This window comes from Chitinophaga sp. CF418, from assembly GCF_900142925.1.
GTDB lineage: Bacteria > Bacteroidota > Bacteroidia > Chitinophagales > Chitinophagaceae > Chitinophaga.
On the sequence record NZ_FRCN01000022.1, the window covers coordinates 1 to 95,042 of the forward strand.

At 45.0% G+C, this 95,042-nt stretch carries 103 protein-coding genes, 4 tRNA genes and 1 pseudogene; 89 read left to right on the top strand and 19 right to left on the bottom strand.

Annotated elements, in window-relative coordinates; translation table 11 throughout:
• The 51 genes and pseudogenes from F3I09_RS34280 to F3I09_RS33365 all read left to right on the top strand — a co-directional run.
• On the top strand, positions 1–380 hold a 380-nt coding region (locus F3I09_RS34280), incomplete at its 5' end, for a hypothetical protein (RefSeq protein ID WP_223233462.1).
• A gap of 288 nt (positions 381–668) precedes the next feature.
• On the top strand, positions 669–812 hold the full coding sequence (locus F3I09_RS34285; protein ID WP_188134060.1) for a hypothetical protein: 144 nt from the start codon (positions 669–671) through the stop codon (positions 810–812).
• 82 nt (positions 813–894) lie between these two features.
• Positions 895–1,119, top strand: a complete 225-nt coding sequence (locus F3I09_RS33125; RefSeq protein ID WP_149699347.1) for a hypothetical protein — start codon at positions 895–897, stop codon at positions 1,117–1,119.
• Positions 1,120–1,534: 415 nt separating this feature from the next.
• A tRNA-Met gene (locus F3I09_RS33130) sits at positions 1,535–1,608 on the top strand.
• Positions 1,609–1,991: 383 nt separating this feature from the next.
• Positions 1,992–2,063 (top strand) — tRNA-Met (locus F3I09_RS33135).
• A 114-nt stretch (positions 2,064–2,177) separates the two neighbouring features.
• Positions 2,178–2,510 (top strand): hypothetical protein, encoded by a 333-nt coding sequence (locus F3I09_RS33140; RefSeq protein ID WP_149699348.1) that lies wholly within the window; start codon positions 2,178–2,180, stop codon positions 2,508–2,510.
• Positions 2,511–2,518: 8 nt separating this feature from the next.
• On the top strand, positions 2,519–3,610 hold the full coding sequence (locus tag F3I09_RS33145) for a hypothetical protein (RefSeq protein ID WP_149699349.1): 1,092 nt from the start codon (positions 2,519–2,521) through the stop codon (positions 3,608–3,610).
• A gap of 13 nt (positions 3,611–3,623) precedes the next feature.
• On the top strand, positions 3,624–3,986 hold the full coding sequence (locus F3I09_RS33150; RefSeq protein ID WP_149699350.1) for a hypothetical protein: 363 nt from the start codon (positions 3,624–3,626) through the stop codon (positions 3,984–3,986).
• 2 nt (positions 3,987–3,988) lie between these two features.
• A complete protein-coding gene (locus tag F3I09_RS33155) occupies positions 3,989–4,405 on the top strand; it encodes a hypothetical protein (RefSeq protein WP_149699351.1) in 417 nt (138 codons plus the stop codon).
• A complete protein-coding gene (locus F3I09_RS33160) occupies positions 4,405–4,605 on the top strand; it encodes a hypothetical protein (protein ID WP_149699352.1) in 201 nt (66 codons plus the stop codon). Before F3I09_RS33155 ends, F3I09_RS33160 begins: the two co-directional genes overlap by 1 nt.
• Positions 4,602–5,516: a hypothetical protein gene (locus F3I09_RS33165; RefSeq protein ID WP_149699353.1), complete on the top strand. Its 915-nt coding sequence runs from the start codon at positions 4,602–4,604 to the stop codon at positions 5,514–5,516. Before F3I09_RS33160 ends, F3I09_RS33165 begins: the two co-directional genes overlap by 4 nt.
• The gene (locus F3I09_RS33170; protein WP_188134061.1) at positions 5,503–6,264 is read left to right on the top strand and encodes a cell division protein ZapE; all 762 of its coding nucleotides are present in this window, start codon (positions 5,503–5,505) and stop codon (positions 6,262–6,264) included. The genes F3I09_RS33165 and F3I09_RS33170 overlap by 14 nt, the downstream gene beginning before the upstream one ends.
• A gap of 104 nt (positions 6,265–6,368) precedes the next feature.
• Positions 6,369–6,524, top strand: coding sequence for a hypothetical protein (locus F3I09_RS34290; RefSeq protein ID WP_188134062.1), 156 nt, complete (start codon positions 6,369–6,371; stop codon positions 6,522–6,524).
• A 23-nt stretch (positions 6,525–6,547) separates the two neighbouring features.
• Positions 6,548–8,089: a DNA cytosine methyltransferase gene (locus F3I09_RS33175; protein ID WP_188134063.1), complete on the top strand. Its 1,542-nt coding sequence runs from the start codon at positions 6,548–6,550 to the stop codon at positions 8,087–8,089.
• 11 nt (positions 8,090–8,100) lie between these two features.
• Positions 8,101–8,505, top strand: coding sequence for a single-stranded DNA-binding protein (locus F3I09_RS33180; protein ID WP_149699356.1), 405 nt, complete (start codon positions 8,101–8,103; stop codon positions 8,503–8,505).
• 18 nt (positions 8,506–8,523) lie between these two features.
• Positions 8,524–8,940 (top strand): recombination protein NinG, encoded by a 417-nt coding sequence (locus F3I09_RS33185; RefSeq protein ID WP_149699357.1) that lies wholly within the window; start codon positions 8,524–8,526, stop codon positions 8,938–8,940.
• Positions 8,937–9,305, top strand: a complete 369-nt coding sequence (locus F3I09_RS33190) for a hypothetical protein (protein WP_149699358.1) — start codon at positions 8,937–8,939, stop codon at positions 9,303–9,305. Before F3I09_RS33185 ends, F3I09_RS33190 begins: the two co-directional genes overlap by 4 nt.
• A 22-nt stretch (positions 9,306–9,327) precedes the next feature.
• Positions 9,328–9,672, top strand: coding sequence for a hypothetical protein (locus F3I09_RS33195; RefSeq protein WP_149699359.1), 345 nt, complete (start codon positions 9,328–9,330; stop codon positions 9,670–9,672).
• Positions 9,669–10,046, top strand: coding sequence for a DUF551 domain-containing protein (locus tag F3I09_RS33200; RefSeq protein ID WP_149699360.1), 378 nt, complete (start codon positions 9,669–9,671; stop codon positions 10,044–10,046). The genes F3I09_RS33195 and F3I09_RS33200 overlap by 4 nt, the downstream gene beginning before the upstream one ends.
• A 34-nt stretch (positions 10,047–10,080) precedes the next feature.
• Positions 10,081–10,386, top strand: coding sequence for a hypothetical protein (locus F3I09_RS33205; RefSeq protein WP_149699361.1), 306 nt, complete (start codon positions 10,081–10,083; stop codon positions 10,384–10,386).
• Entirely contained in the window at positions 10,383–10,730 is a 348-nt protein-coding gene (locus F3I09_RS33210; RefSeq protein ID WP_149699362.1) for a hypothetical protein, read from the top strand. The genes F3I09_RS33205 and F3I09_RS33210 overlap by 4 nt, the downstream gene beginning before the upstream one ends.
• Positions 10,731–10,919: 189 nt before the next feature.
• Positions 10,920–11,369: a hypothetical protein gene (locus tag F3I09_RS33215; RefSeq protein ID WP_149699363.1), complete on the top strand. Its 450-nt coding sequence runs from the start codon at positions 10,920–10,922 to the stop codon at positions 11,367–11,369.
• On the top strand, positions 11,356–12,021 hold the full coding sequence (locus F3I09_RS33220) for a hypothetical protein (protein ID WP_149699364.1): 666 nt from the start codon (positions 11,356–11,358) through the stop codon (positions 12,019–12,021). Before F3I09_RS33215 ends, F3I09_RS33220 begins: the two co-directional genes overlap by 14 nt.
• 130 nt (positions 12,022–12,151) lie before the next feature.
• The gene (locus F3I09_RS33225) at positions 12,152–12,793 is read left to right on the top strand and encodes a hypothetical protein (RefSeq protein WP_149699365.1); all 642 of its coding nucleotides are present in this window, start codon (positions 12,152–12,154) and stop codon (positions 12,791–12,793) included.
• Between the two features lie 71 nt (positions 12,794–12,864).
• Positions 12,865–14,682: pseudogene (locus tag F3I09_RS33230) on the top strand (phage terminase large subunit family protein).
• A 9-nt stretch (positions 14,683–14,691) separates the two neighbouring features.
• Positions 14,692–15,063, top strand: a complete 372-nt coding sequence (locus F3I09_RS33240; protein WP_149699368.1) for a helix-turn-helix domain-containing protein — start codon at positions 14,692–14,694, stop codon at positions 15,061–15,063.
• A complete protein-coding gene (locus F3I09_RS34865; RefSeq protein WP_149699369.1) occupies positions 15,030–15,239 on the top strand; it encodes a phage head-tail joining protein in 210 nt (69 codons plus the stop codon). The genes F3I09_RS33240 and F3I09_RS34865 overlap by 34 nt, the downstream gene beginning before the upstream one ends.
• A complete protein-coding gene (locus F3I09_RS33250) occupies positions 15,239–16,756 on the top strand; it encodes a phage portal protein (RefSeq protein WP_149699370.1) in 1,518 nt (505 codons plus the stop codon). The genes F3I09_RS34865 and F3I09_RS33250 overlap by 1 nt, the downstream gene beginning before the upstream one ends.
• Positions 16,757–16,845: 89 nt before the next feature.
• Positions 16,846–18,840: a prohead protease/major capsid protein fusion protein gene (locus tag F3I09_RS33255; protein ID WP_149699371.1), complete on the top strand. Its 1,995-nt coding sequence runs from the start codon at positions 16,846–16,848 to the stop codon at positions 18,838–18,840.
• Between the two features lie 66 nt (positions 18,841–18,906).
• Positions 18,907–19,242 (top strand): DUF2190 family protein, encoded by a 336-nt coding sequence (locus tag F3I09_RS33260; RefSeq protein WP_149699372.1) that lies wholly within the window; start codon positions 18,907–18,909, stop codon positions 19,240–19,242.
• Positions 19,242–19,577 (top strand): hypothetical protein, encoded by a 336-nt coding sequence (locus tag F3I09_RS33265; RefSeq protein ID WP_149699373.1) that lies wholly within the window; start codon positions 19,242–19,244, stop codon positions 19,575–19,577. The genes F3I09_RS33260 and F3I09_RS33265 overlap by 1 nt, the downstream gene beginning before the upstream one ends.
• A complete protein-coding gene (locus F3I09_RS33270; RefSeq protein ID WP_149699374.1) occupies positions 19,574–20,056 on the top strand; it encodes a Gp37 family protein in 483 nt (160 codons plus the stop codon). Before F3I09_RS33265 ends, F3I09_RS33270 begins: the two co-directional genes overlap by 4 nt.
• Positions 20,053–20,265 carry a hypothetical protein gene (locus tag F3I09_RS33275; protein WP_149699375.1) on the top strand — a complete coding sequence of 71 codons (213 nt, stop codon included), beginning with the start codon at positions 20,053–20,055 and terminating at the stop codon, positions 20,263–20,265. The genes F3I09_RS33270 and F3I09_RS33275 overlap by 4 nt, the downstream gene beginning before the upstream one ends.
• On the top strand, positions 20,265–21,686 hold the full coding sequence (locus F3I09_RS33280) for a phage tail sheath subtilisin-like domain-containing protein (protein WP_149699376.1): 1,422 nt from the start codon (positions 20,265–20,267) through the stop codon (positions 21,684–21,686). The genes F3I09_RS33275 and F3I09_RS33280 overlap by 1 nt, the downstream gene beginning before the upstream one ends.
• A gap of 5 nt (positions 21,687–21,691) precedes the next feature.
• Positions 21,692–22,216, top strand: coding sequence for a phage major tail tube protein (locus tag F3I09_RS33285; protein WP_149699377.1), 525 nt, complete (start codon positions 21,692–21,694; stop codon positions 22,214–22,216).
• A gap of 74 nt (positions 22,217–22,290) precedes the next feature.
• Positions 22,291–22,674 (top strand): hypothetical protein, encoded by a 384-nt coding sequence (locus F3I09_RS33290; protein WP_149699378.1) that lies wholly within the window; start codon positions 22,291–22,293, stop codon positions 22,672–22,674.
• Positions 22,675–22,830: 156 nt separating this feature from the next.
• Positions 22,831–24,663, top strand: a complete 1,833-nt coding sequence (locus F3I09_RS33295) for a hypothetical protein (protein ID WP_149699379.1) — start codon at positions 22,831–22,833, stop codon at positions 24,661–24,663.
• Between the two features lie 12 nt (positions 24,664–24,675).
• Positions 24,676–25,557, top strand: coding sequence for a phage tail protein (locus F3I09_RS33300; protein WP_149699380.1), 882 nt, complete (start codon positions 24,676–24,678; stop codon positions 25,555–25,557).
• A complete protein-coding gene (locus F3I09_RS33305; protein ID WP_149699381.1) occupies positions 25,554–25,802 on the top strand; it encodes a tail protein X in 249 nt (82 codons plus the stop codon). The genes F3I09_RS33300 and F3I09_RS33305 overlap by 4 nt, the downstream gene beginning before the upstream one ends.
• A 3-nt stretch (positions 25,803–25,805) precedes the next feature.
• Positions 25,806–26,831 carry a phage late control D family protein gene (locus F3I09_RS33310; RefSeq protein ID WP_149699382.1) on the top strand — a complete coding sequence of 342 codons (1,026 nt, stop codon included), beginning with the start codon at positions 25,806–25,808 and terminating at the stop codon, positions 26,829–26,831.
• Positions 26,828–27,457, top strand: coding sequence for a phage baseplate assembly protein V (locus F3I09_RS33315; RefSeq protein WP_149699383.1), 630 nt, complete (start codon positions 26,828–26,830; stop codon positions 27,455–27,457). Before F3I09_RS33310 ends, F3I09_RS33315 begins: the two co-directional genes overlap by 4 nt.
• A 70-nt stretch (positions 27,458–27,527) precedes the next feature.
• Positions 27,528–28,463 carry a GPW/gp25 family protein gene (locus F3I09_RS33320; RefSeq protein WP_188134064.1) on the top strand — a complete coding sequence of 312 codons (936 nt, stop codon included), beginning with the start codon at positions 27,528–27,530 and terminating at the stop codon, positions 28,461–28,463.
• A complete protein-coding gene (locus tag F3I09_RS33325; RefSeq protein ID WP_149699385.1) occupies positions 28,463–29,572 on the top strand; it encodes a baseplate J/gp47 family protein in 1,110 nt (369 codons plus the stop codon). Before F3I09_RS33320 ends, F3I09_RS33325 begins: the two co-directional genes overlap by 1 nt.
• A complete protein-coding gene (locus F3I09_RS33330) occupies positions 29,565–30,209 on the top strand; it encodes a phage tail protein (RefSeq protein WP_149699386.1) in 645 nt (214 codons plus the stop codon). The genes F3I09_RS33325 and F3I09_RS33330 overlap by 8 nt, the downstream gene beginning before the upstream one ends.
• Before the next feature lie 11 nt (positions 30,210–30,220).
• Complete coding sequence (locus F3I09_RS33335) at positions 30,221–30,565, top strand: hypothetical protein (protein ID WP_149699387.1); 345 nt, start codon at positions 30,221–30,223, stop codon at positions 30,563–30,565.
• Positions 30,562–31,569 (top strand): hypothetical protein, encoded by a 1,008-nt coding sequence (locus F3I09_RS33340; protein WP_149699388.1) that lies wholly within the window; start codon positions 30,562–30,564, stop codon positions 31,567–31,569. Before F3I09_RS33335 ends, F3I09_RS33340 begins: the two co-directional genes overlap by 4 nt.
• Positions 31,569–34,775: an SGNH/GDSL hydrolase family protein gene (locus F3I09_RS33345; protein ID WP_149699389.1), complete on the top strand. Its 3,207-nt coding sequence runs from the start codon at positions 31,569–31,571 to the stop codon at positions 34,773–34,775. The genes F3I09_RS33340 and F3I09_RS33345 overlap by 1 nt, the downstream gene beginning before the upstream one ends.
• A gap of 4 nt (positions 34,776–34,779) precedes the next feature.
• Positions 34,780–35,049: a hypothetical protein gene (locus tag F3I09_RS33350; RefSeq protein ID WP_149699390.1), complete on the top strand. Its 270-nt coding sequence runs from the start codon at positions 34,780–34,782 to the stop codon at positions 35,047–35,049.
• Positions 35,049–35,351: a hypothetical protein gene (locus F3I09_RS33355; protein ID WP_149699391.1), complete on the top strand. Its 303-nt coding sequence runs from the start codon at positions 35,049–35,051 to the stop codon at positions 35,349–35,351. The genes F3I09_RS33350 and F3I09_RS33355 overlap by 1 nt, the downstream gene beginning before the upstream one ends.
• Entirely contained in the window at positions 35,348–35,857 is a 510-nt protein-coding gene (locus tag F3I09_RS33360; protein WP_149699392.1) for a glycoside hydrolase family 73 protein, read from the top strand. Before F3I09_RS33355 ends, F3I09_RS33360 begins: the two co-directional genes overlap by 4 nt.
• 154 nt (positions 35,858–36,011) lie before the next feature.
• Complete coding sequence (locus tag F3I09_RS33365) at positions 36,012–36,209, top strand: hypothetical protein (RefSeq protein ID WP_149699393.1); 198 nt, start codon at positions 36,012–36,014, stop codon at positions 36,207–36,209.
• Positions 36,210–36,508: 299 nt separating this feature from the next.
• Here F3I09_RS33365 and F3I09_RS33370 read toward each other — a convergent pair whose 3' ends face one another.
• Positions 36,509–36,769 carry a hypothetical protein gene (locus F3I09_RS33370; protein ID WP_149699394.1) on the bottom strand — a complete coding sequence of 87 codons (261 nt, stop codon included), beginning with the start codon at positions 36,767–36,769 and terminating at the stop codon, positions 36,509–36,511.
• 432 nt (positions 36,770–37,201) lie between these two features.
• Here F3I09_RS33370 and F3I09_RS34870 point away from each other — a divergent pair, with 432 nt between their 5' ends.
• The 10 genes from F3I09_RS34870 to F3I09_RS33420 all read left to right on the top strand — a co-directional run bounded on the left by F3I09_RS34870 (position 37,202) and on the right by F3I09_RS33420 (position 47,409).
• Positions 37,202–37,414 (top strand): helix-turn-helix domain-containing protein, encoded by a 213-nt coding sequence (locus tag F3I09_RS34870; protein ID WP_149699395.1) that lies wholly within the window; start codon positions 37,202–37,204, stop codon positions 37,412–37,414.
• Between the two features lie 238 nt (positions 37,415–37,652).
• Positions 37,653–38,558 (top strand): hypothetical protein, encoded by a 906-nt coding sequence (locus F3I09_RS33380; protein WP_223233463.1) that lies wholly within the window; start codon positions 37,653–37,655, stop codon positions 38,556–38,558.
• Positions 38,559–38,586: 28 nt separating this feature from the next.
• Positions 38,587–39,387, top strand: coding sequence for an FkbM family methyltransferase (locus tag F3I09_RS33385; protein WP_149699396.1), 801 nt, complete (start codon positions 38,587–38,589; stop codon positions 39,385–39,387).
• Between the two features lie 108 nt (positions 39,388–39,495).
• The gene (locus F3I09_RS33390) at positions 39,496–40,914 is read left to right on the top strand and encodes an RtcB family protein (RefSeq protein ID WP_370512677.1); all 1,419 of its coding nucleotides are present in this window, start codon (positions 39,496–39,498) and stop codon (positions 40,912–40,914) included.
• 74 nt (positions 40,915–40,988) lie between these two features.
• On the top strand, positions 40,989–41,981 hold the full coding sequence (locus F3I09_RS33395) for an MBL fold metallo-hydrolase (RefSeq protein WP_149699398.1): 993 nt from the start codon (positions 40,989–40,991) through the stop codon (positions 41,979–41,981).
• A 711-nt stretch (positions 41,982–42,692) separates the two neighbouring features.
• Complete coding sequence (locus tag F3I09_RS33400) at positions 42,693–43,289, top strand: hypothetical protein (RefSeq protein WP_149699399.1); 597 nt, start codon at positions 42,693–42,695, stop codon at positions 43,287–43,289.
• An 80-nt stretch (positions 43,290–43,369) separates the two neighbouring features.
• Positions 43,370–43,753, top strand: coding sequence for a hypothetical protein (locus tag F3I09_RS33405; protein WP_149699400.1), 384 nt, complete (start codon positions 43,370–43,372; stop codon positions 43,751–43,753).
• A gap of 85 nt (positions 43,754–43,838) precedes the next feature.
• Positions 43,839–44,321, top strand: coding sequence for a DUF3347 domain-containing protein (locus tag F3I09_RS33410; protein WP_149699401.1), 483 nt, complete (start codon positions 43,839–43,841; stop codon positions 44,319–44,321).
• 25 nt (positions 44,322–44,346) lie between these two features.
• Positions 44,347–46,464 carry a multicopper oxidase domain-containing protein gene (locus tag F3I09_RS33415; protein ID WP_149699402.1) on the top strand — a complete coding sequence of 706 codons (2,118 nt, stop codon included), beginning with the start codon at positions 44,347–44,349 and terminating at the stop codon, positions 46,462–46,464.
• Positions 46,465–46,839: 375 nt separating this feature from the next.
• Entirely contained in the window at positions 46,840–47,409 is a 570-nt protein-coding gene (locus F3I09_RS33420; RefSeq protein WP_149699403.1) for a hypothetical protein, read from the top strand.
• A gap of 136 nt (positions 47,410–47,545) precedes the next feature.
• Here the strand turns inward: F3I09_RS33420 and F3I09_RS33425 are convergent, their stop codons facing one another.
• Complete coding sequence (locus tag F3I09_RS33425; RefSeq protein WP_149699404.1) at positions 47,546–48,478, bottom strand: AraC family transcriptional regulator; 933 nt, start codon at positions 48,476–48,478, stop codon at positions 47,546–47,548.
• A 105-nt stretch (positions 48,479–48,583) separates the two neighbouring features.
• On the opposite strand from F3I09_RS33425, the gene F3I09_RS33430 reads away from it, so the two are divergent.
• A complete protein-coding gene (locus F3I09_RS33430; protein WP_149699405.1) occupies positions 48,584–49,423 on the top strand; it encodes a methylated-DNA--[protein]-cysteine S-methyltransferase in 840 nt (279 codons plus the stop codon).
• Between the two features lie 23 nt (positions 49,424–49,446).
• Here F3I09_RS33430 and F3I09_RS33435 read toward each other — a convergent pair whose 3' ends face one another.
• The 4 genes from F3I09_RS33435 to F3I09_RS33450 form a co-directional block, all read right to left on the bottom strand.
• On the bottom strand, positions 49,447–50,271 hold the full coding sequence (locus F3I09_RS33435) for an inositol monophosphatase family protein (protein WP_188134065.1): 825 nt from the start codon (positions 50,269–50,271) through the stop codon (positions 49,447–49,449).
• 71 nt (positions 50,272–50,342) lie between these two features.
• Positions 50,343–51,191, bottom strand: a complete 849-nt coding sequence (locus tag F3I09_RS33440) for a helix-turn-helix transcriptional regulator (protein WP_149699407.1) — start codon at positions 51,189–51,191, stop codon at positions 50,343–50,345.
• A 458-nt stretch (positions 51,192–51,649) separates the two neighbouring features.
• Positions 51,650–52,462, bottom strand: a complete 813-nt coding sequence (locus tag F3I09_RS33445) for a DUF4249 domain-containing protein (protein ID WP_149699408.1) — start codon at positions 52,460–52,462, stop codon at positions 51,650–51,652.
• 5 nt (positions 52,463–52,467) lie between these two features.
• The gene (locus F3I09_RS33450) at positions 52,468–54,786 is read right to left on the bottom strand and encodes a TonB-dependent receptor (RefSeq protein ID WP_149699409.1); all 2,319 of its coding nucleotides are present in this window, start codon (positions 54,784–54,786) and stop codon (positions 52,468–52,470) included.
• Between the two features lie 144 nt (positions 54,787–54,930).
• Here F3I09_RS33450 and F3I09_RS33455 point away from each other — a divergent pair, with 144 nt between their 5' ends.
• Together F3I09_RS33455 and F3I09_RS33460 are read left to right on the top strand one after the other, a co-directional pair.
• On the top strand, positions 54,931–55,998 hold the full coding sequence (locus F3I09_RS33455; RefSeq protein ID WP_149699410.1) for a sensor histidine kinase: 1,068 nt from the start codon (positions 54,931–54,933) through the stop codon (positions 55,996–55,998).
• A complete protein-coding gene (locus tag F3I09_RS33460) occupies positions 55,973–56,737 on the top strand; it encodes a LytTR family DNA-binding domain-containing protein (RefSeq protein WP_149699411.1) in 765 nt (254 codons plus the stop codon). Before F3I09_RS33455 ends, F3I09_RS33460 begins: the two co-directional genes overlap by 26 nt.
• Before the next feature lie 68 nt (positions 56,738–56,805).
• Here the strand turns inward: F3I09_RS33460 and F3I09_RS33465 are convergent, their stop codons facing one another.
• The 3 genes from F3I09_RS33465 to F3I09_RS33475 form a co-directional block, all read right to left on the bottom strand.
• Complete coding sequence (locus tag F3I09_RS33465; protein ID WP_149699412.1) at positions 56,806–57,231, bottom strand: DUF6496 domain-containing protein; 426 nt, start codon at positions 57,229–57,231, stop codon at positions 56,806–56,808.
• Between the two features lie 31 nt (positions 57,232–57,262).
• A complete protein-coding gene (gene ligD, locus F3I09_RS33470; RefSeq protein WP_223233464.1) occupies positions 57,263–59,272 on the bottom strand; it encodes a DNA ligase D in 2,010 nt (669 codons plus the stop codon).
• Positions 59,273–59,338: 66 nt separating this feature from the next.
• Positions 59,339–60,136 (bottom strand): SDR family oxidoreductase, encoded by a 798-nt coding sequence (locus F3I09_RS33475; RefSeq protein ID WP_149699413.1) that lies wholly within the window; start codon positions 60,134–60,136, stop codon positions 59,339–59,341.
• 109 nt (positions 60,137–60,245) lie between these two features.
• Here F3I09_RS33475 and F3I09_RS33480 point away from each other — a divergent pair, with 109 nt between their 5' ends.
• From F3I09_RS33480 to F3I09_RS33510, 7 genes are all read left to right on the top strand, one after another.
• Positions 60,246–61,499, top strand: a complete 1,254-nt coding sequence (locus F3I09_RS33480; RefSeq protein ID WP_149699414.1) for a sigma factor-like helix-turn-helix DNA-binding protein — start codon at positions 60,246–60,248, stop codon at positions 61,497–61,499.
• 279 nt (positions 61,500–61,778) lie between these two features.
• Entirely contained in the window at positions 61,779–62,291 is a 513-nt protein-coding gene (locus tag F3I09_RS33485; protein WP_223233465.1) for an RNA polymerase sigma factor, read from the top strand.
• On the top strand, positions 62,279–63,688 hold the full coding sequence (locus tag F3I09_RS33490; RefSeq protein ID WP_149699416.1) for a PorT family protein: 1,410 nt from the start codon (positions 62,279–62,281) through the stop codon (positions 63,686–63,688). Before F3I09_RS33485 ends, F3I09_RS33490 begins: the two co-directional genes overlap by 13 nt.
• Before the next feature lie 26 nt (positions 63,689–63,714).
• Complete coding sequence (locus F3I09_RS33495; RefSeq protein ID WP_149699417.1) at positions 63,715–64,137, top strand: hypothetical protein; 423 nt, start codon at positions 63,715–63,717, stop codon at positions 64,135–64,137.
• An 11-nt stretch (positions 64,138–64,148) separates the two neighbouring features.
• Positions 64,149–64,550, top strand: coding sequence for a cytochrome c (locus F3I09_RS33500; RefSeq protein WP_149699418.1), 402 nt, complete (start codon positions 64,149–64,151; stop codon positions 64,548–64,550).
• Between the two features lie 9 nt (positions 64,551–64,559).
• Positions 64,560–65,102: a YceI family protein gene (locus tag F3I09_RS33505; RefSeq protein WP_149699419.1), complete on the top strand. Its 543-nt coding sequence runs from the start codon at positions 64,560–64,562 to the stop codon at positions 65,100–65,102.
• Positions 65,103–65,110: 8 nt separating this feature from the next.
• Positions 65,111–66,001: a DUF5777 family beta-barrel protein gene (locus F3I09_RS33510; protein WP_149699420.1), complete on the top strand. Its 891-nt coding sequence runs from the start codon at positions 65,111–65,113 to the stop codon at positions 65,999–66,001.
• A 180-nt stretch (positions 66,002–66,181) separates the two neighbouring features.
• Here the strand turns inward: F3I09_RS33510 and F3I09_RS33515 are convergent, their stop codons facing one another.
• Entirely contained in the window at positions 66,182–66,613 is a 432-nt protein-coding gene (locus F3I09_RS33515) for a DUF2147 domain-containing protein (protein WP_149699421.1), read from the bottom strand.
• A gap of 283 nt (positions 66,614–66,896) precedes the next feature.
• Here F3I09_RS33515 and F3I09_RS33520 point away from each other — a divergent pair, with 283 nt between their 5' ends.
• The 4 genes from F3I09_RS33520 to F3I09_RS33535 all read left to right on the top strand — a co-directional run bounded on the left by F3I09_RS33520 (position 66,897) and on the right by F3I09_RS33535 (position 73,841).
• Entirely contained in the window at positions 66,897–71,366 is a 4,470-nt protein-coding gene (locus F3I09_RS33520; RefSeq protein ID WP_149699422.1) for a gliding motility-associated C-terminal domain-containing protein, read from the top strand.
• Between the two features lie 4 nt (positions 71,367–71,370).
• Positions 71,371–72,363 (top strand): type IX secretion system membrane protein PorP/SprF, encoded by a 993-nt coding sequence (locus F3I09_RS33525; protein WP_149699423.1) that lies wholly within the window; start codon positions 71,371–71,373, stop codon positions 72,361–72,363.
• 74 nt (positions 72,364–72,437) lie between these two features.
• Positions 72,438–73,355: an NAD(P)/FAD-dependent oxidoreductase gene (locus tag F3I09_RS33530; protein WP_149699424.1), complete on the top strand. Its 918-nt coding sequence runs from the start codon at positions 72,438–72,440 to the stop codon at positions 73,353–73,355.
• Positions 73,356–73,391: 36 nt separating this feature from the next.
• Positions 73,392–73,841, top strand: coding sequence for a MarR family winged helix-turn-helix transcriptional regulator (locus F3I09_RS33535; protein WP_149699425.1), 450 nt, complete (start codon positions 73,392–73,394; stop codon positions 73,839–73,841).
• Positions 73,842–74,163: 322 nt separating this feature from the next.
• Here F3I09_RS33535 and F3I09_RS33540 read toward each other — a convergent pair whose 3' ends face one another.
• Both F3I09_RS33540 and F3I09_RS33545 read right to left on the bottom strand, forming a co-directional pair.
• The gene (locus F3I09_RS33540) at positions 74,164–76,530 is read right to left on the bottom strand and encodes a phosphoketolase (RefSeq protein ID WP_149699426.1); all 2,367 of its coding nucleotides are present in this window, start codon (positions 76,528–76,530) and stop codon (positions 74,164–74,166) included.
• On the bottom strand, positions 76,511–77,725 hold the full coding sequence (locus F3I09_RS33545; RefSeq protein WP_149699427.1) for an acetate/propionate family kinase: 1,215 nt from the start codon (positions 77,723–77,725) through the stop codon (positions 76,511–76,513). Before F3I09_RS33545 ends, F3I09_RS33540 begins: the two co-directional genes overlap by 20 nt.
• Before the next feature lie 58 nt (positions 77,726–77,783).
• On the opposite strand from F3I09_RS33545, the gene F3I09_RS33550 reads away from it, so the two are divergent.
• Entirely contained in the window at positions 77,784–78,398 is a 615-nt protein-coding gene (locus F3I09_RS33550; protein WP_149699428.1) for a hypothetical protein, read from the top strand.
• Between the two features lie 412 nt (positions 78,399–78,810).
• Here the strand turns inward: F3I09_RS33550 and F3I09_RS33555 are convergent, their stop codons facing one another.
• Positions 78,811–80,055, bottom strand: coding sequence for a WG repeat-containing protein (locus tag F3I09_RS33555; RefSeq protein ID WP_149699429.1), 1,245 nt, complete (start codon positions 80,053–80,055; stop codon positions 78,811–78,813).
• 174 nt (positions 80,056–80,229) lie between these two features.
• Here F3I09_RS33555 and F3I09_RS33560 point away from each other — a divergent pair, with 174 nt between their 5' ends.
• Positions 80,230–80,478: a hypothetical protein gene (locus tag F3I09_RS33560; RefSeq protein ID WP_149699430.1), complete on the top strand. Its 249-nt coding sequence runs from the start codon at positions 80,230–80,232 to the stop codon at positions 80,476–80,478.
• Positions 80,479–80,484: 6 nt separating this feature from the next.
• On the opposite strand, the gene F3I09_RS33565 is transcribed toward F3I09_RS33560, so the two are convergent.
• Positions 80,485–81,714 (bottom strand): serine hydrolase, encoded by a 1,230-nt coding sequence (locus tag F3I09_RS33565; protein ID WP_149699431.1) that lies wholly within the window; start codon positions 81,712–81,714, stop codon positions 80,485–80,487.
• Positions 81,715–82,001: 287 nt separating this feature from the next.
• Here F3I09_RS33565 and F3I09_RS33570 point away from each other — a divergent pair, with 287 nt between their 5' ends.
• The gene (locus F3I09_RS33570; protein ID WP_149699432.1) at positions 82,002–82,997 is read left to right on the top strand and encodes a zinc-dependent alcohol dehydrogenase family protein; all 996 of its coding nucleotides are present in this window, start codon (positions 82,002–82,004) and stop codon (positions 82,995–82,997) included.
• A gap of 135 nt (positions 82,998–83,132) precedes the next feature.
• Here the strand turns inward: F3I09_RS33570 and F3I09_RS33575 are convergent, their stop codons facing one another.
• Positions 83,133–83,846: a 2OG-Fe(II) oxygenase gene (locus tag F3I09_RS33575; protein ID WP_149699433.1), complete on the bottom strand. Its 714-nt coding sequence runs from the start codon at positions 83,844–83,846 to the stop codon at positions 83,133–83,135.
• 230 nt (positions 83,847–84,076) lie between these two features.
• Here F3I09_RS33575 and F3I09_RS33580 point away from each other — a divergent pair, with 230 nt between their 5' ends.
• From F3I09_RS33580 to F3I09_RS33625, 10 genes are all read left to right on the top strand, one after another.
• Positions 84,077–84,988, top strand: coding sequence for an AraC family transcriptional regulator (locus F3I09_RS33580; protein ID WP_149699434.1), 912 nt, complete (start codon positions 84,077–84,079; stop codon positions 84,986–84,988).
• Between the two features lie 80 nt (positions 84,989–85,068).
• Complete coding sequence (locus tag F3I09_RS33585; protein ID WP_149699435.1) at positions 85,069–85,911, top strand: oxidoreductase; 843 nt, start codon at positions 85,069–85,071, stop codon at positions 85,909–85,911.
• 85 nt (positions 85,912–85,996) lie between these two features.
• On the top strand, positions 85,997–86,710 hold the full coding sequence (locus F3I09_RS34540) for an Atu4866 domain-containing protein (protein WP_223233467.1): 714 nt from the start codon (positions 85,997–85,999) through the stop codon (positions 86,708–86,710).
• Positions 86,711–86,838: 128 nt separating this feature from the next.
• On the top strand, positions 86,839–87,111 hold the full coding sequence (locus tag F3I09_RS33595; protein ID WP_223233469.1) for a nitronate monooxygenase family protein: 273 nt from the start codon (positions 86,839–86,841) through the stop codon (positions 87,109–87,111).
• A 329-nt stretch (positions 87,112–87,440) separates the two neighbouring features.
• On the top strand, positions 87,441–88,025 hold the full coding sequence (locus F3I09_RS33600; RefSeq protein WP_149699437.1) for a TetR/AcrR family transcriptional regulator: 585 nt from the start codon (positions 87,441–87,443) through the stop codon (positions 88,023–88,025).
• A gap of 63 nt (positions 88,026–88,088) precedes the next feature.
• On the top strand, positions 88,089–89,000 hold the full coding sequence (locus F3I09_RS33605) for an alpha/beta fold hydrolase (RefSeq protein WP_149699438.1): 912 nt from the start codon (positions 88,089–88,091) through the stop codon (positions 88,998–89,000).
• A 203-nt stretch (positions 89,001–89,203) separates the two neighbouring features.
• A tRNA-Gly gene (locus F3I09_RS33610) sits at positions 89,204–89,276 on the top strand.
• Positions 89,277–89,328: 52 nt separating this feature from the next.
• A tRNA-Leu gene (locus F3I09_RS33615) sits at positions 89,329–89,414 on the top strand.
• Positions 89,415–89,984: 570 nt separating this feature from the next.
• Positions 89,985–90,542, top strand: coding sequence for a hypothetical protein (locus F3I09_RS33620; RefSeq protein WP_149699439.1), 558 nt, complete (start codon positions 89,985–89,987; stop codon positions 90,540–90,542).
• Positions 90,484–90,912, top strand: a complete 429-nt coding sequence (locus tag F3I09_RS33625) for a hypothetical protein (RefSeq protein ID WP_149699440.1) — start codon at positions 90,484–90,486, stop codon at positions 90,910–90,912. Before F3I09_RS33620 ends, F3I09_RS33625 begins: the two co-directional genes overlap by 59 nt.
• 112 nt (positions 90,913–91,024) lie before the next feature.
• Here F3I09_RS33625 and F3I09_RS33630 read toward each other — a convergent pair whose 3' ends face one another.
• The 4 genes from F3I09_RS33630 to F3I09_RS33645 all read right to left on the bottom strand — a co-directional run bounded on the left by F3I09_RS33630 (position 91,025) and on the right by F3I09_RS33645 (position 94,193).
• Positions 91,025–91,777, bottom strand: a complete 753-nt coding sequence (locus tag F3I09_RS33630) for a hypothetical protein (RefSeq protein ID WP_149699441.1) — start codon at positions 91,775–91,777, stop codon at positions 91,025–91,027.
• 69 nt (positions 91,778–91,846) lie between these two features.
• Positions 91,847–92,617, bottom strand: coding sequence for a hypothetical protein (locus F3I09_RS33635; protein WP_149699442.1), 771 nt, complete (start codon positions 92,615–92,617; stop codon positions 91,847–91,849).
• Positions 92,610–93,806, bottom strand: coding sequence for a zinc ribbon domain-containing protein (locus F3I09_RS33640; RefSeq protein WP_149699443.1), 1,197 nt, complete (start codon positions 93,804–93,806; stop codon positions 92,610–92,612). Before F3I09_RS33640 ends, F3I09_RS33635 begins: the two co-directional genes overlap by 8 nt.
• Positions 93,807–93,872: 66 nt before the next feature.
• On the bottom strand, positions 93,873–94,193 hold the full coding sequence (locus tag F3I09_RS33645) for a hypothetical protein (RefSeq protein ID WP_149699444.1): 321 nt from the start codon (positions 94,191–94,193) through the stop codon (positions 93,873–93,875).
• A 511-nt stretch (positions 94,194–94,704) separates the two neighbouring features.
• Between F3I09_RS33645 and F3I09_RS33650 the strand changes: the two genes are divergently transcribed.
• On the top strand, positions 94,705–95,042 hold a 338-nt coding region (locus F3I09_RS33650; protein ID WP_188134066.1), incomplete at its 3' end, for a transposase.

The window sequence follows — 95,042 nt, forward strand, 5'->3', positions numbered from 1 at the left end:
GGGAACAGCTGTTGAAGCAGGACCCGTCGAACGAAGACCTGAACGAACTAATAATCGCAGGAGTAATGACTCACGAGGCGTCTGGAATACTAAGGGAACGTTTCGGCGCTCAAATGGTAGACGAGCATGCGCTGATAAAAGAAATTGCCAACACGGTTATCGCTCAACCTGGCTGCTTAAAAATGTCTGATTGGCATTGCGGCACCTCGCATTGCCTTGCTGGATGGGCGACAATACTAAGTCCAATAGCCGGAGAAATAGAAAAGCGGTCAGACACAAAGACCGCAGGGTGTACGGTGTTGCCTTCATATGCTCCACTGTTTTTTAGTGACGATGAAACGGTGCTGAAGAAAATGCAGGAAATAGTTAATCAGCAATAGCATTAAAAATATTGCGTATAGAGGCTAATAAAGCGCTTAACGCATGTCTGGTTATCTACCACCTCGGTAAGTATTAAATAAGCGTTTTGCTGGCCAGACAAACATGATTTAAGCGCCTCCAGGTGGTAGCGACCGAAACGGCTAAAAGTTCTTACAGGCAGGATACCTTGATGGAGGTGCTTATGTTTTTTCATAACATGGAATTATTAACTACAGTCCAACCTTCTTTAAGGTTGGAATAACTAAGGAGTCATTTTTTCATTATAAAAACAAAAACAAACATTTCGCATGAACGAAAAAGCAACACAGGCGGCAGAAGCGCCGCAGGAAGTTTCAACCGAAGCAGCAACAGTTACAGAACAGGTACCCACTGGTGAATCATCTGTAGCTCTGACAGGAGTTCCTGAAGGCGCAGAAGCCCCCGCTGAGTAGAACGATACCTGGTTAGAGACATGCAAGCAGGCCCTGGGTAAAAGGGACAGGGCCTGCTTGCATGTCTAAAATCCTCATCCTTATGAATTCAGAACAATTAAAATTGGTGTTGTTTGAAAGGGCTAATGTCCTTACCAGTTTGGTAGATACCGCCATTGAGGCGGTTAAAAAGAACTGGGTGACGAGGGACGAGGTAATGAGGGATCTTCAGAATGAGAATGAAGGGGTAAAGAAGCTCCGTGCAGATTATATGAAGGCGCTCATGGAAGAACTCTCAACTATAAAAAAACAGTCACGTGTACTGTAAAAATAGCTACTGCATAGTAGGCAACAGGGGAGCGGCTCATAACCTTACTTCCCGACCAGAACGGGCGCCGTTACCACTAAGAAGGTCCAGCCAGGGAAAAGACGGCAACTTGGGCAGGCGGCGGTTATGGTAAACCGTATTGTGCTGCATGAAATCCGTAGCTACGTAGACTAAGCGATGTCTGAAATATAGACTACGTCAGTAAATGCAGGTGTGCCAATGTGAGTTGGTCGGCAGGTTCGAATCCTGCCCTGTCCACCGTTTCCCGGGTCCATAAATGCGCTAATCCGGGCATTTGGATAGTTAAAGTGAAACTATCCCCGCTCCGAAGAGGGCAAAATTCGGTGATGTCAGGTAACATAGCCTGAGTCTGATATACTGCTATCCTTCAGGCGTGCATGCCGCCTGTTGTTTTGATTCCGTAGCTCAGTTGGTTAGAGCAATACACCCATAATGTATGGGTCCTGGGTTCGAGTCCCAGCGGGATCACGATTTTGTTCCCGATTATGGAGCCAAGTAATGACGCATTGCGGTTTCGTCCCGCTTGAAGATGAACGGCCAGAACTAACAATGGGTGTAGTCTTATCGGGTAAGATGAACCCCTTAGCCGCAAAGTTCCGTTCGCGTTTGATGGGAAGAAAGGAAGCGGTAACCATCCGTAGTTGTTACGTCATCAACGCCGATCCAAGCATCTGGGTGTGTGGCCGGTAAACTGTCGGCTCGTGAGGAGCACACGTAAAAAATCGGGGGCAGTCCGATATCTGCAACGCGCTACAAAGGGGATCGCACAGTATGTAGTGGCTAAAGAATGCGACGTCTTGTTCCGCTGGTCGAAACGTAACGCGGTGACAGCCGGCAATAGACCGGCAAATAGCGGGATAGAGCAGAGGTAGCTCGCCGGGCTCATTACCCGGAGGTCGCAGGTTCGAATCCAGCTCCCGCTACTAATTCATAACCTATGTCATTTATCATTTATGCGCTGCTGTGTTTTTTCGCATCAATATTGTTGGGTAAGGCATTGCGTAAAAGAAGCATAGCAGCCATTAAAGCATTTAGAGATGCCCAAAACACTGCACCACGCGGCACAGCCAAACATCTTTGATCTTTTATCCAGCCGGATAGATCAGGACTTTGATAGCTACGATACCAGGCATCCAGAGGTATACAAGAGGTTTTGTGACCTGGCCTTTGGATTGATAAAAAAGGGCCATAAACACTACAGTGCGGATGCGCTTCTGCATGTGATCCGCTATGAATCATCAGTGAGAAAGGAGCCGCTGGAGCTGTTTAAGATCAACAACAATTTTTCGAGCCGGTATGCCCGGAAGTTCCTGGCCGAATTTCCGGAACATAAGACTTTTTTTGAAACCAGGGTTCTACGCCCATTATAACTACTGTTATGATACTCATACCAACATCAGAAGTAAAGACCTTCCTAAAAAGATCCAGCAAAATAAAGCCATCCGTGCTTATACCTGTCCTGGAGAATATCAAGCTGCAGTGCGTTGGTGATAGCGCAACCATGACGAAGTCAAATATAAATGCATGGTGTATCCATGAAATAGAGGCTGATTTTAAAGAAAATCAAACTTTGTTGCTAAATGAAGCTTTTCTTTCGGCATTTGTTGCCGGAGCAACTGAGGAGTTAATCTCCATCAAAAAGGAAGGTGATAACGTCGTTCTGTCGTGTGGTAAGTGTAATGCGTCTTTTGCCTGGGAGGATCCGGATGTATACCCCACGCCGCCGGAGGCAAATAAAGACAACGGCTCTACTCCTATTCCAGCTGAAGTGCTTTACTCAATCAGATCTGCACTTTCTATACTTGACACTAAGATCGATAATAGCTACTGTCGGTGTTACGTCAGTTTTCTTAATGGAAAAACGGAGGTGTTTTCCACATTTTCCGGCCATGCGTTCTACCTTAAGCGCATTGACAGCCGGTTTCCCCGACTTGTTTTGTCTCCTGAAGATGGCAGTATAATTACAATGTATGAGGAGGTTGTTCACTATCAGGCAAATAACTATGACTTCTTTGATTGTGGGAAAACCACATATGGTTTTATCCAGTCGACATACACAGCCCCTAATTACGCTCCCGCGTACAGGAACGTTGATAACAAATGCTTTTTTGAAGTCAACCGTACAGAAGTGGTTCAGTTTCTTGAATTGGTCTTAAAAACAACTCCCGTGCTGTATCCGGGCGTAAGGATTTGCGATAATGGCCTCTTAGGAGTACTGTTTGAGCACTCTGATGAGCATTACCGAATTTCTTTAAAGAGAGAGGTTGATTCGACGAAGGATTACGTCGTTGAAGGTGCACACTTCGATGCCAGGCTGCTTCTGTTAGTCCTCAAAGCAATGGATAGTGACACCATCAGGATATCGCCGGTCGGTAGTTCGTCAGTTTTCTGCGTCTGGACGCCAGGGAACGAGACTGTGCAATCACTTATCAAGACATATGCTCCTGCAACACCACTACAAAGCAAATAACATGGGAAAGAAAATGAATTCGAGTAACTCATTCGAAACGGCAGCCTCTCATCTTGTTGAAATTATATATGATTCACCAATGGATAAGGACGAGCAGGACAAAGCTATTGGGTTAATTGACGACATGCGGTCGTCATTTTCAGCAGCAGTCGATGATAAAGACAACCTTATCTATTCCCTGCAGGAATCGGTAGATGGTCTTGAGGGTACCATTGAAGACGACTGTATTGAAATCAAAATAGACACAGGTATCGGTGCTATCGGTTATAAAGCTAATAATCTGCAAGACAAGCAGCTCATGGAGCTGTTGTCGGATCTGCTAAAGAAGAACGGCACTTATAAGGTATTGCGTGCTTTAGAATCTCTAAACATATAACAATGAAGTTGCGTGAATTCGTGCCTACAAAAATTGAGAGGTCACCTCACCATGTTAAAGCATATATTCTTATCAATCTGAGGTATAGCTTAATACAGTTTTCTGGTGGTGCCGTGGACTTGATTGGGGTCAAACCCGATAGCCATGTATCTTTTCATCAGGATGAGGATGATCCTGAATCCTGGTACTTGGAGGTACTACCGGAAGGGAAAACTGGTTTCCCTCTTCGACAGAAGCCTAAGCTGGGGGTGAGGGGCGTCTTGTTCGCCTGTAAATCGCTTGTAAAGCGCATTGCTGATGCCGTTGGAATGGAAGGCCATAAAGGGAAGATCCTTGTGGGTAAGGAGTCAGTGACTATTAATGGTAAGACATTATGGCCGCTGGTCACTGCCTCATTAAAGCCTAAACGCCTGGATTAATGGAACTGGTGCTCCTGGATGACATTACTAGCTCTTTTCGGGTCCTTTATGGCCGGAAAGGAGAGAAAGTAACTCTCATCAGTGATCACGGTGATGTGCTGATCGTCCAGGGGCAAAATGGCCGGTTTCCGGTTCATATATCGCACACAGACAAACAGCAGGATCTTAACGGCAGGAAATACTCTAATGACCAGGTATGAACTACATCGAATTAATCAATCAATTTTGGCGACACAATGAGGAGCATTCATTTACTCCCAGCGAAGTAGCAGTGTATTTTTATTTGTTAAATACAGCGAACCGTCTGATGTGGAAGAATCCCTTTGGGCAGTCAAACGGATATATAACCAATGCGCTGGGCATATCCGAGCCAACATTGATAAGAGCGCGAAACAGTCTTAAGCAGTTCGGCCTTATTGATTTCAGAAGCGAGAAGGGTAGGAGACACCAGGTACAATACATACTTAAATACTTAAATAATTTAAGTATTTCCGTTAGTAATTACGTGGTAGGGGATAATAAAACCTTAAATAATTTAAGTATTTACGATAGTAATACCGTTAGTAATTCCGATAGTATTTCCGTTAGTATTTGTGATGAAAATAGTTTAGACAACTATAAACATAAACTAAACAAAACTAAACAAAACGATGAAGGAGGATCCGCCGCCGACATCGCCGGGAGTTCTGAAGAGGATCAGGTCAGAAGGTTTTTAGCGACGAAAGAAGCGAATGCACCTCCCCCTTCTCCCGCGCCGCCCCCCTCCGTGACGCAGTTGTTTATGCCAGTGGAGGACCTGAGAGAAAGGTGTATCCAGGACGCGGCGTTTTACGAGCCGTTGTGCATGCGATTACACTTGAGCATTGAATCGCTTAGCGGCTGGCTGGAAGCGTTTAACCGAGAATTGCTTTTCAAGAGCGAGAGCCGGAAGCTACCGAAGGACTATCGGAAACACTTTGCAGACTGGATAAAGTTCCGCGACGTGACTACGGATCCCGCAGAGTATTCACCCGTAAAAAAACAGGAAAATGGAAGTGGAAAAAAGAACATACAGAACCAACAGCCTACAGGAGTTGTTGTATCCGGCGCAAAAACCTATGGAAAGCTGTGAGCTTAGCGAGGATGAGAAGGCTGCAGCTATCGAAGAGGCAGCCCGGAAGAAGAGGGAGCTATTTAAGTACCAGCAGGATCAGGACCGCCGGAAACGATGGGAGCAGGAGTTGCAGCGCCGGTGGGGACCTGAAGAGTTGCTGACATACGTCACCTGGAAGGCGGATCAACACGGAGAACCGCTGGTCATTGATGATCAGAACCACAGCGTCGTAAAGGCCCTGTGCTACTACTTCGCTGATGATCCCAGGTTCGAAGAATTTACCCTGCAGAAGTTCGGCGAGAAGCTTTACCTGCACAAAGGCATCATGCTATGTGGCGGCGTGGGCGTAGGAAAGACGTTCCTGATGAACATCTTTAGAGCCAATCAACGCAGATCCTTCCAGGTAATTTCCTGCCGGGATATCGCTGACATCTTTGCGAAAGAAGGACACGAGATATTGCATTATTACTCCGAACCTGCTAAAGTTCCCACACACGCCAGTACGTTCTATCAGAACGCAATAGGTATGTGCTTCGATGATCTCGGAACAGAGGGTACGAAGCGGCACTATGGCGACCAAGTGAACGTCATGGCAGACGTGTTGCTGAATCGTTACGACAAAGCAGTGACGCCGTTCCATTATACACATGTGACGACGAACCTCAATGTAGACGAGATTGAGCAGTACTATGGCACACGCGTACGCAGCCGCATGCGGGAGATGTTCAACATGATAACATTAGATGGGGAGGATAGGCGAAAATGATAGTTTGGAAACATCACGTTTCAATAAATTTTGAAACTGGGCGATGTCCTTGTCGTAATAATGGTGCCGGAAAGGGAGCTACTGTCTTTACTAATTATGATAAAATGTTAGAATATCTCAGAAGGGACGGAAGAAGATGGCATGTGGCCAGGCTGCGTGTTAAGAAGGCGGAGCTGGAATATAATTTTGATTGTGATTATATGGCAACAATAAAAGTGGATAGATATAGCAGGGAAGGATTTAAACCTATTGAATTATGAGAAATAACAACGCCCCCCTTTTTTTGGTTGTAGACTTATTCTGTGGATTCGGTGGCACCACGATGGGATATGAGATGACAGAAGGGATTGCAAAGGTTATTGCATGTGTTAACCATGATGCTAAGGCGATAAAAAGCCACTGGCTGAATCATCCTGATGTTGAGCACTTCGAAGAGGATATGCGGACTTTGGACCTAACCAGGTTGACTGAGATAGTTACACACTATCGTCGCCTTTATCCAGGAGCCTATGTAGTTCTATGGGCATCACTGGAGTGTACCAACTTTAGCCGGGCGAAAGGCGGTCTGCCGCGGGATGCTGACAGCAGGACCCTGGCTGATCACTTGGAGCGATATGTGATAGCCCTGAACCCAGATTACATCAAGATAGAGAACGTGGTTGAGTTTATGTCGTGGGGGCCGCTTCGTATCAAGGCCAAAGCGATACATGCCGACCGTACAGATCTGTATGTTGCATGGAATAAGGCTACAGGTGAAATGCGTTATGGCTGGGAGCCTTTGAGCAAGAAACGAGGTCAGGACTGGTTGAGGTGGAGAAAGGAAATGTGTGCATTGGGCTATTACGATGAGTGGAAGGAGATGAACTCTGCGAACTTTGGTGCCTATACTAGTAGGAACAGGCTGTTTGGGGTTTTTGCACGTCCCGGATTGCCCATTACCTGGCCAGCGCCTACCCACAGTAAAAAGGCATCACATTATAGCATGCTGGAGTCAATGCAGCAGTGGAAGGCTGTTAAAGAGGTGCTTGATTTCAAAGATCACGGAAAAAGCATATTTGGTCGCAAAAAGCCGCTTTCTGAAAAGTCATTAGAAAGGGTCTATGCCGGTCTGATTAAGGAGGTGGCAGGTGGCAAAAAGTCCTTTATTGCCAAATACTACAGTGGCCGTCCTGCGGGTAAGGTTACATCCATTGAATCGCCTGCAGGTACTATCGCCTGTGCGGGAGGGCAGGCACTCGTTCAAACAGCCTTTCTGGCAAACTATTACAGTTCTGGCGGGGAGCTGAGTAGTATTGAAGCACCTGCGGGAACCATAACAACAAAAGACAGAATTTCCGTAGTACAGGCGGAGCGCTTCTTGCTACAAACAAGTTACTGTAATACTGGTTCGTCAATAGAGAAGCCAGCGCCCCCGTTACTTGCCAGCCGTCGACATCATTACCTGGTTAACCCCTCCTGGGGTGGATGTATTTCCTCCGTTGAGAATCCATGTCCCGTTATTGTGGCCAGGCAGGACAAAGCGCCAATGCACCTTGTTGTAACGGAAACCGGGCAATTAGCGATCGAAATATATGAGACGGATAGTCCTGCCACCAAGAAGATAAAAGCTTTTATGGCGGCCTACGGCATCGTGGATATTAAAATGAGAATGCTAAAGGTGTCGGAACTGCTTCAAATCCAAGGTTTCCCAAGGGAATATCAAATGCACGGCACTCAAACGGATCGTAAAAAGTTTATCGGCAATAGTGTAGTTCCTGTGGTGGTAAAGTCCTGGGTGCTCGCTTTAGCCGGATCATTATCACGAAATAATTTCAAAGTAGCATAAATATTAATGTCATGTTAAAAGCTCAAATCATCGGTCACATAGGTAATGACGCCTTTGTCCACACCAACGAAGCTGGAAGTGTTGCAAATTTCAGCGTAGCGCATTCTGAAAGATGGAAAGACAGCAAGGGCGTCCAGAAGGAGCGCACAACCTGGGTATCCTGCTCTCTTTTCGATAAAGAGAATGTTTATCCCTACCTAAAAAAGGGACAGCAGGTATATGTTGAGGGCTTCCCAGGGGCAAAACAGTACAAAGACCGGGAAGATAAGCTTATACCGCAGATGACCATTCGTGTTAACAGCATTCAACTGCTTGGCGGTGCAAAGTCCTCGGGTGCCGGTAATGACCAGGAGACAACCGCAGGCGCTACCGGTGCCGCGGCCGGCAACGACGTTACGGACGATCTGCCATTTTGATAACCCCTAAACTCTTTAATGCAGGAATTAACACAGCAACAGATCAAGAAGTATTCAGACAAATCAGTATCGCAGCTGATAAAGATCGCAGAACGGCATTTTAACGCCTATATACGCAAACGGGATGCAAACGGGGACTATTTCACCTGTATCAGTTGTAAGGTCACAAAACACGTCAGTATGATGCATGCCGGGCATTACCTGAGTGCCGGTCACAATGCAAAGGTCCGTTTTGATGAGCTTAACGTAAATGGCCAGTGCTCAGCATGCAATACACATCTTCACGGCAATCAAGCCCGGTACCGGGAAAGCTTAGTAAAAAAGATCGGTGCAGAAGCGGTGGAGATCTTGGAGGGTATTTCCCGTATGGTTCAAAAATGGGATCGCTTCTCACTCATATTTATCATTGAAACATATAAAGCAAAGTGTAAATGAGTGATCAGAAAGATCTGACCATCGAGGGGGTATTTGCTAAGCATCACAGGACGCCTCAGCGGCCGAATCCGTTCTTGTCTCCCTCAATGCAACGGGCAATGGAGGAATGGGCGGAGATACATGGTAAGGGGTTAGAGGCAAGGCAGAAACAACTGCAGGAGGCATGGGAAAAGGCATCTCCAGACGTCGCAAAGCACATGGCGGAAATTAAAACGCTCATGTTGGAGCTACGGGAAGCTTATACTGTACTTGACCTGGTTATCTACGGAGATGTTAACAAGTATCTCACATACCGGGAGCGTGCCCGCAGTTTCTTGCTTCGCATGTATGACAATTACCATGACAGGTTTCATGGTCTTGATTGATTATTAACAAAATGCACACAATATGCCGCACCAGCATAAATACCAGCTACAGGCAGAAAACGAGGAGCTAAAAAAACAGGTCGCCGCGCTCACGCAGGCGCTGGAGACCGAGAAAAGGGAGAACCAGCCGTATATCAAACAACTTAAGCTTGAGGCGGATACATACAGAATAGTTATTGAGCAAATTCTGTTGGAGATGGAATACGGACAATTTGTAAGGCAACTGCCACCACAATTTATGCAGGAGGTGGCTAAGATCGTCAATGACAGGAATATCCGCCTTGTAGTTTGTGCTCAAACAAGAGGACTGTCAGTTTACATTAACTGCGAAACCGCACCTGCTCCGGAACCAGGTAAAGAACAATGATCCAGACAATACAGGAAGCCGCTGAGCAGTATGTGTTCAACAGTAAGCATACTGGAGGCATACGAGTAATTGAAATTGAAAAGGCCGCCTTTACCGCTGGTGCCGAATGGGCCGCGCCAATGTGGATACCGGTAACTGAAAGGCTACCAGAGTTCAATACAGACGTACTCGTTTTGCGATACAATGAGTACAGCAAAAAGTACGACCGCCTAATTGGCCGTCTACATCCAGCAAAGGAAGACGGACAGTTGGGTGGTCATAGGAAGACGTATGATAAGTACTGGAGCCTGCCTGCTATTCAGTTATTGCATGAAATCCAATATTGGATGCCGATGCCCGCTATTCCTGACAGCCTTTTAAACTTCAAACCATGATAGCAGCAGCACTTTTCTATATCGGTTCCGCATTGTGGGCAATTGCATCAGGGCTCTTCACTATTGGGAAAAAGATGAAACCATAAACCACCCGGGCGCGGTACGCGGTAGTATGAACATAGAAAAGCAGAAACAGAAAGCGCAGAAAGCTGCTGATGAATTCAACAGTAAGTATTCAGTAGGAACTAAAATGCATCTGATCGACGATTTTGGGCAGGCCCATGTTATTGAGACATACGCAAAAGCGTCAGTAGTTAGTTGCCAAGCCGTAGGCTGGGCGACGAGCGACGAAAAGCATTGGGGATCTTATTTACTGGAACGATTCAAACCTATTTTATGAGTACACAAAAAGACCCGCACGAAGCGGAAGATAAATACGACCTGGAAGTTCGCCGGATAGCGGAGATAATAGCACGGACACCCTACAACCCGGAAAAATGGAATGATATAGAGGCATTTGGATCAGAAGTAAAAGAAAGGCTTATAGACGCAAAGATGTCTGAAGCCCGCGCAATGGTCGCTGAAATGAATACCAGTCACTATAAAGGCTATATCACTGGGCTGGCCGCAATGGAACAATTCTACGAAGATACCGAGACTAATATTGACCGCAGGACACAATACGCTCATGCGGCAGCTGTTAGGCTCGGATTGATACCATCACCAACAAAAACCGGCGAATAATGACATACGAGGAAAGGATACATGATGTTTCAAGGAAGCTGCATGAGCGAAGGCGACATTATGACTGCTCGTATCTCCGGCATCTGGCTATAAACATCCAAAACGGTAAAAAAGGGGAAAAATCCCCTGCTATACAGGTTTTTTCCGACGCATCTTCCAAGTAGTTTTGTATCCTAAAAATCAAACACTATGAGCACATTTGAAAAAATTAATTCCCTTGTATCAAGGGCAGACACGTTGGTTGATGATATTCATTGGGTACAGGGGTACCCCTCAAAGAAACTGGAGGCGGAAGAAATTCATGATCAATATTTGGCAACTACTGAAGAAATTAAATGTATAGTTGGTAATATACAGCGAGAAATAGATTTTGTCCTTTTAGATGGAAAGGTTAGCTTAATTGGAAGGTGTATGCATGTTATATTAATATTTATAGCAGTTGTCATCACTGCTGTTGTGATTGGTTTTATAGACGTGACCTTACAACCTTTTTCTTTGAAATTAATTAAGCCTGAATTGGCAATTCAATTTGTATTGAACAACACCTGTTCTTTAATAGCAGCGTACATTTCATATTTTTGGGGCATGAAGAATGGTCGTTTGCATATACTAGATATTTTCAATAATGATTTGGATTAATTCTGCGCCAATAATAAAGACCTTCCGGAGTGCGCAGCAGCAGTTAGGGGAACGAAAGTTCAACCAAGCAATTAGCAGAGGGCTGAATGAGGCGATTCTACAAGGTAGGACTGAAGCTCGCATGGCAGTCAAGGCGGTTTATAACATACCACAAAGATATGTTGGCGGGATAAATATCATTAAGGCAACGTCCTTGTCCCTGGAAGCTAAAATCTATGCGAGTACTAAACCCATCCCTATGGATGCTTTTTCGCCTACGTTCCAGCAGCATGGGAAAGCGCTTACTATTTCACGTAAGGGAGAGCAGAAAGAACGGGCAGTAAAAAGACGCGGAAACAATGCGGCTGGTGTTACAATAGAGGTCTTGAAGGGGAAAAAGGAAGTTGTACCGTTTGCATTTATGATACCTGGTGCGAAGCCACGAGTCTTTGCCCGGGGGGAGTATCGCAACTCATACGGATTTCATCGTCGCTCATCCCGCGTCAATAAGGAGGGCAATGATACTCCTGTAAAGCCCTTGTTGTCTGTTACTGTTCATGCAGCTGTGATTAATAAGAAGGCGATGGAAAAGATTGAAAGGAAGGTTTTGGATGTATATCCAAAGTCAGTTGCTAGGAATATTGAATATATGTTAAGCAACATGTCTTCTTGATAAGAAGAGGGGCGGGGCAGCATGGGCCAGTAGGGGGGGGGCGGTTTGGGTCCTTCCCCTACCCTTTGGCTTGCGGCTACCCCGAGCCGCAAAAAATCGCTAGCGAACAGAAAATTGTAAGTACGCATTAATGGGAAAAGGTACGCAGGAGAAAATAATATCAGTCAGGTCATTTGCAGTACAGATCGGCGTTTCCGAGGGAGCGGTACGCAAGGCAATTAAGTCATGGAAGTTTACAGTGGGCGTCCAGGAGGACGGGAAGATAAACGCGGTTGCCGCAATGGACGATGCATGGGTGAAGAAGCAACTGGTCGTTAAGGCGAAGGCCGGCGTGAGCAGAACCAAGGCGATTGAAAAGATAGATGCCAAAATAAAAGGGAAAGTATTTGAAAGCGCTGATGCTGATGAAGGTGAAGATATGGGAGAGCAGGGCGATGATGAAATTGATTTGGACGAGGATATTGCTGATAGTATAAAGGTCACTAAATCGTTGAAGGCAGCAGAGGCGATGAGGCGGCGGGAAATAGTTGCCTTGGCTCTTGATAAGAAGAAGCTTCAGGAGTTGGAGGGAATTCTCGTCCGGCGTGATGCGGTTGATAAGTCTTTATTCTTATTAGGTAGTCAGCTGAAGAAAGCTATACTAGATATTCCAGCGAGATGTGTCAGGGATATTATGTCGGCGGAAACAGAGGTGGAAGGCATCAAGGTTCTAACGGATGAAATAGTATTAGTATTGAACACATATGCTAATTTGAAAGCGGACATTAAATGATAGAGAAGCACGATCGGATAGACTTTTCTTTATTGGGTGGGTTCCAGGCAGGAATTACACCAGATCCCGATATGACTCCGCGAGAGTGGGCTGATACATTTAGAATTTTGCCCGATAGTTCTGCGCGGCCAGGTAAATTCAGTAGCGACTTCACTCCGTATGTTAAGGAGCCGATGGACCGGCTGTCGGTCAATGATCCTGCTCAAAAGGTAATTGTAAAGAAGTCATCTCAGGTGGGGTTTACAGAGGTTGGAAATAACTGGTTGGGTTATGTGATAGACAAGGCGCCAGCGGGAATGCTGTATGTTATGCCTACAGATACTATGATGAAAGATACCTCAAAGAACCGCATTGAGAAGATGATTGAATCCACGCCTGCTATATCAGACAAGATCGCTGCTAAGAGGTCTAAGGATAGTTCTAACACACTTATGTTCAAAGAGTTCAGGGGCGGATTCGTGAAAATGGTTGGGGCTAATTCTCCTGTCGGCCTGGCATCGACGGCTGTAAGGTTTGTTTACATGGATGAGATAGATAGGTATCCGCTAAGTGTGGGAGGAGAAGGATCTGCAGAAGGATTGGCAGAAACCCGTACAATTACGTTCGGTGCGCGGAAAAAGATATTACTCACCAGTACTCCAACAATAAAAGGGACCAGCGCCATTGATGCGAGATTTGAAACAACAGGGCAACGGTATTATCACGTGCCTTGTCCGTTTTGTAATGAGTACCAGGTCTTAAGTATTGATCAAATTGTATATGAACCCGGCAAATACAGCGAGGCGAAATATCGGTGCTGTTCTTGTCAAGCGCTAATTGACGAACGATTTAAGGCGAGAATGCTCAAGCAGGGCAAGTGGATCCCAAGGTATCCAGAACGAGAAGACGGACTTGTGTATGGGTATTTTATAAACGCTTTATACTCTCCGTCGAACTGGTATCCATGGTCACAATTAGTTAAAGAGCGGGATGAAGCTGAAAATAATATTCCAAAGAAGATTGTGTTTACCAATACAAAGCTGGGGGAAGCCTATGAGTCGGATGAGAAGGGGGATAAGCCAGATTGGGAGAGTCTTTACGATCGTTCAGTAGATTATCTGCCGGAACCATTTTCTTCAGTTACGTTTATTACTGCAGGAGTAGACGTCCAGGCGGACCGGTTAGAAGTGGAAATTGTAGGTTGGATTAAAGGGAAAATAAATCAGAGTATAGAATATTTGCAAATTATTGGAGATACTTCTCAAAGCGAAGTATGGGAGGAATTAGCGAAAATTCTAAATAAAACATGGGTTAGACAGGGAGATAATAGCATTCTTCCGTTGCGTTTGATGGCTTTAGACACTGGTTATAATACATTGAAATGTTATTAGTTTGCGCAGAAGCATGGCACCAGTAGGGTGATTCCGGTTAAGGGACGGGATAAGTTAGGAATGTTATTTTCAGCACCACAGATAACTGATATTGTGAAGGGAGGGCAAAAGGTAGGTAAGGTAAAAGTGTGGGGCGTTGGCGTTAGTCTTATAAAAACCGAAATTTACGGGTGTCTAAAAAAGAGAGTTGATCCTGACACTGGAGCAATACCCGATGGATATTGTCATTTTCCAAAGCGAGAGCCATCATATTTTCGAGGGCTCACGGCTGAGGAGGTTGTATTGGTCACAAACAAAAAGGGATTTGAAGAATATCAATGGCAAAAAAAATACAAACGAAATGAACCGCTAGACTGTAGAGTGTATGCACGAGCGGCGGCCGCCGTTGTAGGGATGGATCGGTGGTCTAATGAACGTTGGGATCGGGAGCGCGGAATGGAGTATCCAATTGCTGTTCCAAAAGCAAAGCAAACAACCAAAAAGAAAAACAATAATAATACGTCTAGTTTCTGGAACTAAAAGCCTTTAATGCCAAAAAACCAAAGCAGAGTTAATACCATATCTCCTGTTTATCGGGAAATGATAGAAAAAGTAACTGATGCCACTTGCCAATACTTTAGTGTAACTAAAGATCAGTTAACTTCTGAATATAAACTTTCCAACGCCCGCCACCTATGTTTCTATATTATAATGGAAAATGCGAAAGGAGTTTATGATTATGATATAGGGAAGTTCTTTAATAGAAAGAGGACAGCGGTTCAATACGGTATTGGCTGCGTATCCGCACATGTGAATATTTATAGGCAAACTTTAGGCGACCTTAACGCAATAGTGGGTATCGCAAATACCTTTGAAAAAAAATATGAATGGCATTTACAACCGATCAGTATACAGCGTTAGTCGCTGCGATTTCCCAAGGCGCGAACAGAGTTCGTTATGCAGATAAGGAGGTTCAGTATAACTCGCTTTCCGAGATGCTGAAGTTGAAAGATCTTATGGAGAAGGAGCTTGGTCTTAAAAAGTCTGGCATTAAAACCACATATGCCGGTTTTTCAAACGGTCTTAATAAGTGTTAATGCAAAAGAGTTTTTTTGACAGAGCGATTGAGTTTGTTTCCCCGAAGCTGGCATTGCAGCGCTATCAGGCCAGAGCCGTTTTGCATGTTGTCAATAAGAACTATGACAAGATACTTAAGGCGGAGCAGAGAAAGTATGATGCCGCGTCCAAAGGGCGCCACTACAGTGACTGGCATTCACCAAACCTCAGTGTTAACCAAGAGATTCTTCATGCGCTTTCTACGCTCAGGGAACGTAGCCGGGATCTATGCCGAAACAATGCATATGCAATAAATGCCGTGCGCGTACTCCGTAATAATGTTGTCGGTACCGGGATTATTCCAAATTTTAAGAAAGGACCGGGCATATCGGCATCAGCTCTGAATAAATTGAAAACTGCGTGGACAACCTGGGGCGGTAAGACGGGTTGTGATTATGATGACATGAACACGTTCTCCGGCTTGCAAAGCATGGTAATGCGCGTTGTTGCTGAATCAGGTGAATGCCTTGTGCGCCGGGTAAGGGGGACAAGTGAGGATGTGTTGCCGCTGCGCCTTCAGTTGCTGGAAGGAGATCGCATTGATGGCAGCCATCACACTGGTACCTGGGACAGAGAAAACACGATTACCTATTATGGGATAAAGTTTGATAAATCTGGCAGACGACTGGGTTATTGGATTTACAAGGGGCATCCCTCGGAGTATGGAGGAGAATCTGAATTTGTATCAGCAGATAATATAGTTCATATATATGAGGTTGAACGGCCTGGTCAAATTCGGGGCATTCCTTTGTCATGTGGAGTTATGTTACGGATGAAGGACCTGGAGGATTATGAATTTACTGAAAGAATACGGAGTAAAGTTGCTGCTGCTTTTGCGGTATTCGTTGTGGACAATTCTGTAGATGACGCTCCGACGCCTGGCAGTGCAGATGAAATAGAGCGCATTGAACCCGGGATGATCAAACATTTGGTGCCCGGTCAGGATATTAAGGTTGCTCAACCTCCTACCGTGCAAGGGTTTGGCGAGTTTGTGAAGAATAACCTTCGTGGAATTTCCGCCGGTTTTGGAACCTCATATGAATCTCTAACAAACGATTATAGTAATGTGAATTTTTCGAGCGGCAGAATGGGTTGGATTGAAATGGGTCGGAATGTCGAGCACTTTCAGTTTAATATGATGATCCCGCGGCTATGCGATAAAGTCCTTCCCTGGTTTATAGAGGCGTGTCAATTGAAGGGCATTATTGGATTTAACGTTGTAGTGGACGTATCCTGGACGCCACCACGCAGAGAAATGATTGATCCGTATAAGGAGATACAAGCCCTGAAAGAAGGAATCCGCGCCGGTATTTATAGCTGGCAGGACGTTGTCAGAATGTGCGGTTACATCCCTGAGGAACTGAAGGAGGAACTGAAGCAGGATGCGGAAATGTGGGATACTCTTAAGCTGAGACCCACTGTTGATCCGCGATTTGACGCAAACAGGCCCCCTGATGAATCGAACAAAATTGATGACTCTGAAAAAGCCCCCGAATAGGGGCTTTTTCACGCGCCTAAAGTTTGCCTAAAGTTTGCCTAAAGGCGGGTCCATGCTCCCGTTATTTTTGCTTTAACGAATAACAAACAATGCCAGGTAGTACACAAGAAAAGAGGCAACTGCCTAAATTATCCGCTCGTGCGCTTTTTCAGCCTGAGACTTATGATGCAGCTAACAACACAATTGAAGTGGTATTTGCAACAGAAACGCCTGTGTTAAGGAGTGTCTGGGGGGAACAATACTTTGAGGTATTAGTATGCGATGGGACCAGTGTGCGAATGGAGCGTATTAATCAGGGGGCACCGGTTCTCGATACTCATGATACCTGGAGTTTGCAATATCAATTTGGTGTCGTTGAGCGGGCCTGGGTGGACGCTCAAAAGAAAGTTTGCAGGGCGCTGGTAAGGCTATCAACAACAGAAAAGGATAAAGATATTGTGGAGAAGATTAAGACGGGGATTATCCGTAATGTGTCTGTTGGATATCGTGTTTATGCGTATGAAATGGACGACGCACCGGAGAATAAGATTCCTACGATGCGGTGCACTGATTGGGAGCCCGCAGAAATATCCTTTGTGCCTGTACCTGCTGATCACAATAGTGGCGCGAGATCTTCGGATAACTCAATGAATGAAGTAACAATTTTTAAAAAATCAAATAAAACAGAAATGCCGGGATCTAATCCAAACGCAGCTACCGGTAATGAGCGGGCTGCCGAATCAACAACAACAACACAAACGGTGCAGCCAGCCGTTGCGAATACTGCAGCAACTGTCAATGAGGAGCAGGTCCGTAGCTCTGGCGCTGAGGCTGAACGCACTCGGGCGAAAGAGATCCGCACAGCGGTGAGGTCGGTGAAACTTCCTGAATCTTTCGGCGATGACCTTATTGATAAGGGTACATCGCTTGAACAGGCCAGAAAGTTAATTATTGATGAATTAGCAAAATCGGAAACTGCAGCTCCTGCGGTGCAGGCTGGGGTGCGTGTCAATGTAGATGATGACGACAAGCGTCGTGCAGCCACTATTGACGGCCTTTCTCTTCGCAGCGGATTTGTTAAGGAGAAGGACCTCAAGCCGGAACAGATATCGGCAGCGAGGCAGTTCAGGTCCTTAACATTGCTTGAGCTTGCAAAAGAATCTCTTACCCGTGCTGGAATTGATTATCGTGATTTGGACAAAATGGGTATTGTTTCCCGTGCGTTTACTTCCTCATCCAGCGATTTCCCGGTGTTATTGGAGGGCACTACGCGAAGAGTATTGCTTTCTGCATATGCAGTAGTTGCTGACACCTGGCGCAAATGGTGTGCCGTAGGCAGCGTATCTAATTTTTTAGAACATAAACGCCTTCGGTTGGGCAGCTTGTCCAGATTGGATAAGGTGGAGGAGAACGGGGAGTTCAAAAACAAAAACATAACCGATGCTGAATCTGAGTCCGCAAGCATCGATACTTACGGTAACATCATTGGTATCACGAGGAAGATGATAGTGAATGATGATCTTGCCGGGTTTACACGAATTGCGCAGATGTTCGGTCGTGCAGCTGCCAGGTCAATTGAAATTGACGCCTACAAGCTTCTTGCATCCAACCCGACAATGAGTGATAACATTGCTTTGTTTCATGCAAGTCATGGCAATTTGGCCACAGGCGCTGCAATGACGGTTGATTCATTTGATGCGTTGAGGGTAAAAATGGCATCTCAAGAAGATAAGGATAGCAATGATATTCTTGATCTCCGTCCTAGCATTTTGCTTTGTAGTATTTCGCAAGGCGGCACGGCTAAAGTTATCAATGGCGCGGAGTTCGATCCCGATGCGGCAAATAAACTGCAGAAGCCGAACAAGTCTCGTGGATTGTTCGATACCATTGTAGATACTGCAAGAATTACAGGTAACGAATACTATGCTTTCGCAGATCCTTCTATTGAGCCGGTAATTGAAGTGAACTTCTTGGATGGAAATCAAACTCCATTTATGGACAGTGAAGATGGCTTCACTGTCGATGGTGTGAGATGGAAGGTTCGTCACGATTACGGTATTGATGCTATCGGCTGGCGTGGTGCGGTAAAGAACCCTGGCGCGTAAATCATATCCTCATAATTAGTTGGGTGAGCAATCGCCCACCACATTTCTTTAAAGCACAAAAATCAAATGGCACAAAATTATATTCAGCCTGGTAATGTGATCCCTATCGTTGCGCCTGCCGGCGGTTATGTCACAGAGCAGGTGGTAAAATCAGGATCTATTGTAGGCATTGCGCTTGGGTCTGCGCCTCAGGATAGTATCTGTGAGGTAGCCTTGGAGGGCGTTTGGCAGGTTGCAAAAGCAACAGGTGCTGCATGGGTTCCCGGAGACAAGCTTTATTGGGATGCGGCAGCATTAAACTTTACAAAGACGGCAACCAGCAACACCGCTGCTGGCTACGCATTTGCGTCAGCCGCCACGGGCGACACTACTGGTCAGATACTCCTAAGGCAAATTGCGTAATGAACCTGTTCGATGGACTGCAGGCTGCGGCTCAGAGTATTGTAAGCAGCACATTTGGCTATGACGCAACATGGACTCCGTCAACGGGAGGTGACACTTTATCTGCGCGGGTGCTGTTCATCTCACCAACCGACCTGGAGAAGGTTAGCGATCAGGAGTATGTTTCAGCAGGGCCTCGAATGGAATATTTCTCTGGCCAATTCCCTGGATTGTTGGATTTGGTTTTGGATCGAAGCCTGGAAGTTGTTACTGTTAATGGCATCCAATACCGTAGTGTTCATGGTAAGGCTGACTATGACGGCAAAACTATTAAGATTTATTTAGAACCAGCATGAACATCTACCCAATACAACAGAGCATAGTCCAGAAGCTACAATCTGTTTTTTCTGCGCTATCGCTACCCTTCGAAGGAAGAGATTTACCAGACACTAGCAAGGACTATGATACTGCGGTTGTAAGCCCCATTGTCTATGTTGTATATGCGGGTAGCACTGCGAGTCCATCGGTGACAGCCAACACTATTGCACAGGAGCGCCGACTCCGGTTTAATGCGGAAATCCATAGCCGACTGCTTTATAGAAGCAACGGCATGTTTGTCGCAAGAGATATGGTCGAGCAGGCGCTGATAGGATTCAAGCCTGCCAACTGTCAGAGACTTTACCTGCTGCAGGATGATATAGCACAATCCCCGGATGATCCAAAATTGTGGGTACACGCTATGCAGTTTGAGTGTGTGACAATGTTGGTTCAGAAGGATGAATCGGACCCAATTATTATTCCATCATTTCAGGAATTAATCGCAAAAGAACCATGAAGTCATTCAAATACATAGGTAGCCAGGCACATAATTCTACTATCCTCGTGGGTGATGAGGGTAACAAGACAACTGAAGACATTCGCCTTGCTCCAGGTGATACCGCAATCTTGCCGGAGGATCACCCTGTCATTCAGTCTTTGATTGCAGGCGGCCTGCTTCAGGAAATCAAAACAACAACTACTACAACAACATCAAATAAAAAATAATGGCAACAGATTACCTACACGGGGTCGAAACGATCGAGTTGGAAATTGGTGGTCAGACCTTGTCAGTTGTTAAATCATCTGTGATCGCTCTGCCGGGCATTGCGCCGGTGGGTGTAAAGAATGTACTCACGCTTTGCACTACAGCTACCGACGACGCACAGTTTGGTAAGCCGCTGCCAGGTTTCAATATCCCTAAAGCACTGCAGATTATCCGCTCTATTGCTGGCAGTACTCCTGTACTGGTTGTGAATACATTTGATGCGACCGCAAACACGGCTAGTGTGACCTCTGAATCTCAGACGGTCACTAATGGTGCGCTCAAGCTGGCATTTGCCCCTATTGGTGCGGTAACCATTAAGTTAAATGATGGTACCACAGATGCGCCGATTGTTAAGGGTACAGATTATACGCTCGACGAATACGGCAACTTCAAAGTGATCAGCGCCAATATTTATAACGGCACAGTGTACAAGTTCACCTACAAAAAGTTGGATGCGTCTACCGTAACGACCTCTCAGCTCATAGGGTCTGTTGATTCAAATAGCAACCGTACGGGGATGGCGCTTTACGATCTTGCCTTCAACCTGTTTGGTTTTACTCCCAAGGTTTTTGCCGCCCCAACTTATAGCAGCCTGTCTGCGATTGCTACGGCACTTAAGGCCGCAGCAGCAAAGTTCAGATCTGTATACTTGCTGGACGCACCATACGGCACGACGATCCCGGGAGCAATTGCGGGTCGTGGCGTCGCTGGTAGTCTAGTATTCAATACAAGTGACGAACGCGCCTATTTGCTTTATCCTTATTTAAAGACCTGGGACGACTATTCTCAGGCGGATCAGGATTACCCTTACTCCGCGTTCATGGCAGGATTGATCGCGAAAACCGACCGTGAGCGCGGTTACTGGTATTCTCCAAGCAACAAGGAAATCTCCGCCGCAACTGGAAGTGAACGGCCAATTCAATGGAGTATCAATGATGCGAACTGCGAGGCTAACCAGCTAAATGCTGCCGGTATTACTACCATTGCCGCCGGGTATGGTACTGGTATACGCGCCTGGGGAAACAGAGATGCGGCATTCCCGACATCCACATCGATCAAGAATTTTCTGGCAATTCGAAGAGCCGATGACATCGTGATAGAGTCGATGGAGCTGGCTGCGTTGCCATACGTTGACGAGCCAATGAACCAGGCATTAATCGATACAATAAGAGAAGCAGGTAATAATTTTATTAGAGTGCTGGTACAACGTGGGGCCTGCCTCCCAGGTAGTAGGGTTGAATATCACAAGGAAGACAATTCTGCATCCGAGCTGGCGGCAGGTAAGTTAACTCTACGCCGTGTATATATGTTCCCGCCTCCGTTGGAACGCCTGACTTATAAAGACATTCTGGACATCAGTCTCCTTAACCAATTTAATTAATTCAAATGGCAGAGATAAAGATTAATAGGCTGCTGAACGCTAACGTATACAGTGAAGGTCAGAGTCTCCTGGGTAAGGTGGAAGAGGTATCACTGCCTGCTATTACCGCTAATGACACAGATCTCAAAGTGCTTGGGTTGATGATGACCACCAAGATACCAGGTGGGCTTGAGGCGATGTCTGGTAAGATGAAATTCAACGCGGTATATCCTGAGATTATATCGCTGTTTGGTAATCCTTTTCAGGCGAGAAGGATTCAGGTTCGCGGTAACCTTCAAACGTATAATACTGATGGTCTGCAATCTGAAGTCCCCGCTGTTGCGTTTATGACCGTTCGATTTAAGCATGCATTGCCGGGGATAACCCTTAAGATGAACGACAATCCGGAGCAGGAGTCAGAATTCAACTGTTCTTACTACAGGCTAGAAGTGGACGGGGTAACGATGATAGAGGTCGACGCTTTTGCTAACATATTTTTCGTTTCTGGTATTGATGTTAATAGCCAATACCGGATTAACCTTGGATATTAACAAGTTCAAATAACACAAACGGGCTGTCTGTTTTATCGCAGTCAGCCCTTAAACTTTTCATTAAAAAATAAATGATGGAAAATTCAACCGAAACAAAAATAGTGGATCATGCCCCTGTGCTCGCTTATCCCACCACGACTGATGCTGACGGGTTCTTTTTTGCCGACGAAGCTGATGCCGAGATGAAAATATATACCAAGGTATATGACAACGGTAATAAGATCAAAAAGACAACTTTGCCCACTTCTGGTAAAATTGCCGTAGTTCGGGAGCTTATAGCAAAAGAGACCAAGGACGTAGCCCGATTCATGGATAAGGACGCTGAGAGGTACCAGATGGCTGGTGTTGCTGTGGCTACTACATTGGACGGATCTAGGGTGGCGTTTGAGGTCATTGAAATGCTTAAATGGAAGGATTACCAGCGACTTCTTGCGATGCATACAGACTTAAATTTTTAGTAAGCCGTAATACGATAGCCTATACGGCATCGTATTACGGGCTCAACCCCTTAGAGGTTGAAGGCTGGAAGTCATCTCAGGTGATTGAGTGGTTCAATGAGGCAATAGAGATTGAAGACCAGAAGGCAAAAGCGACTGAAAAAGCAATGAATAAAAATGGCTAAGGATATCAAATTTGCGCTTATTCTGGCCGCTACTGATAAAGCTAGTGCGGTTATAAAAAAGGCGTTTGCAAATGCCGAAAAACATGCAAAAGGGCTGTCTAATGTCGGCAATAGGATGCAAGAGATCGGCGAAAAGGGCATGGTAGCCGGTGGGATCATGACCGCTTTCTTTGGGAAAACTATTGCTGATGCCAGGGAGAGTGCAATTGCCCAGGCGAAAGTAATTCAGGGGTATGAGACCATGGGACGCACGGCCAAGGAGGCTCAAGAGTTAATCGACTTCGCCGGGAAAAAGCAATATGAATGGGGAATTGTTGATGAAAAAATAGTTGACGCTGGAGGTAAGTTAGGAACATTTTCCAACCTGTTTGTGGCGGCGGCGAAGAAGAATGATATATTTAACAGATCCCTACAAGCAGCATTTGATCTTCAAGCTAAGGGATTTGGAGACGCGTCCGCAAATGCAGTTCAACTTGGGAAGGCGATGCAGGATCCGGTAAGGGGCGCGGCCGCTTTGTCAAAAACTGGTACCCTGAATAAATCCGATATAGCTATAATCAAGCAGATAGCTGCGACGAAGGGACTCGGTGCAGCTCAGCTGTATATCATCAAGGCGATAGAGAAACAGGTTAAGGGCACGGCAGCCGCAGCGGCAGATCCATTGAAAGTGCTCGAGATAGGCGCTGGGGATACCAGCGAGGCGATCGGCAACGGGCTCTTGCCCCAGGTTAATAAATATGCTAAAAGCCTCGGACAGACTATGCCGAAGGTTATCGCCTTTGCAGACAAACATAGGCCATTGATACTAGCCATTGCCAAGGCATCTGTCGGACTGCTGGCCTTTAGTGCCGGTCTTAAGGTTGTGGGATTCGCTTTTTCAGGATTGAGCACTACAATTACGACGGCAAGTAAGATCGCAAAGTTTTCCCGAGAGATAGGTTTAGCCGGTAAGATCGCAGCGGGTGCGAAAAGTGGATTTGATGCGATGAAGTTTGGCGCATTCGCGATGCAGTATCATCTAAAATTTTCTGTAATACCTGCTTTAAAGGCCGCCGGAACGTCGGTAATTAAGTTCGGTGCAACTCTGCTTGCAAGCCCAATCACATGGTATGTGCTTGCCGCCGTGGCCCTTGCTGCAGTAGTTTACGTTGTCATTCGGAACTGGGATAAAATATCCGCTTTCTTCGCTCGATTATGGCAGGGGATTAAAAATCTATTCAGCAAATTTGTGCAGTGGGCGAAATTCTTGTTTATGAACTTCACACCATACGGGCTTATCATACAAGCATGGATGAAACTTGCGCCGCATTTTGGGGAGATATGGGAGAAAGTAAAAGATGTTTTTAAGAAGGCGTGGCAGTGGATTGCCAATCTGGGCGGAAAGTTTCTTGATGCCGGTAAGAATATTGTTTCCAGCATAGCAAAAGGTATGGTAGCAATGGCTCAGGCACCGGTTAAGGCAATAATGGCGATAGTGAAGAAGATACGTAATTTCCTTCCATTCAGTCCTGCCAAGGAGGGAGCATTAAGGGATATACATAAGGTAAAGCTCGTAGAAACAATCGCTCAGAGTATAACAGCTAAACCTCTTGTTTCCGCAATGGGCAAGGCTACTGATCAATTATACAATCAATTGAATAGCCCCCGACCTGTGTACAATGGATCTCGTAGTAACGTCACTCAAATTACCTTTTCTCCTACGATTCAACTATCAGGCACTGCCACTCAGTCAGATGCACAGATGATCTCCGACAATCTCAGGTCAGAGTTTAAGAAGATGTTGCGTGATTATGAAATGCAGAAAGGGCGTGTTGCATTCGGTTAAAAAAAATTGCTTATGTATTGCCAGTTGGGAACAACCCGTTTTGATGGAGCAAAATCATTTGTCACATTCAACAGTGATGAGGAGGCTATTATTGTTGAACATGCGATAATCGGCCGGCGTGCTAGGCTTCAGGGAGCGGGCCTTGGTTTGCGTAATATTAGTCTGTCATTGTTCTTGCATCAAGAGTTTTGCCAGGTTCTACATGAAGTTCGCATCCTGCGTCAGTCGAAGAATAGTTTTGAAATCCTCCCTCTGTTGTGGGGTAATGGTCATATTGAAGGTGAATTTGTTATTATGACCATGAGTGAGACAAAGATACAACAGGATGCAATCGGTAATACGGTGTCAACAACTGTTAATTTGACACTAAAAGAGTCTGTTGAGGAGGATAAGTTAGACAAGAAACAGGCAGAAGCGCAGGCTAGTGCCTTTGCTGTCGGTAGCAAAAAACCGGCAACCAAAAGTAACCGGGTTAACCAGAAGAACTGCGAACAGACCGTGAGTAGCCTGTGCTCTGGTGTCAAGGCAAACGGTAGTGTTTTGAATAAGTACTGCCAGGGTTACACGAATATTGGTGATACAAACTGGAGGATAAAGTTTGTTTTGAATAGAATAGACGAAGATGCAAAAAAGCTGGCGGATATGTCTGCCACATCATCGAGTTGCGCATATGGTATCCCCCTTCTCAATGACCACGCAAAGAATGTTCGTTCATGTGTTGCAACGCTGCTGCAGGATGTTGTGATCAATGAGACAACATATGCAAACCTCCTTTATACACCGATTACATTGAAGCTTAAAGATGACAATCAGAAGCTTCAGCGGGCAATACAGACGTTGGACACCACACTGGTAGCCAGCCCCCTCATAAAAGGTGCAATTACTATCAAATGACGATGGAATATATTACCCTGCCGGGTGACAGGTGGGATCTGATAGCCTACAAATCATACGGTACGGTTGGTCAGATTGCCCTGGAAGACGGGCAAATGGTCAATGCGATGAGCTACATTGTACAGGCGAATCCGGGATTGAAACTCGATTCGATTTTATCTGAAGGATTGCTTCTGCAGGTGCCGGTAATTCCGAGTGCTGCGGTAAAGACAGATCCTCAGTTATTGCCACCTTGGAAACGATAGCGAATGAATTTATCTATAGTTGACTATACGATTCTTTATAATCAAAAAGACATTAGCCGGGATGTATCTGCCCAGGTGTTGACCATCCAATATACGGACAAAGTAACTGGTGAGAGTGATTCGCTGGAAATATCAGTAGCGGACTATGACCAGCGCTGGCAAAACGATTGGTATCCAGCGAAGGGAGATACCTTGGAGTTAGTTATTCGGCAGGATAGTCAGCAGCTATCCTGTGGTAGGTTCGAGATCGATGAAAACGCATCATCTTCCAGTACAAGTGGGGATGTTTTTGTGATCAAGGGGCTGGCTGCAGGAATTAAGAAACAGCTTCGCACAAAGAAGAGCTATGCTCACGAGGATAAAAGCCTGCGAGAGATAGCAAATACGGTTGCCGCGGGTATGGGCCTAACGGTTGAGGGGGCCGTACCTGATATCCGAATCCGCAGGGTTAACCAATACCGTGAGACTAACCTTCAATTTCTGAACAGAATAGGGGCTGAATACGGCTGTATTTTCTCCGTCCGGGACTCTAAGCTGATTTTCATTTATTATAAGGATTTAGAGGGTAGGGCGTCCTCTTTTATCCTGACAAAACAGGATTTAATATCCTGGGATCTGCGGGATCAGTCCCACAAGACGTTTAAAAAGGCTAAGCTTCGACATCATGATCCGTACAAGAAAGAGACGGTCTCGTATTTTTCGAAGGACGACGACGAGGATTCGGACAGCGATTCGGCAGACGACATTGAAATTAGGTCCAATGTCGACAATAAGCAACAGGCAGAAGCTAAAAGTAAGTACGCTCTTTTTAAGAATAACACACAGGGGGTTGGCGGGGACATCGTCCTACCGGGGCATCTACTTTTTGTCAGCGGAAATAATTTCCAATTGCATGGTGCTGGTAATTTCTCTGGACTTTATCACATTTTAGAGGCCACACATTCCATCAGCCAGTCAGGAGCATACCAAACATCCGGCAATATAAAGCGACTGAAAACCATTGATTCTCAATTTCATAAGACGACATGAATTCGCAACTAAAATTCGGTACTATAAGTGAGGCGAAGCCTGGTTTTGCACGCGTCTATTTTGAAGAGGATGAAATTGTCAGCGACTTTTGGCCGGTTTTAGGCCGGACAAGCCTCATTGATAAAGAATCCTGGGTGCTCAATGTTGATGAGCATGTTGTATGCCTGTGTGATGAGCGCTGCGAATTGGGGGTGGTTCTGGGCGCCATAGCGAACGAGAAGGATCCTGTGGAACCCGGGGCCTCTGTTGGTAAGTTTAGGAAAGTCTTTTCTGATGGAACAATCATCGAGTACGATAAGGAGAGTCATAAATTAACTGCTGATGTGAAGGGGGCTGTGGATATTATCAGTACCACACAGCTTACAGCCAAAGCCATTGTAAAGGCTTCTGTTGAAGCCCCACAGATCGAGCTTAAGGGGACTGTAACCATACTGGGCGTGTTGACTGCCGCCGGCCTGAGTGTTACTGCGATGCCAGGGGTGCCGGGATCGGACGGAAAAATTACAGCTTCAGCAGACATTGAAACAACAGGGGACATAAAGGCTGGTACTGTATCGCTGAAAGCCCATGTTCATAGCGGTGTGGTGACAGGCCCTGGTACATCCGGCCCCCCGGTCGGTGCCTAAAGTTTGCCTAAAGTTTGCCTAAAACCGCGTTGTGCTATGCCCCAAATTTGTGCAGTACAATCAATCAAAAGTGGCAACCTTAGCGCAAATCAAATCACCTGTTTGGTCTTATGCGATCTCCGGCGGCGGAGCGATCGCTGAGGGCCTTGCTGCAATAAGGCAATGCATTGATATTATTATTCGTACGACGCCGGGTACGGATCCACTTCGCCCGTCTTTCGGCAGTGACGTTTGGCAGTGGGTTGATCAACCAGCAGATATTGGTATTCCAAACATAAAGAAGGCTATACTCGATGCTGTTGCCATATGGGAGCCACGCGTCACCATCACTTCAATTGCGCACAGGCTTGAAGTTTCTCATTTGTATTTAGATGTAACATACAGGTTGACTGATGGAACTATGTCCGATTTGCTGAGTATTATTATCAACAATGGTGGTGTTTCTTCAAACGTTTTGCCACGAAGGCTTGTGTTACAAGGTCTGTTTCCTCCCAATCCTAATAGCTATCAGTATACTATTGAATGTTCCCTGGACGGCGCGGCAATACTACCGCTGCCGCCTGATAATGGTTTTGCCACCCCTGACGACATGCTTCAATGGGTGCGCAGTAACTGGATCAATTACGGACAATGGTATTTAACAGCAGATTCAATAGTCGGTTACATAATCTCGGACTATCTAACGGGCACTCTCGCCGTTGGCTTACTTGCCGTTTTGCGCTTTAGCGGAGGTATACCGGGCCTGCCTATAGGCCGCACGTATCGTGTGGAAATTACTGTTGATGGTGTAATCTATTCCAGCAGTGAAAGTTTGTATAGTGCCGATCAGGTCAGGCAGTGGGCACAGGATAATATCGGTGACTTAGGTACCTGGGAGGTGGTTACGACACCAGGTAGCTTTAATGATGATTTTAATGACGATTTTGACACCTATCGCCAAGTCTTAGTTATTTATACAGATCAGGCAGAGGAGGTTAATATACAAATAACTACAGAGGCAGAATAATGGCAGATGCATTACCGACAATATTTGATGAGAGTGTAGAAACCAAAAAGGCAACTATACAAGCGCGTCTGGAAAAGGAGTTGAACAGGTCTTTGGCTCCCGGGGATGTTGAGATGTTAATTGCTAATGCGTTTATCTACGAATTACAATTGGTGTGCATTGCCGGTAATGAAGCAATGCGCCAGTGTGTTGTGTCATACGCCACCGGGGCGATGCTTGAGCGTCTTGGGGATCTTGTTGCAGTTTCCAGGCAACCAGCCACCGGGGCAGAATGTACTATCAGGTTCAATTTTGTAGCTGGTCACAATCCTGTCCAGCTACCTGCAGGCATACGGGTGCAAAGCATTGACGGCACCGTGATTTTCATTACCACTGCTTCCGCTGATATTGCTATCGGAGTTGAGTATGTAGATATAATAGCTATCTGCCTCACACCTGGTACAGTAGGAAACGGATACGATCCGGGTAAGATCAGTATTATTCTGGATCCTCAGCCCTTTCTTACATCTGCTGCAAATTTGAGTACAACAAACGGTGGTGCTGATGAAGAGTCCGATACAGAGTTGCGTAGCCGTATCAGCCTGGCGCCATCCCGTTTTAGCGTCGCCGGTCCGTCCGGTGCATATAAATTTTGGGCAATGTCGGCGCATCCTACAATTGTGGATGTAGCAGTGATCACGACAAACCCAGGAGAGGTTACGCTATACCCCTTGTGCGCTGGTGGAACATTACCGTCCTCTGAAATTCTGGCGAAGGTCCTTTCAGTTTGTGATGATGAGAAGATCCGTCCGCAGAATGACACCGTTTTGTCGGCTGCTCCGACAGTGTCTGACTATACAATCGACGTGCAATTGACGACTTACTCCGGTGCGATTAATTCAGAAGTTCTCGCTACGGTGAATGCTAACCTGAATTCATTTAAAGACGAACGGGAAAACAAATTGGGATTGGATGTGATCAGGAATCAGATCAATGCTTTATGCATGATCAAGGACAAGGTGTATAACGTGGATATTGTTTCGCCTTCTGCGGATATCGTGGCGGATGAAAAGACTTATCCTCGTTGCACATCAATATCAGTCACCATAACAGGTAGCAATAATGGGTAAAGTAGTGATGGCGGATAGTATCGCTCACCTGCCGGAATTCGCGGCGTGGTACAAGGTGATAAAAGATACTCTTGCAGATATCGATTTGGGAAAGCTTCTTATCTACATCATCGATACCGTAGACGCTAGCCTATTACCTGCGTTAGCCGAGCAGTTTGATGTTCTCGGTTATAAAGGATTCAAATTAGCGCAAACTGAATTCGATCAGCGGCAGATTATTAAGCGGGCTATTGAACTACATAAATACAAGGGCACAGAGTGGGCGATAAAGGAAGCGCTGAAAAGCATCGGATTTGCGGATATAGAGCTCATTAAGACCGGTTATGATCATTGGGCGAAGTTTGGTATTCGAATCACAAATGAGGCGCTACAATTGACTGATAATGCCTTTTTTGATATAACACAAATGGTCAAGGAATATAAGAGGGCAGTCTGTGTGCTGGAAGAAATCCGGGTTACCATTCAGGTCGAAGATGCATTATTTGTAGAAGATGTTTCTGCATCTGTGCTTGCTGCTATATCTGCCGAAGACACTATTAATCTGTCAGGTATTATAAAATATGATGGGCAAGAGGAGTTCGACGGCAGCCATGATTTCTCTTCTGACGAGGATGTCGCAACAATAAGTGAGATATAAATTAACAATGAATGATACTTAACGCAGGGATACCAAATGTGATTGATCTATTAAGGGGTGATGCGGCTGGCAAAAAAGTCGCGAAGCTTGTCGTTGGTACGGGTAATTCGCCGGTTACTGGTACCGAAACCTCACTGACTGGTCAGGTTGCTAAGGACGTACTGTCCACTAACCTTATTACTGGGGGGTATGTTCAATTCAATTCCGAATTAACAGCAGGAGATCCTGCAATGGTAATACAGGAAATGGGATTGTTGAATGATGCCGGTGTCCTGATTCACCGCCGGGTGATTGCGCCTATGAATAAAGTGGCCGGTGTGACCTATTCTATCAATTACAAAATACGTGTGCAATGACGGAATATCAGGCCCAAGACCTTTTTAATGATACGCAAATTTACGATTTGAGCGACTTGGTCAAAGGTGGCGCTAATGGAGATGCTAACACGCCTTTGAAGGTTTTAGCCGATAGAACCGAATGGCTACGCCGAAGGCTTGGGCGTATTGAGGTGAAAACGATAACCGGTAGTTATGTATTTGACGATGCCGACTTAGGCAAGGGCTTCTCCTTTCACATCAATGGCAACACATCATTTACGCTACCAGATGTAAGCAGCCTTACGCCTGGTACACCGATCCGGATTAATACTCGCATACCGGTAATTAAAGCGCTTACAATATTAACCGCCGGCGGCCAAAAGATCTACGATGGTTCAGACGATGTTACAGAGATGTACATGCATGATGCAGAGCGATTAGTGCTGATTGCTGTAGCTGAAGATAATGGGGATACTCCGGATCACTGGGAGATATTCGACGCCTTCGGCAACTTCCATGCAGCTGGTCAAAGTTTCGGTGTTCGCCTGCAGCCGCGGAATTCATTTATGAATGATGGAGCCCTGAAAACCCGAGCAGACACCCCGCGGCTGTGGGCGCAGATAAGTAAGATGGGGGCCGCTGTGGTTTCCGATACGGTATGGAACAGCGACCCCGGGGGGCAGCCAGTATATAGGGGGTGCTTCAGTACTGGCACTAGTTCGCTGAATTTTCGATTACCGGACGAGCGGGGGATGCACGACCGGTATTTGGAGATGGGGCGGAACGGCATTACCTCAGGACGTCTTTATGACAACCCTGGCGGCTATGGGCCAGATGCATTAAAGCAACATAATCACACCTCCGAGCAGATTAGTAAACGGGGCTACCCGGACGATTCAGCGGATCGGACCAATTCGGATTACTATTGGATATCTCCAGGGAATGATCCGGGCCACGCACAAAATATCGTCATTAATTCCGCCGGAACATCGCCTGAAAACAACGTAAAAACTATAGGTAAAATACCAGTAACACTATATTAATGAAGCTCAGATTATTAATCCTTTCTCTTTTTGTAGCATTATCATCCACAGCGCAAATCAACGATACTGCTGTTTTGCGCAACTATATCAATGCCAACGTCATTGAAAACGGCACCAGGTCCGTAACAGCAACTCAATTATACTACTCTTTGACCGGGTTGCTTAATGTAAGCAACAGATATAAGATTGATAGTATCAATCTCAAAAGCGACTCACTTATTTATTATACCGCCGGTAAGCGCCGGGCGTTAAAGTTCAATCAGCCTGGCGTTGATTCGGTCCGGCTATCAAGCGATAGTCTTTATTTTAGACGTATTCAGGGCGGGGAGATTCCTATAAGGCTGGACTATTATACGAGGTCACAAAGCGATAATAGGTACGTATTAAGCCCTTCGGGCAAACTTACCGCAAACTGGCTAACTGCTTGGGATTACGCTATATCTTCTGAAGCGCCTAACCTGACGAATTTAGAGGATCGGTACTTAGTGGTAAACGGTACTGCTGGAGATACTGCTTTTACGGTTTCAGGCGGTACCGGTATGGCGGACTTTGTTCCAAATTACGTAGCTGCTGCATACGCTAAAGCGGATGACAAGTATTTCAGTTTCTTCGTCGTGCGGCAGTCTGGCGGTACATATCATACCGACCGTCCATTAAAATATAGCCTTGTAAACGATACGGTCAAATTCATTTGGTCCAGCTACCAGGGCCAGCACCTCAGCGATTACGGATATCGCGGTTATGCTGACATGATTTATGACTACCATAAGTCGTTAGCACAGAAGGATTATAAATTGTATAGCTTCTTCCCCGAAGATGGCGGCACCATCCCTTTTGTTGCGATCAACGGCGCCACGCAGGGCGGCTTTATTCCCAGCACTTCTATTCCTCAGCTATACTCGCAGACTACTGCGACCATCAACTATTCACAGATAGCAGTCAACCATTTTGTCATACAGCAGGGAGGGGTTGCTGATCGTGGCGGTGAATGGAGCGTGAATTTGGGCAAAAAGCGCGGTTATTGCGAAACATGGGTAGGCATAAATCGCAACCTCCCCGGTTATGCGAAAATAAACTTTTACCTGGATGGGGTATTGAAGGAGACGAAATTCGTGCGTGGTGGCGTGCAGAAGCTGACATTCAATTATGCAAATGCATCCAGCGGGAAGCTGCAGATAGTAACAGCAGACGCGCAGAATACAGCAATCAGGGTCGGCAAAACAATTTGGTATCAGACCGATCTTGACACTATCCCGAAGGCTTACCAGGGAGGTAAAATAATGTTCGTCGGTGATTCCTGGACACAACATCGGTACACAGGCGGTAATTACCTCAAATCTTCGCCCGAGCGTTTCCGTGCTCGTTGGCAAGGGGACGGCGGTGATCCCGCGGATATAATCAATGTGGGCAGAGGTGGGATGACCAGTGCTTGGGGTAAATACTGGTTCAAATACTGGTTGAATTTATATCATCCAAAATACGTCTACATTGAATTTTATATCAACGATTCAAACAGCTCAGGGTTCGTTGGTGATGGCAGTACGACTACCTGGAATTTTGACAGCACTGATCCATATGGTGCCGGACTCGATGTTGATGGAAAGGTGACTCAACAGAATTGGTTGGACAATATCAAATGGATGAAAGATACAGCCTTGGCCTATGGTGCCACCCCTATTATCCTAATGCCTACTCCTACCGCGTCCGCTACTCAAACTCAGGCTATATCCGCGTGGAATAGTGCGCTTCGTCCCGCAACTCAATATTATGATATTGAGACATTTTTTTCTTCTGGCGTATATGGTGACAATAGTGCAAACGCTCCACTTATAAGTGCCGCTACTGGCAACATAGATACTGTTGCTACAAAGGAGATTAAAGGCGGTACGGCTTCCATTAGTGGCTCCATGCTGATTGAATTACAGGCCACGAATAGCTCGACTACCAAAGGAGGGATCACATATCCTAAAGTGAATTATACCGGTAGCAGTGGGCATATATGGGACTGGCAAAATTTGCCCACGCTTGGTAGTGGGGTTGTGGGCTATATCGCAAATAATGGACTTTGGTACGGTGCAGGAGGATTTACGACTCCGGGTGCCTATACTATTCCGCCATTTCAAATATCATATGCATCTGGGATCGCGCGCGCTTCAGCTACTAATAGCACTACCGTTCAAGATTGGTATTTAGGAGATAGTTTAACCGGTGTGCTACGCTTCAGAATACCTGCTGTTTTGGCTAACTACACAACAAGTACGCTCCCTGCATCTGGTATAAGGCGCGTTAAAGGGGCATTGGTATATGATACTGATGTAGAAAAACCAGCTGTGACAGATGGCTTTTCGTGGTCATATCTGGCAAAGGAATCGCTAGTGCTAGCAAGATTCGACTCGATAACTGCGAAGGATAGATTTATACAAAACATATCTATAGCCGGCACGGCTCAATCAGCATCATTCAATATTACAGGACAAGGGATGATAGCAGGTACAAATTCATATAAGCTATTTCTTAGCAGACCTGATATGACATCGAGTGCTGTACTTGCGTTTAAAACAGGCACCGATACCTCCGGTTATGTTGGCTTACCCTCATTACTTAATAGAGATGTTTCACTAGTAGGATTAAAAGGCAGCGCAGCAATAAGGACAAGCGACACGGCCAGAATAATCTTTGGTTCCCATAGTCCTGAGTATTCATATGTTGTTGGTAAAAAGGGTAAATGGCTTTTCGGAGACAGTGTGCAAAGAACACCTACAATACCCCTCGAGGTAGAATCAGCACAGGATACCAGCATTTTAACTGCACACAAAATAATAGGAAACGGCATTATCAGTAATAGCACTATTACAGTCAGTAGCGCACCGGCCTATGCCTCCGGCGGGATAACAACTGTGGGCAGGAATAATACGACTGGCCGCCTGGAGACATTCACACCAAATCTTTCACCTGTTGGTGTTGTATATGGAGATGGAACGCTTACTACCTTTCCAACCAATGTAGACTACCTGATCTTGCAACCTACAGGCAACAATACAATTGAACTATCATCTACCGCTACTTATACAGGTAGCGCAGGGAGAGTGGCAGTTATACTGAACACCACCAATTTCACCTACACAATTGCAGGAACTACAGTATCCAGTAAATATGTGTATGTCGCATGGTATGCTAACAACACACCTTCATTTATTAATCTGTAATTCAATGAACGAAGAGCAGCGCCTCATCAATCTTGAGGACAGAGTGAAAAATGTTGAGCGCGTACTTAACGATATTAAAGATGCACTGTTGGGAAACGAGTTTACCGGGTCTACCGGATTTATACACCGACATGCCGAAATGGAGAAGCGTCTTTCCCGGTTAGAAAAATTATGGGACCGGGGTAAGTGGTTTCTCATCGGATTGGGAGCAGCAGCAGGTTACGGGCTAAGTGACATCATAAAAAATATTTTATTGATAGTAAAAGCAAAATAATGGAAGAAGTAGTAAAGCAAATCCTTTCGAATATTGACTGGATTGTAATTGCCCTTGTTTTGTTGGGCGGTGAATTTTCTAAAAAATACCTAGTCAATTTAAACGTACCGGTGGCCGTCAAGACGCTTATCGTCGGCACATTGTTCGTTTGCCTGTATATAGGCATTCTTGCTATTGCTGGTGACCTGGACAGGAAGAGATTGCCGATAACATTCTTTTCCTACTGCGTAGCCACCAGCCTCTATGAGCTTGTGTTGAAATATGTCATTGATTCAGTTAAGAAAAAGCTCGGCATACAATGACAAAAGATCTATTTTTCAAGCTGTATTATCGAGGCGCACTGCAGTGCGAACGAGAGACGGGCGTGCCCGCGCTGGTGATCTTAGCACAGGCCGCCCTGGAGTCAGGGTGGGGGGAAGATGTACCAGGCAACATGTTCTTCGGTATAAAGGCAGATGCATCCTGGAAGGGTAAACGACAACTGTTGACAACGCGGGAGGTGCATTCAAGTAAAAGTGTACGGTATCCTGAGGTTATTTCTATCACGCGCCGGGATGACGGAAAGTACGACTACAGGGTTAAAGACTGGTTCCGCGCGTATGATACTGCCGCCGAATCATTCGCCGACCATGGTCGGTTTCTGAAGGAGAATCCGCGCTACAAGGCGGCATTTAACACAACAGATCCACGCAAGTTTGTTGACGCCATAGCGGCTGCAGGATATGCTACAGATCCTAATTACGGGAAGACATTGAAGAGCATTATTAAATCGCTTGAAAAGCTGTTGCCAGCATCCGCTGCCAGTTAGTTTCAGATTTTGGTTGATAACACTGAACGAGCCGGGTATTCCTACCTGGCTTTTTTATTACAATAATAAATATTTGTATCGAATGCGCTACAAATCAAAAATAGTTGTATCTTTGAATTGTTAATGAAAAACAAAAACCTCAAAACTGAAAATCATGAACAATCAAATCGCGATCCACGAGTCAGCAACATCTGAAAAGGTAGAAAAGTTTATTGATCTGGAATCTTTTACGCCCAGCTTTCAGCAGGCTTACAATGACAATCTGATAGATGGTTGTTATGTCAATGAAGACGGCAAGATCGTTGCACGTACAATCCATAACGATATTATCGTTGATGTAGTAAAAAATTAATTGCACCCCTCCGGGGGAATTTATTATAAATCAGGGAGCCGTCTGAATAATCACCGGTATGAAAACAACAACCAGGAAGAGAATTCAAGATTTATGAACGGGGCTTTGGCCCCTTTTTTATTACAATATGACAGAAGAAGAATTGCTTACTTGGTTCCGGGAGCGGGGCAAGTATTTTAACCTTGAGCGAATTGCGACCGAACTAAATATTCCCAGAAGCTCGCTAAGAGCTTGGGTGGCAGGCAAAAGGCCATTAGCTACTGATCATGTGCCGAAATTACTGGCGTGGATAAAGATATTCAGGGAATGAAGTTTTTTGTGCCTGCTAATGCAATAATCTTCTGTGCTGAAGTAGTTCTTATTTCGCGTATCTCGTCGATCTGTGGGTCGAGAATCCGGTGCATATCTTCAGATATCAATCTAACGCAGGCTGATGCTGCCCGCAATTTCTGCAGCTCTTGCGCCTCTTCGGGAGTGATCGAGCCGGTAATTTCAGCGATTATAAGTGCCTCAGCCTTCCCTTCTGCCGACCCGTCTTTGATGCTTTTGGTGCTTCCCATATGAGAAATTATTTTTTTAAGTTGATGAATACTTTTCCTATCTGCGCCCCCGTTTATTTTGGTCAAATGGCGTAAAGTATTGTACGATCAAGCGTTCTGCTTCACACAACCGCCCTTCAGGGGCGGCTCCATAGATCAGTTTAGGTGTGTCATTTTCAACAGCGAAAATTAGGCAGGCTGATCCTGCCATGACAACTATGATCGGCGTCATGGGTACTCTTTGCATCCGATAGTCGATGCCGTTTACTGTGAAATTTTGGGTTCGCATAATGACCAAGGCACCTGGCCTAAACAGACCAGGTCTTGAGGTTAATTTCTATTTTATAAACCATGTATGGTGTAAATATACAGCTTTTATATAATTATTGATCAATTGTGCATGCACAATCAGGTATGTTTAATTAGTCAATATTTATATACGTTTGCCTTCTCATGCAAAGCAAACCGGAAATATTAAAGCTGTTTGGTTCCAGATTGAAGAAGATCCGGGAGGAGAAGGGCCTTACTCAGATGGATGTTGCGTTTCATCTGAGTACCGGTACCGGATATATATCCCGCCTTGAGAATGGACGAACCGAGCCCGGAATAACTATGCTTTACGTCCTTGCGGAAGTGCTTGAATGCAATCCCAAAGATTTGTTATAGCCGATAGCCGATTCAAGTGTTTTAATTTCAACGTATTATTCCCTTTATAGTCAAACAAAAAGTCAAACAATTTTATCTATATTGCATGATATAGGATTGTCGTCGTTTTGTAACTACTTGCAAATCATTGCCATATATTTGTTAGCCACATAATGAACAATATTTATAATTATATGTATTTATGGGGTAATAAATTTTAGGAGAGCACTCCGCTTACTCAATTCATACCATGTTCCTGATGAAACGAATGAAAAAATTGGTGAATATCTTACGCCATTTTTTGTATACCTCAAGAAAAGCACAGCAAACAGACCTTCTACTATTAGGTACTCTTCTCGCCCGGCAGAATAGAGAGTTGCCGGTTCTTGATAATCTTTCATCCGCTGAGTTTAAAGTCTTTTCTCAAACGGGAGACGATGGCATTATTCAATACCTTATTAATAAGGTATATATCCCGGAGACAACATTTATTGAGTTTGGAGTGGAAAACTATGTTGAGTCAAATACACGTTTCCTTTTAAAATATAACAACTGGTCGGGCCTTGTAATAGATGGGTCGAAGAAAAGTATCCGTTATATCATGTCTGACGATATCTATTATCAGCATGACCTGAAAGCTATACAGGCATTCATTACAGCAGAGAATATCAATGACCTGATCGGTGCACAGGGATTGAAGGGAGAAATAGGACTACTGTCCGTCGATATTGACGGTAATGACTATTGGGTATGGAAAGCTATTAATATAGTTGATCCGGTGATAGTAGTGGCAGAATATAACAGTGTATTCGGTATTGACAGAGCACTGACCGTACCTTATAAACCAGATTTTATAAGAGAACATGCCCATTATAGTCACCTTTATTTTGGGGCATCCCTGAAAGCACTATGTATATTGGCTGAAGAAAAGGGCTATGCATTTGTAGGATCCAACTCAATAGGTAATAATGCTTATTTCGTAAAGAAGAATCGCCTGGGTGGACTCAGGGCGCTTAGTGCAGAAGAGGGCTATGTTTATTCCCGTTTCCGTGAAAGCCGTGACAGGAAAGGGAACCTCAATTATTTGCCGGGGTCTGAAAGATATGAATGTATAAAAGGATTGTCTGTATATAATGTTATGACAGGACAGGAAGAACAATTGTAACACCACCACAACAAAACTAATCTAATCAATGAATCCATTTACGAATGCCCTGAGAAAAGTGTACGTCTTCATTTTTGCACGGAAGGCGCTTTATCCCATTAACCTGCTCCTGTATAAATTGAGTATGAGGGGACTGGGTATCATGAATCATGAAAACGATCATATAAGTGGTGAGAATGCCTTCGTGAAATATATGATCTCTACGGGGAGATTCAGTAGGGGCGTGATCCTGGACGTGGGTGCGAATATTGGTCATTATTCTGTAATGCTGCGCCAAAGGAAGGTCTCTTTGCCTATATATGCGTTTGAGCCGCATCCCGTTGCTTACCATAAACTGGAAGAGGCCGCATCAATGCACCATTTTATTCCTGTGCAAAAGGGAGCGGGAGAAAGTGCCCTGACCACCTTTATTTACGATTATGTGGAGAACAAGGGATCGGAGCATGCCAGTATGTATAAAGAGGTGATCGCTGATTTCCGGAAAAGTGAAGTGGAAGAGATTGCCATTGACCTGACCACTATTGACGGGTTCATTGAAGATCATCAGCTGTCTGAGATAGCACTGCTGAAGGTGGATACAGAAGGAAATGAACTGAATGTATTAAAGGGCGCCCGCCGTGCCATTGCAAGCGGAATGATCAATGTTATCCAGATAGAGTTTAACGAGATGAATGTCATTTCCCGTACTTTCTTCAAGGATATCATAGATATATTGCCGGGATATGACTTTTACCGTCTGCTGCCGGACGGACTAAAAGCACTGGGAGAATATAATGTTGCCGCTTTCGAGATCTTTGCCTTTCAAAACATTGTTGCTGTAAGACGTTGAAAATAAATTTTTTAAAGAAATAATAAAAAGCACTGCAAAGTGCGCAAAAAAAGTGCGCACATAGTCCTGAATATTGCATTATTATTATAACCCTAATAAGAAATGCATATGAACAGCATTAATGGTAAAGATCTGCTGGCTGTCGGTTATCAGCAGGGCAAAATACTTGGTTTAGCACTTGAGGTACTGGAAAAGCATTATCAGGAGGCTGAACGTGAGACCGTGTTAGTAATGATGAAAGACCTGGTTGAAAGGCCGGAAGCTTTCCTGGATCATGAGATACTGGAAGACCTGGCTACTAAGATGATCGAAGATGCAAAGGAAACCGGGAATACAATTTTCCTGAACAGTACTACCAAAGAGTTCGCTGTATACGGATCTGACTATATTGCCACTGGCGCGGTGTCACAGATGGAAACAGCCATGCAACTGCCGGTTGCGGTAGCGGGTGCTTTGATGCCGGATGCGCATCAGGGATACGGTTTGCCGATAGGAGGGGTACTGGCTACAAAGAACGCGGTGATTCCTTATGGTGTGGGTGTAGATATAGGTTGCCGTATGGCACTGTCCATTTTTGATATTACTGAAGAAGACTTCATTCATAACCACGGTACCTATAAAAGAGAATTGATCGCACAGACCCGTTTCGGCGCCGGACATGGATACCAAGGTACGGATAGGTCAGAACACGCCGTACTGGACCGGAATGAATTCAATATGACACCTTTCATCAAAACCCTGAAAGATAAAGCCTACTCCCAATTGGGTACTTCCGGTGGAGGAAACCACTTTGTGGAGTGGGGAATCATTGAATTCGCTGAAGATGATCAGCCATTGAATATTCCTAAGGGGAAATACCTGGCGCTGTTGTCCCATTCTGGTTCCAGAGGTATAGGCGCCACTATTGCCGGTTATTATACCCGCTTGGCGAAAGAACTGTGTAAACTGCCCAGAGAAGCGGCTAATCTTGCCTATCTGGATATGAATAGCGAAGCTGGTCAGGAATACTGGCTGGCGATGAATCTGGCCGGTGACTATGCTTCCGCTTGCCATGAAGTGATCCATAATAAGCTGGCGAAAGCCATAGGAGGTAAACTGCTGGCTAAAGTGGAAAACCACCACAACTTTGCCTGGAAGGAAACCTGGAATGGGGAAGAGGTGATCGTGCATAGAAAAGGAGCTACTCCGGCAGGTAAAGGCGTAATGGGGATCATTCCGGGATCAATGACAGCTCCGGGATTCCTGGTGAGAGGAAAGGGAGAAGAAGCTGCCATTAATTCAGCTTCACATGGAGCCGGACGGCAGATGAGCCGTACCAGCGCTATGCAGAACATTACCCGGGAGGAAATGCATGCTATACTGAAAGCCAACGGTGTAACATTGATAGGCGCGGGTCTGGATGAAGCGCCTATGGCCTATAAGGATATCAATGTAGTGATGGATGCACAGAAAGAACTGGTGGATATTGTTGCTAAGTTCTCTCCAAAAATGGTGAGAATGGCAGATGACGGAAGTAAAGAAGACTGATTATGGTTGTGCCTGGCTGACTCAGCATGAGTTTTGAGATATAATAACCAGTGTTCATGTTAATTCCGTTAAATATGAAAAAGCAACAAGCACTGGTTAAAATAAAAGCATGCTCAACGCATGAGTGGTTTTATGTGGCTCCGGGAGTATGGGGTATTCGTGATAAGATCGTCAACATGTATTTCATACATGATGCTTCTACCAATCACTGGGTACTGCTGGATGGCGGGTTCTCTACTTCTGCCGCCAGGATCAAAAGAGTGGCGAAGCAGCTTTTCTGGCCCCAGGTTACGCCGGCTGCCATCATCCTCACACACGGACATTTTGATCATACCGGTGCAGTGAAACAGCTTGCAGATGAATGGGACGTACCGGTATATGCCCATTACCTTGAGGCGCCCTATCTGACAGGGCGCTCAGCTTATCCGCCGCCGGATCCTTTTGCCGGTGGCGGATTGTTTACCTATCTCTCCTTTTTGTACCCAAGGGGGCCCATTGACCTTGGGGGCCGTTTACTATTACTGCCCGAAGACGGGAATATACCCGGTCTGAAGGAGTGGCAATACTTCCATACACCTGGTCATACACCCGGACATATAAGCCTGTTCAGGGAACAGGATGGCGTACTGCTGGCAGGAGATGCCTTCGTGACTACACGACAGGAATCACTGTTGTCTGTCTTAAAACAGGAAAGGAAGCTCTCCGGTCCTCCACGTTATTTTACATATGACTGGGGAACAGCAGAAAAGTCTGTTCAGACGCTCGCATCTTTACAACCATCTATTGTAGCCACAGGACACGGTATGCCTATGGAAGGCGAAGCACTAAACGCCTTACAGCAGCTGGCGGATAACTTTAGAGAAAAAGCAGTACCTGCAAGTGGCCGTTATACACAGGATCCTGCTGTTGCCGGCATCAGTGGTGTAGAATATGTTCCTCCCTTAAATACAAAAAAAACATTGTTGAAAGCCGCGGCGGTCCTTGCATTAGTGGGAATTAGCGTATTGCTTGCAGGCGCAGTGAAAAAGAAATATAGCTCAAGAGCGGGTAGATTACTTCGTACATAGTAGCCGGTAATAAACGATATAACAACTTTGTTATTATTAAGAAATAATCATATATTGTGTATGATTATTTCTTAACCCGAATTACAGTTTTATCGTATGAAAAAAGTTTTCGCGGAACCCCCAACTCTACCAATATCTGGTAATGATAATTCCACTTTACAAGTTCCGCCCCATATATACGGAGCGAAACTTGCCAAAGTGAAATTCCTGTCCGATGAGTATGCAAATTACTCCCTTATAATGAGTTAAATAAGCGTAGTACTGCTGAAGATACTGCGTAGAAGTACGGATATTTCTGTTGTGCTATAAATCCGTACAAGCGGATAACAATAAAGGCTACATGTATTTTGATGGTCTGGAAGAGGAGCTGTATAAAGCTCCTCTTCCAGACCATTTATATTTTAAACAACAATACAAATTGTAACATCAAAATGACCAGATTAAAACAGCTCATTATGCAGAAAAGCAGCTATCATGAAATCGTATGGGCGCTGCTTGTGATTGCTCTTATATTATTCGCAGCATCCCGCCTTAAAAGATAAGATGACACTCACTTTGTTACCCTTTTTAATGTACCTTTATAACAGTAGCCCCCGGTGGTTCCCGTAACTACCGGGAGGCTATTTTGAATCTTATGCCAATAAGACATGGCAGCAGGACATTATCAGCCAGAAGCTTAAACTGATCGAAAACCGGCTGCAGTACAATAGTATGTATGTCGTAGAGATTGCCGACGAATTGGGGTTTACAGACAAGAAGTACTTTAACCGTATCATTAAAACACACAGAGGCGTGAGCCCTTCTGCATCCGGAAAGGGCGCTATGGTGGAAAAGCCGTGGGAAAACCCTCGTATATTAATCTATGACGTCATGACGCTATTTCGCTCATTGCTCCCTTGTCTATTCCTGGGGACGGCCTTCGTTGCCTGTTCGACCGTATATGAAAGCAGGGTAACATTCTTCAATTGTGGTACGCAACCGGATACCAACGTCGCTATCCTGAAAGGACATATATTTGAACAGAAGGTGCTGCCTGAAAAGAAGGATACCCTTGTACCTCTTGCCGGTGCAGTCATTACCCTGGAAGAGGGGAGAAAAACTGTTTCAGCTGACACTGCAGGCGCTTTTACCCTATACCTGGACCTGAAGAATACACACCCTTTTACGGTCACCAGACGGGGCTATCAACCACTGACAGTGGAAGGATTCTTTGCGGAAAAAGAAACGCTGGCAGAGATCAATATCGTACTGGCAAAGGGCACAACGGAAAGGACCGCGAGTATAACCGCCTGTAAAATAGCATATTGATCCTGCACCGGTAAATTATATAACATCCAGCCCGAATTATATAACAAGGGTGCCGGAAGTGGCTGTTATCTTTGTGTCACATGAACAAAAAGACTATCATATCACTCCGGGCACTCTTTCTGCTATTTGTATTCTTCCTGAATACAGGTATCGGTTTTGCCTGTGCCGTACAGCGTGATCTGTGGTCTGACGGGCATCATGACATGCATGGTATGCACCATGAGCACAAAAAAGCTCCCCACAAATGCTGTGGTGATGGCATGGTTAAATTTGAACAGCTGGACAAGAGCAAATCGCAACTGGATGAATCTGTGCAATTGTCTTTACAGGTATGCTTATATCCGGTATTATACCTTCCCGGCTTTTGTCAGGATGATTACGGTGTTCAGCACAAATATGTAGTACCACAGCAGCATCCTCCTCCCGTGGACATTCGTGTGTCCATTCAGTCCTTCCAGATTTGATTTTTTGTTTGAAAGTACAACTTGCCTTATATCCTGTAAGGCATGATTCCTGCTATTTATTATTCAAACAATTAAACAAATCATCATGAAAAGTCTTATCATAGCCACCACTATATTACTGGCTACTTTCTCCGTAAAAGCTGCCAATCCATCTCTTTCTCAATTACTGTCACTGTATTATGATGTGAAAAATGCACTGGTGAACAGTGACGCTGGTACCGCCAGCACAAAGGCTGCTGAATTTGTAAAGGTGATCAACAGTGTAGATATGCATGCACTGTCTGCTGAAGAACATAAAGCGTTTATGCCTTTATCCGAAAAGCTGGCTGCGGATGCAGCTGCTATTGCCAAGTCTTCAGACCTCAGCGCACAACGTGAAAAATTCAAGACATTCTCCGACAATATCTACACGCTCGCTAAAGCTGTGAAACTGTCCGATACGCCGGTATACCAGCAGTACTGCCCTATGCAGAAAAGCTACTGGTTAAGCGGAGAAGCTGCTGTTAAGAACCCTTATTACGGTAAACAAATGCTGACCTGCGGTAAAGTAACCGATACAATTAAGTAATCCGGAACAGTACAATATATCAGTGATGAAACGTTTTCTGTTAACAGTGATCGTATTACTGACGTATGGGGCTGCCTTTTCACAGGCGCCCCGTACTGTCCGTTATGATTTGTATGTATCAGATTCCATGATACATAGCAACGGTAAGATGAGACATGCTATGGTCATCAATGGAGGTATACCCGCACCTGTACTGTCTTTTACAGAGGGGGATACTGCAGAGATCTATGTGCATAACAAGATGGATATGGAAACCTCCATACACTGGCATGGGCTGCTGTTGCCCAACCGCTATGATGGAGTATCCTACCTTACTACAGCGCCCATTAAAGCTGGCGAAACTCATTTATACAAATTTCCGATTATACAGCATGGTACTTACTGGTACCATTCACATACCATGTTCCAGGAACAGAGTGGAATGTATGGCGCTTTCATTATCAGGAAGAGAGATGCACCTGATGTGAAAGAGCATACGCTGCTGTTAAGCGATTGGACAAATGAAAATCCTCACCAGGTAGACCGTTCGCTGCATACGGCTACAGATTGGTATGCTGTCAGGAAGAACAGTGTGCAGAGCTATGGTGAGGCAATTAAAGAGAAAAACTTCTCCACTAAGCTGAACAACGAATGGAAGCGCATGATGGCCATGGATGTCAGCGATGTGTATTATGATCAGTTGTTCAGTAATGGCAAACCCGTGGATGTGCAGCCACAATTCAAAGCAGGCGATAAAGTAAGGCTGCGTGTGATAAACGGCAGTTCATCTACCTATTTCTGGTTGACCTATGCTGGTGGCAAGATCACTGTTGTGGCGAATGATGGTATGGATGTGGCGCCCGTAGAAGTGGACAGGCTGATTGTAGGTGTAGCGGAGACATACGATGTGGTTGTAAGCCTTCCGGCAGATAGTAGTTATGAATTTCTCGCTACCGCGGAAGACCGTACCAAAGCCACCTCCCTGTTCCTTGGAAATGGCCCGCGGAAAGAGGCCACACGGCTGCCCCGCCTGAAATACTTTGAAGGTATGAAGATGATGAATGGCATGATGAAGATGAATGGACAGATGAATGGTATGGATATGCAGATGAGCCTTCAACAGATGGATATGAATGCCGTTATGTATAGTGAAGACCCGGGAGTAACGCTGAATTATGCGATGCTGCGATCTCCGGTAAAAACCAATCTGCCGGAGGCTCCTGTAAAGGAATTACACTTTAATCTCAGCGGCAATATGAACCGTTATGTGTGGAGCATTAATAACAAGACCGTATCTGAGTCAGATAAGATCCTCATCAAAAAGGGAGAGAATGTACGTATCATCCTGTATAATGGTACTATGATGCGCCATCCTATGCACCTGCACGGACATTTCTTCAGGGTGTTGAATGGGCAGGGAGATTATTCTCCGCTGAAGAACACACTGGACATTATGCCAATGGAAACAGATACCATAGAATTTGCCGCTACAGAAAGTGGCGACTGGTTCTTCCACTGTCACATACTGTATCACATGATGAGTGGTATGGGCCGCATCTTCAGTTATCAGGATTCTCCGCCCAATCCCGAAATACCTGATCCGGCGAAAGCCATCCGTAAGATATATGCAGATGACAGGAAGATCCATACCGCTGCGAAGATAGGGTTGGAAAGTAATGGCAGTGATGGTGACCTGACATTCTTCAATACCCGCTACAGATTACAAACGGAATGGAGAGTGGGATTGAATGGGGAGAATGGGTATGAAACAGAAAGTCATTTCGGTAGATATTTGGGTCAGACGCAATGGCTGCTCCCTTATATAGGCTGGGATGTACGCTACCGCAAAGGAGGTAAAGCAGAGAAGAACCTGTTTGGACAGTCCAATACAAAAGACTTCCGTAGTGTATTGCATGCGGGTGTGGAATATACACTTCCTTTGTTAATCATTGCAGATGCTTCTGTAGATACCGATGGCCGCCTGCGGTTCCAGTTAAGCCGTGAGGATGTACCTATTACCCGCCGCCTGCGGTTTAATTTTATGGCTAACACTGATAAGGAATATATGGCAGGTTTCAGGTACATTCTATCCAAATACATTTCTCTCTCTACACATTATGACAGCGACATGGGAGTAGGCGCTGGTATTACCGTTACTTATTAATGCGACAAGCCTGCCTGGAGCGGAAATTATAATAGATCAGTAATAGACAATCTGTAAAAAAATAAACGGGTGTATGATTACACCCGTTTCTACCTAAACCTACAACTGTTTATTACTGTAATTAATTTTCGTGTTTTGCGTCACAAATGTAGCATCTCTCAGGGGTATATGAAAAACCAATATCACGGTTTAAGAAACCAATTTTTCTGCTCGCCTAAAATTTTTATTACGATCAGAAAAATTGGTTTTTTTATCCGCCTTTTTGGGATTGATGAGCAACGTGTTGCGGCATAATTTTGTGTCATCAGATTTATACAGCAGCTGCGATAAATAGAAGAACAAAAGATTAACAGAACAAGATTAAAACGAAAGACGATGAAAAAGACTATTAAGACAGGCGTTGCGACATTAGCATTATTATTGGCAGTGGCAGTAGGAGTAAAGGCACAAACGAAAGGCAACAGTGAACCACAAAGACCTTCATTCTCCCTGAGTGTTGGTCCGGATGCAGGAATACCGGTTGGGAATTTCAGCGATTTTTATAAGTGGTCTTTAGGCGGTTCCGTACAGGCAGATTATGCTATCATTAAAAAGACATTATATGTAAACCTGAACGCAGGATTTGCTAATGTTTTTGCAGATGATATACCTGGTCTGGATGATTTACAGTGGATTCCCGTGAAAGCTGGTTTAAGGTATTATCCTTTCCAGAGCAATAATCTGTATGTACAGGGACAGGCCGGTGTGAACTTTATAACAAATGGTCCAACCGGTTATAAGACAGCGGCCTTCACCTATAGCCCACAGATCGGTTACCTGATCCCACTTGGCAAAGGCAGTTACCTGGATGCAGGTGTGAAGTTTGACGGTAACTCAAAATTTGTTGATGGTGGCGACGCGGCTAATCTGATAGGATTAAGAGTAGCATACACTTTCAAATTATAAGCATAAACATAGGATAGTATAGGATAGCATAGGACAACAATAGGACATAATTGTTAAGGGGTTTATAATCAAATAGAGTAGGGCCTTTCTTTTGAAAGGCCCTACTCTATTGTATATTATGCGATAGGAAAATATATTACGCTACAGACAATTTCTTAAAATCGGAAGGATTCTCATCTGCAAATTTTTTGAAGAACCGGCTGAAATGTGAGCTGGTATCAAAGTTCAGCTGATCAGATATTTCCTTCACGCTGAGAGAGGAAGTAGACAGCAGTAGTTTTGCTTCCAGGTATAAGCGGCTGTGAATGATCTGCAAAGCATTTTTGCCAGTTTCCTGTTTAACGATCTCGCTCAGATGTTTAGCAGTGATGTGTAGCATATCAGCATACTCCTGGACCGTCCTTTTATGCAGGAAATGCTCCTCCACAAGATCCCTGAAATTGACAAAAGTGGCATATTGCCTTGTGAGCTGATGATTGGGCCGGCTTTCCTGGCATTTCTCAAAAGCGCGGTTCACTTCATACAGCAATTCCACCACCTGTAAACGTACAATCTGCAGAAAGAAGGGGCTGCCTTCGCGGTATTCCCGGTCTATCCTTTCAAAGAGTTGTTTCGTTTTCAGAAAATGCGGATCTGACAATGTATATACCGGTGCACAGGAAGGATTGAGGTCTATCAGCGGATCAAGCGCGCTTTGCTTGATGAAAGTGTCTGTGATAAACTCCTTCTTGAACATCACCATGTACAGTAACAGGTCGTCGGAAGCATTATCGAAGGAAGTGATATGTTTAGGAGATACGATGTGCAGGGATTTCGGACCTACGTTAAAAGTAAAGGCGCCGATAGTTTTCTGGCAGGTGCCCCTGATACACAGAATAATTGCATAATGGTCAGTCCTGATGGGAGGACCACTCTTCACGCTTCCCTCGTTGCTCAGTACAGCAAAATTATTTGGTTGAAGCAGCTCATCGTACTTATCCATCCCGAAACTCTGTGTCACCTGTTTGTCAAGTGACAGGTAGTAACGGATTGTGGACGGAATATCGAATATTGGCAGGTTCGTGTTCATAATCAGGGTGCAAAATTACGTTAAAATTAGCGTAAAGAACTCCGCAAGAACCGGGTTTATGTCATAAACCAGAATGTCTATTTTTGTATTGTAAATGAAATAGATATGATTTCTCAGGAATTAACTAATTATGAACGGATTGCCAGGGCGATTGAATACCTGAAAATAAACTTTAAAAAGCAGCCCTCACTGGAGGAAGTGGCTGAAAATGTATACCTCAGTCCATTCCATTTTCAGCGCATGTTCACGGAGTGGGCAGGTGTAAGTCCCAAAAAATTTACACAGTACCTCAGTGTGGAATATGCCAAGTCGCTATTAAAAGAGAAACAGGCTTCCCTTTTTGATACCGCCCTGGAAACAGGTCTTTCCGGAACCGGTAGGTTACATGATCTTTTTATGAAAATTGAAGGCATGACACCTGGCGAATATAAAAACGGGGGAGAAGCCCTGTCCATCAATTACAGTTTTGCCGAAAGCCCGTTTGGCCCCCTCATCCTGGCCGCCACTCCCAAGGGGCTATGCTACCTGGCATTTGGAGAAGACCGGGAACAGGCTTTCCGGCATCTGCAGGAACAATTCCCCAATGCCCGTTTTCAGCAGATACTCGATATGATCCAGCAGAATGCGTTGTACTTTTTTACCCAGGACTGGAGTACGCTGGAGCAGGTGAAACTGCACCTGAAGGGTACGCCTTTTCAGCTCAAGGTCTGGGAGGCATTGCTACAGATACCCATGGGAGAATTGTCCAGTTACGGAAAAGTAGCCGCTGCGGCTCATGCAGAAAAAGCTTACCAGGCGGTTGGAACTGCGATAGGAAATAATCCGGTGGCTTTTCTCATTCCCTGCCACCGGGTGATCAGATCAAATGGTGAATTTGGTGAATATCACTGGGGGAGTACCCGTAAAATGGCTATGATAGGTTGGGAGGCATCAAGGACTAGGTAATGCTTTGGACACATTATATGCAGTTACATTTTACAACTGAAAATATCCCACTCTATAGGTAATTCTTCCTCGAGTAATCCCACCAGCCACTCGTTACCCGCCAGCACCCCGGTATTTGTCTCTATGGAGAAGGCTTCGCCTTCGATTGACTGCACTTTCCCTCCGGCTTCTTCCACCATCAGAGCACCCGCAAGCCAGTCATAGACATCATTTCCATATTCCCAGAACGCGTCCAGTCTGCCTGCAGCTACATAGGCAAGTTGCAGGGAAGAAGGGCCCAGCATCCTGACAGCGCCAGCCTTTGGGAGTATTCTTTCCAGGCTCGCCAGCAGGAGGGAAGTCTCTTTTTTCTCTCTCTGCGGCTGATTAGGATGAGCCGTAGCTAGAACAGCTTCCTGCACCGAATTGCGGAGGTTAACAGTGAGCTTTTCCCCATTGAGCCAGGCGCCCTGTCCCCTGAGGGCAGTGAACAGTTCATCCCTTACAGCATCATATACGATGGAAAAAACCGCTGTTCCATGCTCTATGAGCGCCAGGCTGATACACCAGGGAGAAAAGCCCTGCAGGAAGTGTATAGCCCCGTCTATCGGGTCGCATACCCAGTAAATGTGACCCAGGGCAGGATCTTTTTGCCGGGCAATGTCAAATTCTGCGTCTGACCAGGGAATATCGGGTGCGATGGTTAGCAGTCCTTCCCGGATAAGGCGGGCGGAAAATGAATTGACTGTCCGGAACTGCTGAACCAGCTCCTCTTTGCTCTCAATCCTTGTAAAAGGGACCTGTATGTTTTTTATCGCTTTTCCGGCCTCTTTTATGACTTCACAGCTCTTCTTGAGTAATGTTTCCATATCTGTCATTTTCCAGCAAAGAAAGGGCGGAAAACACGGCAATAATTGGAGGCAAACAGGAAGGTGTTGGACTATTCGTGGAATTTGGTCCGGAAAGCCCCGGGTGTTTCCCCTGTCAGTTTACGGAACAGGCGGGAAAAATAGGTATGATCTTCAAATCCCAGTTCCCACGCGATGGTCTTGACAGGTTTTTCTGTATAGTACAGCAATCTTTTAGCTACATGCAGCATTGCATACTGGCGCCAGTAGGTAACGGGGAAGCCGGTAGTTTCCCGCACACAGTCATTCAGGTGCGCAGTAGTGATGTGCATCTGCCGGGCGAAGTAAGCGGGTGTCTGACCGGTTGGTTGCTGTTGCAGCAGCTGCATGAACTGCCGGGTAATAATGGCTGGTTGCCCTTTCAGGTGTATCGTCTTATCCTGTGCCAATTCAAGCTCTGGCAGGATGCGGTGAAAGAAAGCCTCACTCAGTCCCTTCAGGATGGCAGGTTTATGCCTGTTGGGTGTACAGGAAGTTTTAAACGCCGTCAGCAAAACAGCTGCTATCTGAAAGAGGTCTTCAGCATTTGTCAGTGGTACATATTGCTGCCTGATGTCCAGGCCTGGCAGAATGGCGGCAAGTGCGTCAGGGATCAGGAAGGGAGCACAGGATACAGCCCAGCCTGCAGGGATGCCCGTCCGTGTTGAAAAATGAACCTGTAGCGGTTTGATCACGGCCAGCGCCGGAGCCTCACAATGAAAGGTTTCCTTTTCTATTTCCAGTATCACGTTTCCGGAGGTAAGTAACAGGATCAGGTAGTGATCATCCTGGTGAGGTTGGGTAGCCTCCGGAAAATCTATGGGCATTGCTTCAATAAACATTCCGCCAATGGCATAAGGTTCCAGCGAATAAAAGGGTATTGGATGCGATGTTTTTTTCACGTTAACAAATTGCAGATCACAAAATTACAAATAACAAACTATAAATCAATAAATAGTCGGGGGCCTATGGCTATAGTACAGATTCGGTGCGACTGTACTACGATCCTTAACCTATAGGCCCTGTAGTCCTACATTAGGCCTACCGTTCTATAGCGTTGGCTATAGAACAGTGCCTATAATGCTATAGTACGGAGCCTGTAGGTTATAGGTCGCACTATAGTCGTACTGAATACATACCCTACAAACACACGATCCTGACGGGGTGAATGACCAGGATGGGCACATCGGCCTCTATTCGCACATATCAATCACTTCAGGTAGCTCCGTTAGGAGCGTTAGTGTTTGTAGCCCCGGGTTGCAAACCCGGGGGATGGCATATTCCATATTCCCCAAAAACACCGGCCACGATCCCATACAAGAAATCGTGGCCGGCGTCCCCAAAAAATAAAATGAAGTTATCAAGGAACGATAATCGTCTTCCTCTCTACTGTCTGTGCACTGAAATACCCAATTGCATTCCCTGAAATATTACTCACAGGGTTCGCAGGGGTAGCGGACTCACTCTCACCGGTAGCACTGCTACTGAGACTAAAAAAATACTTATACACCGCAGCATCAATATTCAGCATCTCCACGGTGATCTCATCCCCGCTGTTGATGTCATACTCATGGTCGTCATCATCCTCACCAAGGATGTACAACCGTGCATTGATGTCATTACCATTGGTAAGATCATCATTACGCACATAGTACCGTTTTACTTTTGTTCCCCTGATGTACTGCTGGAAACGATAGTAGTTTGTTTCCCCGGCAGGGTCTTTAAAGCTGACATTGGTTACTTTGGTTATATCTCCGAAAAGATCTTCCTCCACGATAGACAAAGAGTCCATCGGTACTTTGGACGGCATATAAGACGTCGCTGTATATTGCTCATTGCCGAGTGTAACCAGCAAGCCATAGGTATTGCCACCGCTGCCGGATAGTTCCGGTGCAGCATACACACCCGTGGTGGTTGTTTCAGTCAGCAGCGTAGTGTCGCCGTTATGATAGATCTGCACCTTCGCGCCAGATACGCCTGCAAAGGAATTGTCTGCAGCAAAATCTTTGGTACGGCTGAGTTTTACAACACAGTCGCCTTTGGTATCTGTCAGCACAGCCTCGATCACTAACTTGTTATCATTGCCGTTCAGATTAAGATCGATCTCCTTTTCACAGGCGGTGCCGAGTAGCAGCGCCGAGCCTAGTATGGTATATATATAACTGTTGCGCATGGTAATTAGAACTTAAAGTTGTAAGAGATAGAAGGAATGAATTTGAACAGTGCAGTTTGTTTTGCTACTGTTTTATTCGGATCTTCCTTACTGTCTTCGAAGGTGATGGTGTATGCATTTTCCCTGCCATAAGCATTGTAGAGGCTGAAGGCCAGTTCTGATGACCAGCGTTTACGTTTCTTCAGCTGCAGCGTAGCGCCCAGGTCCAGGCGGTGATAATTGGGCATACGGTACGTATTACGGCCAGTGAAGTAGTATACGGTCTGACCATCTATCTGATATTTACCGGAAGGATAGGTTACCGCATCGCCGGTATAATAGATCCAGTTGGCAGACAATGTCCATTTCTTACTTACCTGGTACATGGCCACGATGGCTATATCATGTGTTCTGTCCTGGCGTGCATTATACCACTTGTTGTTGTTGATACCATCTATCTGTCTTTCTGTTTTTGAAAGTGTATAACTCAGCCATCCGCTGAATTTACCCACTCTCTTTTTGAACAACCACTCAATACCGTAAGCACGTCCTTTACCGAACAGCAGTTCCGACTCTATTGCGTTGCTCACAGTGTTGACATCAGCGCCATCGCGGTAATCGATCTGGTTTTGTAAAGACTTATAATAGGTTTCAACAGTCAGTTCATAGTCGCCGCCGAAAAGGTCTTTATAGTAACCAATAGAGTACTGGTCGGATATTTCAGGTTTAATGATATTGGTGCTGGCCACCCATTTATCAGTAGGACTGCTGGTAGTACTATTGGAGATCAGGTGAAGGTTCTGGGTATTGCGTACATAAGATGCCTTCAGTGAAGATGTGCTGTTCAGCTTATAGCTCAGCGCCAGTCTGGGCTCCAGGTTGACATAGGTCTTTACGAAATCCCCGCTTTTATAGTGAAGGGTATCGAGTATCTTACCATCCTTGTCCAGGTTGAAGAAATCACCTTTACCCAGGATGCTGAAGGAAGACAGACGGAGACCATAGGTCGCGCTCAACTTGTCAGACATTTTCCAGTTATCGGTAATATACAATGCATTCTCCCAGGAGTAACGGTCTTCCAGTGTCCTGGCGTTAATTTGTGAAGTTTCAGAAGTAGTGACCTGGCCTGGAGTGATGGTATGGTAAATGGAATTGATACCGAAACGAATATTATGACTGGAAGATGGATACCATTGTAACTCTTCCTTCAGATTGTAGTCCCTGATCTTTGAATAGATATCTGCATTTACAGAACCACTGTTAATGGAGATAGTATAGTCGTAATTACTATAGATGAGGGATGTATTGGAGAACAATTTGTTATTGAAGATGTGATTCCAGCGCAGGGTGGCAGTGGTATTACCCCATTGCAGACCGAACAGATCGCCTACGCCCAGTTTATCTTTACCGAAATAACCAGACAGGTATAGTTTATCTTTCTCACCCAGTTCATAATTCATCTTGGCATTGATATCATAGAAGTAGAGCGTATTATTATTTAGGCTGGAATCGCTGGATAGCTTGAGGAACATATCGGCGTATGTTCTGCGGCCTGTAACCAGGAAGGAAGATTTATCCTTCTGAATAGGACCTTCCACGTTCAGCTTGGCGGAAATAAGACCAATACCACCGCTAACGCCGAAGTCCTGGTTATTGCCGTCATTCATCTTGATGTCCAGCACGGAAGACAAACGTCCGCCATATTGTGCAGGCATACCTCCTTTGTATACGGCGATGTCTTTAATCGCATCAGAGTTGAAGGTAGAGAAGAAACCCAGCAGGTGAGAGGCATTGTATACAGGCGCTTCATCCAATAGTATCAGGTTCTGGTCAGCAGCACCGCCACGTACATACATACCGGCGTTACCATCTCCGGCCGACTTGATACCGGGTAGTAACTGGATAACTTTAATGGCATCTCTTTCTCCCAGTAATACGGGCACATTCTTCATCTCTTTGGTAGTCAGCTTTTCCAGTCCCATCTGAGGCGTACTGAGGCTTCTTTTGGTGCTGGTACCGGTAATGGTTACTGCTCCCAGGCTGACAGATTCATCTTCCAGGGAAATGTTGATAACGGTATCTTTCCGGAGCACAAACTCTGATTGATAGGCCTGAAGACCCATAGAGGAGAATTCCAGCTTGTGTTTGCCGTCTGTGAGGGTAATGGAATAGAATCCATATTCATTAGTTGTAGTACCACCGCCACCACTGACTCTTACAGTAGCGCCGATGAGGGTTTCGCCTTTGGCTTTGGATTTAATGGTTCCGCTAATTGTATGTTTTTGCTGTGCCATGGCTTTACCAGCCGTCAGCATAACAGCAATGAGCAACAATTTTGATTTCATCAGGTGTAAATTTAGTGCGAAACAAATAATAATTATCTGATATGCAAAAAGTGGCTGGGCCGAAACAGACAAAATTGCGGTTGAAATGGACAGCGAAAAGTTGATTGTACCCAAGCTTTGTACTTAACTTGCAGCCTGAAGCACATGAAAAGATTACCAGTAAAAAGTCTTGTACGCATAAGTTTTATCGCAGCGCTAAGTATCGCCATCCTGGTGGGACTGACCTCTTCTGCCAAAGAGTATTCCCTGAGCACGGTCCTGGCCAAATCAGTGGTTATCCTCGTGGGTATCCTGGTCCTCAGCCTGTATAATGTGGGCGTACAGTTGTGGCTTTCCAGGCGTTGGAATTATTCCTCCTGGCAATTCAAATTGTACAGGGCTATAGCCAGTTTTTCAGGAGCGTTACTTTTTAACTTCCTGTGTTTCAGGATGGTATTGTCTACTAACCTGCATACTTTTGTTATCCCTGACTGGTATGAACAGGTGAGGAATAAAACGGTATGGCCGCTGCTGTTTATGTTGCATGGCACTGTGTTTAACATCTTTGTACTGATGGTTCATAACTATATCATCCTCGTACATGCCAAAAATGATGCAGAACTGGAGAATGCCCGTTTGAAGTTTGCCAATACGGAAGCCATCAACCAGTTATTACGACAGCAGATCCATCCACATTTCCTTTTTAATGCGCTTAATACACTGAAGGCCCTCATCCGCCGTCATCCCGAAAAGGCGGAAGAATACCTGATCCATTTGTCAGACTTTCTGCGGGCCAGTATTTCAAAGGGACATAAGAACATCATTTCACTGAGAGATGAAATCAAGTTAAGTGTAGATTACCTGGAAATGCAGAAAATGCGTGCAGGAGAAGCCCTGAAATTCTCTATTGATATCGATCAGCAGGCATTAAGCAACCGCTGGCTGCCAGCTTTTTCATTGCAGCCCCTACTGGAAAATGCAATTAAACACAATGTGCTGACCAATGAAGATCCCTTGTACCTGGATGTGATCCAGGAGGGGGATTATCTGAAAGTGATGAATAATCTGCAGGTGAAGCATCAGACGGAAGCTTCTACAGGCAGCGGATTAATGAACCTGTCAGAACGTTATAAGATGCTGACAGGAGAAGATATTCTGATAGAAGACGATGGAAGAACATTCACCGTAAAAATAAAAATCTTGCAGCATGCGGGTAGTGATTATAGAGGATGAGGTATTGACAGCAGAAGATCTTAAAGAAAGTATCCAGCAACTGGATAATACTGTAGAAGTAGTGGCAGTGCTGCAATCAGTCAGGGAGGCAGTAGCTTATTTCCAGCAGAACGACATGCCTGACCTTATTTTCAGCGATATACAACTGGGAGATGGAGAGAGCTTTGATATCTATAGAACGGTAGAAGTATCAGCGCCTGTAATCTTCTGCACCGCATACGATGAATACGCCCTGCAGGCATTCAAGACCAATGGCATCGAGTATATACTGAAACCGTTCACCAATGCCTCCATTGCAGATGCGATCAAAAAGTATAATAATCTGCGCCGTCAGTTTACCGGCGCAGGCACAGATAATCGCGCCAATACGATCGCTGAAACAGTGCAGCAACATACACTCAAACCTGCGGCTATACTGGTGCATTATAAAGACAAAATAGTGCCGGTCAGGCTGGAGAATATCGTATTGTTCTATATTGAAAAGGAGACTTTGTACCTGATGACTTTTGACAGGCAACACTATTACCTGAAGAAATCACTGGAAGAAGCTGAACAGCTCTGTGGTAATGATTTCTTCCGGGTAAACAGACAATTCCTCGTTAACCGTAAGGCCATAAAAGACGCTTCCCACTATGTGTCCCGCAAGTTAAGCGTGAACCTGTCTGTGCCCTTTAAAGAGGTGATCACCATCAGTAAAGAAAAAGCACCTCAGTTCCTCGCCTGGCTGTCGGGGAAATAACTCCATTTGCTACACTCGCCGGGAACGACGTATTTGCAGGTCCTTACATTTCAATTAACCCATAATATCTAAGACTTCGCAGCAGCCTTCTTCTTCGGTGTAGCCCGTTTCTTTGCAGCTGCTTTTTTCTTTGGTGCTGCTCTCTTCTTCGCGGCAGCTTTCTTTCTGGGGGCGGCCTTTTTAGCTGCAGCCTTTTTCCTTGGAGCGGCTTTTTTAGCAGCTGCTTTCTTTGGTGTTGCTCTCTTCTTAGCAGCAGCCTTCTTTTTAGGCGCAGCTTTCTTCGCAGCTGCTTTTTTCTTCGGGGCGGCTTTCTTCGCCGCAGCTTTCTTTGGTACTTTGGCGCCTTCTTTCCTGGCTTCCGATAATCCTATGGCGATAGCCTGTTTGGGATTAGTGACTTTCTTGCCGCTTCTGCCGCTTTTCAGTTTACCTTCTTTCATCTCACGCATATTCTCTTCCACTTTGTCCTGGCTCCTTTTTGAATACTTTGCCATAATGTAGAATTTAAAGGTTAATAAATAAACTTCATCGTTGCATAGTACTTAGTATCTTCTTCATATCAATTCCTTTGCCGAGTACCGGCTTGAATATATCGCCCATTTCATTGATCCGGGCAACTGCATTGGTAATATTGAAGTCTTTCATCTTTAATCCCTTTTTTACTTCCTCCCAATGCAAAGGCATGGACACCGTAGCGCCCGGCTTTGGCCGTAATGAGTAGGGTGCTGCCAGTGTGGATTTGGGCCTGTTCTGTAGATAATCAACATATATTTTGCCCCTTCTGTTCTGTGTCATACGTTCTATACTGGTAAATGAAGGCAATGCAGCATGTACCTGTGTAGCGATCCATTTACCGAACAACTGGCATTCATCGTAAGTATATTTGGCGTTTAAAGGAATGTAGATATGTATGCCGGTGGAACCGGATGTTTTGCAATATCCCGGGGCTTTGATACTGTCAAGAACTTCTTTGGTGATAAGCGCTGTTTGTATTACCTGTTCAAAGGTATTCTTTTCTGTTGGATCCAGATCAATAATGCACCAATCCGGATGATCCGGCTTTTGTATCCTGCTGTTCCACGGGTTCATTTCAATGGCGCCCAGGTTAACCATATATAACAGGCTGGCTTCGTCTGTACCTACCATGAAGTTTTTGTCTTCCCCTTCACTGGTGTGATAAGGGAATTGTTTGATCCAGTCGGGTGCTTTCCCTGTTACATCTTTCTGATAGAAGCTCTTGCCTTTTATGCCGTTGGGGAATCTGTTCAGCGACTGGGGACGGTCTTTCAGATAAGGTACAATATAGGGGGCTACCTGGTAATAGTAGTTCAGCATGTCCCGCTTGGTATATTTTTCTTCCGGCCAGAATACTTTATTGAGATTGGAAAACTTCAGTTCATGTTTATTGATTTTCCTGACCTGGGTATCTTCAGATGGATTGAGTAATGTTTTACGGTTACCGCCTATCACAGGTGTTAGCATCTTTTGGGAGATAGCCGTACCTGTTTTCTTTGCTGCTTTTTGGACAGGCTGAGGCGCTTCTCTCGTGACGTCTTTTGCTGCCTTATCTTCCCGCATACCTTCGAAGGAGGGGTGGCGCATCACGCCATCCGAAGTGATCTCTGCATAACTTACTTCACATACCAGCTCCGGCTTTAGCCATGTGGCTACTGCCTTCGGTGGATTGGGCCTGAAGCGGGAAGGTTTATTAACATCTGGAACTGTTGTAAAGGGAGATCTTTTTACAGTCAGTGGTTTGAATAACTGCATCAGTTCCTTCTGCCTGGCGGTGGAAAAGCCGGTGCCTATCTTGCCGGTATATTGCAATTTGCCATCATCAAAAACACCCACCAGCAATGAGCTGAAAGGCTTGGAGGAATCTTCATTACGGGTATATCCGCCTATGACCACTTCATGTCTTTGATTAATCTTGATCTTTAACCATTCAGTAGTACGTACGCCTGGATAGTAGAGGCTATCTTCTTTTTTGGCGATGATACCTTCCAGGCCCAGTGATTTTGCAGCTGTCAGGAACGCTGAAGGAGATGTGTGAAAGCTGGCGCTAAGCCTTATAATATCCGGTGCGGGAAACAGTTGTTCCAGCAATTCCCTGCGCTGTACAAGGGGCAATTGTGTAATGTCATACCCATTCAGCCACAAAAGATCAAATACATAGTAGATCAATTCACCATCAGCTTCACTCCTCCAGTTTTGCAGATCCCCGAAGCTGGAAGTCCCGCTTTCATTGAGCACCACTATCTCCCCATCTGTTACTGCGTGGATGTTCCATGTTTTTAATGCATCGTGAATGGGATAAAATTTTTCATCGAATGATTTATTGTTACGCGAAATAAGGTGTATATCTCCCTTGTTCAGCAAGGCTATTGCGCGATACCCATCCCATTTTACCTCATACATCCAATCCGGCGCTTCAACTGGTTTATCAACCAGTGTGGCCAGCATGGGCGCTACAGTAGCGGGGAACTTAGCCCGCGTGCGTCCGGATATCCTGGGAGCTGAGGATTTTTTACGCATGTATAGATAAGATCAAAGATCTTACCAGTATGCATGACAGCAATCTCATGAGCATAACATACACCGTTACTGGTTATCCAATCCTCTCTTTCTTGCAATACGATAATAAGCAGCAGGTATCAGTATCCGCAACCAGTACAGCAGCCGTTCACTTCTGGCGATGATCACATGTTTTTTCTTCTGGCTGATGGCCTTCAATATCCTGTCAGCGCATTCGTCGACAGGAATACCATTCAGCTGGCCTTTATCCATCTTGTCGTAAGAGGTGCCATCTCCTGTTAGTGCAGACATGGATAACGCTGTTTTAATCCTGCCGGGACTTACAATGGTTACATAAAAGTTGTCCAGGGTATGTTCTACCTGCAGTGTTTCAAAATAACCTTTCAATGCATGTTTGGATGCAACATAACCACTGCGCATAGGGAAGCCCATAAGACCGGACATACTGCTGATGGCCACCACATGTCCATGGCCCTGCTTCCTGAAATGGGGCAGCAGGTATTGTGTGACAGCCAGAGGACCGAAGAAGTTAACCTCCATCAGCTGGTTATATACAGACAGCTCTGTATCGATCGCCAGCGAGCGTTGTCCAACACCGGCTGAATGAATAACGATGTCAATATGCCCATAGATGCCCATGGCACGCTCCACTACGTGTACTAATGCTAAGCGGTCGGTCATATTGGCCGGCAGTATTGTACAACCGGTATGACCGGCCAACTGTTGCTCCAGTGATCTTAATGTAGCATTATCGCGGGAAGAAATGATCAGGCGTGCCTTTTTTGCTGCAAATGCTTTCGCCAGACCAGCTCCGATACCGGAAGAGGCGCCAATGATCCAGACAACTTTATGCTCGAAATTCATATTACGGATGATTTGGAGGTGCCGCAAAGCTACACTTTTGCTTTGATCGCTGAAATGGGCCGTTGGCTGAAGGTTTGATCAGGTTCCATATATTTCGTATATTCCTGTTATGATCGTCGGAGTTATGGATGAGATAAATTACCACGGGAAAGAGCTGCTGCAAAGCATTGCCGATGGCAATGAAATTTCTTTTGCCCGCTTCTTCAGGGCTGCGGCTCCTTCGGTATATGCTGATCTTGCTGTTGTCCTGAAGGGAGATGCCCGATGCATCAACGCGGTGTTGCAGGAAACCTTCATAATCATCTGGCTGCACAGGGACAAATTGCCGCTTGTGAAAGACCTGGATGCCTATCTCCGCTCTGTAGCTTTGCAGGAATGTTATAGTTATCTGCAGGACTCATCATCTGAAGAACTGTTTCCCATACCATTCTATGAAGAGGAGATCCCTCCCGAAATACAGCATTACAAGGCTTACCAGTCTTTGATCCACGACGCGATCATGTCGATGCCGGAGCAGAGGAGACTGATCTATGAGCTGCACCGCCTGAAGGGGATGACTCCCGCCCAGATAGCAGCTGCTATGCAGTTGTCAGCAGACACTGTTACTTGCGCCATTAACGCCGTTCACCAGTCCGTAAGGCAATGCCTGAAGGATGTGGCGCATAGCAGTGTAACTTCACGTCACAATCAGTGGGTGGTGGAGAAAACAAAGGTGCTGGAGGAACGTCCTCCGGTTATTCCCCCCTTTGACGAGCATTGGATGCCCATAGTATCAAAAGCTACAGCTATAGACCGTCCTATACCGGCAGACAGCACCCGGATGATAAGGCGCATCTATTCCCATCGCCTCAATTACCTGTACGCCATTGCCGCGCTTTTATTCCTGATAGTGGGGCCGGGTATTTACCTGATCGTGATGCGCTCTGAGAAATCAGCATCTTTCAGGGCTATGTCGTCCGCCGGCCCGCATAAATCCAAAGATATCCTGCCCGATGGAACGGAAGTGTGGATGAATAGTGGTAGCGCCGTCAGGTATCCGGCTACATATAGTGTGGCCGGCAGGATAGTGGAAGTGGAGGGGGAGGCCAGTTTCCGGGTAGCTGGTAGCGCCAGCCAGCCATTTCATATCCGCGGTTATGAAATATATGCCGATGTAACAGGACCCCATTTTAATATACATGCCTATACCACCCCTTCACATATGGTCATTACCGCCCTGGGAAGCACCGTCAGGGTACAGACGGAAGGTAAAGACCTGTCCCTGCTGCCCGGTCAGCAGGCAGATATTAGCCAGGAAGGTACCATTAAAGTCACCCCTGCCGACACCTCCGCTATTGCTGCCTGGAAAGAAGGACTTAAATAAGTAATTTATTGCAACCCGCCCGGGAATAAGTGTAATTTTACGGTAGATAATGCCAGGGCCAGGAATAATTTTTTCGCCAAAAATTATTGATTTATAGTTGTTTATATAGCTGTGGGATTCTTATCTGGAAATTATTTTATACCTCAGGCAACCTTTCTTGAAGAGTTCCGTATTAAGTAGGTATAAAGGACAAACGTGAGCCTCTATTGATAAGCATTGGAACAACTGACTACCATAATACAGGGGTGCATTAATAAACAGCCCAGATGCCAAAAGTTATTGTATGAGCAATACTATGGCTATGCTTTTAAGATCGTATTCAGGTACATCTACCGGTATGAAAATGCCAAAGATGTTGTGAACGATGGCTTTGTGAAAGTATTTACCCGTTTTGACAAGTTCAGTTGCGAGGAATCAGAAGACCAGGAAAAGATGTTGATGGGATGGATCAGGAAGATCATGGTCAATACGGCAATTGATGAACTGAGACGGAAAAATATGATACCCGAGATCGGAGGTATACCGGAAGAGGTATGGGAAGTGCCGGATGTAGGACAATCAGCCGAACAGAAATTATATTACAAGGAGTTGATCGTACTGGTCAAAGAACTACCGCCGTCCTACCAGGTGGTATTCAATATGTATGTAATTGATGGATTCTCCCACCAGGAAATTGCTGATAAACTCAATGTCAGCATTGGTACCTCAAAGTCAAACCTGGCAAAAGCAAGGGCGTATTTACAAAAAAAATTAAACACAGATATACCTGAAATAGACGTATGCAGCTCCTAGACGACGATATGGACGAACTTTTCCGCAATGCGGCCTCAGATTATCCCCTGAACACTGGCGGGGGAGACTGGGAAGCTGTGCGGAACAAGTTGCAGCAGGCTGATAATAATCAGCAGGGGACAGCTACAGGCGGGCGTACAGGTCGCTGGTGGTTTAGATTCGGTCTCTTTGGGATCATGACTGCACTTCTTCTTGTTACAGCTGTTAAAGGCCTGTATGATGGGGAACGTCTTCCATCAGGAGATGAGGGCCGGGCATTGTATCATCCTAAGCTGCAGGTACCGGTTAACAGTCATACTACCGGTATACAGACAGCACAGGATGTAGTAAACAACAACGAAATTCAGGAAGATCAGCATAGTAAAGAAGCTATAAACGGAAACCAGTTCATTAAAGGAAAAGAAGTTGGTACCGGTAGCCGCGGTCATCAGGATGCGGATGAACATGTAGTCAGGAATGATAAGCAGAAGGTTACAGTAAGACCTGATCAATATACGGCCGGCCGGTTAACAACAGGGGACAGTGAACAATCCTCCGTGAACAGGAAGACAGGGAATACCAATGTACGCGCCAGCGTAATACAGGATGTTCCCATCAGCAGTTATCCTGCTGCCAGGCCGGGGATAACTGCTGTTAATAATACTCAACTAAGCCTTGATGGCATCAGGGGTACTGCTAACAGGGAGACGTATCCGGCAGTGAATATCCTGCATGCCAATAACAGGATACCAGTTCTTGCAAAGTCAGACAACAATGTTACGGTGCCGGCTAAAAAGGAGAAGCAGGAGCCAGCTTCTCTGAAAAAGGGATTGTATTATGGATTGATCGCAAGCCCGGATATTACTACGGTGAAATTTCAGCGTACTTCCAATGTGGGATATAATGTGGGACTATTAGCTGGTTACAGGTTCAGTAAAAGACTGGCAGTGGAAACCGGTGTGATATACGAACGCAAATATTATTATTCAGAAGGTAAATATTTCGAGACGAAGAAAACACCATGGCCAGATGGAATAAAGCTGATAGATGTGGATGGGTGGTGTAATATGTATGAAATACCACTGAATGTGCGGTATACTTTTGCGACAGGGGCTAAGAGCAGTTGGTATGTTAACGGTGGAATGTCATCGTACATCATGAAAAAACAGGGATATAATTATAGTTACGAATACTATGGAACCTATGGAGACCGGAATTGGGTGTATAAAAAAGCTACCAAAGACTGGTTCTCAAACATGCACCTGGGCGTAGGCTACGAGCGTCCGGTAGGTGTATTAGGAACCCTGCGGGTAGAACCATATGTAATGATACCTGTAAAAGGCATCGGCGTTGGTAATCTGCCCGTAACGAGTGTGGGCATGAACGTTGGCCTGACACGGCCATTACGGCTTAAATAAGAACCGTACTTAATAAGAATTATAACATGACGCGAAGAAAATTGATCATTCTCGCAGGGGCATTGCTTTGCCTTATAGCGGCGGGAACAGGATACTATTTGTATAATAAACCGAGAACTTCCGCAGCAGCGTCCCGCACAGATAAACATATCAGTGCGCAGAAACTGTATGAAGAATTTGCCAGTAATGAACAGCAGGCCAACACCAATTATGTGAACAAGGTGGTGGAAGTGAAAGGTACTATCACTGACATACAGAAAACAGGAACATCGGTATCCCTATTACTCGCAGGAGATGGAAATGGTGCAGGAGGAGTGAATTGCAGCATCGTGCCGGGAGAAGAGAAGCAGCTTCCTAAAGTGGGAGATTCAGTGCTGATCAAAGGACTGTGCACAGGTATGCTGATGGATGTAAGTATTGTCGACGCAACTATTATAAATAACAAGTAACAACTCAGATTATGAAAAAAGTACTGTTTCCTTTATTTGCAATTGCGATTGCATTCACAACAACCATCGTTTCGTGCTCGAAAGACAATGAACAGGATATCACCAACAATCCCAATCCTCCCGATGGTGGCGGTAATAACAGCTGTGATACCGCAAATATGAAATATACAGCCAACATATTGCCTATCATATCTGCCAGCTGCTATAGCTGTCATGGCAATGGTAATGTAAGCGGCGGTGTATCACTGGGTAATTATGCCGGCGTGAAAGCACAGGTTGATAATGGTAATCTCCTGCATGTGGTCAATCACGATGCTGGTTATCCTGCTATGCCACAGGGTGGTTCTAAATTGTCTGATTGTAATATCAATAAGATCAGATCCTGGATCAATCATGGTGCACTGAACAATTAAACTGTTGTAATGATGAGAACCATATGCTTTATTGTACTGGCTTGTCTGCTCTACCTGCCCATGCAGGCGCAGATATTTATGACCAGGAACGGGAATGTCAGCTTTTTCTCCAAAACACCTTTGGAAGATATCAAAGCTGAGAACAGCCAGGCTTTCGCCGCCGTAGATCTCACGAAGAAATCCGTAGCGTTTACATTGTTACAGCGGAATTTCCTGTTTCCTAAACAGCTGATGCAGGAACATTACAACGAGAACTACGTGGAAAGCGAGAAGTTTCCTAAAGCACAGTTCAGCGGTACTTTCACTGGTGATGTGCCTGCTAAACCTGGAACCTACAAGGTGCAGGTAACCGGACAGCTCACGCTGCACGGCGTTACACAGCAGATCACTGTGCCCGGAGAACTGGAAGTACAGGAAGGAAAACTGACAGCGAAATCTGCTTTTGCCGTAAAACCTTCCGACTTCAATATCAAAATACCGTCTCTGGTAAAAGATAAGATTGCGTCACAAATTAATATACAAATAGTCGCGGTGTGTCTGCCGGCAAAATAGTTTTGAATATGCAAAAGATAGCCTGTTATATCATATTGTGTTTATTACTTGGAAATGTAGCTGCCATTGCGCAGGATACGAGTCTGCTGAATATCTTGAACGATTCTGAGAATGCTGCTGATAAGGCGCATATTGTAACCGGAACGTTCAAAGCCACACAGCTGATCAATATGCCTACTGTAGAATCGCCCGGTAAACAAAACCTGCAGTTCCTCATTATGCACCGTTTCGGAAAGCTGAATGAAGGTGCTTATGAGCTGTTCGGACTGGACAATGCTTCTATCCGCTTTGGCCTGGATTATGGGTTAACTGACAGGTTATCTGTTGGCGTAGGCAGAAGCTCTGTTGACAAGGCATTTGATGGCAATATCAAGTACAAGATATTACGTCAATCAGAAGGCACAGGCGCCGTGCCTGTCTCGATCAGTCTTTATGAACTCGTGACTCACTATACACAGCGTTATACAGATAAGTCTTTTCTGAATACGCGTTTCCGTACCAGTTATACTTCCCAGTTACTCATAGCCAGGAAGTTTTCACGTAACCTTTCTCTGCAGCTGGCGCCATCATGGACGCATTATAACCTGGTAGCTACACCGCAGGATAATAATGACGTCTTTGCCATCAGTGCAGGCGGCAGAATGAAGTTCACCAAGAGGATGAGTTTTACTGCTGAATATAACTATCTGTTAGCTGACCCGGTAGTGTCAACTAAGGCATATAATTCGCTCTCCATGGGAATAGACATTGAGACAGGCGGACACGTATTTCAGCTGGTATTCACCAATTCCAATGGAATGGTCGGACCTTATTACCTGTCTAAAACAAATGGTAGCTGGGGTAAAGGGGATATCTTCTTCGGATTCAATATCTCGAGGAATTTCAACTTCAGAAAGTAACGAAAGGAATTGATCACTGCGCACAGCAGTTACGAAAAATAGAGCGTTCTAAGAGAAGAACCATTTACGGACAGGTAGAACAACAAACCTATGCCAACGGGGCGTTGGCCGGCAGGTTGAGGAAAGCGGTCGTTCATCAGGACGCCGCCTTCCCCGCCTGCCTGGCTTTTTTATAGTGGTTTAAGCTTTTGTCCATACAGTAGTGCGGCCCAGTAAGGGAATACCTACATAACCTTTGATCTGTAATATATTTCCCCTGAATCTCATCACGCAGCTATACGTCTTTCCACTTTTTGGATCATAGATCCTTCCACCTTCCCACTCGCCGTCATCATAGGTGAAATTGGTTAACAGTACCAGGTCCTGGAGCTTACGATTCCGCAGCTTCGGGTCAGGATTCTTGATATCTGTCCTGGAGCTTCCATCAGGTTCGTACATATTCTTACCCCAAACCAGTTTGCCAAAATATTTATTGCCGCTTTTATAGATCTCGATCTTACCATCTTTTTCTTCGTTCAGCCATGTACCAAGTATTTTATCTCCCGCATTTTGTGCAAAAATGTTGCCTGTAGCAACCAGTAATGTAAACAGGAGCAGAGTGAGTTTTGTCATTGTTGAATGTTTAAAAATGTTTCACGGGTATCCGGTCATACCGGTATGAATAAGCTGCAATATTCAGGCCGTTCCCGGTTATCTGCAGCCGAATGCTTTTTGTGAACATGTGCTATTGCAGAAAGTGATATAACTCAATGGTTTCGTGTATACTCTTCCTGTGATAGGTATGATAATTTTCATTCATATTATATTTATATCATAAATATCTCTATATTAGAAACCAGGTTGTGTATAGTTAGTGGATTACCATCAGAGGGATCCATCTAGTTCCCAGTTACTTATGAATCGAATTGCCATTGGATTATTGAAAACTTTGTCGCCGGTATTTTTTTTTGTATCAACAGCAATAGCACAAAAGGGATATATCTACGTACATGTCAGCGCACTAAATGAGGAATCATCTCCTGATTTTCAGTTCACTATGAACGGAGGCCCAACGGTTGTTCCTGACATCTACCTGAATGATCAGCCACTTGTGCCTGGGCGTACCTATGATATAGGGGCCAGTCATGGCATTACTGCTGGCGGAGTGGGAGATGGAGAGTTGTGGGCGTCTATGGAATCATCCGGACAAATTTATCACAGGACGGCTGGTAGCAGTCAGTGGACGGCCACTGGGCTGACTGGCACCTCGCTGGATGGCGCAGGACCGGGAGAGTTTGTTAATGTCGATGCTAACGGCGACGCATATTTCTTTGACGGTAGTAATCAACAGGTTATATATACAGCAGCTGCACATGGTGGGCTGAAAGCAACAGACATCACTTATGGTGGGGGGCGTATTGCAATTGTGACAGACGATGGCAGTATCTGGAAAAATGACGGGGTATCAGCTCCTTATACCGATGCCTGGACAATACTGGCTCCTGCAGGTGCTGCCAGCCGGCTGGATATGTTATCGTCCTCGGGACAGATCGTTTACTACAGCAATAGCGGAACAGTATTTACATTACCATTTATGGGAGGAACTGCTACCAATATTGGTAGTCCCGGCACTGCGGATGTTGCATTTGACGATGATGGCACCATCTATGCCAATGGTAGTAAATGGGGTGGAGGTACTACCTGGATATCCGATGCAACAGGCAATACATTCTTCAATCATATTACCGCCGGTCCTGCCGGGCAGGCATGGTGTACATCTGTTGCAACCAATGCCGCCGGAACAATCTATGCCCGTACGCCCGCTCAGGGTATCTGGATAGATGATGAAAGGCCGCGTCTTCCCTATAAAGGGAATGCTGTTATACTGCCCGTGGATGCAGGCAGTTATACATTGTCGGCGGTGATACCTGCGGGTTGGAACCTGGATGGTATTATACTGTACGATCCTACAGCCAATTCAACCGCATCTGTCAGCACGGCCGAGGCAACAATCAATGTGTCAGCAGGGGAAGTAGTGCATGTGGTAGTGCGTGAAGTATTGCCGTCGCCAATAGCCATATCGCAGGCATGTGGGGTGATATCAACAGAAGATTTTGGTACTGCATCAACAGCGCCTGTGGTGACCACATCTTATCATTATCAGAATAGCAACAATATCAGTGATGGTTACTACACCATCAATACAACAGACAATGCCGGAATACTGACAGATCATACTACCGGTACCGGTAATATGATGCTTATCAACGGTGCAGCCCAGAAGGAAGTTTTTTACCGGAAAAGGCTTACCAACCTACTTACGGGACAGCCTTATAAACTGAGCTTCTGGGTGGCGAATACCAATCCGGCTGCTCCTGTCAAACCGGATATCCTGGCAGGATTGACTGCTACGGACGGCGTTGTGATTTCTTCTTTCAGTACGGGAGCTGTTACAAGTAGCGGGTGGACAGCATATACATTTACATTTAATGCGCCTGGCAATACTGCTGATATCTTCCTGCAGAATAATGCCAACGGCAGTAACGGGAACGATCTCGCTTTGGATGACATAGCGATCATTCCTATGGCGGGTGTGTTACCATCCAGCACGCTGACACCTGCAACACCGGGCATATGTGCAGGAAATGCCTGTGTTATTGCCAATACTACCGGTGGGGGCGTATGGTCCACCAACAATGCTACGGCAGCTACAGTAGATGCCACAGGGAAAATATCCGCAGTAAGCGAAGGTTATGCGGATATCACTTATACAGTAACAGATGCTACAGGGTGCCAGGCTACTGCTATCACTACCATGACGATATACGGACGGCCAGCAGTTACTGCCACAGCAGGCAGCACCAGCATTTGTACAGGAGGTGCAGTAACATTGTCGGCAACAGCTGGCAATACCCTGCCGCCTTACACTTATCAGTGGTCGTCTTCACCCGCTGCCGGAGGCGCCATTACCAATGATCAGTTACAGAATACCACTGCTGCTCCTTCTTCCGCTGGCAGCAGTTATACATATATTGTCACTACTGTTGACGGACGCGGATGTACCTCTTCAGCAGCTACAACTGTTGTTACTGTTAATCCGCCGCCTGTTGCTACTATCAGCTATCCGGCAGATCTCTGTGCAGCAGGTATCGCTCCTGTGACCCAAACCGGTATTACAGGCGGTGTATACAGTGGTACTACCGGATTGATCATCGACGCAACTACGGGTACAATCGACCTGCAGAAAAGTACTACAGGTACACATACCGTCACCTATACATTTACCGACGGACAGTGTACAGCTACTATAACAGCTAATTTAAATATTCATGGTCTGCCGCTGATAGCCGCTATTTCCGGCGATTCTGCTGTGTGCGAAGGACAAAAGATCGGTCTGAACAACGCTACAGCTGCAGGTACCTGGAGCAGCGATAATACCGCCATTGCTACTGTAGATGCTGTGGGTACAGTAACAGGTATATCAGCAGGAACGGCTTCCATTGTTTATACTGTTACAGATAATTATGGCTGTACCAGTAGCGCAGATGCCAGCATCACGGTGAATGCACTCCCCACGGCAACTATTGCCTACGGACGTGCTGTATATTGTTTTACCGGTACTGCTGATGTAATGCAAACGGGTATTACCGGTGGCATATTCAGCACTACAGCCGGATTGGTGATTGATGCACAGACAGGAAGACTCGATCTCGGCGCGAGTGTACCTGGTGTATATACAGTAAACTATACTTTCAAAAATGGTATTTGCGCAAATAATACTACAACAACCGTGACGATAGAAGGCAAGCCTTTCGTTGCGCCCATTGCGGGGAACAATATGATATGTATTGACAACCTTGGCACTACCCTGAGCAGCGCTACCAGCGGAGGAAAATGGAGCAGCAGTGATAACAATGTACTGCTGGTAGACCCCACGGGACATGCAAGAGGAATAGCGCCCGGTACAGCTGTTGTTACTTATGAGATCACTACGGTCAGTGGTTGTACTAATACAACTGATTTTACAATGGTAATACCACCATTACCTACATTCAGCGCATCAACCACGCCCGCAACCTGCAGCAACAGCAGTGATGGCGGTATTACTGTACAGCCGCCCGGTAATGGTTATCAGTATGCTTTGAATGGTAACTGGGGAACGGTAAATACATTTTCCAACCTGAATGGAGGTGATTATAGTGTGCAGGTGATGAATGAAAAAGGTTGTATTTCAGCGCCGGATACCATCACTGTAGTAGCGCCAGGTCCTATTGGACTGATCGTAACACCGAAAGACATTACCTGTCATGGGGAAAGTACAGGTTCCCTCTCACTGACTGCTGTGGGTGGCACGCCGCCTTACCGTGTAGCATGGAGCACCGGCGCCACCAACAATAAGATCACTAATCTGCCGGCAGGAGACTATAGTGTGACAGTAACAGATAAGAATGGGTGTTCATCATCTATCAATGTAACACTGACAGAACTATTCCCGGTATTTGTAGTCAATGATCCTGTAAAGCAGGAGGGCGGTTTGCTGACTATTTCGGGAAAGGCAATGCCTCGTGCTGATATATTGGTTACTTATCCTGATGGTAGTATTACTACAACACATACTGATGCCAAAGGCAATTTCAGCACGCTTTCTCCTGACGTAGTTGGCACGGGAACGATCACAATCACTGTAACAGATCCTTACAGTAAAGGCAACTGTACCAAATACCTCAGTTACAATAATAGTACGGTTGCTGATCTGTCTATTATTAAAAGTATTACAGTTGCTGATGCACCGACAATAGGAGATGAAGCGACTTTCACCATCACGGTAAATAATAAGGGATTGGACCATGCTACACGTGTGATTGTAACAGATGATATTTCCAATATGCTGGAAGACGTCGTGAATATTACTACTACTGACGGTAATACCACCTTCAATACCCGTACGCGGCAGGTAGTGTGGACCATCGACACCGTCTATGTAAATAAACCTTTGCAGTTATCATTTACCACCCGTATTACCAGGGGAGGCTTGCTGGAGAATACGGCAGTTGTATCCGGCCAGGAACCAGATCCTGATGAGAGTAACAACACTGCCACCATCAAACCTGTGGAGATCTCTCCCGATCTCTATATTCCCAATGTAGTGACGGCTAATGGTGATGGTAAGAATGATTACTTCATCGTGAGGGGCATAGAGCAGTATCCGGGTTCTGTACTTGAAGTATATAACCGTTGGGGCAACCAGGTGTATTACTCCGGCAACTATGGTAACAATTGGGGAGGAGCAGGATTATCTGCAGGGATCTATTATTATGTACTAAAGATCAATTTGTCCCGTACTGTAAAGGTATATAAGGGATACATAGAGCTGATCCAAAAATAATATTATGAAAAGGGCTTGTTTACTGTTCATTGCTCTGTTACTGACCTGCATGGCGCAGGCGCAGCAGGATGTGCAGTTCAGTCAGTATGTGTTTAACGGTTTAAGTATAAATCCTGCTTATGCAGGATACAGGGAAGAGTTATATCTGCACAGCACTTACCGCCAGCAGTGGGCGGGTTTCCAGGGCGCACCGCAAACAGGCACCATTGCGATGGATGGCGTTACAGATGTATATACGAAAAGAGTAGGACTAGGTGGACAGGTAACGTGGGACCGTCTTGGTCCGCAGGAGTCCATTGCACTTTATGGTTCTTATGCTTACCGTATACCTTTGGCTAATGACAGCCGTTTGAGCATCGGTCTGGGCCTGGGTGTAACGCAATATGCAGTAGACGGCAGTTCCCGCAAATATGTTGATGCAGACGATCCTGCATTGACGCTTGGCAAACAAAGTACACTTGTGCCGGATGCCCGTTTCGGGATCTATTACAATACTTACAGAACCTTTATAGGCTTCTCTGTCATGGATCTGTTCTCTGCCTATACCGGCGGAAAAATGTACTTTGGTAACGGAACACTGTATTCTACTTTACGTAAATCCCGGCATATCTATCTCAGTGGGGGGACGGTGATATATCTCAACGATGATATCAAACTGAAGCCTTCTCTGATGATCAAGGATGATCTGAAAGGCCCCACTAATATCGACCTTAATGTTTTTGTATTGTTGCAGGAGCGCTTGTGGCTGGGAGCCTCTTACAGGGCGGGTGTAAACCTGTGGGGAAAAACAGCGTTAACTTCATCAGTCGATCCTGGCACAGCTATCAGTGTTATGACAGAAGTATTTGTATCAGATAATATGCGGCTGGGTTACTCTTATGATCTTTCCACGAATGGGATATCGCGTTACCAGAGAGGTTCACACGAGTTATCTATCGGTATTTTATTTCCACACAATAACAAGGTGGACAATACACGATGTGCGAGGTATTTCTGATAACCCTTGATTTGTCCTATAGAATCCGTACTTAATCCTATTGCAGCAAAATCCTTCATTCGTATTTTTATTGAATGAAGAATATACAGCAATTTGACGTCGCCATTATAGGTGGAGCATCCGCGGGACTTGCCGCTGCTTTAATACTTGGTCGTTCTATACGCAAAACAGTAGTATTCGACACAGGTGAACCACGTAACAAACCGGCAGCACATGCACATAATGTATTTACACGTGACGGGGTGTCACCGCTGGAGATCCTGGAAATAGGAAGGGAGCAACTGAAAGTATATCCTTCTGTCGCCATAGCGCAGGAGAGAGTGATAACAGCCGCGAAGGAAGCTGGCGGTTTCAGACTGGAAACGGCATCCGGGGGAATTTTTATTGTCCGGAAAGTTATTCTGGCTACAGGCGTAAAGGATATTTTACCGGAGATAGCAGGTATACAGGCTTTATGGGGAAGTAAGGTGATCCATTGTCCTTACTGCCATGGCTGGGAAGCAAGGAATACGTCCGTTGGCCTGATCGGTAATGATGATATGGCCTATCATCTGATTGCAATGATCTATAACCTGAATAAAGACCTGACTATTTTTACCAACGGGAAGTGTACATTTTCAGCCGAGCAGCAGGCAAAGTTACAGCAACTGGGCATCGGGCTGATAGAAACGCCAGTAACGGCAGTAGAAGATGAGGCAGATGGTATCAGGATCGTACTGGCAGATGGAATGGTACATCATAAGCATGCTACTTATGTCAGGGCTGCTCGTATAGAATATCATACGGAGCTGGCTGTTCAGCTGGGATGCGAACTGGATGAGGCGGGGTCCATTAAAGTGGATGAGTTCCAGCAAACAACCGTACCGGGTATCTTTGCCGCCGGAGATGTGGCCCATCCTATGTATCACCAGGTGATGGCTGCAGCCACAGGGGGCCTTAGGGCAGGTGGTATGTGCAATGGGCAGATGTCTGCGGAAGATTTTGAAAAATAGTTGTAGGTTTAACTATTTTAATGATTACTTTAGTGTGTGAAATCACCTGAAGATATTGTTCATATAAAGGCATTGGGAGAGGCTGTATCGGTCGTAAGAGACGCCATGCGGCATTTCGTACAACGCCGGCTGAGGGAACAGAATATTGATCTGACCTTTGAAATGCTACAGGTGATCAGCACATTGATGGAACGTGGTGAGATCAATCAGCAGGAGATTGCCAACCTCCTGAATAAGGATAAAACCAGCATTACCTATCTGCTGGACAATCTTACTAAAAGAGGCCTGGTAATGAGAGTGGAAGATCCCAACGACAGAAGGAATAAAATTATACATATGACGGAAGCAGGCCGGCGGGTAACCGACCTGCTCATCCCCATCATACACGAATTACATGCACAGGTCAGCAAAGGGCTGTCTGCAGATTACATTAAAAACGTAACCAGATCATTACTAGTCATTAAAAGCAATCTCGAAGAAGAGTAGCTTTTTTTTGATCTAATAGTTGAACGTTTAACTAATAATGATCTCAAGATTTTGTTACATACAGTGTAACAGTTGTAGGTTTTAAGTAGACACCGGAGTATTCTTATTCCGGTGTTTTCATTTAGAGAAAGTTCTGATATATGTGAAAATGAAATGGTTTTGATAAAAATCCGCGATTTGTCCAATAAAATCCAGCTTTCGTACAGCGGCTATACAAAAATGCTCTCTTACTTTTGTAGTAGAAAAATATTTGATTACAGATAATGTAACAGTTGTAGGTTTAAGCAGCACACCGGAATATTCCTATTCCGGTGTTTTCATTTTATACAGCATCTTCCCACTTCCAGTTTTTAATATCAGGCATATCTTCCAGGCATTCCCGGATATAGATACTATGCATGTGTAGTTTATCCTCAAAATGATTTATTACAATATCACCTTTTTCCAGCGCGCGTTCTGTTCTTTGAATAGCTGCAATAGCAAGATGAAAGCGGCTTATTTTGTTCAGTACTACCATATCGAATGGTGTTGTGGTAGTGCCTTCCTCTATAAACCCTCTTACATGGAAGCGGGCAGGATCAGGCCGTCCGTGTACGAGGTCGTGAATAATCCTTACATAGCCATGAAAGGCAAATATTACGGGCGCATCATCTGTAAACAGTTCTGTGAAAAGTGCAGCTTCCATTCCATGGGGATGATATTCCCGGGGAGAAAGTGCCATCAGGTCCACCACATTTACCACTCTCACCTTTAAGTCGGGAATATCCCTGCGAAGTAACCATGCCGCTGCAACAGTTTCCAGTGTGGGTACGTCGCCGGCGCATGCCAACACCACATCCGGTTTCTCCTTATTGTCATTGCCGGCCCATTCCCATACGGATGCTCCCTGTGCACAGTGCGCTGCTGCCTGGGCAATGTTCAGCCATTGTAATGCCGGTTGTTTGCCTGCTACAACGAGGTTGACATAGTTCTTACTTCTCAGGCAATGATCCATCACCGATAAGAGGCAATTGGCATCCGGGGGCAGGTAGATGCGAATGACGGAGCTTTTCTTGTTTACGACGGTATCAATGAATCCCGGTCCCTGGTGGCTATAACCATTATGGTCCTGCCGCCAGCTATGAGAGGTAAGCAGGTAGTTGAGGGAAGGCAGATCATTCCTCCAGGGGATTTCCAGGCATGTTTTCAGCCATTTCGCATGCTGGTTGAACATAGAGTCCACAATGGTGATAAAGGCCTCATAACAGGGGAAAATGCCATGTCTGCCGGTAAGCAGGTATCCTTCCAGCCATCCCTGGCAGAGGTGCTCGCTGAGTACTTCCATGACCCTGCCATCGGGAGAGAGGTGGTCATCGCTGTCCAGCATTGGTTCCATGAAACAGCGATTCGTTACTTCGAATACTGCATTCAGGCGGTTGGAGGTGGTTTCATCGGGACAGAACAGCCGGAAGATGCTGCTCTCATCATTCAGCTTGAAGATGTCTCGCAGCATCCTGCCCAGCTCTTTTGTACCTTCTGCAGTGGTAACACCCGGTTGTGTGACTTCAACTGCATAGTTTGTAAAATCGGGCATATCCAATGGCTGGACTGTCTTACCCCCATTGGCATAGGGATTTGCGCCCATGCGCTTATTGCCCGCCGGCGCCAGTTTGGCCAATGAAGGCAGTAGCTGGCCATCTTCCGTAAAGTGTTTTTCAGGTTTATAACTGCGCAGCCATTGTTCCAGTAACGCCAGCTGGTCCTGGTCTTCCTTTACATCAGCCAGTGGCACCTGGTGTGAGCGGAAGGTGCCTTCAAGGCGTTTTCCTTTCCACATGACAGGGCCTGTCCATCCTTTGGGAGAACGGAGTATGATTGCCGGCCAGAGAAGCTCTTCCGGACGTTTTTTACCACTTCTGGCATTGTCCTGTATCTCCCTGATCTGTTCATAGGCAGTGTCCAGCGCTACCGCCATTTCCTGGTGGATGGCATCAGTTTCTGCTGCTTTTACGAACAAGGTAACATAACCGTATCCGTTAAAAAGTGTCGCGAGTGTATTGTCTGACATACGTCCCATGACAGTGGGGCCGGATATCTTGTAACCGTTGAGGTGCAGGATAGGCAGGACAGCACCATCGCGTACAGGATTGAGAAAACAATTTTGTTTCCAGCTGCCTGCCAGCGGTCCTGTTTCAGCTTCTCCGTCGCCGACTACACAAGCCGCTATCAGATCAGGATTGTCCATTACAGCGCCGGCAGCATGGGCCAGAGAGTAGCCTAACTCCCCGCCTTCATGTATGGAACCGGGAGTGTGTGCGCTCACGTGACTGGGAATGCCGCCGGGGGTGGAGAATTGACGCAAGAAATGTTTCATGCCTTTCTCATCCTGTGTGATATCGGGATAGGTCTCTGTATAAGAGCCTTCCAGGTAAGTGCTGGCCAGTACAGCAGGAGCGCCATGTCCGGGGCCGCATACAAACAGGATATTGGCATTCGTGTCCCTGATCAGCCGGTTGAGATGTGTGTAGATAAAGTTGAGACCGGGAGAAGTGCCCCAGTGGCCGAGCAGGCGGGGCTTGATATGATCGGGTAACAAAGGCTCTTTCAGTAATGGGTTGGCTTGCAGGTAGATCTGGGCGGCGGCGAGATAATTGGATGCCTCCCAGTAGGCATGGATGTCGTGTAATTGTTCATGTGTGAGTGTTGCCATATTGTGTGGTTTTATGTGACTGCAGGCATTGTTGGGTATGCTGCGCAATAATGAGTTCTTCATTGGTCGCCATTACTCGGACGGTGACCCGGCTACCGGAGGGAGAGATAATGTCATTCTTATCATCATTCAGAAAAGGATCTACGGCGATGCCCATGTATTCAAGCCCATCGCAGATCCTTTCCCTGATAACCGGTGCATGTATCCCGATACCACCGGTAAATACCAGTGTATCTATGCCGCCTGCAGCAGCTGTTAATGCCCCGATATATTTCTTTGCCTGGTAACAAAACAGCTGGATGGCTTCAGCCGCTCTCGGGTCTTTGGCTTCTTGTTCAAGTAAGGTTTTGATGTCTGATGCTCCGTCGGAAATGCCTTTTAATCCGGATTGTTTGTTGAGCAGTTCATTCAGCGAACGTTCACTGATGAAATGTTTTTCCTTCAGCAGATAAAGGATCACGCCTGGATCCAGGTCGCCCGAGCGGGTACTCATGACCAGTCCGCCGGTAGGTGTAAGTCCCATCGTTGTATCCAGGCTTCTGCCATCTTTTACCACGGCCATACTGGCCCCATTACCGAGATGAGCAATAACAATTTTACCGCTGGCTTCCTGTGGTGCGAATTGCTTCAGTTGTTGATAAATATACTCATATGACAAGCCATGAAATCCGTATCTTATCACACCATCATTCCATAAATGCCTCGGAAGTGCGAAATGCCTGGCGGCGAAAGGCATGTCTTTGTGAAAAGCCGTATCGAAACAGGCCACCTGTGGCGTGCCGGGATAAGCATTTTGAAATGCGCGTATAGCCGTTATTTCTGCTGGTAAATGACCCGGCGCCAATGGAATCAATGTTTCGAATGTCTGCAGCAGGTTGGTTGTTATCAGTTCAGGCAGGTAGTGTTCTTTTCCTCCCTGTACAATTCTATGGCCGATAGCATGGATGGTATAAGGACTGTAGCTCTCTTTCAGCAGTTGAACCAGGAATTGTATGGCTGCATCGAGATCAGCGATGGGCTCGTCGACGCGTTCCTCATGACCGGCCGTATCCATCAGGCGGATGCTGCTTTCCCTGCCAATGTCCTGAATGTTTCCCTGACTGATCAGTTGTATGGACGATAGGTCGAAAAGTGCAAACTTGAGGCTGGAAGAGCCACAATTGATCGTTAAAATAACAGGTGCCGGAGTATTCATATCAGCTGTGTTTGTTCTGGCATAAAATTTTGATAGTATATAACCTTAAATCAATTGTATGCCAGATCACATTTCAGCACCGTTCATCCCGGTACAATACACGGGAGAGGAAACGGAAACGACCGCAGAAAGGCAGGCCGGCGATGACCAGGCCGCTATTGCAATTTTTGAGCGTGCTGTCAGGAGGCTGCAGAATATTAACGGGTGGGGAAAATTATGTGGAGCTTTATCTTCAGAATTTCAGCTGGTGGATAAATTGGGAGAAGAAGTAGAGGGTCCTGCCAGTGCCGGCTTATATATCCGTATTGACATACCTGGCCCCGGCAACAGTGTAGGTAAGGGCTATGACTGGGTATCAATAGAGCAAATGGAGGATGTACGACTAAACGACCGGCAACAGGTATTTTTCATAAGGGCAAGACCCACAGGTCATCCTTTACAGAAACATGCCGGTACGGCGCATTTTCTGAAGGAAGAGGCCACCAGCTCCTTTGTGATCACCAGGGATGAAGATGAGGTGACGGCTACAGTCTACGGCCGGAATGAAGTGCCCAATACGGCGGCGCAGGAAGCGACGGATAAGATCCGTAATGCTGTGATTGGTGTAGGAGGAGCGATAGGTATTTCAAAATTGCAGTGGAAGGCGCTGGTAAAATCGCTGCTGCAGGATTAGTATGGCATAGTACGGTGGCTTCAAAAATATACATTCAATACTTCGGAATAGCCTGATCTGTATCTGATATAATACTTTTATTTATTCTAAAAACTATTACTTAACAAAGTTATACGTAATCGAGTATTTGTATAATCTTGGTAAGGGCGCTATCATAGTGCTTTCTCGGAGATAACCCATATATAACCCATATATAAGCCATATATGACCCATATATAACCCATATTTAAAAGGTATGGGTTATATATGGGTTATATATGGCTTAAGAGTGGCTTTTTAATGGGATATAGAAAAGAAAGGGTAAAATATGAAGCTTTAAAGGACCGATGATCAAGGGTAAATGAAGCGGCTGTAAAATGAAAAAGCCGCCTCATTTTGCTGAGGCGGCTTTCTTGTATGTTCGTTGAAGCAACTATTCCTTATATCCCGGGATATAGATTTCGCCGCTTGTTTTATCCATATAACCTCTTGTGCCACTGGCTATCTGTACAAGTAATGCCTGTCGGTTCACGTCTTCATCAATTATACGTGCCAGGACAGGTTTTTTCAGCTCTTTCATTGATTCGGCGGGAATTACACCCACCCTGTTACCTACTTTAGTTTCTACGAAGGCATAGTGACCGATATTGTCTTCTCTGTAGGTTACATCATCATAGATCAGGGGGATAAGTACGTTACCTTTCATATCGATCACACCTGCCTTACCATTTTTCACTGCCTTGATCTTACCGGAATATTTAGCCAGACCAGCATGATAAGACATGTACTCGAGCTGCGTATATCCGTTTATGTCAATACTGTCCAGCACTTTCGGCTGCTGGAATATGCGTTCTTCCAGTGTGACCCTCCATTTCTCATTTGCCAGTTTATAGATATGCAGATCTTTTTTGGAATCATCTTTCAGGCTGCCCTGTGAGCTGGTTTTGTTCATATCATCTTCCACCTTTTTCGCTGCTTTGATCACTGCTGCTGATGCAGGTCTGCCACTGGCGTCAAAATAAACAACACGTTCATCTTCGGTGGTTGCTTTGATCAGGTCCTGTGTACCATCAGAGGCGCCCTTTATTTCGCTGTAGGTTGCAGGGATGATCTCTCTGCCGGTCAGGGCTTCCACTACGCCATATTTATCACTGATGTTGACGATCACATAATCCTTTAGTGATTTTTCATCAAAGAATTCTGCGTCATCGTATGGGAATTTTTTAGAGACAGGTTCACCGGTGGTCATATTTACAATTCCCACGCTGCCTTCTTTTTTAGCGAGCAGCAGGTTAGTTGTTTTTGACATGGGGTTCATCCCGGGCAACTCAAATACAAGCGTTCCTTTTTGTTTGCCGGTAGATGGATCCAGCAGGATATATCCTTTCTGCACTTTTGCAATGGCCATACCGTTGGGAGATACAAAAGGCATATCATTATATGAGCAGGGGTATACAATTCTGCCGGAAGAGTGGATCAGTCCCACTTTTTTATTATTCTCAACCCGGGCGTATTCACCTTCAAACAGGTGTATACTGTCGAACTGAGGTTCCATTACAACCGTATGCTTTTTATTGGTAAGCCCCCATTTGTTTTTTTCTGCATAAGGATAGAGGCCGTCCTGGGCATTGCACCATGCACTGATCAGGAGAACCGGCAGGAAGAATATGGTTTTCATAAAGTATAGGATTGGTGTTGTGGCAAATATAAAGATTTTGATCAATATATTCAGCTTCTCTTTAATATGTTGGTATGTTAAAGAGTAGAAGGTATATTTGCCGCCGAATTACAGCAAAGTGAAAATCTATCCGCTTTTATAGGATGGGTAAGCCAGGTAATAAAAACTGTACAAATGAGAATTAGCGAACAGGCGTTATTAGTAATTGACCAATTGAAGCAGGCCCTTAGCGATACAGAAGTAGAAAGCATCATATCTGCATTTGCAGAAAATACAGCAAACAACAGAATATATTCTGAGCGGCTGGAAAGCCTCATTGAGAATATTTCTCCCCTGGAATGCAATAGTCAGCAATGGCGTAATTTCAGGATTGCACGAATCTGTATAGGCCGGCTCTTCACGCTGGAAGCAGTAAGTGCCTGATGGCTCTTATTGCCTGAAGGCGGCCAGGATATGCTTGATCATATCATCCATGGATTTATTTTCTATCCATCTTACTACCGCAACAAGTTCATGACCTGGGTCTACGTAGATGAGATTTGTACCGTTACCGATATGTACAAATGCATCTGCAGGGGCGCTGGGAAGTAATTCTTTACCTGTATTCAGGAACCAGTTCATGTATCCATATGTTGGTTTTGCAATAGTAGGTGTAAGGGATTGCTTTACCCATTGCGCTGAGATGAGCTGTTTTCCGTTCCAGTTGCCCCTGTGCAATGTCAGCAGACCGAAACGGGCCATATCATAGGCATGGATGAACATACCACCTCCCCAATGTCCGCCGCCGCTGACGGATTGTACCACAGCGCCATCCAGCACTATCCAGGAATTGCGGTAGCCATTCCATCTCCAGGTATCAGAAGCGCCTATTTCGTCCATGATATTTGTTTTCAGCACCTGTGGCAATGGTTTACGCCATACGCTGGTAGCAGCAAGGGCCAGGGCGTTTACTCTTACGTCATTATACTTCCATACATCGCCAGGTGTATTCCGCTTGCGTGTCATCCACTCTGACGCATTTCCTTCCGGCCTGTCCGCCCAATCAGGTTTACCCCACAGTGTACCTTCCCAGTCGCTCGTTTGCCGTAACATGACATCCCAGGTCAGTATACTATTATGTGGGCCGGCAAAAGGATATAATAACTGAGGCTGTCCCAGTTGTTCTGCGCCTGGGCCTATGGCCGCAGGATTATATACTTCGATGGGTGGCACATAGTGTGACACCGGATCCTGTACGCTGCGGATAAGGCCTTTATCCACTGCCAATCCCACTACTACAGAGAGGAAACTTTTGGTAACGCTGTGTGTCATGTCCACGCGTGTCGGCTCACCCCATTCTGCCACGATATAGCCTTTATAAACAATCACGCCGGTGGCATCTCCTCTTGTGGAAAAAGGTCCGATACCCGTGCTGAAAGGCTCTTTCCCGAAACTGAGTGCCTGTGCGATCTCCATGTTACGGGGTGCTTTGGTCTCATTGTCTTTTGCAAATTGTATGGCAGCTGCCAGTTTTGCAGTATCCAATCCCATGTCGGCAGGGGAGCGATGTTGCCAGACATCTTTTGTGGGAAAATAAGCAACATTTTTATTGGTTTTTGTTTGTGCGGAAAGCAGTGTGGTGGCACTTAACAGCAATAAGGAGAGGAACAGGTGTTTCATACAGGTAAGATAATGATCTTTCTGATATGTTATATATCGTTAAATCACCAGAGGATTTGCGATATATGGTCATGGTGTCATCTTGGCATCGTTTCAACTTGTTATTAATCAAGTTGTTAATGAATGGAACGCTTTTAGTATAGAGAGACGGCCATGGCATCTGGCAGCTCTTTTTGCTTGTTTAGCAATTATTTGCCTGTTCAGCACAATTGCAGCTTACAGATGATGTGTCACTTAATTTTGGTTTATAAACAACAGATCAGTAAAAAGATTAACCGGCTAAGACTATGAAAAATGATCACATGCACGCGCTCATTCTGGAGAATTATGGCGACCCGTTTGTATATACACAGATAGACAGACCTAAACCAGATTATGGTGAAGTATTGGTAAGAATAAAGGCCAGTGGTTTAAATCCGCTGGACGCGAAAATTAAAGCAGGGCAGGCAGAATTAGTGAAGCAGCCTTTACCTGCTATTTTGGGAATTGATATGGCGGGCATCGTAGTGGAAGTCGGTGAAGGTGTGACAGGCTTTGCTCCCGGCGATAAGGTGTATGGCATGACCGGCGGAGTAGCCGGATTACAGGGTTCCCTGGCGGAATATGTTGCAGTGGATGCTGAGCTCATTGCCAGGAAACCGGTCAATCTTACTATGCGGGAAGCTGCAGCCATCCCATTGGGATTCATTACCGCCTGGGAAGGACTGGTAGATAAAGCGAAAGTATTTGCCGGACAGAAAGTGCTCATACATGGAGGTTCCGGAGGTGTTGGACAAATGGCTATACAGATCGCATGTGCCTTCGGCGCAGATGTATATGCTACGGATAATGATGGTAAGAAAGCGGTTGTTGAATGGCTGGGTGCAACACATATTGACTATGAAACAATGAGTGTGGCTGAATATGTGGACAAGTACACCCGTGGAGCGGGTTTTGACATTGTTTTTGATACAGTAGGTGGTACTACGCTGGATGCTTCTTTTGAGGCTGTAAAGCCCCAGGACGGACATGTGATCAGTTCCCTGGGATGGGGCTCACACAGCCTGGCGCCATTGTCTTCCAAAGGTGCGACGTATTCGGGAGTCTTTACATTACTGCCGATGATGACAGGAATGGGGAGGGAACATCACGTTGCAATCTTAAGAGAAGCCACGAGGATGGCGGAAGCAGGTCAGATATTGCCACTGCTGGATCCTCGTCATTTTCATCTGCAGACGGCAGAACAGGCACATACGCTTATCGTGAATCGCAGTGCGACAGGTAAGATTGTAGTGGAAATATAGATCTGTTCAGGAATTATTTAAAGGATCAGGCGCGATGCGAAAATGCCCGTGCCTGATCCTTTTTGGTTTTCCCCGGGTTTTCAATTTGATCCCGGTTTCACATTGTTTTCCTGCAGCAGGCATCCCATTCTGTATTTAGCTGAGTGCATCATGAAAAATGATGCCTAAAGTGTGCCTATGGCCACTATGCAAAGGGCTAACCCCATGTTTCATATTTACCCGGTAGTACCCGCGGCTGCCTTTTGCTGGTCTGAAGTTGGTAGTGAACAGCAGCATATCGCCTCTTTTCGGCTGTAGTACATTGGCTTTGGACTGTGCCCTGGGGATCTGTTCTGTCAATACAAATTCTCCACCTGTATAATCTTCTCCCGGTTCATTAAGAAAGAGTACTGCCTGCATGGGGAACCATACATCGCCATAGAGATCCTGGTGTAGGGTGTTAAATCCGCCGGAGCCATATTTTAATATCAGGATAGTAGGTTTATCCTGTCCCTTTTCCTGGCAGCGCTGTTTCAGTTCCTCGTGTGTGGCGGGGAACTGCTGTTCTATCTGTAATACTTCCATCCATTTATTGGCAATGGGCGCCAGATGGCTATATACGGTCTCTCTTATCTGTGTGATCAGCGCAGGCAGTGGATACCGGAAGTATTTATATTCTCCTGCACCGAAGCGGTAGCGCTCCATAGAGATCGTTTTACGATAAGTATTATCGGCATTGTATGCAGTGATCAATTCATCACATTCTTTTGGCGTCAGTACCCCGCTGACGAGCGCATATCCCTGCTCATGCATATTACTTGTTACCTGCTGCCAGTCCTTTCCCTGCAGGCGTTCCACTATATTTTTCATGGTCCTGTTTTTTGACAAAAGTAGGGCAGGAGGCAGGGCTGGAAAACCCGGAACTTGCTTTTCCGGGGAGGGAGGATCTGGTCATTGTTTGAATTTTACAATTATCAGTTTGTTTAGTGTAACAGCCGGGAGCAAGGGTAGAATTAAATTTGTAGAAGGACTGATGAAGATTTTAGCATGGAATTAACCCTTGTAGCACAGATCATTTTATTAAGTTAATAACGTAATTCATGCAAACAGAAACGTTGGAGGAATTTTACCAGAGCAAGACGATAGAAGTACCCGCTAATCTGAAGAAGGAGGTGGGGCATTTTAATGTATTTACTTTGGAGAATCATTTAGGGGATAATGCTCCCCGTTATAGTCGCAGGGCATTTTATAAAATTGGTCTTTCCCGGGGACGGGGTTTTTATCATTATGCAGATAAGACTACAGAAGTATCGGGCACTACACTGATGTTCTTTAATCCGCAGGTGCCCTATACCTGGCATCCCTTATCTAAAGATGCTACCGGCTTTTTCTGCATTTTTAAGGAGGGCTTTTTCTCAGAAAGAATGCGTGGGAGTATCAGCGAGTTCCCCATGTTTGCAAGAGATGGTAAGCCAGCTTATTTCCTGGATGAAAAACAGGATGCAGACGTAAGCGCCATCTTTAAGAAAATGCTGGAAGAGATCAGCTCTGATTATGTGTATAAGTATGATCTGCTGACAAATTATGTAGCGGAAGTCATTCATTATGCATTGAAATTATCTCCTTCGGAGAAATTGTATCATCACAGTGATGCAAAATCCCGTATTACATCTGTATTTACGGAGTTGCTGGAGCGGCAGTTCCCGATTGAGTCTACGAATCAGCGTTTTGAATTACGTTCTGCCAATGATTTTGCGCGGCAGTTATCTATTCATGTGAATCATCTGAACAGAGCTGTAAAAGAAACCACTGGCCGTACTACTACTGAACATATTTTTGAACGCCTGGCCAGTGAAGCCAAGACATTGCTGAAACATACGGACTGGAATATTTCAGAGATCAGCTATTGTCTTGGGTTTGAAGAGCCTGCACACTTCAATAAGTTTTTCAGGAGACTAGTGTCTACAACGCCATCTGCATACAGAACAGTAGGGTTATCACTAAATGTTTGAAAGGGATAAGTATCGCATTGAAAGGTATAATAAGCGCGCCTGTTAGTCGCAGTAACTTTGTGTCAAACAAAGAAAAAATCATGGAACAGAAAAAAGTTTGGTTTGTAACAGGCGCCTCTAAAGGATTAGGCCTTTCAATTGTAAAACAATTACTGGCACAGGGTTTTCCGGTAGCGGCAACTTCAAGAAGTATTGATGCCCTCAGTAAAGCAGTGGGCAGTGATGATAATTTCCTTCCGCTGAGTGTGGATCTTACTTCTGAGAAAAGTGTAGCTGATGCTGTTGATGCAACTGTGAAGAAGTTTGGTCGTATAGATGTAGTAGTAAATAATGCAGGCTATGGTTTAGTAGGCGCATTAGAGGAGCTGACAGATGAGGAAAGTCGTGAGAATTTTAATGTGAACGTTTTCGCTGTATTGAATGTGATCAGGAAAGCCTTGCCTCATCTGAGAAAACAGGGTTCCGGACATATCATCAATATTTCTTCCATTGCCGGTTTCGTTGGTACTTTCCCTGGTTTCGGCATTTATTGCGCTACCAAGTTTGCATTGGATGGCCTTACTGAAGCATTATCTGAAGAAGTGAAACCAATGGGCATACATACAACGATTGTAGGGCCTGGGTATTTCAGGACAAACTTCCTGGCTGCTGATTCATTGGTAACACCAAAGAATATCATTGAGGAATATACGACAGTCCGTGAAACGCAGCACGCGCACCAGCATTCATATAATGGTAATCAGGCTGGCGATCCTGAAAAAGGTGCAGCCGCTATTATCCGTATAGCAAGCGAGCAACAGCCGCCATTACATTTCTTCCTGGGAGAAGATGCATATAACCTGGCTTACAGTAAAATGGATGCGGTAAAGGCAGAACTGGAAAGCTGGAAAGAACTGACGGTGTCAACAGCTGTTGAAGCATAAAAACGCAAGGGCTTTCCTCTTATCATTTGTTGTTGTATAGCAGATAAGTGAGGGGGATATTAGATGCCGACAATCTGAAGAAGAGATGGGATATTTTAATGTAATAAGAGTGGAAGATGTGATGCGGCAGGAATCCCCGCATAGCAAGGCCGATTGCCGGAGATTTTATAAGATCGGTCTGATAAGAGGAAACAGCCTTTGGCGTTATACTGACAGGAGTATTAGTATTTCAGGAACGGTGTTGATATTTTTCAATCCGCAGTTGCCTTATATATGGGAGTCGTTGTCAGATAATCAGACAGGTTTCTTATGTGTTTTTGATGAAGTCTTTTTTACGAAGAAGATGAAAGAGAATATCGGTCAGCTGCCTATGTTCAGGGCTGGGGGAGAGCCGGTTTATTTTCTGACAGCCGGGCAGGATGGTGTGGTGAGTGGAATCTTTAACCGTATGCTGGATGAGCTGTCTTCTGATTATGTATATAAGTATGATCTGTTAAGAAATTATGTTACCGAGTTAATTCATTTCGCACTTAAAAAGAGGAGTACAATGGAAAATAATGACAAATACGTAGGGATGTGGGTTACTGCTGATGGTTACATTCGTCATGAACTGCTGCCGGGTGGGAGATATGATGAAGCAAGAGGTAACAGGAAGAGTGCATACCAGGGAAGTTACAAGCTTACCGGAGATCATATCGATTATAAAGATGACACTGGTTTTACAGCAGACGGTGATTTTCGTGACGGGGTACTTTATCATGCAGGTATGGTACTTTACAGAGAAGAAAAGAGATCTTAGCACAATAGAACAATCGACGATCGGGGCGGGTATCAGTTATATGATATCCGCCTTTTATTTTGGTGTACTTTTGTAGGACCCCAAAAAGGATCGTTTATGGAATGGAAAAATGAAATGACGGGAAGATCATTTATCCTGTTATACAAGCTCCAATGCTTGGCGTGACAACCCCTGAGATGGTAGCAGCTGTGGCGGAACAAGGGGGATTAGGCTCTTTGCCAGTCGGTGGTTTATCGCCTGACAGGACGAGGGCGCTCATTCAAAAGACAAAATCAATCACCGGAAAACCTTTCGCAGTAAATCTGTTTGTTAATGAGGTGCCGGAGTATAGCCGGCAGGATGCTGAAGCGATGCAGGATTTAAGGCTGCATTTCAGCTGGGCGCAAAGGCGGTGCAGGTAGGGACTGCCTTTATAGCAAGTAATGAGAGTCTGGCTTTTCCTTCTTATAAGACTGCTTTCCGCCCTATCCGATACAGAATATTCTTACGGCTGGGTTGAGGGTAAAAGCGCAGCAGGCGGACAGGAAAGAGTTCACCAATTTATGGGCAGGTCAGGCATCCGCAGGAGCAGAGATCCGTTCTTCAGCAGATATTTTTTCCCGGCTGATAGCGGAAACAGAAACCTTACACATTGTATAAATAAGTACTGAAATTCTTTAGAAATAAAAAAGCTTATTTATTTTGTACTAATTAGTACAGTATGTATCTTCGTACTGTAAATGATAGCAAAATGGCTGGAAGACCGAAAATATTTGACGAGAAGGAAGTAGTGGAAAAAGCGGTGAACGTATTCTGGACGAAGGGGTATGAGACTGCTTCTGCAGATGAATTGCTGGAAGCTATGGGAATAGGGAAGGGCAGCTTTTACCTGGCATTTAAGGGGGGAAAGAAGGAGTTGTATGAGAAATCATTGAGGCAATATGCCAACCGTTTTGACAAGCAATTATTGCATGATTTATCGGTCAGCGAGGATCCTATTCAGCTGATCAGGGACTTCTTTATGGCCCTGGCGGATGATCCCAAAAGCAAACAGATGAAGGGGTGTTATATAGGGAATGCGCTGGTCCAGTTATCGGACGGAGATGCAGACACCAAATTGATTGCGGCTGGGCTATTGGCATCGGTAGAAGGTATTTTCACGGATGTGATCAGGAAGGCGCAGGCGGAGAAGCGGCTGAAGAATAAAGCGAAGCCTGAAGTGCTTGGGAAATATCTGATCAATCTCTGGAATGGCGTGAATGTGACAAGGAGAAGTAATCCGGGGTATGAACATCTCAGGGAAGTGCTGGAGATGAGTCTGCAGGTACTCTCTTAAATTTTTTTATTCCTTTTTGTACTAATTGGTACATAATAATATAAACAATTAAAATCTATCACAATGACGCAGTCAACAACATTGCCAGCTACAAAGGGCATTGATATCAACCAGGTACAGTATAAAACACTGACCATTGAAGAACAGGAGATATTTTACCGTGAAGCAGGGTCTCCGGAGAGGCCTACCATCTTGCTGTTACATGGCTATCCGACCTCTTCGTTTATGTTCCGTAATCTGATGATTGCGCTGGGAGATAAGTATCACCTGGTAGCGCCGGATTATCCTGGTTTTGGTAACAGCAGCATGCCGCTGGTGAATGAGTTTGAATATACTTTCGACCATATGGCTGAAATAGTGGACCAGTTTATCGCAGCGAAAGGGCTGGAAAAATACAGTCTTTACCTGATGGACTATGGAGCGCCTGTAGGCTACCGTATTGCCACCAAACACCCTGAGAAAGTGCAGGCATTACTGGTGCAGAATGGTAATGCATATGAGGAGGGGTTATCCCCATTCTGGGAACCAATAAAAGCGTTCTGGGCTGACCCTGAGAATGAAGAAAAGAGAAAGGTGGTAGCAGGGATGCTTTCACTGGAGGGCACCAAATGGCAGTACCTGACAGGCGTCAGAGACACCACCAGGATCAGTCCTGACACCTGGGTGCATGATCAGAGTAAGCTGGACCGTCCGGGTAACGCGGATATACAGATGGCCATGTTTTATTCCTACAGAACGAATCTGGCCCATTATCCTGAATGGCACAGCTATTTCCGTACTTATCAGCCGCCAACCCTGATCACCTGGGGCGCAAATGATGAGATATTTCCTGCCAGTGGGGCAAAGGCTTATCTGAAAGATCTTCCTGATGCGGAGTTGCATATACTTGACACCGGGCATTTTGCTTTGGAAGAAGACGGGACAAAGATCGCTTCGCTGATAGACCAGTTTCTGACTGCGAATAACATCAGATAACTTATATTGTACCGGATGGTACACTACATCCTTCTTTCGTTTCTTTGCGGGAGAAGGATGTTTTTCCTTGCACTACATCTACGATTTTAAATAAATTTGAAAAAAAATGGATGGCTTCGTTGGTTATTTAAAAACAAATCCTATCTTTGCAATCCCAACGAAAAAACAACGGGTTTGATCAGCGGGAAAGTTCTTCAATACAAGCGGAAGTAGCTCATTTGGTAGAGCACGACCTTGCCAAGGTCGGGGTGGCCGGTTCGAGCCCGGTCTTCCGCTCAGTACAAAGCTTCCAAATTGCCAGGCAGTTTGGATTTTTTGTTTACGGGATACCCAGGTGGTGGAATTGGTAGACACGCCGGACTTAAAATCCTGTTCTCCGCAAGGGGAGTGACGGTTCAACTCCGTTCCTGGGTACGCAGTGAGATGTTGATATTTTTCAACATCTCAAAAGTTAAAGAGCTCATCATTTTGATGGGCTTTTTTATTGTATTACGGGTAGTTACAGGATTCAATCGTCTCCCATTATCCTAAAGTGTTCATTTGGAACTTTTATTGAACATATATCCTAACCTGCTAATTATCAGTTAAATATGATGGTTCAAGTCCTGTCGAGGGATCTAAATTCGTAAATTACTGATAATGAGAATGTTATCAAAACGAAGATAAAAGTGTATTCTTGAGATTGTTTGCTTAAGGTTTGGACAAAATGCGACAGATAATTTGCTTCACTAGTTGGGGATTATCTTGCAAGACCATCTTCATGATTAACCTCGTTCGTGTTTTGCTTCATTACCAAAGGACTCTAGCAATAAATAGGAAGGCTATTATTTGTTTCTGAATTTATCAGCATTTTTTATTATAGATCTTGCAGTTTTATTAAGTCTGTCAATTGATTGACAGAGGGACTAGAAAATTTTTATCTTTTTGACATTGTCGGTCGAGTCTCGTTTAACAATCGCTAAATACAAAAACAGAATCAATACTGTGAACCTATTTGCGCTATCCGCTATCCTTACCCTTGCTATGCTGTCTTGTAGTTCATCAGAAATCAACAATAACAACCAGCAGGCCGCCAGTCAAGAAGCACTTGTTGTAGAAGCCGGAGACACTATACCATCGGAAATTGACAAGAAATTCGAAAAAATCATGGATGAATACCAAGGAAAGATCAGCAACAATTTCTGGTCAGACAGGTATGCTAAAGGCAGGCATTTAGGAGGACATCCCCAAGAGATCATCTTTAACTTAGATACATTTGATGCATTCATGGCTAAAGAAAGGTTTTCCAAAGTGCCAAATACAACAATGGACTATATCGGGATAGTTGATGATATCATTGTAACCCTAACAGAAAATACTACCTTCAAAGAACACCGCAGCGGGTTATATACCTGGACAATCGAAACAGAAGCCATAACAAGCGAGGGATCATTTGCCAAACAGCGTAGATTTACGATTGAGGCAGATACAAAAAACTATAGAAATGGAAACAGAACAAGAACTGTATCAACTATTGCAAAAAGACCGATACCTGGTCATTAGAGAAACAGACATACTGCAGCTCGTTCACCAGCATGAGAAAGGGTTCCTGATGGATAAAGTAAACCAACTCGCTTATGCGCTTGGCTGGTACTATGGCGATCCATCCTGTGGCGCCATTGATATAAATAACAAATGGGCCATCCTTGGCGGTCTTGACCTCAGCGTACTTTGGAAAGACCGCGAGATTATCCCATTACCCTTTGACGACATGCACGACATCAGGCAAATAAACGAAAACCATGTCCAGATACTAACCGATCCCTGGACAACAACATCGGCCATTTATACCCTACCATCAACACACTCAATATACCAAGTAGAGGGACTTTCCAGATTATATAAGGCACAATCAAAGGAATGGTTTTACTAACTGATCAGTTATCTTGCGAAAAGATAGACTCAATCTCGATGTATTCAGGATTGCGGGAATCGACCATCCTTAAAAAAACGAACTTGTGGTTGAAAAAGGGGCTATGTACTCCTCACTTAACATCTATTAATCTTTTTTGAATATTTTTTATTACGTTGCGAATGTTCTCCGGCAACCCGTGATTGCATTTACAATCATCACAATATTCTACTACCAATGTATCAATGTCATTTCCCTTGATATTATTAGCAATCTTGTATAAGAACTGGTGCTTGACAAGGACCAGTAATATATCTTTATTTGCACATTTGCAGATCAACAATTTAGTTATCAATTCATCCATCAGGGTAAGTATGCTGAAGTATTCAGAAACAAATTGGTTCTCTTCGAGGACTTGTTGAGGACCGTGGAAATGGCAACGCATCTGCTGGGTAAGCTGCTCAAAAGCTTTACCCCCAGTAAGATTCTTATTAAAAATCAATGATTTCTTGTTTCTCAGGTATTCTTTAGGTAATGAGGAAAAATTGAAACTATTAATGTTTTCATCTAGATACCTATAAAGGAGGTGCAGATTTTCCGATTCGTCTTGCACTTCCTTAGTTTTTTTTTGATCTTCAATTTGACATTGTATTTGGTTATTCGCATCAACCTGTGCCTTCAGCGCATAAAAGACCAGAATAGAGCTGATCAAGTTGAGGACAGGTGCGGTTATCCCACCCATTGCATCACCAAACTGACCAATGCGTTCCATAGAACTATCTCCAGTAACCGCACCAAGATTAAATATAAATACGGCTGCTATTATTATACAACCCAAGAGCAAAAGCCATTTTGGAAAACTCAAAGATTTTCTAGATTCAGACATTTTTCCATTAGCATTTAAAACAGAGCAATCAACATATAAGATGTACAATCCCTTACTCGCATAGAATTGTCAACTCTTTTTCTTTGCATTTAAAGTAGGATAATCAATGATGTGCAAAAGCTCTTCAATCACAATACGTAAATCTCCCTTGATCTTATTAATCTCTACAGACTGTACAAAATATCTCCGATTATGAGCACTTTGATCTCCCATAGATTTCAAATTCGGAATACTCGTCCTAGCATTTCTCCCAACATTCCAGCAGTTTTTTTCAGCTAGTAATTCTGTAATGAGATCACTTAAGTAATAATAGTAACCGTTCGTTCCGGTGATCTTCGATGTAGTCCTGTGAGTCTCGAAAGCCTCTATGATCAGCACCTCAACTAATTTCCGCGTCATTACTGCACAAGCATCATACAACCCAGCATCATAACATGCACAGGCCTGCTTGGCAATCATCAGTAAGTAGCCACGAGTATTTTCGAAAAGAGACAAAGGAAAATAGTTATCGGTAGGTTTAACAACCGGATCCATAGAAATTTGCCGCTCAATTTCGGTCTTATAACTCCGTTCTAAATGATATAGCTGCTTATTAAGAATGAACTTAGCTTTTGTACCCTTACCTCTCTTAATGTTGCCCTTTAAGTACGCCGGTATATTAGAATACGGAGTAATTTTCAGTTCAGAAAAACATGATCGAATCATGCTTGCATCTGCTCCCGGTTCTCCCTTTACTTCGGTAAAATAATAAACAAAGAAATCTATTTTACCAGATAGGGGTAAGCTGTCTAAGTCGTTGATCTTTAAAACAAACGTTTCTAATGATATGTCTTTATGCATTTTTATTCCAGCCTCTTACCTGATTTCTTCCTTTTATGGTTAAAATAATGCCACTTTTCTTCAACTCTATCCAACCCTTCTGACTTGCACAGTTCCTGGTTATTTGTGGAACATTACTGGGGGTATGAATGTTCAAATCGTCAAAAGCGGTATATATATGGTCATAAGTAATTCCGTTCAGCTTTATTATTTCCTCCATATAGTAAACAAAGACCAAAATTCGCTCCAGATCGCTTTTAACAGGATACTTACTGATGAAGGCCTTAAGGCTGTCTTTCTCATCAGGATTAAAGTTGAGATCTGTCAGGCGTTTTACTCGAGTACTTGTCGCTGATGGCTTTTTTTTATCGGAAGGTGTATCTGCTTCACGATCGTTAGCATCCTTTCCCTTCTTTGCCTTTGAAACGAGCGCAGTTCCTTTTTTTCGAGAGAGTATTTCAGCAACGGCCGAAATTCCTTCATCTAATATAGAGAACTTGTCACCAAATGCATTTAAAAGGTGGGCTTGTACATTTCTTTGAATATTAACAGTTAAACCATTTGATTTTTGATTGTCCCATCTATTTGACTCTTTATATTTGTTTATAATATCATCTCGTGTAAATGGCTTAGTCCCATTTTCTGAAGCGTAGCAAGCATAGACAAGCACCCATTCTCGTTCGCTTGCTGGCAGGGCTCGCATAGCCACGGTCAAAAGCGGAAGCTGCTCTACTGGCTGATTGCCATTGTTTGAAGAATTAAATACTGACTGGCTACGGTCTGTGAATGAAGCCGTAGTCTGACTTTCCGGGTAATGCTCCGTAATTTCTTGATACACCGTTTCCTCGACTGTACTATTCCCGCTTTGTATAAAACCAGGTGGCGCAATGCCTACACGTTTAGCACTCATTGCGTCTCGCACAATCCCAGTCAATTCCTTACCAACGTTGTCACTAAAACTAGCCTGTATAGTTCTTTCATTTGCTGTTTCATGGATGCTTATGGTGTTAAAACTACTATTAGCTGAATGGCCATTACCCTTTTTTGAGACTATTGGCTCTCCACATTCAGTACAGCCAATAGCATACTTAATTAAAGGAGCGTTACAAACCTTACATCTAAATTGGGTTAAGCATCCGCCGCAAAAAAAAACCGTCTGTGGCAAGGGCTTCTCACAACTGAAGCAATTCTCTACATTAACATCACTCATATTATGAAATTTGGTTTACGATTTACATTATTAGCTCTGTAAGAGCTTCTGGTTGGAATAATATACCTATCGTCCTTCTAACGAAATAGAAAGATAAAAACCACTACTCATCGCGATCACAATACGCTTCCCCGTGCTTATAGATCGAACCTGTTCGCTAGCTAATAATACCTCGGCTAGATCTCTCGCTACTGCCGAACCATCAATATTATTTACTACCATGCCATCTGCAATTTCTAACCGAAATGCATAGCGTTTCCGATTACCCACAGCCTCAAAATCAGCCGCTGATAATTGTTTTCCTGATGAAGGAAAAAACTCAGTTAACGCCAAAATATCCTGGAATTCTTTTCTCCAGATGTCGGTATAAAGATGTTGACTTCCCATTACTACAATATATTAAGCCACCTGGGCCATTACATGAAAACGGTTGGATTTCTATTTCATGGCACAGATATGCAAATTAAAAAATCACTAACTGTTATCAGTTAATGCGATGTTAACAACAAACTAAGATGAATAAATAAGGTTACATAGGCAGGTAAACAATTTCAATCTGCTATCAGTAGATATACAGTTCCCAGTACTATAACCCAAAAACAACAAAAAGGTAATGTCCTGTTTTAAACTTTTTTCAAAACGTGTCAAAAACCTCCCAAAACATTTAGTTAAGAAAACGTTTTTTTCACTGCAGCTCGTTTTCACACATTAACCATTCGTTAACGATGTAGACGGCTACAGATAACCAATTACGCAAAAACAGTCCGATATTTACTTTTAGAAATATAAGTATATAACTTAGTCGTTATAAAAGGGGACAAACTAGCTTACTAAGGTCACTTACAACTCAAAATGAAGGGTAGATACAAATGGCCTCTTTAAGCAAGGGGTGGAGGAAATGCTGAAAGCAGAACTGGATGATCACCTCGGTTATGAGAAACATAGCCCTGAAGGCCGCAATTCAGGTAATAGTCGTAATGGCTCTTACAAAAAGAAAGTAAAAACTGAATCCCTCGGAGATCTCGCGCTTAATATCCCCCGTGACCGCAATAGTGAATTTGACCCGGTTCTTATACCCAAAGGGCAGCGGATGAGTGATAAACTGGAAGAGGCTATTATTGGCATGTATGGTCGGGGAATGACAACTTCTGATATTAGTGAACATGTTAAAGAAGTGTACGGGGTAGAGGTGAGTGAAGGCACTATCTCTAATGTTACTCATCGTATTACAGAACA

Excerpts from the sequence above, each read along its gene's own strand:
- F3I09_RS33425 (WP_149699404.1), bottom strand. The coding sequence starts at position 48,478 with ATGAACACGAACCTGCCAATATTCGATATTCCGTCCACAATCCGTTAC.
- F3I09_RS33475 (WP_149699413.1), bottom strand. The coding sequence starts at position 60,136 with ATGAATTTCGAGCATAAAGTTGTCTGGATCATTGGCGCCTCTTCCGGT.
- F3I09_RS33305 (WP_149699381.1), top strand. The coding sequence starts at position 25,554 with ATGACGATGGAATATATTACCCTGCCGGGTGACAGGTGGGATCTGATA.
- F3I09_RS33405 (WP_149699400.1), top strand. The coding sequence starts at position 43,370 with ATGAACAAAAAGACTATCATATCACTCCGGGCACTCTTTCTGCTATTT.
- F3I09_RS33465 (WP_149699412.1), bottom strand. The coding sequence starts at position 57,231 with ATGGCAAAGTATTCAAAAAGGAGCCAGGACAAAGTGGAAGAGAATATG.
- F3I09_RS33275 (WP_149699375.1), top strand. The coding sequence starts at position 20,053 with ATGAAGTCATTCAAATACATAGGTAGCCAGGCACATAATTCTACTATC.
- F3I09_RS33570 (WP_149699432.1), top strand. The coding sequence starts at position 82,002 with ATGAAAAATGATCACATGCACGCGCTCATTCTGGAGAATTATGGCGAC.
- F3I09_RS33170 (WP_188134061.1), top strand. The coding sequence starts at position 5,503 with ATGGAAAGCTGTGAGCTTAGCGAGGATGAGAAGGCTGCAGCTATCGAA.
- F3I09_RS34865 (WP_149699369.1), top strand. The coding sequence starts at position 15,030 with ATGGCATTTACAACCGATCAGTATACAGCGTTAGTCGCTGCGATTTCC.
- F3I09_RS33200 (WP_149699360.1), top strand. The coding sequence starts at position 9,669 with ATGATCCAGACAATACAGGAAGCCGCTGAGCAGTATGTGTTCAACAGT.
- F3I09_RS34870 (WP_149699395.1), top strand. The coding sequence starts at position 37,202 with ATGCAAAGCAAACCGGAAATATTAAAGCTGTTTGGTTCCAGATTGAAG.
- F3I09_RS33355 (WP_149699391.1), top strand. The coding sequence starts at position 35,049 with ATGGAAGAAGTAGTAAAGCAAATCCTTTCGAATATTGACTGGATTGTA.
- F3I09_RS33530 (WP_149699424.1), top strand. The coding sequence starts at position 72,438 with ATGAAGAATATACAGCAATTTGACGTCGCCATTATAGGTGGAGCATCC.
- F3I09_RS33420 (WP_149699403.1), top strand. The coding sequence starts at position 46,840 with ATGAAAAAGACTATTAAGACAGGCGTTGCGACATTAGCATTATTATTG.
- F3I09_RS33180 (WP_149699356.1), top strand. The coding sequence starts at position 8,101 with ATGTTAAAAGCTCAAATCATCGGTCACATAGGTAATGACGCCTTTGTC.
- F3I09_RS33550 (WP_149699428.1), top strand. The coding sequence starts at position 77,784 with ATGCCAGATCACATTTCAGCACCGTTCATCCCGGTACAATACACGGGA.
- F3I09_RS33415 (WP_149699402.1), top strand. The coding sequence starts at position 44,347 with ATGAAACGTTTTCTGTTAACAGTGATCGTATTACTGACGTATGGGGCT.
- F3I09_RS33270 (WP_149699374.1), top strand. The coding sequence starts at position 19,574 with ATGAACATCTACCCAATACAACAGAGCATAGTCCAGAAGCTACAATCT.
- F3I09_RS34285 (WP_188134060.1), top strand. The coding sequence starts at position 669 with ATGAACGAAAAAGCAACACAGGCGGCAGAAGCGCCGCAGGAAGTTTCA.
- F3I09_RS33445 (WP_149699408.1), bottom strand. The coding sequence starts at position 52,462 with ATGCGCAACAGTTATATATATACCATACTAGGCTCGGCGCTGCTACTC.
- F3I09_RS33255 (WP_149699371.1), top strand. The coding sequence starts at position 16,846 with ATGCCAGGTAGTACACAAGAAAAGAGGCAACTGCCTAAATTATCCGCT.
- F3I09_RS33490 (WP_149699416.1), top strand. The coding sequence starts at position 62,279 with ATGCAGCTCCTAGACGACGATATGGACGAACTTTTCCGCAATGCGGCC.
- F3I09_RS33285 (WP_149699377.1), top strand. The coding sequence starts at position 21,692 with ATGGCAGAGATAAAGATTAATAGGCTGCTGAACGCTAACGTATACAGT.
- F3I09_RS33510 (WP_149699420.1), top strand. The coding sequence starts at position 65,111 with ATGCAAAAGATAGCCTGTTATATCATATTGTGTTTATTACTTGGAAAT.
- ligD (WP_223233464.1), bottom strand. The coding sequence starts at position 59,272 with ATGCGTAAAAAATCCTCAGCTCCCAGGATATCCGGACGCACGCGGGCT.
- F3I09_RS33370 (WP_149699394.1), bottom strand. The coding sequence starts at position 36,769 with ATGGGAAGCACCAAAAGCATCAAAGACGGGTCGGCAGAAGGGAAGGCT.
- F3I09_RS33280 (WP_149699376.1), top strand. The coding sequence starts at position 20,265 with ATGGCAACAGATTACCTACACGGGGTCGAAACGATCGAGTTGGAAATT.
- F3I09_RS33385 (WP_149699396.1), top strand. The coding sequence starts at position 38,587 with ATGAATCCATTTACGAATGCCCTGAGAAAAGTGTACGTCTTCATTTTT.
- F3I09_RS33195 (WP_149699359.1), top strand. The coding sequence starts at position 9,328 with ATGCCGCACCAGCATAAATACCAGCTACAGGCAGAAAACGAGGAGCTA.
- F3I09_RS33390 (WP_370512677.1), top strand. The coding sequence starts at position 39,496 with ATGAACAGCATTAATGGTAAAGATCTGCTGGCTGTCGGTTATCAGCAG.
- F3I09_RS33345 (WP_149699389.1), top strand. The coding sequence starts at position 31,569 with ATGAAGCTCAGATTATTAATCCTTTCTCTTTTTGTAGCATTATCATCC.
- F3I09_RS33340 (WP_149699388.1), top strand. The coding sequence starts at position 30,562 with ATGACGGAATATCAGGCCCAAGACCTTTTTAATGATACGCAAATTTAC.
- F3I09_RS33210 (WP_149699362.1), top strand. The coding sequence starts at position 10,383 with ATGAGTACACAAAAAGACCCGCACGAAGCGGAAGATAAATACGACCTG.
- F3I09_RS33645 (WP_149699444.1), bottom strand. The coding sequence starts at position 94,193 with ATGGGAAGTCAACATCTTTATACCGACATCTGGAGAAAAGAATTCCAG.
- F3I09_RS33335 (WP_149699387.1), top strand. The coding sequence starts at position 30,221 with ATGATACTTAACGCAGGGATACCAAATGTGATTGATCTATTAAGGGGT.
- F3I09_RS33585 (WP_149699435.1), top strand. The coding sequence starts at position 85,069 with ATGGAACAGAAAAAAGTTTGGTTTGTAACAGGCGCCTCTAAAGGATTA.
- F3I09_RS33330 (WP_149699386.1), top strand. The coding sequence starts at position 29,565 with ATGGGTAAAGTAGTGATGGCGGATAGTATCGCTCACCTGCCGGAATTC.
- F3I09_RS33325 (WP_149699385.1), top strand. The coding sequence starts at position 28,463 with ATGGCAGATGCATTACCGACAATATTTGATGAGAGTGTAGAAACCAAA.
- F3I09_RS33630 (WP_149699441.1), bottom strand. The coding sequence starts at position 91,777 with ATGTCTGAATCTAGAAAATCTTTGAGTTTTCCAAAATGGCTTTTGCTC.
- F3I09_RS33125 (WP_149699347.1), top strand. The coding sequence starts at position 895 with ATGAATTCAGAACAATTAAAATTGGTGTTGTTTGAAAGGGCTAATGTC.
- F3I09_RS33450 (WP_149699409.1), bottom strand. The coding sequence starts at position 54,786 with ATGAAATCAAAATTGTTGCTCATTGCTGTTATGCTGACGGCTGGTAAA.
- F3I09_RS33260 (WP_149699372.1), top strand. The coding sequence starts at position 18,907 with ATGGCACAAAATTATATTCAGCCTGGTAATGTGATCCCTATCGTTGCG.
- F3I09_RS33265 (WP_149699373.1), top strand. The coding sequence starts at position 19,242 with ATGAACCTGTTCGATGGACTGCAGGCTGCGGCTCAGAGTATTGTAAGC.
- F3I09_RS33380 (WP_223233463.1), top strand. The coding sequence starts at position 37,653 with ATGAAACGAATGAAAAAATTGGTGAATATCTTACGCCATTTTTTGTAT.
- F3I09_RS33365 (WP_149699393.1), top strand. The coding sequence starts at position 36,012 with ATGAACAATCAAATCGCGATCCACGAGTCAGCAACATCTGAAAAGGTA.
- F3I09_RS33310 (WP_149699382.1), top strand. The coding sequence starts at position 25,806 with ATGAATTTATCTATAGTTGACTATACGATTCTTTATAATCAAAAAGAC.
- F3I09_RS33410 (WP_149699401.1), top strand. The coding sequence starts at position 43,839 with ATGAAAAGTCTTATCATAGCCACCACTATATTACTGGCTACTTTCTCC.
- F3I09_RS33185 (WP_149699357.1), top strand. The coding sequence starts at position 8,524 with ATGCAGGAATTAACACAGCAACAGATCAAGAAGTATTCAGACAAATCA.
- F3I09_RS33625 (WP_149699440.1), top strand. The coding sequence starts at position 90,484 with ATGGAAACAGAACAAGAACTGTATCAACTATTGCAAAAAGACCGATAC.
- F3I09_RS33250 (WP_149699370.1), top strand. The coding sequence starts at position 15,239 with ATGCAAAAGAGTTTTTTTGACAGAGCGATTGAGTTTGTTTCCCCGAAG.
- F3I09_RS33350 (WP_149699390.1), top strand. The coding sequence starts at position 34,780 with ATGAACGAAGAGCAGCGCCTCATCAATCTTGAGGACAGAGTGAAAAAT.
- F3I09_RS33215 (WP_149699363.1), top strand. The coding sequence starts at position 10,920 with ATGAGCACATTTGAAAAAATTAATTCCCTTGTATCAAGGGCAGACACG.
- F3I09_RS33565 (WP_149699431.1), bottom strand. The coding sequence starts at position 81,714 with ATGAAACACCTGTTCCTCTCCTTATTGCTGTTAAGTGCCACCACACTG.
- F3I09_RS33395 (WP_149699398.1), top strand. The coding sequence starts at position 40,989 with ATGAAAAAGCAACAAGCACTGGTTAAAATAAAAGCATGCTCAACGCAT.
- F3I09_RS33515 (WP_149699421.1), bottom strand. The coding sequence starts at position 66,613 with ATGACAAAACTCACTCTGCTCCTGTTTACATTACTGGTTGCTACAGGC.
- F3I09_RS33145 (WP_149699349.1), top strand. The coding sequence starts at position 2,519 with ATGATACTCATACCAACATCAGAAGTAAAGACCTTCCTAAAAAGATCC.
- F3I09_RS33520 (WP_149699422.1), top strand. The coding sequence starts at position 66,897 with ATGAATCGAATTGCCATTGGATTATTGAAAACTTTGTCGCCGGTATTT.
- F3I09_RS33460 (WP_149699411.1), top strand. The coding sequence starts at position 55,973 with ATGCGGGTAGTGATTATAGAGGATGAGGTATTGACAGCAGAAGATCTT.
- F3I09_RS33160 (WP_149699352.1), top strand. The coding sequence starts at position 4,405 with ATGGAACTGGTGCTCCTGGATGACATTACTAGCTCTTTTCGGGTCCTT.
- F3I09_RS33315 (WP_149699383.1), top strand. The coding sequence starts at position 26,828 with ATGAATTCGCAACTAAAATTCGGTACTATAAGTGAGGCGAAGCCTGGT.
- F3I09_RS33290 (WP_149699378.1), top strand. The coding sequence starts at position 22,291 with ATGGAAAATTCAACCGAAACAAAAATAGTGGATCATGCCCCTGTGCTC.
- F3I09_RS33295 (WP_149699379.1), top strand. The coding sequence starts at position 22,831 with ATGGCTAAGGATATCAAATTTGCGCTTATTCTGGCCGCTACTGATAAA.
- F3I09_RS33540 (WP_149699426.1), bottom strand. The coding sequence starts at position 76,530 with ATGGCAACACTCACACATGAACAATTACACGACATCCATGCCTACTGG.
- F3I09_RS34290 (WP_188134062.1), top strand. The coding sequence starts at position 6,369 with ATGTTAGAATATCTCAGAAGGGACGGAAGAAGATGGCATGTGGCCAGG.
- F3I09_RS33455 (WP_149699410.1), top strand. The coding sequence starts at position 54,931 with ATGAAAAGATTACCAGTAAAAAGTCTTGTACGCATAAGTTTTATCGCA.
- F3I09_RS33600 (WP_149699437.1), top strand. The coding sequence starts at position 87,441 with ATGGCTGGAAGACCGAAAATATTTGACGAGAAGGAAGTAGTGGAAAAA.
- F3I09_RS33495 (WP_149699417.1), top strand. The coding sequence starts at position 63,715 with ATGACGCGAAGAAAATTGATCATTCTCGCAGGGGCATTGCTTTGCCTT.
- F3I09_RS33430 (WP_149699405.1), top strand. The coding sequence starts at position 48,584 with ATGATTTCTCAGGAATTAACTAATTATGAACGGATTGCCAGGGCGATT.
- F3I09_RS33220 (WP_149699364.1), top strand. The coding sequence starts at position 11,356 with ATGATTTGGATTAATTCTGCGCCAATAATAAAGACCTTCCGGAGTGCG.
- F3I09_RS33575 (WP_149699433.1), bottom strand. The coding sequence starts at position 83,846 with ATGAAAAATATAGTGGAACGCCTGCAGGGAAAGGACTGGCAGCAGGTA.
- F3I09_RS33555 (WP_149699429.1), bottom strand. The coding sequence starts at position 80,055 with ATGAAAACCATATTCTTCCTGCCGGTTCTCCTGATCAGTGCATGGTGC.
- F3I09_RS33155 (WP_149699351.1), top strand. The coding sequence starts at position 3,989 with ATGAAGTTGCGTGAATTCGTGCCTACAAAAATTGAGAGGTCACCTCAC.
- F3I09_RS33240 (WP_149699368.1), top strand. The coding sequence starts at position 14,692 with ATGCCAAAAAACCAAAGCAGAGTTAATACCATATCTCCTGTTTATCGG.
- F3I09_RS33480 (WP_149699414.1), top strand. The coding sequence starts at position 60,246 with ATGATCGTCGGAGTTATGGATGAGATAAATTACCACGGGAAAGAGCTG.
- F3I09_RS33640 (WP_149699443.1), bottom strand. The coding sequence starts at position 93,806 with ATGAGTGATGTTAATGTAGAGAATTGCTTCAGTTGTGAGAAGCCCTTG.
- F3I09_RS33300 (WP_149699380.1), top strand. The coding sequence starts at position 24,676 with ATGTATTGCCAGTTGGGAACAACCCGTTTTGATGGAGCAAAATCATTT.
- F3I09_RS33150 (WP_149699350.1), top strand. The coding sequence starts at position 3,624 with ATGAATTCGAGTAACTCATTCGAAACGGCAGCCTCTCATCTTGTTGAA.
- F3I09_RS34540 (WP_223233467.1), top strand. The coding sequence starts at position 85,997 with ATGGGATATTTTAATGTAATAAGAGTGGAAGATGTGATGCGGCAGGAA.
- F3I09_RS33560 (WP_149699430.1), top strand. The coding sequence starts at position 80,230 with ATGAGAATTAGCGAACAGGCGTTATTAGTAATTGACCAATTGAAGCAG.
- F3I09_RS33505 (WP_149699419.1), top strand. The coding sequence starts at position 64,560 with ATGATGAGAACCATATGCTTTATTGTACTGGCTTGTCTGCTCTACCTG.
- F3I09_RS33225 (WP_149699365.1), top strand. The coding sequence starts at position 12,152 with ATGGGAAAAGGTACGCAGGAGAAAATAATATCAGTCAGGTCATTTGCA.
- F3I09_RS33635 (WP_149699442.1), bottom strand. The coding sequence starts at position 92,617 with ATGCATAAAGACATATCATTAGAAACGTTTGTTTTAAAGATCAACGAC.
- F3I09_RS33140 (WP_149699348.1), top strand. The coding sequence starts at position 2,178 with ATGCCCAAAACACTGCACCACGCGGCACAGCCAAACATCTTTGATCTT.
- F3I09_RS33190 (WP_149699358.1), top strand. The coding sequence starts at position 8,937 with ATGAGTGATCAGAAAGATCTGACCATCGAGGGGGTATTTGCTAAGCAT.
- F3I09_RS33360 (WP_149699392.1), top strand. The coding sequence starts at position 35,348 with ATGACAAAAGATCTATTTTTCAAGCTGTATTATCGAGGCGCACTGCAG.
- F3I09_RS33580 (WP_149699434.1), top strand. The coding sequence starts at position 84,077 with ATGCAAACAGAAACGTTGGAGGAATTTTACCAGAGCAAGACGATAGAA.
- F3I09_RS33605 (WP_149699438.1), top strand. The coding sequence starts at position 88,089 with ATGACGCAGTCAACAACATTGCCAGCTACAAAGGGCATTGATATCAAC.
- F3I09_RS33545 (WP_149699427.1), bottom strand. The coding sequence starts at position 77,725 with ATGAATACTCCGGCACCTGTTATTTTAACGATCAATTGTGGCTCTTCC.
- F3I09_RS33165 (WP_149699353.1), top strand. The coding sequence starts at position 4,602 with ATGAACTACATCGAATTAATCAATCAATTTTGGCGACACAATGAGGAG.
- F3I09_RS33525 (WP_149699423.1), top strand. The coding sequence starts at position 71,371 with ATGAAAAGGGCTTGTTTACTGTTCATTGCTCTGTTACTGACCTGCATG.
- F3I09_RS33500 (WP_149699418.1), top strand. The coding sequence starts at position 64,149 with ATGAAAAAAGTACTGTTTCCTTTATTTGCAATTGCGATTGCATTCACA.
- F3I09_RS33435 (WP_188134065.1), bottom strand. The coding sequence starts at position 50,271 with ATGGAAACATTACTCAAGAAGAGCTGTGAAGTCATAAAAGAGGCCGGA.
- F3I09_RS33400 (WP_149699399.1), top strand. The coding sequence starts at position 42,693 with ATGTATGTCGTAGAGATTGCCGACGAATTGGGGTTTACAGACAAGAAG.